Consider the following 111828-nt stretch of genomic DNA (forward strand, 5'->3'; position numbering starts at 1 on the left):
TGGCGCGGTCAGCGCGCTGCGCAGTGCCCAGCGGACCCACGCCGAGGGAGGACACGCCAATGATCTGACCGGTGGAGGGGTCAAAGTTCACCCCGCCCGAGTCGCCGTGCTTGTAATCCAGCGAGACGTGCCAGACGTTGTCCGCCGTGTAGAGCAGCTGGTAACCGCACTTGCGGGCGCCGATCATTCCGTCCTTGCAGATCGGCTGGCCGAAGTTGTCGAAGGAAACCTCGCCCGGGCGCAGCGTGCGGTAGTCGCGCACACCGGTCAGCGTCACGGGGGTGGAGCCGTTGCGGTTCGCCTTGTCCTTGGAGGAGGCGGAACCGTCGACGGCAGTGTCGTCGTCAAGCACCACGATGCCCCAGTCAACCGTGGTCATCGCCGTTTCCGGGATCGCGAGGGGATTCACCGGCGCCCCGCCTTGGAAATGAACCATGCCGGTTGCGCCGATGCGTTCGTAACCGTCGCGCGTGGGTGCGTAGACATCGCTGCCCAGCAGCAGGCCGGTCTCGGTGTCACCGACGACGCAGTGGCCAGCGGTCACCATGATGCGCTGGGTCGTGCCATCAGGCAGAAGCACATCGCCAATGGGGCCTTGGCTGCAGGCGAGAGTGAATGCCTCCGGCGGCATATCCATGCCCGTGGCTTCTTCGACGCTGACATCCGGGCCAAACGGGAATTCGGGGTCATACGGCAGCACGCGCATTGGCGCGCCGGGAGCAGCTGCAGCGCCCGTGTCAGCATGGGCCTGCGGTGCTGCCTCAGTGGCGGTGGCGAGGGTGAGAGTGCTGAACGCGAAAGCCAGCACGACGGCGGGAGAGAAAATACGACGAGTAATCACATGAAGAACATAAGCCACATCTGGCTGAATTTCTACTTAACTTCCTGTGAGAAAAATGACCAGCGAAAATAGCCAGAAAATGGCATGCTGGGGGTTATGAGCAACGGAAAGCTAATCCTTGTACGCCACGGACAGAGCACCTGGAACGAGTCCAACCAATTCACAGGCTGGGTTGATGTTGACCTGACTGAAAAGGGCGAGACTGAAGCAGTCAACGCCGGCAAGCTGATGAAGGAAAAAGGCATTCTGCCGGACATCGTGTTCACCTCCCTGCTGCGTCGCGCGATTCGCACCGCGAACATTTCCCTGAACGCGGCTGACCGTCACTGGATCCCGGTGACCCGCAACTGGCGCCTCAACGAGCGCCACTACGGCAAGCTCCAGGGCCTGAACAAGGCAGAGATCCGTGAGGAGTTCGGCGAGGAGCAGTTCATGGAGTGGCGCCGCTCTTACGACACTCCGCCTCCGGAGATCGACACGGACAACGAGTACGCGCAGACCGACGACCCGCGCTACGCGTTCCTGCCGGAGGTTCCCCGCACCGAGTGCCTCAAGGATGTCGTCGAGCGCTTCCTGCCGTACTACATCGACTCCATCCTGCCGCAGGTCCTGGACGGTAAGAACGTCATGGTTGCAGCGCACGGTAACTCCCTGCGTGCGCTGGTGAAGTACCTGGACAACATTTCCGACGAGGACATTGCCGGACTGAACATTCCCACCGGTATGCCGCTGGTGTACGAGTTCGATGACAACGGCCAAGTAACCAACCCGGGCGGTACCTACCTGGACCCGGAGGCCGCTGAGGCTGGCGCGGCCGCCGTGGCCAACCAGGGCAACAAGTAGCCTGCATGACGCAGTGGGCGATAATTAACACGTGAATTACGTTCTCGCCTTCCTTGCGGGAGGCATTGTCGTCGCCCTCGCGATCGGCGGAACCACGTGGCTCCGCCGCTGGCGGGGGCGTACCCGTACCAGCGACAACCCCGCAGACAACCAAGTCCGCACAGTCAGCCAGATCCTGCACTTGGTCATCCAGGGGTCGCCGACCGGTGTCACTGTCGTGGGCAGAAAAGGCGAGGTCATCCTGTCCAACGGCCGCGCCCACGAGATGTCGATTGTGCATGACAGGACGCTGAACCCGGAGGTGTGGGGCGTCGGCAAGCAAGTGTTTGAGGACGCAGAGACCCGCGTCTTGGAATTGAACCTCAAGCACCGCTCGACCGGCTCCCGCGTGAACAACGTGCGCGCGGTGGTGCAGCCGCTGACTTTGTCGGAGAACAGCTACATCATCGTGTACTCGGTGGACGAGTCTGAAAATGTGCGCATGGAATCCGCCCGCCGAGACTTCGTGGCGAACGTCTCGCATGAGCTGAAAACCCCCGTCGGCGGCATGTCGTTGCTGGCCGAGGCTCTGCTGGAGGACCCGAACGACCCGGAGATGGTCACCTACTTCGGTGAGAAACTGGTCGGGGAAGCTCAACGCATGGGCGCAATGATCACCGACTTGATCAATCTGTCCAAGCTGCAGGGTGCTGAAGCGCTCCCGGAAATGGCCGCCGTGACCGTCGACGAGATCATCGACGAAGCGATGGAACGCAACCTTCTCACTGCCGAAAACCAAGAGATCGAGCTCAACCGCGGCGAACGCACCGACACAATGATCATGGCAGACAAGTCTCTGTTGGTCACGGCTCTGTCGAACCTGATCACAAACGCGATCAATTACTCGCCGAAAGGTCAGCCAGTCAGCGTTAGCCAAAAAGTCGTCCGCGATTCGGTGGTGCTCATCCGCGTCACCGACCGCGGCATTGGTATCGCGCCGGAAGACCAGAAGCGTGTGTTCGAGCGTTTCTTCCGCGTGGACAAGGCGCGGTCGAGACAGACGGGCGGGACGGGGCTCGGTTTGGCCATCGTCAAGCACGTCGTGGCAAACCATGGCGGTAATATCAAGCTGTGGTCGCGTTTGGGAACGGGATCAACGTTCACGATCGAGTTGCCGGTGCACAAACCGGACCCGTCGAGTGCAACGGTCGTTCCCACAGAGATCGCCGAGTTGGACAATAAGGAGCAGCAATGACACCGACCATCCTGATCGTCGAGGATGAGGAATCGCTGGCAGACCCGCTTGCCTACCTTCTGCGCAAGGAAGGCTTTGAGGCGGTTGTCGCGCCGGACGGCCAGGCCGCGCTGACGCAGTTCGAGGCCAATAATGTCGACTTGGTTCTGCTCGACCTGATGCTGCCGGGCATGTCGGGGACCGACGTGTGCAAGAAGCTGCGTGCCACCTCCGATGTGCCGATCATCATGGTCACCGCGCGCGATACGGAAATCGACAAAGTCGTTGGCCTCGAGCTCGGTGCGGATGACTATGTGACCAAGCCGTACTCCACCCGCGAACTGATCGCCCGCATCCGGGCCGTGCTGCGACGCCGTTCCGATGTTGCGGACCCGCCGGGGGAGGAAGAGTCCAGCGAGAACATCCTCGAGGGCGGCCGCGTGCGTCTCGACGTCGAGCGTCACACCGTCTACGTCGACGACCAGCCTGTTCCGATGCCATTGAAGGAATTCGACCTGCTCGAGTACCTTATGCGCAACGCTGGCCGTGTGCTCACCCGCGGTCAGCTCATCGACCGTATCTGGGGTTCGGACTACGTCGGCGACACCAAGACCCTCGACGTGCACGTCAAGCGCCTGCGCACGAAGATCGAACAAGAGCCCTCCCGTCCGGAGCAGCTCATCACTGTCCGCGGGTTGGGCTACAAGTTCGAAGCGTGATGTCGCCGGCGTCGCGGCGTCACGATTGTGCGGCGCGGGTCGCCGGGTGCACGGCCTTCGCTTCTGCGGGTAGTGCGGCGCGGGCTTCGCAATGCTTTGCGACGATCCCGTATGCCTCCGCACCGATCAACTGCGTCAACTCGTCTTTCATCGACTTCCACACAGGAACCGCAGTGCTCGAGCCAGAGTGGCAGGCAGGGTCGTTGGTGCACCACCAGTCGAAGTCTTCGCCCCCGTCGCCCCACTGACGGCGGTCGTACTCGCCGATGGTGGTGCGCAGGATTTCTTGGCCGTCGCCGCGCTCCTCCCACGAGTCTTCGCGGGAAAATGGCACCTGCCAGCACACTTCCGGTTTTGAACCGATGATGTTGCGGCCTTCATCCATTGCCCACTGGTGCAGTGCGCACCCGGGGCCGGTGGGGTGGCCGTGGCGGTTGGCGAAGATGCACGCTCCGTCGACAAGCTTTGTTTTGATGGAGGGTTCCTCATCGTCCTCGTCCCACTCGAGCCACGGCTCCAACTCGGTCGGGTCGGCTGCCTCTATATAGCTGTCGACGTCGTCGGGGCGCAGCTGCCAGAACCGTGCGGGCATGTCGGCGACAGCGTTGTAAAGGTCGTCGCGGTCGTGCTCGTCCGACAGGTAGGCACCGTGGATGCAGCACCCAACGACTGGGAGTTCTTGTGAAATACCGCGGCACTGCGGTGTGCCGAAGCGGCACGACCATGTCGATTCCAGCCACGTGAGGTCGAGGGAGAAGTAGTGCAATGGATCGTCGGGGTGGACGAATTCGAACCATTCGTGCGGGAAATCAGGTGGCAATTCATGGCCTGCACGGATTGATTTTCCAGCGGGGGAGTCAGATGGAAAGCCCAAAAACACAGGTTGGTTCACAGTGAATCACGGTAGACGGTCTAGTGTTGAGCCTGTGCGACTAGGTGTATTGGACGTGGGCAGTAACACTGTCCACCTCGTGGCAGTAGATGCAAAAAGCGGCGGCCGCCCGACGCCAATGAGCGACTGGAAGCAGTCGCTGCGGCTCGTGGAAATGCTCGATTCTGAGGGCAACATCGACGACAAGGGCGTGAAAAAGCTCACCGAAGCGGTGCAAGAAGCCGCTGATCTGGCGGATAACCTCAAGTGCGAAGAATTCCTCGCCTTCGCCACCTCTGCGGTGCGGTCTGCCACCAACTCCCAAGAAGTGCTGGCTCACCTGGAAAAGAAGACCGGCGTGAAGCTCAAGGTGCTTTCCGGTCAGGACGAAGCACGGCTGACATTTCTGGCAGTGCGCCGCTGGTACGGCTGGTCCGCTGGGCGCATTACCAACTTGGACATCGGGGGCGGCTCGCTGGAGATGAGCACGGGTAATGACGAAGTCCCGGATATCGCCGTTTCCCTCGACTTGGGTGCTGGCCGCCTGACCCATGAATGGTTTGACTCTGACCCGCCGGAAAAGAAGACGGTGAACGCTCTTCGTGATTTCATTGACGCGGAACTGTCTTCCGCCGCTGAAGAGTTCCTCGTCCGCGGTGAAGCAGGTCTGGCCGTGGGTACCTCGAAGACGTTCCGGACCTTGGCGCGTTTGACAGGTTCCGCTCCGTCGTCCGCTGGCCCCTACGTCCAGCGCACGCTGACGGCTCCGGGTTTGCGCCAGCTCATCGCCTTCATTACCCGCATGACGGCGTCCGATCGGGCGGAGCTTGAAGGCGTGTCCTCCGACCGCTCCCACCAAATTGTGGCCGGCGCGCTGGTGGCGGAAGCAGCCATGAGGGCACTGAAACTTGATAAGTTAGATATCTGCCCGTGGGCATTGCGCGAAGGCGTGATCCTGCGTCAGATAGACATGGGACAGTCTGAAGGAGACGAGTAGATGGCCGAAAAGCAACTCACTGTTGCCGAGCTGATGGCCCGGGCGCAGCAGGAGAATCCCGAAACCGACGCTGAGGGCCAGCCCCGCCGCCGTCGTCGCCGCAGCATTGAAGAAGGCGGTGTGACCGTCGCCGAACTGACTGGCTCCTTCAAGAAGGTCAACGCCCGCCCGGCCCAGGTCAAGCACTCTTCTGTGCCGCTTGACGACGACACTGCCGAAAGTTCCGAACCAGCTGAAACGGTTAAACCCGACGAGGCAGTTAAGTCTGACGCGGGTGTGAAGTCCGCCGAGTCGGAGGTGCCCGCGGACGACCAGAAGGTCGAGCAGAAGTCCGAGGAGAAGACTGCGCAGAAGTCCGCGTTCAAGGATGCGGCCGAGGCGTCTGCCACCGAGCAGCGTTCTGACGAGCCCCCGGTCACACTGACCAAGTTCCGTCCTGTTCAGTCCACGCCGTCCCAAGCTGAGTCGTCCCAGTCTGAGGCGGCTCAAACAACACAGCCAGCACAGCCCGCCAAGACCGAGCCGACGCAGCCCACGTCGGAGCAGCCTGACAACGCAGATGGCGTGACCCTGCGCAAGGTTTCCCGCGCGGATGCTGTCCAGGAGCGCGACGCTGCTGGGGCCGCGGAGACGGAGCCGGCTACGCAGGTTCAGCCTGCCGTGCGTCCGGAACCTGCTGAGAAGCCCGCGCCGAAGACATCTGTCCAGCGCGAGACCCCGGTGAAGCGCGATTCGAGCGAAACCAACGTCATCCCTGTTGTTGAGGATGAGCAGAGCACCGAGCCGAAGACGGCTGCTTTTGCCGCTCCCGTTCGCGAAGGGGCCCGCAAGGACGTGCGGGACCGCAAGGTCGAGCCGCGTCAGGAGCGGGCAGAGGATCGCCTTGATGAAGCCCGCGCCGATGGCGCTGTGGAGCCGACCTACGAGGATGTGGCCAAGTACGACGATGAGGTAGAGGACACTAGTGTCAACCCGATCATGCTGGTGCTGCTCGTCTTCGCTGGCTTGATCCTGGGTGTGCTGGTCTTCCTTGGTTTCCAGTACCTTTGGGCCACCATGAATGCGATTGTGGTCGCAGTGCTGGCTGCAGTCGCAACGGGCCTCATTGTGCTGCTCGTTCGCGCGATGAAGACCGGCCGCGACGGCCTGACTCTCACGCTCGCTGGCGTTGCCGGCGCGGTGATGACGTTCGGCCCGGCGCTGATCTCAGCCGTCTAGTCTCAACACTGACCCCGCCCGCCCCGCACGCTCAGCGTGCGGGGTTTGCGCTTACAGGAGAAGAATCCCCGTGGTTGTTCTCGTTGAGAATTTCGGCGGGTGTGGCACGCTAGTGAGCCATGAGCAACATTGCAGTCATCGGCGCAGGCAATATCGGTGAGGCCCTGATCTCAGGGCTGGTCAACTCTGGCGTCGACCCGGAAACGATCACAGCGACAAACCGCACTCCGCAGCGCAGTGAGGAGCTGAACCGCCGGTACGGCGTGAACACGACAGACGACAACGAGGCGGCTACGACGAACGCTGACGTGTGCTTTTTGTGCGTGAAGCCGTACGCGGTCACGGATTTGATCGAGGAGCTGTCGGAGACGATCGCGAGCAACGAGACTGCAACTGTCGTCGTCTCCATGGCAGCCGGCGTCACGCTCGGTGCGATGACGGAGGCGGCGCAGAGCGCGGGCACACCCATCGTCCGCGTCATGCCGAACACCCCGATGCAGGTGGGCAAGGGCATCAGCGTCGTTGCATTTGGCAAGTATGTCGATGAGGACCAGCAAGAGCTCGTCACGGAGCTGCTGGGTGCGTGCGGCAAGGTCGCCGTCGTGCCTGAGTCGCTTATCGACGCTGCCGCAGCCCTTTCCGGTTCCGGCCCCGCCTACTACTTCCTCCTCACGGAGGCGTTGGTGGATGCCGGTGTGCAGATGGGGTTGCCGCGTGAGACTGCCATGCTGCTGGCCACGGGTACGGCAGAAGGTGCCGGGGCCATGTTGGCGCGCTCGGGTAAGCCGCCCGCAGATCTACGTGCAGACGTGTGTTCTCCGGCAGGAACGACTGTCCAAGCCGTCCGGGAACTCGAGGAATCCGGGATGCGTGGGGCCTTCTATCGGGCCGTAGAGGCTGCGACCAATCGGGCGGCTGAGCTGGGAGAATAACCAGATTGACGATAGTGACCCCGGGGTCCGCTGTGAAAAAAGTGAAAGTTTTCTTGCTTTTGAGTCGCATGTGACACTGTTTTCACGCTAGGCTGGTCCCGGCACGTGCGTGTCCAACTGTGGGAGGGGAAGCCTACAGCGCGCACCGGCTCTCTAGTGCTGGAGGTTTAACTAGAACATGGCAACTGAAGATAAAGGCAAGTTCCTGACCGTCGCTGAGGTCGCTGAGATCATGCGCGTTTCCAAGATGACGGTCTACCGTCTGGTCCACTCCGGCGAGCTGCCGGCAGTGCGCGTGGGCCGTTCGTTCCGCGTGAATGAGAACGCCGTCAACGAGTACCTGGATTCCTCGGTCTACGACGTCGACTCCGACGTGAGTTAGCCCCCCTCTTTTTGGATTCGCCCGGTCACGGCGCTAGACTTTGTACCCATTCATGTTGCGTGAGCGCCGCCTCGAGAGTGCACCTCGCGGCGTTGCCCCGGACCTGCCCTGGAACCGGAACGCGGCACGGAACTGTACGTACAAAGAGAAGCGAGGAAACCTATGGGCTCTGTGATCAAGAAGCGCCGTAAGCGCATGTCCAAGAAGAAGCACCGCAAGATGCTGCGCCGTACGCGCGTTCAGCGTCGCAAACTGGGCAAGTAAAACTGCCCCGCTTCACGCCCGCCCCTGCCGTTTGGCCGGAGCGGGCGTTTTTGGCTTTGGTTGACCCCGGCGAGCGTTCGGCCTAGCGCTTCCGGCGGCGGCGCCACGCCAGCGCGCCACCAATGCCGGCTACGGCGCCGAGCGGGACAAGCACGCTGAGGAACACCCGGCGCACCGGGCGGTAGTCCCGGATGAGCCAGCCGTGTTTCGCGGCGTGCTTTCTCAATTGGCTGTCGGGGTTGATGGCCACGGGGGTGCCCACCATGGACAGCATGGGAATGTCATTGGCGGAGTCGGAGTAGGCGGTGCACTCCTCCAAGTTGAGCCCCTGTGCCTTTGCCAGAGCAGCCACGGCGTGCGCCTTACCCGGGCCGTGGAGGATATCGCCGACGAGACGGCCGGTGAACTGTCCGTCCTCTTCCTCTGCAACGGTGCCCAGGGCGCCGGTGAAACCGAGGCGCTCAGCCAGAATTTGCCCGACCTGCACGGGTGTTGCGGACACGAGCCACACTTGCTCACCGGCGTTGATGTGCATCGAGGCGAGTTCGCGCGTGCCGGTGTAGGTGCGGGCGATCAAGTGAGCGTCGACAAGCTCTGCGCACAGGTCGCGCAGTTCGCTCACGCTCCACCCCGTGATGAAGCTCAGCGCTTTCTCACGGCCCTGCGCGATCGCGTCTGGCAGCTCCGCGCCGAACAAACGGTACCGGCCTTGAGCCACGAGATACGGGAAGATCTCGCTCAGCGTCAAAAATCCGCGCTTGAACAGCTGGTATCCCAGTGCGATGAGCGAATTTCCCTGGATCAGGGTGTTGTCTACATCGAAGAATGCAGCGGCGGTCGCGTGCTGCGGGATGTCCGGGTCGGGCTCGGTGACGCGCTCAGCGCTCTGGCCTACGGTCGAGGATGCGGCGGAGGCGGCGGCTTCGCCTGCGGTGCGCTGGTGGGCGTCGTCGATAGGCGGAAGCGCAGTCTCCTCAAGGTAGCGCCGCAGATTGCCGCTCAAGCCTTCTCTCCCTTCGTGTGTAGTGTGATCCATCGTATGTTAGGAGGTTCCCAATGGGTGCAGTAGCTGAGGTTGAACTAATGGTCCGCTCCACATGCGGCTCGTGCGAGCGCGTGGCGGCGCAGATCGCGCCCGTGGTGGCGGAAGCGGGAGCGCGTCTTTCGCTTGTCGACGTCGACGCCCACCCTGGCCTAGCCATCGAATTCGGTGACCGAGTTCCCGTCGTGGTCATCGACGGTGAAGAGTTCGCCTGCTGGGAAGTCGATAACGCGGAACTGGCTGCGGAACTCGCCCGTGGCGGGCAGGTAGACTCGCGCTAGATTCGCACGCGACGATCAGGGGATTGTCTGGGAACTGGGCAGCGGGGGTATCCTTTGGGATGATCGCGAACTGGCTTGGAGGGAAAACGTGAGTGTTCTCGTGGTGGGCATGTCCCACCGCTCGGCGCCCGTCGCGCTGCTGGAGCGGCTCAGCATGGACAACGCCGTGCAGGAGCAGACTGCACGCGCTCTTCTTGAGCAACCCAGCATCAGCGAAGCCATGACCATCTCCACCTGCAACAGGATGGAGGTCTACGCCGTCACCAACGCGTTCCACACCGGTGTCAACGACGTGCTGGGTGTGCTCAGCGAATTCTCGGGCGTGGAGTTGGCACAGCTGCGGGGATACCTCTATGTCCGCTATGCCGACGCCGCGGCGAAGCACCTCATGCGCGTCGCCGCCGGTTTGGACTCCATGGTGGTGGGGGAGCAGCAGATCATCGGCCAGGTCCGCTCCGCCTACCAGGACGCCGCAGACCGTGGCACGATCGGCCCGGCGCTGCACGCGCTAGTCCAGTCTGCTTTGCACGCCGGTAAACGCGTCCACACCGAGACAGATATCGATGACGCTGGTTCCTCCATGGTCACCGCTGCCCTCGACGAAGCAATGCGGCTGAAGGGACTGACCCCCGACGCGTCTCTGGAAGGGCACTCGGCACTGGTTCTTGGAGCCGGCGCAATGAGCTCTTTGGCCGCCACAGACCTGGGTAAACGCGGGGTGAGCAAGCTGATCATTGCGAACCGCACCCGCTCGCGCGCCGAACGGCTTGCCGAGCACGCCCGCGCAGCCGGTGTGACCGCCGAGGTGGTGGATTTTTCTGCCCGCGCCGGAGCACTGTCACGGGTGGACATTGCGGTCTCCGCGACCGCGAGCGACGGCTTCACCATCACCCCGGAGGACATTCCCGGGCCCGCGCTGCTGGTCGATCTGTCCCTGCCGCGCGACATCGACGACGCGGTCGCCGAGCTGCCCGGTGTCAGCCTCATCAACATCGAGGCCTTGCACGAGGCTCTCAAGCACTCCGCCGATTCTCCGATGTGCCCGGAGCTCGATGCCCGCGGGCAGGCCGAGGACATCGTCGCCACGGAGCTGGCCGCCTATGCAACCGAGCAGCGTGTGCGCGATGTCGCCCCTATGGTCACCGAACTGCGCGTCACCGCCGCTGAGACCGCCCAGACTGAGCTGGACAAATTGCGCTCCCGCCTGCCCGGATTGGATGACGGGGAGTTCGGGGAAGTGGAACGGGCGGTGCGCAGGATCGTCGATAAGCTCTTGCATAATCCGACCGTGAAGATCAAAGAGCTAGCGGGCACGCAGTCGAAGGTGAGTTACGAAATCGCCATCGAGGAGCTGTTCGGCCTCACCGGCGGCAAAGATACGCGCACCGGGCTCGCAGGCGACGACGGCACTCATTATGAGAAGAGCTCGCTTGCCGGGTTTTGTGAAAGGGAAAGCCAGTGACAGAGACGTTGAGAGTAGCCACGCGCGGGTCCAAGCTCGCTACGACCCAGGCCGGACACATTCGCGATGCGTTGATCAGCGCAGGACACAGCGCTGAGTTGACCATCGTCACCACCGCGGGCGACATGTCGCAAGCCCCTGTGGAGCGCATCGGGGTCGGCGTGTTCACCACCGCTATCCGCCAGGCGCTTTTCGACGGTGAAGCTGACGTCGCCGTCCACTCCTTCAAAGACCTTCCCACCGCTCACGAACCGCGCACGCACCTGATCATTCCTGTGCGGGAGGACCGCCGTGAAGCACTGATTGCCCGCGACGGCCTGAAACTGGCCGACTTGCCCAGCGGCGCCCGCGTGGGCACCTCCGCACCCCGGCGCATCGCTCAGCTGCGTGCGAAACGCCCTGATCTGGACATTCACCCGTTGAGGGGGAACATCGAGTCGCGCATGGGGCGCGTGACCAGCGGTGAGCTCGACGCTGTGGTGCTCGCCTACGCAGGCATGTCCCGCGTCGGCCTCGGCGAGCGCGCCACCGAAGTCTTCGCACCGGAGGACTTCATGCCCGCACCTGCCCAAGGTGCGCTTGCCGTGGAGTGCCGGGCGGAGGATGCGCAGGCGGTCGCAGCGATCGACACGCTTGTCGACGACTTTGCCACCCGCTGCGCCCTGACCGAACGCTTCGTTCTTGCGACCTTGGAAGCTGGCTGCACCGCGCCCGTCGCGGCGTCTGCGGTCCTCGACGGAGATGAGATCACGGTGCGCGGCGGCGTGTTCGCTCTCGACGGCTCCGCCCAACTCGTGCGCGAAGCTAGCGGCACAGATCCGCGCGAGGTGGGCCAAGCGTGCGCCCAGCAACTTTTCGACGCAGGAGCAGCCCAATTCCTCTAAGCACGGTTTTTCAAAACAGCCGTCTTACTTTAAGGTGTAACTACCATACGCCGTCTGCGCCGCTGTGCATCTGGTCCCCGTTAATGGGAGCTCCGGGCACGTCCCTTGGTGCGTAAGGCGGTTTTCTAGTGATTGACGCTTTCAAACGATCCGTTTAGAAGAGATTTCTTTGATGAATGCTGCCTCCTCCACAGCGCCCGAGAACGTTGGCAAGGTCATTTTCGTCGGCGCCGGGCCAGGCAACCCCGACCTGTTGACGATCCGCGCTCGCGAGGTGCTGGAGCGTAACTCGATCGCCGTTGTCGATCCGGACGTCTCTGGCGGTGTGCGCGGTGTCGTCGGATCCGCTCTCCCCGTGCCGGCTGACAAGCTGAAAGCGGCTGCGGAAGAGTACGAGGCCATGTGTGCCAAAGCCAAGGAGGCTGGAGCCCGCCGCAAGCCCGCGAAACCGGCAGACCCGACTGCGGCAGAGCTGAGCGAACAGGCACCCGCCGGAGATGAGATCGTCGAGCCGTTGCGTGAAGCCCTCGCCGAAGCGCAGGCGGCGATCGACCGCGGTGAAGCAGGCGATGGCGACGTCATCCGTCTGGTTGCGGGCAACCCGCTGACCCGCAACGCCATCATGGAGGAGATCTCCGCTGTCGCCGCCGCCGGCCTGGAGTTCCAGGTGGTGCCCGGCATGTCGTTGCCGTCGACGGTGCCCTCGTTCGCCGGCATCGCGCTCGGTTCCACCTACACCGAAGCTGACCTGGCCAACGAGCCGATCGACTGGGACGGCCTCGCCGCCGCCCCGCAGCCGCTCGTCCTCCAGGGCGAGGCCCGCCACTTGCCGGTCATTGCCACCGAGCTGCAGGCCCGCGGGTTCTCCGCGTCGACGCCGCTGACTGTGACCATCAACGGTACGACCCGTCTGCAGCGGACGTTTGATGCGACGCTGGGGACCGTCGGCAAGCTCGATGCGGACTTGGATGGCACGCTCGTGGTCACCATCGGCACTGCTGTCGACGACCGTTCGAAGTACTCCTGGTGGGAGAACCGTCCGCTCTACGGCTGGCGTGTACTCGTGCCGCGCGCGAAGGAGCAGGCCGGTGTGATGAACGCCCGGCTGAACTCCTATGGCGCAATTCCGCAGTCCGTGCCCACCATTTCCATGGAGGCGCCGCGCAACCCGGCGCAGATGGACCGCGCGATCAAAGGCATCGTTGAGGGACGCTACCAGTGGATCGTGTTCACCTCGGTCAACGGTGTTGACGCTGTGTGGGACAAGTTCGAGGAGCTCGGCCTGGATGCCCGCTCCTTTGCCGGGGTCCACCTGGCCGCAGTGGGGGAGAAGACCGCTGACGCGATTCGCTCCCGCGGCATGATCCCGGAGCTCATCCCGCACCGCACGAAGCAGAACGCGCACGGCCTCGTGGACATCTTCCCCGAGTATGTCGAGGAGATCGACCCGGTCGGCCGCGTGCTGCTGCCGCGGGCGGACATCGGCAGCGACGTGCTTGTTGACGGCCTTGTCGAGCGCGGCTGGGAAGTCGACGACGTCGTCGCCTACCGCACTGTCCGCGCCGCCCCGCCGGCACCGGAAGTGCGCGACATGATCAAGACCGGCGGGTTCGACTCTGTTTGCTTCACCTCCGCATCGACTGTGAAGAACCTCGTCGGCATTGCCGGCAAGCCGCACCCGCGCACCATCATCGCGTGCATCGGTCCCATGGCGGCTGCGGAAGCGAAGGAGCAAGGCTTGCGGGTCGATGTCGTGCCCGAGGTCGCCGACGTGCCGTCGCTTGTCGACGCATTGGCCGAGCATGTCGCCGGTCTCCGCGCTGCCGGCCAGCTGCCGCCGCCGCGGAAAAAGCGTCGCGCCCGACGCTCGTAGCTACGGCCGTGGACGCCATTCGTAGAATGGTCTGTGTGCCTACACCGTCGGAACCCACAGATTCGTTCAACCACTCGCCTGCACCGAGCCTGACTGGCCCGGTGCGGCGGCCGCGGAGGCTGCGCCAGAACGCCGCGATGCGCCGCATGACGGCGGAGGTCCGCCTGGATCCGGCGGACCTGATTTTGCCGCTGTTCGTTGCCGACGATCTCGGTGAATCGGGCAAACCCCGCATCATCGCCTCCATGCCGGGCGTGTACCAGCACAGCATGGACTCTCTCGTGGAGATCTGCCGGGAGGCTGTTTCTTTGGGGATTCCGTGCGTTGACTTGTTCGGTGTGCCCCGCAGCGAGGACAAGGATGCGTCCGGCTCCCAGGCCTGGGACCCGGACGGCGTGCTCAACCGTGCCATTGCTCGGCTGCGCGACGAGTTCGGCGACAAGCTGCTCATCATGACCGACACCTGCCTCGATGAGTTCACCGATCACGGCCACTGTGGCGTCTTGGTCACCGACCGGGAGGGCAATGTGGCGGTGGACAATGACGCCACCTTGGAGCTGTACGCGAAGATGGCCGTGTCGCAGGCTGAGGCCGGCGCGCATATTGTCAGCCCGTCCGGAATGATGGACGGCCAGGTGGAAGTGATCCGCCACGCGCTCGATCAAGCGGGCTACACGGATGTCGCGATCATGGCGTATTCGGCGAAGTATGCGTCTGCGTTCTTCGGCCCCTTCCGTGACGCTGTCGGTTCCTCCCTGTGGGGCGACCGCAAGACCTACCAGCAGGATCCGGCAAATATCCGCGAGTCCCTCATGGAGGTCGAACTCGACGTGGCTGAGGGCGCGGACATGGTCATGGTCAAGCCGGCCATGCCGTACCTCGACGTGCTGGCGAAGGTCGCTGAAGTCTCGCCCGTCCCCGTCGCCGCCTACCACGTCTCCGGCGAGTACGCGATGATCCAGGCCGCCGGCCGCAATGGCTGGATTGACCTAGACCGCACAATGATGGAAGCGTTGCTCTCCATCAAACGCGCCGGCGCCGACCAGATTCTCACGTACTTCGCGCTCGACGCAGCTCGCATGCTTATCGACGAAAGACCCCGCCCATGACCCACCCAACCCCGCCCGCACCGCAACAACCCGCCCAGCCCGCGCAGGACGCTCGGCCTGACCAGCGGCCGGAAGCCGTGCGCTACCTGTTGGTCACGTGGGTGGTCATGATCGGTGCGGAGTTGTTGCACCAGCTTTTCTCCATTGCGATGCCGCTGTTGGATCCTTCCGCGCTGTTCGAGAGTGCGCGTGAGGCCAGCAAGGGCATGCCGCAAGAGGTGTCGGAGGGGCAGGTGAAGTTGGTGGCGTATACGTCGATAAGCATCATGGCACTGCTGTCGCTGCTGATTGTCGCGCTGCTTGCGCTCGCACTGCGGGCCGTGGCGGCGCAGAAGAAGTGGGCGAACAGCGCGCGTACTTTGCTGATGGTGTTCTCTGTGTTCTTTGCGCTGCGCATGCTCACAGTGTTTCTGATCAACCCTGCCGGCATGGATGTGCCCACCGCGGTCATCGGTGCCGACGGCGTGCTGCAGATCGCTGCGGGAGTGGCGGCGATCTGTGCCCTCATCTTCGCTAACCAGGACGATGTGAAGAAGTGGACGGCCAAAGACGCCACAGACCATAATGACGTAAGCACTCACTAAAAACCCAGAACCTAGAGAACCCAGAGAACCCAGAGAACCCAGAAACGCAGGTGCACGTCATGGCCGGGATGTTCCCCACGATCGTGAGCGACCCGAACGACCCGAACCGCCGCTACCGCGGTGCAGTTGGGGACACGTGGCCGCGCAATCTGCAGATCGCGTTCTACCTCATCTGCGGCGCTGCGGTGCTCATGCTGGTGACTGCGATGATGCTGCTGTCCCAGGGCTTCCCGGGAGATCCGGCGAATGAGTCGCTGCGTGCGTCCTACATGACCAACTTGCGTGCGGTGTCCATCGGCAACATTGTGCTGGCGCTGCTGCTGGTCTCGGCGGCGAGCTACTTCCGCCACGGCAACCGCATCGCCCGCCGATGTGCGGCTGGATTCGTGGCACTGAGCTGCTTTCTCAACGTCGCGGCGTTCATGGTGCAGCTGACGTCGTGGGCGTCCATGGTCATTGTGATTCTGCTGGCGTTTTCCATGCTGTTCGCGTTCCGTCCGGACGCGAACGCGTTCGTGGACAAGATGAGCCCCCGCTTTTAGTGAGCACGTAGAGATGACCGCATACATCGAGGAAGAGACTCAAGACCGGCCGCATGTCTCCTATTCCTTCACTCTCGAGGGGCTGCCGGGTGCGCCCGATATCGATGAGGTCGAAGCCACCCTGGAGACGATCGAAGGTGTCGAGTGCAAGATCGTGCACCCGAGCAACTCCGCCTGGATCACGGCGACAGCTGCAACGGGGCCGGAGCAGATCATCGAGGTTTTCGCTGAACTAGGCATCACGGCGCGGCTGACCGATGCCTCGCAGCTGCGCCACGCAGCCCCCGCCGACATGACAACGGGCCGGCGCCGCTCTCAACGCCCCGTGCCCACGCGGATGCGCCGCCGGCGTCGGAGCGCGGACCGGTCGCTCGACCGCGCACGGCGCGCCGGGTACACCCCGCAGCGCAAAACGGAGCCCACGCAGGACGATGTCCTCTACACCGCCCGCGACTTGGTCACCCCCGCCCGCATGTGGGTGGCACTGGTGTTCACGCTGCCGGTCCTCGTGCTCGCCTACTTCCGCCCTACGCAGTTCGACGGTTGGCAGTGGGTCGAACTCGCCTTGGCCACGCCGGTGGTCACGTGGTGCGCGTTACCGTTCCACCGCGCATTGCTCGGCGGAGTCCGGCGCGGCAGCACAGCACTTGACGGTGCGAGCGCCGTCGCCATCATCATCGCGTACCTGTGGTCCGCCGCCGTCATTTTTGTCGCGCCGACCGGCCACCGCGGCTGGCATTCGGGCTTCACGTGGTTCGCCACCACCCGCGGCACAGCGAACGGCCCAGAGCTATTTCTCGATGTCGCGTGCGGCATCACGCTGCTTCTGCTGATCGGGCGGCGGTATTCCATCCGTGCGCGCACATTGCTTCTCGACGAAATGACCGCCCGCACCCTCGACCCCGACACCGAATACATCCGCTTCTGCAAGAAACGCGGCCAGGCCGAGGCTGCCGAGGAACGCATTCCCGTCTCGGAGATCAACCGCGGCGACGACATTGTTGTGCACGTGGGTGAGATCGTTCCCGTCGATGGTGTGATCATGGGCGGGCGCGCACGGTTGCGCCCCGGGCTGATCGACGCCCACGAACCCATTGACGTCAAAGTCGGTTCCATCATTTACGCTGGTTCCGTCATCGCCGAGGGCGAAGTCAAGGTGCGCGCGCAGCGCACCGGCCACGCGACGCGGTGGAGCGCCGTGGAGCACTGGTTGGCAGACGTCGAAGCGCGCCAGCGCTACGCCTCTGTGCAGCACGCGCGGTCAGCGGCGGCGTTGCTGCCGGTGGCGATGGCGGTGGCGCTGACAAGCTTCGTGCTCTGGGGCCTGATCACGGGCGACTATAACGCGGCGTTGCGCACCGCATTGGCCGTGCTCTCCGGCGTGGCCCCAGTCGCGTTGGCGCTCTCGCCGGCGCTGGCGATGCGCCTGGGCATTGAATCCGCCGCACGCAACGGTGTGCTTGTCCGCGACGGTGAAACCCTGCGGACCTTAGAGACCGTGGACACGATCGTGTTCAACCGCGTGGGCACGCTCGCGCAGGACGAGATGTTCGTCGAGTCCGTCACGGCAGCCGAGGGCGACAGCAAAGAAATGGTGATGCGCATTGCCGGCGCTCTGTCGATGAACTCCCAGTTCGCCGTTCCGCGTGCGCTCGTGGCAGGTGCCCGCGATGCCCGCGCCGGGGCCGACGATGACCGTGAGCTGCCTGCGCGCTACGAGCTGGTCAGCGTCGACTATGCGCGCACCGGCGATGTCACCGGCCGCCTGGCGCTGGTGTACGTCGACGAAGACGGCCACGAGAGCACGACGCACATCGACGCTATGCTGTGGCGCCCCTCCAACCTGTCCCATTTAAAGGGCAACCTGGCGGTGGCAGCGACCTCTGGCGGCACGCCCGTTGTGGTGCATTGGAAGGGCAAAGACCGCGGCGTGATCACATTGCATGACCCGTTCAAGGATGACGCCGACGACGCCATTGCGTTGCTGAAGGGTCAAGGCCTAGAAACGGTCATGTGTACCCGGGACACGTACGCCGTCGCCCGTCGCTTCGCCGATTACCTAGGCATCTCCACCGTGCTGGCAGGCATCACCGCCGACAAGAAGCCCGGCGCCATCCGCACCTTGCGTGCCAACGGTGCAGAGGTAGCCATGGTCGGCGACCGCACTGTGATTGATGCGCTGCGCGCCGCCGATGTGAGCATCATGTACGCCACCGCAGATGACATTGAAACGGGACGCAAGCGCAACCGCCGCGTGTCGGTGATGCTGCTGCGTCAGGATGTCACCGCCGTTCCCCAGCTCATCGCTCACGCCCGCAATGTCTGCGGCATCAAAGACCGCAATCTTTCCCTGGCGTGGATGTACAACATCGCCATGCTCTTCTTCGCCGCCATTGGTGTGATCCCGCCGATCATCGCCACGGTGCTCATGCTCGGGTCGTCGCTGCTCATTGAGTCATTGTCGATGCGGGCGCGGCGTTTCCCGCGGAGCCTGTAACAATGGAGCCATGAGCAGACGCACGCTTGACCACGCCCCCTTGATCGCCGCTGCTACCGGCCGCACCCCGTCGCGCACCCCGGTGTGGTTCATGCGCCAAGCGGGCCGCTCCCTTCCCGAGTACCGCGCTGCACGGGAAGGTATCGCCATGCTGGACTCCTGCTTCATGCCGGAGCTGCTCGCGGAGATCACCATGCAGCCGGTGCGCCGCCACGACATGGACGCGGCGATCCTATTCTCCGACATCGTCGTGCCGCTCAAGGCAGCCGGCGTGGATGTAGAGATTGTGCCCGGGCGCGGACCCGTCATGGGGTCGCCGGTGCGTTCCCGCGCCGACGTCGACGCCCTGCCTGTCCTGGAAGGCGATGTCGCCGACGTCGCGGAAGGCATTTCGATCATCCTGTCCGAGCTCACCGACACCCAAGCCCTCATCGGCTTCGTCGGTGCCCCGTTCACCCTGGCCAGCTACCTCATCGAGGGTGGCCCGTCCAAGAACCACGAGAAAACCAAAGCCATGATGCACGGCGACCCGGACACCTGGCACGCCCTGATGTCCAAGCTCGTGCCCACCATCACCGCTTTCCTGCGCATCCAGGTCGAAGCAGGCATCGACGCGATGCAGTTGTTCGACTCCTGGGCCGGTTTCCTCACTGAGGCCGACTACCGCCGCTACGTCCTGCCGTACTCCACCGAGATCCTGGCCACCGTCGCCGGGGAGATCCCGCGCATCCACTTCGGCGTGGCCACCGGTGAGTTGCTCGGGGCGATGTCGGAGGCGGGCTCGGAAGTGATGGGCGTCGATTGGCGCGTCCCGCTCGACCGCGCCGCTGAACGCTTCACCGCTCCGAAGGTGCTGCAGGGCAATCTCGACCCGGCGCTGCTCTTCGCCGGCACCGACGTCGTGCGCGAGGAAATCGCCCGCATCAAGGGCGAAGCCGAGTACGCCGTGCGTGCCGGCACAGCAACGGGCCACATCTTCAACCTCGGCCACGGGGTACTCCCGGAGACCGACCCGGACGCCATCACCGAGGCAGTCCGCATTATTCACGAGGAGGCGTAAATGAACATCGCCATCATCGGTGCCGGCCTGGCTGGCCTCACCGCCGCCTACGAGCTGCGTCACGGCCGCCACGACGGCCGCGACGACAAGATCGACGTGTACGAGGCCACTGACCGCATCGGCGGCAAGCTCTACACAGTGGCCTTCGAAGCTGGCCCCACAGACATGGGAGCGGAGGCGTTCATGGCGCGCCGCCGCGACGCCGTCGAGTTTTTCGAGTCCCTCGGCTTAGGCGACTCCCTCGTCGAGCCTTCCGGCCTGCGCTCGCTCCTCTGGTCCGGCGGTGCCGTCCGCGAGCTGCCCACCGGCGGCGTCATGGGCATCCCCGGGCGCTCCGATACTGTCGCCCACCTCGTGTCCGCCGACACCGCCGCGCTTATCGACGCTGAATCCGACCGCCCCGGCTTCTTCTGGCCCACCCCTGATTCCGACCCTGGCGACCTCAACGTCGGCACGCTGGTGCGTGAACGCTACGGTGACGAGGTCGCCGACATCATCGTCTCCCCGCTGCTCGGGGGAGTGTACTCCTGCACGGCTGATGACCTCGGCGTGCGTGCCACGATCCCGCAGCTCGCCGCCGAATTCGATCGATTGACCGCCGAGCACCCCGACCGCCTGGTCCACCTGTCCACGGCTGTGCGCAACTTGGAGACGCAGCGCGCTGAGCTGCCCACCGGCCACGGCGCGGTGTTCAACGCCTTCCGCGACGGCTACCAGGAACTCTACGAAACCTTGGCCGAGCAATCCGGCGCCGACATTTACATCGATGCCTTCATTTCCGGCATTGAGCGCGCCGACTCATCCAGCGACGCCGCCGCGCCCCAGTACAAGCTGACTGGCGGCGAAGACACCCGCTACGACCACGTCATCCTCGCCGTGCCCGCGCCGACTGCGGCACTGCTGCTGAAGCGCGTTGCCCCCGAGGTGGCCGGGGAACTGGCGCAGGTGAAGTTGGCGAACTCCGCTGTGGTAGGCATGCGCTTTGCCGACGGCTCGGGCCTGCCGGAGAACTCCGGCATCCTCATTGCCGACGCAGGAGCCGACACCGCCAACACTGATGTGCGCGCGAAGGCGTTCACACTGTCGTCGAAGAAGTGGCCGCACCTCGCCGAGCGCGGCGGGGCACTCGTGCGCGCTAGCTTCGGCCGCTACGGCGACAACCCGGACCTGGCTATCACGGCCTCCGAAGACGACCTCGTCGACTGGGCACTCGATGACCTGCAGACCATCACAGGGTTCGACGGCAGGGAAGCAGGCCTCGAAGAAATCTACGTCCAACGCTGGTTCGGCGGTCTTCCGCGTTACGACGAGGGTCATGTGGGGGTGGTGCGTGACGTCGATAAGCAATTGGCGCAAGTGCCCGGCATCTCCGCGACAGGCGCATGGGCGGGCGGCGTCGGCGTGCCCGCCGTCATCGCACACGCGCGCGACACAGCGCGTGCTGTAGGTTAATTGTCCATGCACGACGAGCAGGACCGGGTGGACGACCGCCCCGCTTCCGAAGAACCCGAATGGTGGGAAGAACCAGGGCTGCCCTGGAACTCCAAACCCACCAAAGCCGACTACTGGTGCCTCGCGTGGTTCGGTTTTGTCGGCCTGTTCGGCATGGCGATGATTCCGCTGCGCGCGTGGCTGCTGGGTCTCGACCCGCCGGTGATGCTGGCGCTGACCGGTTCGCGCATCGGTGCGGCCTCAACCGGTGCGCTGGCCGCCGTCGGTGAAGCGCCGGGCTGGATCTGGTACCTGCTCATCGGCTCGGTCGTGGCCATCAAATTTGACTGGGTCTATTGGTGGGCCGGCAAACTTTGGGGCCGCGGCATCCTTGATGTGCAGGCGCAGAACTCCAAACGCATGGGGCGCAACATCGAACGGGTCGAAGGCTGGTTCCACCGCGTCGGATGGGTTGGCATTTTCCTGGCGTACGTGCCGATTCCGCTGCCCATCGCGTTCGTCGTCTTCGTCATGTGCGGCGCGACCGGCATGGACGTTAAGAAGTTCATGCTGCTCGACTTCATCGCGAAAACCGCGTGGTCGTTCCTCTACTTCGGGCTCGGCTGGGCGATCGGCGAGCCGGTCGTCTTCGTCCTCGAGCAGTACGCGAAGGTGGCCAACTGGGTGGCCATCGGTCTGCTCGTGGTCATCTTCTTCGGGGTGTTTCGCGGGCAGCAGAAGAACGCGGGCACAGCCTAACCGCGTGGCTCTGCCGCAGCGGGGGAGGAGCCGGCGCGCTCCAACACTTGGTCGCGCAGGTAGATCCGGACGATGTTTATCACGTCCTCGTCCGGCGCCTTTTCGATAGCGCCAGCAATGTCCACCACCGGATCATCCTTCGACATGTTCAGCTCGGCGGCGAGGCGCTTCTCCAAAGATCTCTCGGTGTAGCGGGTGCGCGGGGCGCGACGCGTGCTCACCCAGTACACGGCCATGGACAGCACTGATGCGGCGATCGACGCGATGAGCATGCCCTTCCACGGAGTGACCTGAAAGTGGGAAAATGCGAGTGTCAGGCCGGCGGCGAGCAGAGCTGGAAAGACCAACATCTTCTGGGACGTGAACAGGCTGGGAATATTGCGCAGCACGACGTCGCGCACCAACGATCCGCCGGTCGCTGTGATGACGGCGAGCAGCAGTACGGAGATCCACGGCAGATCGTTGACGAGTGCTTTAGACGCGCCCACTACCGACCACACTCCGACAGTGACCACGTCCATGTAGAAGCGCACGCGGTCCCACAGCCGTCCTTCGACGTGGAGGAAGAATGCGATGGCACCGCCGAGTACCGCGATGATGAGATACCAGGGGGTTTGCAAGGCTGCGACGGGGCCGTTGTTGAGCAGGCAGTCCCGCAGCATGCCGCCGGCGAGCGACGAAATCAACGCGATGAAGCCGAATCCGACCACGTCGAAGTTCATGCGTTTGGCCACTTGTCCGCCGACGATCGCGGCCAGCAGCACACCGGTGTATTCGAGGATGAAGTAGAGAGGGCCGAAGTCATTCACGCCGGCGATTCTAGCTACACCCGGCTTATACCCGGCGGGCTCCATCCTGTGCGCTTGTGGCGTAGATCGTAGGCACGGGGTAGCCGGCGGAACCGGTTGCGTCCTCGATGGCTGCGGCAACGGCGTCGGCCTCGTCGGCGCGGCACAGCGCGATGATGGAGCCGCCGAATCCGCCGCCGGTGATCCGCGCGCCGACAGCGCCTGCCTCCAGCGCCGCTTGCACGGCGGTTTCGAGCTCAACGGGCACGATTTCGTAGTCGTCGCGCAGGGAGGCGTGGCCGTCGTTCATCAGCGCGCCGAACTGTTCGATGTCGCCAGCCTTGAGCGCGTCGACGGCTGCGATGGTGCGGGCTGTCTCCGTGGCGACGTGGCGCACGCGGCGGTGCACGGTCTCCGGGTCATAATCCGACGTCTCGGCCCACGCCACAGCACGCGTGACGACGTCCCCTTCCCTGAACGTGCACCCCAACGCGTCGGCCACAGCGTCGATAAGCCCCCGGCGCGAACCGTAACCGCCTGTAGCATGCGAGTGTTCGACGTGGCTGTCGGCGACGAGCAACAGGTAATCGTCCCAGTTGCAGGGCACCTGCTCGTGCGTGCCGGCGAGGAAGTCCAGAGCGAGGGCGTGGCCGGCCCTACCGCGCACGACAGCATTCTGGTCCAGCCCGCCGGTGTTCGCGCCGACGTAGTGGTTCTCGGCGCGCATGGTGGCCGTGATGATGTCCTCGTCGGTGGCGTCGAGTCCGTGCAGGTCGCGGGCCGCCACAGCCACAGCGCACTCCAGTGCAGCTGAACTGGACAGCCCGGAGCCTAAAGGCACGTCGGACACAACGACGAGGTCGAGCCCGCCGGTCTGCGGGGCTCCGTGCACGCGCAGCGCGTCGACCGTGCCGGCGATGTACCCGCGCCAGTCGGGCAAGCAGCCGGGCGCCGAGTTCGCGGCGTCAAGGGCGTTGAGGTCGACGGAGGCATCGAGAATCTCGCCGGTGGGAGACTGGGAGACCATGCGTACCACAGCGTCCTCGCGCCGGCGGGCGCCGACGGCAGTGGCCATCGTCGTCGCGAACGGCAGGCACACACCATAGGCGTAGTCGACGTGGTCGCCGATGAGGTTCACGCGGCCAGGGGCGAGCCACACGCCGTCCGCTTCGCCGCCGAGGTGCGCGGCGAAGAACGCACGGGCGTCCCGGTCGAGTTCCTCAGGCGTGCGGGTCGTGGGGACAATCATCAGTAGACCTCCCGCAATGTCGCGGCGATGGTTTCGGGGGTGGTGTCGTTGATCCACACGCCCATGCCGGATTCGCTGCCGGCCAGGAACTTCATCCGGCCGGGCGAGCGCATCAGGGAGAACAACTGCAGGTGCAGCCGGCCGTCCTCCGGCGTATCCACGGGCGCCTGGTTCCACGCCGCAATGTACGGCGTGCGCTCGATGCCCTCGAAGAACTGATCCACCGCGTTGAAAAGGCGGTCGAGGACCGCAGCGAGGTCGTCGCGCTCTGCGTCGGTGAGCTCGACGAAGGACGGCACGTCGCGCCGGGGCATCACCATGACCTCCATCGGCCACTTCGCGGCCATCGGGGTGAACACGACGAAGTGCTCGGTCTCGGCGATGATGCGTTCGCCGGCATCCAGCTCAGCGGCCAGCACCTCGTCGAACAGGTTCCCACCTGCCTCGCGACGCTCGCGAGCATAGCGAGCAATCGCCGCCATGCGCGGCGGCACGAACGGGTAGGAGTAAATCTGCCCGTGCGGATGGTGCAACGTGACGCCGATTTCCTCGCCGCGGTTCTCAAAGGGGAACACGGCCTTCACGGGTTCTAAAGCGGAGAGTTCTTCGGTGCGGTGGGCCCAGACGTCGATAAGCGTGCGCTTGCGCTCGAGCGGCAGATCTTTGAAGGAACCGTCGGCGTCGGGCGTGAAGCACACGACCTCACACCGGCCGACCGCGGGGTGACCGTCGCGGCCCTCCATGCCCATGCTTAACGACGGAAACCTGTTCTCAAACACCACCACCTCATAATCCGACTCCGGAATTTCACTGGGTTTCTGGCCCGGGCGGGTCGGCGCGAGCGGGTCTTCGTTCGCGGGCGGGAGGAACGTGCGGTTCTGGCGGTGGGCGGCGTAGAGGGCCCACTCGCCGGTCAAGGGGTCTTTCCGCATCCACGAGTCGGTGTGCACCTCCGGCAGGCCGCGCTCGTCTACAGCTGTTCTCGGCGGAACCTCGGCGGTTCCGCTGCCGGGGGAGTCGTAGTAGATGAGCTCGCGGCCGTCGGAAAGCGTCGTGCGTGTGATGCGGATGTCGCTCAATTTAGTCAGCTGCCTCTAGCGTGTCGGGGTCGAATTCGATCGGGTTCAGGCGCGCCCAGATGAAGAAGACCGCAGCGGCCACGGCCAAGGCGATGCCAACCCACAGGTTATCGCTTGATTCCTTAGGCAGGCCGGTGTCGACGTTCATGCCCGGGTCGAGCGCGAAGGAGCAGATCACCAGGACGATCCCGTAGAAGCCAAGCAGCGCTCCGATGACGTTGCGGATGTCGAAGGTCGTGGCAGACGTTTTCTTAGGTGCAGTGTGAGGCGCTGTGGTGGACATTTTCCCTCCTACAGGAACAACAGGTTGAGGCCGATGACAAGGACAAGCGCGATCACGCCCAGCGGAACGGTGCGCTGGTACCAGGGGAGGGCGGCTTCGGAGGCGTCGACAAGCTGCTCCTTCGGCGTGACGGAGCGGACGAAGCCGACAAGCTCGTGATCCGGTTTCGGCGCGGTGAACAGCGAGACGACCACGCTGACCACGATGTCTACCGTGAACGCGAGTGCCGCGGCAACGAACGCGGTGCCCTGGCCGGGCAGCGAGACGACCGGGTCGCTACCGAGCGACAGCGCCCAGAAGCCGATGGCTGCGGCGGTACCGGCGACCAGGCCGGACCAGCCGGCGTGCGGGGTCATGCGCTTCCAGAACATACCCAGGATGAACGTGGCAAACAGCGGCGCGTTGAAGAAGCCGAACAGCGTCTGCAGGTAGTCCATGATGTTGCCGAAGTTCGCGGCCAGCAGCGCGGTGAACACGGCGATGACGGTCGCCCCGATGGTGGCCAGGCGGCCGACACGCAGGTAGTAGTCATCCTCGCGGTCCTTGATCACGTACGTCTGCCACAGGTCGTAGGAGAACACCGTGTTGAACGAGGAAATGTTCGCGGCCATACCCGCCATGAACGCGGCGAGCAGACCCGCAATGCCCACGCCGAGCAAACCGTTCGGCAGCAAGTCGCGCATGAGGTAGAGCACCGCCTCGTTCGGATCCGCTGTGCCCTCCATGATCGGGGAGACTAAGACGCTGGCGATCATGCCGGGCACGATCACGATGAACGGGACGAACATCTTCGGGAACGCGCCAATGATCGGCGTTTTCCGCGCGGATGCGAGGGAGTCTGACGCCATCGCGCGCTGCACCTCGACGAAGTTCGTGGTCCAGTAACCGAACGACAGCACGAAGCCCAAGCCGAACACGATGCCGATGACCGACCAGACCGGGTTGTCAAAGCCCGACAAGTCCTGGCCGGGCCATGCGGAGAAGTGGCTCGGGTCGCCGATTGCCTCTTTCAGGCCGCTCCAGCCGCCGACGTGGCGCAGGCCGATGATCGTCAGCGGCAGCAGCGCGGCGATGATGACGAAGAACTGCAGCACCTCGTTGTAGATCGCCGCCGACAGGCCGCCGAGCGTGATGTACGCCAGAACAATGAGCGCGGCAGCCACCAGTGTCGCCCACAGCGGCCAACCCAGCAGCGCCTCCACGACGGTGGCCAGCAGGAACAGGTTCACTCCCGCGATGAGCAGCTGCGCCACCGCGAAGGAGATCGCGTTGACTAGGTGCGCCGCCGGGCCGAAGCGCTTGAGCATGAACTCCGGCACGGAGCGCACTTTCGAGCCGTAGTAGAACGGCATCATCACGATGCCGAGGAAGATCATGGCCGGCACGGCGCCGATCCAGAAGTAGTGCATGGTTTGCACGCCGTATTCCACGCCGTTGGCGGACATGCCAATGATCTCCACCGCGCCGAGGTTCGCGGAGATGAACGCCAGGCCGGTGATCCACGCGGGCAGGCCGCGCCCGGAGAGGAAGAAGTCGATCGACGACGACACCCCGCGTTTCGCGGCCCACCCAATGCCCAGCACGAAGGCGAAGAACACCGCCACGAGCATGAAGTCGACCCAGGTGGCGTCGAGTCTGAGAGCTGTATCCATGAAGAGGCTTTCTGTTTAGATGGCCTGAACCTTCCAGCGCACACTGGTGCGGTCGCCGGGTTCGAGCACAATGAGGTCCTCGCCGGTCGCGAGGGCGTTTGGAGGAGCGGTCATCGGTTCAACCGCGAGGAATCGTTGCGGCGAGGTGAAAAGCTGGCACCATCGCATGCTTATCGACGCATCCAGCCCCACCCCCTTGCCAGCCCGATCCACCAGAACTGCCGTGTGGGTCCGGTACTCCGGGTCGAATCCGGGGTCGTCCAGCCACGCGCCAGCCATGTCGATCGGGTTGTCTGGCCACGGTTCACGCGGGCCGGCCGGGATGTTGCGCTCGTCGAGGGGCTGGCGCTGCGTCAGGCCGTGGTGCAGCGTGCACTCGTCGAGCGGTGCGCCCTGGGGGTCGAGGTAGGTGTGCACGCCGAGCGCGCACGGTGCCGCTTCTGCGCCGATGTTCTCGGCGGTCATTGTCGCCTCGATCCCAGCGCCCGCGCCGGCGCCGGTCGCCGCGTCTTGGCTGCCGACGAGCCGGTAGTGCACAGTCAACGCGATTTCCCACGGCCAGCCGGGTTCGGGGCCGAGCACAGTGCGCAGCGTCGCCTCAGTGCGGTCAGTGCGGTCAGTGCGGTCCGCCCCGTCGTTAGTGTCGGCGTCGATGTCGAAGATCCGCCCCCACGTGAACCCGTGCAGGGCGTGGCCCAACTCTGGTTCGGTGATGTCGAGGCGGTGATCTTCTCCGTCGAAACGGAACGTCGCGTTGTTCACGCGGTTCGGCCATGGGGCCAGGACGATGTTCGCAGCCCCAGGGGGACGCTTGGCGGGTTCGAAGGAGCGCAGGAGTGGGCGGCCGTCGACACGCAGATCGCGTACGGCGGCACCTGACGCAGTGATGACTGCCCGCACGTTGCCCTGCTCGAGGACTATTTCTGGGATCGCGTCAGCATCCATAGTCCAATTATCGTTCTCCTGCCCTCGTACCGAAAAATGCCACACCCAATCATGGGTGACCGCCCAATAGTTATGTGCTCTCAGGGCGAATCGTTTCCTGGGAATTGTGGATAAATCAGCGCGGTTGGTGACGTGTCAACGCGGTTATCCACAGGGTTTTCGCCTTGCCCTTTACTGCGCGTGCATGCGGCCATACGGTTCAAGCCATGAACGCATTCGGGGAAGCGGTTGGCGCGATGTCGCAGGGCATCGACTTTTTGGCGGGGTTTGACCGCGACGTCGCCCTCGACGCTGGCTTCCCGACGCATCAGGTGCGGGCGTGGGCTAAAGCCCGCGAGGTGTATTTCGGCAAGACGCGCTGGTCGAGGAAGCAGGCGGTGGCCGTCGATAAGGCGCGCGGGGTGCCGCTTGCCCAGCTCCTGCTCATCGAGGACCGCATTCGGCATATCGGCGACGAAGGTGAGCGTTGGCGTCTGCGCCACGAACTGCTCACCCTGCGGGGCAACTACGACGCGGTCAAGCGCAAGGCCGCCGCGATCGTGCCGCCGAAGGAGAAGAAGCCGCCGAAACCGGGGATCCGGTTTGGCGCGTCGGTCGACGGTGTCCGTTCAGTGAGCATCACCGCGCCTGAGCGCGAGCTCGCTGACCTGGAGAAAGCTGTCTCGGTCGGGCTTGACCCGGAGCGGCCGGAGTCGCCGCAGAAGCTGGAGAAGTTCTTGGACCTTTTGCGTGATGGCGGCCCCCGCGTCCCCCGTTCCGTACCCCGCCCCATCGTCATGGTGCCCGTGGACGAAGCCGTTAAGATTCTCGGCGGCGAAGGCGATGACACTGTCCTCGGCCTGACCGACGGCACCACCATGACCGCCTCGGAGCTGGTGGCTGAGCACTTCGGCGACCAGCTGGAGGTCGCCGTTTTCCACCCGCAGGAGGGCGCGGTGAACCTGCTGCGCGGCCAGCGGTTCGCCAACGCGAAGCAGCGAACACTGGTCAGCATGGTCCAGCCGATCTGCGCGGTCCCGGGCTGCCGCCACGCCGCCGACATGTGCGAGATGCACCACATCACTCCGTGGAAGCACGGTGGCCAGACCAACCTGGCCAACCTCGCGCCGCTGTGCCGCTACCACAACCGCACCAACGACGACGATGACCAGGCCCGCCGCGGGCGGATCGAGAACATCCGGGGTGCGCCTACGTGGGTGTCGCCGCGCGGTTACCCAATGCCGAACAACCGGCACCCGTACGGGGCGATGAGGTCGCTCTTCGGAACCTAGCCAATGCAGCAGTCCCTAGACTGGGGGACATGACTGCATCAACCGATCGTTCTGAATCCCGTTCCGCCGCGCTTTTCCAGCGCGCGAAAGCCGTCACGCCAGGCGGGGTGAACTCGCCCGTGCGCGCATTCGGGTCCGTGGGAGGTCAACCGCGCTTCATCGCGAGCGCGAGCGGCTCGCAGCTTATCGACGCCGACGGCAGCCCCTACACCGACCTCATCTGCTCGTGGGGTCCCATGATCCATGGGCACTCCCACCCGCGGATCGTCGAAGCGGTGGAGAAAGCCCTCAATAACGGGCTGTCCTTCGGCGCGCCCACCGAGGCCGAGGTGCGCCTGGCGGAGCTGATCGTCGAGCGCACGAGCGTGGAAAAGGTCCGCATGGTCAACTCCGGCACGGAGGCGACAATGAGCGCGGTGCGTCTCGCGCGCGGGTTCACCGGCCGGTCGAAGATCCTCAAGTTCGAGGGCTGCTACCACGGCCACGTCGATGCGCTCTTGGCTGCTGCCGGATCCGGCGTGGCCACCTACGGTCTGCCCGACACCCCCGGCGTGACGGGCGCCCAGGCTGGCGACACCATCGTCGTCCCGTACAACGACATCGAGGCCGTCCGCGAGGCGTTCGCCGCGCACCCCGGTGAGATCGCCGCGATCATTACCGAGGCCGCCGCGGGCAACATGGGCACCGTCGCCCCTGCGACGTCCTCCACTGGAGTCGGGTTCAACCAAGCACTCAAAGACATCGCGCATGCCGACGGCGCACTACTCATCATCGACGAGGTGATGACGGGCTTCCGCACCTCCTACAGCGGCTGGTACGGCATCGACGGTGTGGCTGGCGACCTGACCACGTTCGGCAAGGTCGTCTCCGGCGGGTTGCCGGCGGCGGCGTTCGGCGGCCGTGCCGACATCATGGACTACCTCGCGCCGGGCGGGCCGGTGTACCAAGCGGGTACGTTGTCGGGGAATCCGGTGGCGATGGCGGCGGGGGAGGCGTCGTTAAGCATCGCGGAAGAGGCGATCTACCCGCAGCTGAACGCCAACGCCGACCGCCTGGCCGCGCTGCTTAGCGACGCCCTGGCCAGCGCAGGTGTCGCGCACCACATCCAGCGTGCCGAGTCGATGCTCTCCATCCGCTTCGCCGAGGGTGCAGGCCACAACTTCGCCGACATGAAGGCCGCCGACACCTTCCGCTACGCCCCGTTCTTCCACGCGCTTCTGGCCGCCGGCGTCTACGCCCCGCCCAGCGCCTTCGAAACCTGGTTTGTGTCGACCGCCCTGACCGATGCAGACTTTGAGAAGATCGAGACTGCATTGCCTGCCGCTGCCCGCGCGGCAGCAAGCGCGACTGAGTAGGACACAGTAGGAGGCAGCCATGGCAGGGGCCAACGAAACCGTCGTGCATCTCGTGCGCCACGGTGAGGTGCACAACCCGAAAAAGCTCCTCTACGGCCGCCTGCCTGGTTTCCACTTGAGCTCGCGCGGGCAGTCGATGGCTGCGCGGACCGCCGTCAGCTTCAAAGGCCACGACGTCACCTACCTCGCCGCCTCGCCGCTCGAGCGGGCGCAGGAGACCGCCGCGCCGATCTCTGATGTCCTCAGAATGGGGATCCACACCGACGACGACCTGATCGAATCCGACAACGTCTTCGAGGGCTTGCGCACCAAAGGGCTGCGCTCCCAGCTGGTGCACCCTGTCCGCTGGCGCCACATGACCAACCCGTTTGAGCCGAGCTGGGGTGAGCCGTACGACGAGATTCTGCAGCGGATGGAACGGGCCGTCGATAAGGCGCGCCGGCATGCGCAGGGCCATGAGGCGGTGCTCGTGTCGCACCAGCTGCCGATCGTCATGATTCAGCGCTCCATCCAGGGCAAACGGCTGCCGCACAACCCCACGAAGCGCCAGTGCGAGCTGGCCAGCGTGACGTCGCTTATGTTCGACGGCGACCGGCTCGTCTCCTGGTCTTACGACGAACCCGCGAGGGGGATCTAGGTGCGCCGTTTCGCCGCAGTCGTCATCGCTGCCGCCGTCGCGCTCACCGCATGCGCAGACACGGGTTCCGGCGATACGTTCGCGTTCCACTCGCCAGGCGGCCAGGTCGAAATACTTTACGACGAAGCCGACCGCGCCCCCTTGCCCACCTTCTCCGGCGAATCCCTTATGGAGCCGGGCGAGCAGATCTCTCTGGACGACTTCAAAGGGCAGATCGTCGTGCTGAACGCCTGGGGCCAATGGTGTGCGCCGTGCCGCGCGGAAGTCGACGACCTGCAGGAAGTCCAAGACGCCCTGACCGAATCTGGCCAGGGCACCGTCCTGGGCATCAACGTGCGCGACCACCAGCCGGAAATCGCCCGCGACTTCGTCACCGATAACGGCGTGACATACCCGTCCATTTATGACCCGCCGTTCCGCACCGCCGCGGCGCTCGGCGGCATCCCGACGTCAGTGATCCCCACCACCGTGATCCTGGACAAGCAGCACCGCCCTGCTGCAGTGTTCCTCCGGGAGGTCACAGCTGACGACATTCTGGAGGTCACCGACCGGCTCGCCACGGAAGGGGCCGGCTAGATGGGGGAGACCTTCGCGGATCTCGTCGCGTCCGGCCCGCTGCTGCTCGGGCTTTTCGCGGCGGCGGCGGCCGGGCTGGTGTCGTTCGCGTCGCCGTGCGTGATCCCGCTGGTGCCGGGCTACATGTCGTACCTGACGGGCATCGTCGGCGGGGAACTGGACTTCCGCGACGGCGAAGTGGCGGTGGGCAAGCGCCGCAAGTGGGCGGTGGTCGTTGCGGCGGGGTTGTTCATCCTCGGTTTCACGGTCGTGTTCTTGCTGGCCACGGTGACGGTGTTCGGAGCGATCAGCCTGATCGCACTGAACGCGGACACGCTCATGCGCATCGGCGGGGTGGTCACGATCGCGATGGGCCTCGTCTTCATGGGTGCCGTGCCGGCCCTGCAGCGCGACACCCGCATGCAGCCGAAACAGTGGGCGACGTGGCTGGGTGCGCCGCTGCTTGGCGGGGTGTTCGCGCTCGGCTGGACGCCGTGCTTGGGGCCGACGCTCGCAGCCGTGATCTCGGTGTCCGTCGGCACGGAGGGGTTCACAGCGGTGCGGGGCATTCTCCTCGTCGTCGCGTACTGCCTTGGTTTGGGCGTCCCGTTCTTGCTCGTGGCGCTCGGTTCGGCGCAGGCGGTGGAGGCGGTCGGTTTCTTGCGCCGCCACTCGCGTACCATCCAGATCATTGGCGGGGCCGCGATGGTGCTGGTGGGCATCCTGCTGCTCACCGGCGCGTGGAACGTTTTCATCAGCTGGACCCGCCAGTTCGTCGACGGCTTCGGCACCACTTTGCTATGACTTTTCTGAAACGTATTTGGCACTGGCTCACGAGTATGCGCACCGCACTGGCGTTGCTGTGCCTGCTTGCGCTCGTCGCGGTGCCGGGCGCGCTTCTGCCACAGCGCGAAGTCAGCCAGTCGCAGGTCGACGAGTACATTGCGGCTAACCCGACGATGGGTCGCATCTACGACCGCCTTTCGCTTTTCGACGTTTTCTCCTCCCCAATCTTCGCCGCCCTGCTGACCCTGCTGATCATTTCGTTGATCGGCTGCATCATTCCGCGCTCAATTGATCATTACCGGGCGTATAAGGCGAAGCCGACGCGTGCGCCGAAGTTTCTGCACCGGATGCCGTTGCACCGCGAAGCGGATGTGGACGCGCCGCCCGAGGAGGTGGAGGCCCGTGCGCGTGAAGCACTCGGCCGGTGGCGCGTGGCGGTGTATACGCCGGAGGAGGACCGCGCGGGGGCGCAGTCGTTGTCGGCGGAGCGGGGTTATGCCCGTGAGCTGGCGAACTTGATTTTCCACGTCGCCATCGTCGCTGTGATCGCGGTGTTCGCGTTGGGGCGCATGGTGTTTTATGAGGGCCAGGTCATCGTGGTGACCAATTCGGAGTCCGAGTTCGCGGTGCCAGTCAAGCAGTCGCGCGAGTTCTGCAATACTTCGCCTGCGAACTTTGATACTTTCCGCGCCGGCCCGCTTTTCGACGGCACCGGCCTCACCCCCTTTTGCTTCATCTCCCACAATTTCACCGCTGACTACTTGCCCAACGGTCAGGCGGAGTCGTTCGCGTCGGACGTCTCCTACGTGGAAGGCGAGGAAATCACAGCCGGCGGCGACGGCGATTGGGAGGACTACACCCTGCGTGTGAACCACCCGTTGCGCATCGGCGGCGACCGCGTCTACCTGCAGGGCCACGGTTTTGCCCCGCAGATCACGGTGACGTGGCCGAACGGGGAGACCCGCACCCAGATGATTCAGTACCGCCCGTCGGACCTGACGTTCTTCCTGTCCAACGGTGTGATGCGGTTCGACCCGCCCGCCGGGATGTACCCGGACCTTTCCGACCGCCGCGACAACCAGCTCGCCATCGAGGGCGTCTTCGCCCCGACTGCCGAGTGGACGGGCCCGAACGGCGACATGCTCCAGTCCGCTTTCCCGGCGATGAATGACCCGGCGGTCTCCCTCGACGTCTATGTCGGCGATGCCGGCCTGGACACTGGCCGGCCGCAGAACCTGTTCTCGCTCGACCAGGACCTCATCGCTAACGGTCAGTTGCAGCGCGTCGAGCGCATCCAGCTCGCCGCCGGCGAGGAGCAGAAGATCACGGCGAACGGCCAAGAGCTCACAGTGCGTTTCGACGGCGCCGCCGAGTACGCCAACTACCAAATCTCCCGCGACCCCACGCAGGTGTGGGCACTGGTCGCCACATCGCTGCTGCTGGCCAGCCTGATCGGTTCGTTGACCATCAAGCGCCGCCGCATCTGGGTGCGTCTCACCCCGAATGCGAACGGCACCACCCACGTTGACATGGCCGGCCTGGCACGCACCGACCGCGCCGGCTGGGGTAACGAGTTCTATGAGGTGGTGGATGAGGTGACGGCGCAAAGGGGCGTCGACAAGCATGCGGACGATGCACTCGACGACCGTGAAGAGTGGCACTGACCACCCCCGATCACCTTTGAGGAAAACCCCGTGTGGAGTACGGTTGATCTATGCTGCCCGTCAACACCACACTCGCCGGTATTTCGGACCTGACCCTGCGCACCGCCTTCGCGGTGTACATCGTTTCCCTGGTTCTCGCGTGCATCCACTACATGCGCGCGCAGACTGTGATTGACATGCGCCGCGACAAACTCGCCCAGGTCGAGGAAACGGCGAACGAGTTGGTCGCAGTCGGTGACGGCGGTTCCACCACGGTCACGCCCCGCTCCTCCGAGCTTGAGGACACCCCATTCGACCAGTCCGCCTTCGACACCGCCCGCGACCGTGCGCGTTCGATGGCGGGCATGGCGCAGTACCTGACGTGCGTCGGTATCATCTTCCACCTTGTGGCTGTGGTGACGCGTGGGCTCTCGGTGAGCCGTTTCCCGCTGGGCAACATGTATGAATACGTGCTCACTTTCACCGCGGTGTCCATGGTGGTCGCTGCTGTGATCATCCAGCGCAAGGGTTGGCACACGATGTGGCCGTGGGTGCTCACCCCGATCATCATCTTGCTGTTCCTCGACGCCACGGTGCTCTACGCTGAGGCTGCGCCGCTCGTTCCAGCCCTGCGCAGTTTCTGGTACCCGTTCCACGTTTCCGTGGTGTCCATCGGCGCGTCCATTGGCCTGATCTCCGGCATCTTCTCGATGCTCTACCTGCTGCGCATCCGCCACCCGCGCGGGGAGGAGAGCGGCTTTTTCGGCGCGATCGCGAAGCCGCTGCCGAGCGCGAAGAAGCTGGACTCCTACGCCTACCGCACGGCGATCATCACGCTGCCGGTCTTCGGCATCGGCATCATGCTCGGCGCGATCTGGGGTGAGGTCGCATGGGGCCGCTTCTGGGGTTGGGACCCGAAGGAAACCGTCGCATTGATCACCTGGATTCTCTACGCCGCGTACCTCCACGCCCGCGCAACCGCCGGCTGGAAGAGCGTCAAGGCCGCCTGGATCAATGTGGCCGCGTTCGCGACAAGTGTGTTCAACCTGTTCTTCATCAACATGGTGGTTTCGGGGCTCCACTCCTACGCCGGGTTGAACTAGGGTAGATTGTGTTAACAATTTTGTTAGCACTCTACTGACCCCGCGAAGGAGCCCCCCGGTGCCCGCACCCCGCAACAAGCAAGGCAAGCCTGCCAGCGACATTCCGGTCCTGCTCGAGTTAGGTGCGGCGTTGGCGCAGCGCCGCCGTGATGCAGGGCGTCTGCAGCAGGAGGTCGCTACGGCGGCGGGGGTGTCGCGGTCGACGCTGCACACCATTGAGCACGGCGGTGCGGGTGTGCGGTGGGAGAAGGTTGTTGCGGTGGCTCAGGCGTTGGGTCTGTCGCTTGATTGGACGGAGCAGGCGGCTACGTAGGGTCGCTGGGGTCGTCGTCACGCGTTTGGCGTTTTTTGCGGCGTTCCTCTTCTTCGCGGGCTTTGCGCTCCGCTTCCTCGCGTGCGCGCCGCTCTTTGAAGCGGTTCTTCTCGATGTTCCACAGGAACTCCTCGTCATCGTCCGGCCCCTTGATCGCGGGCGGCTGCTGTTTTTGGCGCAGCGGGCCGTAGCGGTCGTTGCTGCCGGGGCCGAACGCGCGCCACAGCAGCCACAGGGCCAGGATGACCAACACGATTAACAGGAGGCGTCCCATACCTCTAACATAGCTGGTTGTGACACAGCAGCCAGCTCTCGACCCCAACGCACGCAAGCGCGCAAACCGCGCCGCCCTGATCTACGGCGGGTTGCGGCTTGCGCTTTTCGTGGTTCTCACGGTGGTCATCCAGGCGCTGGCGTTGCTTATCGACGCCCCCGTCCCCCTCGTCATGTCCGCCCTCCTGGCGCTTATCGTCGCGTTCCCGTTGTCGATGCTGGTTTTCCCGCGCCAACGTGTCGAGGCCACAGAGGCGATGGCGGCCTGGAACGAGCAGCGTCGGGCCCGCAAGCAGTGGGTGAATGAGGAGCTCGCCGACCGCTAGGAAACGGCGCCGAAGATCAGAGCGATCACGGCCATGGCGGGCAGCGACGCGAAGGTCGTGATGAGCACCGTGTCGCGTGCCACTGTCTCCCCGGCACGGTAGTTGGCGGTGTAGTTGTAGACGTTCTGGGCTGTGGGGAGGGAAGACAGGATGATGGCGGCGTAGAGGGCGTCGCTGTGAAGCCCCATGAGTGCGCCGACACCCCACGCGATGGCCGGCATGACCGCCAGTTTGAGTGCGGATGCCGTGATGGTGGCCGGCTTGTCCGGGCCGGGCTCGAGGACGGAGCTGCCCTTCAGCGAGGCGCCGAAACTCATCAGGATCATTGGGATGGATGCACCGCCGAGGATCTCCAGCGGCGCCATCACCGGGTCGGGAACCGTCCAGCCGCTGGCAGACACGATCAGGCCGAGCAGCGGCGCGACCACCACCGGGGCCGTGATGCCGGCTGTGACGGCGCTACCGACGGCTCGTGCGCGGGAGCCCCCGGCAGTCGGGTCGGCGGCGAGGCCGGCGATGACGATGGGGGAGATGATCACCATCTGCATGAGCAGCACCGGCAGGACGTAGGCGGCGTCGCCAATGACGTAGATGGCGATCGGCAGGCCAATGTTGACCGAGTTGAAGTAGCTCGCGCTCGCCGCGCCGGACATGCGCGTGGCCACGTCCGCCCGGAAGAATGCTCGGGAGATGACCCAGAAGATCGCCATGGTGACCACCGTGGCGATGAACACGACCACCACGACAGTGGAGAGGAAGGTGGATGTGTCGGAGGTGGCAACCGTGGTGAACAGCAGCGACGGCGACGCCACCCAGTAGGCGACCCGGTTGAACATGAGCCGCTGGTCGCCGTCGCCGATGACGCCGCGTTGGGCCAGCACGTAGCCCGCCCCGATGACGACGAAGATGATGGCGAAGCCGGTGAGAACGTCGAGCACACTACATCCCTGGCGCGGGCAGGTGGCGGCTGTAGCCGAAGTCGCCGTAGGGAATGGTCTCGCCCAGGTGCCACATCGGGGAGGCGGCGATGAGCGCGCCGGCGGTGATGAGCGCCCAGATGAGCATTGCGCGGCCGTTCGCGCCGAGCACGGGGATGAGCTGGGGGCCCTGCGCGCCGCGCTTGACGACGAGCACCGCCCCGATCGCCCACGGCAACGCCGCCAACGCCAGCAGCGTCGGCGGCCAGGCCGCGCCGAGCAGCAGGGTGATGGCGAAGGGGGTGAGGGTGAGGATGGTGAAGAGGGTGCGGGCGTGGGCGTCGCCAAGCTTGACGGCGAGGGTGATCTTGCCGGCCTCTGTGTCGGAGGGGATGTCGCGGATGTTGTTGGCCAGGTTGATCGCCGCGGAGATGGCACCGACGGCAACGGCGCAGCCGAGGCCGACCCAGGTGACATAGCCGATCTGGGTGTACTGGGTGCCCAGGACGGCGACGAGGCCGAAGAAGACGAAGACGGCGACCTCGCCAAGCCCGCGGTAGCCGTAGGGGTTTTCACCGCCGGTGTAGAACCACGCCGCGAGGATGCACAGCGCACCGACGAGGATTAGCCACGGCGCCGTCCACGCCGCCAGAATCAGCCCGGCGACACCGGCAACGCCGAAGGCGATGAACGCGGCGAGCTTCACCTGCTCCGGCCGTGCGCGCCCTGAGGCGGTCAGGCGGGTGGGGCCGGTGCGGTCGTCGTCAGTGCCGCGGATGCCGTCGGAGTAGTCGTTGGCGTAGTTGACCCCGACGATCAGCCCCATCGACACGATCAGGGCGAGCAGGGCGGCCGGCAGTGACGGGATGAATTCGTACGCCGCGGCGCCCGTTCCGACGACGACCGGAGCGACCGCGTTGAACCAGGTGTGCGGGCGCGCCGCGTCCCACCAATCCTTGAAGCTCATGAGCTTCATCATAGGTCGGTGGCGAAGCTCGGCTAAAGTATCGCTTCATGTGGATCGACTACGCCGTCCGCCAGGTGCTGCACACCGCGGGGACGCTCGCCCGCCAGCCCGGCCTGCGCTTGGCCACGCATGCGGCGCACTTGTCGTTCCCGCAGGAGGGTGACACTGTTATTTCTTTGACCACCTACGGCCGACGCTTGTCGACGGCGGTGTACTGCATCTCCTCCCTCCTCACCGGCACCCACCGCCTGCCCGTGTACCTCTGGCTCGACGAGGAGGACTATTACCGCCCTTGGCCGAAGGCGCTGGCCCGGTTGAAGGAGCGTGGCCTGCAGGTGCGGTGTTCTGACGGCCATTACGGCCCGCACACGAAGTACTACGGCGCGTTCCAGGAGTTCCAGGGTACGGGCACGCGGGTAATCACGGTGGATGATGACATGATGTATCCGCGGTGGTTCGTCGATAAGCTGTTGAACTCGGCGGATGCGAGCCCGGGCTGCATTGTGGCGTACCGCGCGCACACGATCGCGCTGGACGCGGACGGCATGGCCCCGTACAAGGAGTGGAGCGCGACGTACACGACGGAACCGTCCGCGCGGCACTTCGCCACGGGGGTCTCAGGCGTGCTGTATCCAGCGTCGATGGTGGACTATGTCGCTTCCCACGGCACGGAATTCACGGACAAGGCCCCACTCGCCGACGATGTCTGGCTCAACAACCTGGCCCTTCGCTCCGGCCACCTCGTCCGGCAGGTCTACCCGCACCCGCGCGAGTTCTCCATGATCCCGTTCTCGCAGAAGGGCGCGCTGGTGCGCCGCAACCACTGGCGCGGCGGCAACGACGTGCAAATCGCCGACACTTATACCCGCGAAGACGTGGAGCAGCTGCTCGCCGCTGCGCCGGTCGAGTCCTAGTGCGGCTAGCTGAACAGTTCGCGCACGGCAGTACGGTCCGGCTTGCCGGGTCCCGTCGTGGGCAGGGTGCGCACGTGGCGCACATCTTTGGGCACCTGCCAGCGGGGCAGGTCGTCGAAAGCCTCCATGAGATCGGCGACCTCCGCTGAGCCGGCGTAGGCGGCGCAGACGCGGTTGCCGAACCGCACATCCGGGACCCCCACCACGCACGCGGCGGTCACACCGTCGATGCCCAACATGAACGACTCGACCACTTCGGGGTGCAGCTTCAACCCGCCCGTGTCGATGATGGTGTCCAGGCGCCCGGTGACGGTCAGGCGGCCGTCGATAAGCTCGCCGGCGTCGGAGGTGGCAAACCAGCCCGGCTCTGCGAACGCTGCATGATCGGGCGCGTTGCGGTAGCCGTGGGCGATGGTGGGGCCGCCGAGGTGGATGCGGCCGTCGATAAGCGTGATCTGCGTGCCGGGGAGCGGACGGCCGTCGTAGACGCAGCCGCCGGACGTCTCTGATGACCCGTACGTGGTGACCACGCGAATGCGCAGCTTGCCCGCAGCCTCAAGAATTTTCGGGTGAATGGCGCCACCGCCGACGAGCACAGCGCTGTAGAGGCGCAGCGCCTCGATACCCGCGAGTGTGCTCATCGCCTTGTCCAGCTGCATCGGCGTCATCGCGGTGTACATGCGCTCGCCGGTGTCCGCGAGATCGTGGGTGCGCGCGGCGAATTCGCTGATGTGGAAGCCGCTCGAGAGGTCGACGAACTCCGGCTCCACGCCCGCGACCATACTGCGGACCAGGACCTGCAGCCCCGCGATGTGGTGGGGCGGCATGGCCAAGAGCCACTGGCCGGGCCCGCCGAGCGCCTGGTGCGTCGCATCCGCGCTGGAGACGAGGTTTGCCGCCGTGAGCTGCGCGCCCTTTGGCACACCGGTCGAACCGGACGTGGCCACAACGACCGCGATCTCGTCCGCGATCGACTGGCCCGCGCGCATCGTCGTGCGCAGCTGGTCCGCTCGCCGCGGGTCGTCCTTGGGGACGGGCAGCACCGCGCACTGGCCGCTGATCGCGGCTTCCAGGTCGGGCATGATCGCCAGCGGGTCGGCGAGGTCAACAGGCAGCAGTTCGAGGATGTGGGGCACGCTGGCAAGCTTACGGGGGTCAGTCTCCTCCCACGGGAGGAGGTCGCAGCGCGGGCGGAGCGGATACGCTGAGCAGGATGCGTGTGAAAAACGGTGATCTCGTGGTGGCGGCGCTGGCGGCCGTGCTGGCGATCATGCACACGGGAGTGCTGTTCTCCGATTGGGTTGGCGCTGCCGATTGGGCGCAGGCGGTGTTGTCGTGGGGGTTCGTCGGCGCGCTCGCTGTGTGGCGTTCCCACCCGCGGTGGTCTGCCGCGCTCATGGTGGGGCTCAACGCCGCGTGGTCTGTGCTGTGGATCCTCGCACCGGTCAACATCGGTTACACGCTGTGGGTCGTGCTGGTCCCGCTGGGTGTGTTCACGGCGCGGCGGTGGTGTTCAACACTGTTCAGCCGCGGGGTGTTGGCGGCCGCGTTGGTGTGGTCGTTCGTCTCGCCGTTCATGTGGACGTGGGGGGACGACCTTATCCTGCACTACCGCACGCCGGTGGACGCGGTGATCTCGTTGGCGCTGCATTGGGCGGCAATAGCTGTGGCGTTCTTGTTCGCGAAGAACCTCGTGGCGGAGCAGGTGGCCAGGGCGAATGAGGCGCGGATGCGCGAGCAGCTGCTTGTCACCGCCCGCGATGAGGAGCGGCGCGAGACCGCCCGCGAGATTCACGACGTGCTGGGCCACACCCTCACCCTCATCAAGGTGCAGGCGAACGCGGGGTTGGCCGGCGGAAACGAGCGCGAGGCGCTGCAGACAATCCAGGCGGTGGCCGGCGACGCGCTGGCCGACATCCGTGGACTCGTGCGGGATTTGCGAGAGGAGAACGCGGGGCTGCAGCCCGCGCCGGGGCTGCGCGATATCCCGGAGCTGGTCGAGCGCTTCCGCGACGCGGGGCTCAACGTGACGCTCGATCTCAGCGAGGTCTCGGTGCCGGCGGTGACGGGGTTGGCAGCGCACCGGATTGTTGCGGAGTCGGTCACCAACGCGGCGAAGCACCAGGTGGATCCCATTGTTCGCGTGACGGTGGAGCCGGCCGAGGGCGGTGTGGCGGTCGCGGTCGTCTCCACGGGCCGCCGCGCGCCGCAGCCGGGCGCGGGTGCCGGGATTGAGGGGATGCGTGAGCGTGCGCGCGCCACCGGCGGGACCCTCGACGTCACGTACGACGCGGACACGGTCACAGTCAACGCGCTTTTGGGGGTTTGACATGCGCCTTCTGCTTGCCGACGATCAACCCCTCCTCCTCTCCGCCCTCGCCACCATCCTGAATTCCCAGCCGGACATCGACGTGGTCTGCACTGCCACGAATGGGCAAGAAGCGGTGGACGCGGTGGACAGGGTGCAACAGGCTGGCGCGGGTGGGATCGATATCGCGGTGCTGGACATTCGCATGCCGGTCATGGACGGCATTACCGCGGCGAAGAAAATCATGCCGCTCGGACCGAAAGTGATCATGCTGACCACGTTCAACGACGACGAGCTCGTCCAAGCCGCCATCACCGCCGGCGTGCACGGCTTTCTGCTCAAGGATGCTGACCCGGACGTGCTTGCCGATGCCGTTCGCGCCGTCGACAGGGGTGAATCCGTGTTGGCGAGTGGGGTGACGGGGGCGGTGCTGGAGTGGGTGCGTGGGGGCGTCGATAAGCGGAATGCGTTGAGCGACTACGAGCGGCAGGCGCTGTCCATGCTCACCGCGCGCGAGGTGGAAGTGCTCGCCGAGATCGCCGCCGGGGCGACGAACGCGGAGATCTCGCAGCGGCTGTTCATCGCGCCGACGACCGTGAAAACGCACGTCAAAAACCTGCTGGTCAAGCTGGGTGCGCGGGACCGCGTCGCGCTCGTGCTGTTGGCGCACCGCGCCGGAATTTCCTCCTGAGGGAGGATCACACGCGCCGGGCCGCGCGCCACAATGACCGCATGACTCACCTCGGATGTAGCGATGTTTCCGTGTCGTTCGGCGCACAGCGCGTCCTGGACGGCGTGACCCTGACCACCCAGCCCGGGCGCGTGCACGCGCTGCTCGGACCCAACGGTGCCGGTAAATCCACCCTCATGTCCGTCATGCTCGGGCTGATCGCGCCCGATGCGGGCGCCGTCACGCTCATGGGGCAGCCGTTCGACCGGACGCTGCTGCGCAACGTCGGCGCGTCGATCAATGACCCTGCCTTCTACGGTCACCTGAGCGCGCGCAATAACCTCCGCGTGCACACGACGCTGCTCGGTCTGCCAGACTCGGAAGCGGACCGGGTGCTCGAGCTTGTCGGTCTTGCGGGGGCGGGGAAGAAGCGTGCCTCGACGTTCTCCACCGGCATGAAAGGCCGCCTCGCGCTTGCCCAGGCACTGCTCGGCGAACCGCCGGTGCTCGTGCTTGACGAGCCGCAAAACGGCCTCGACCCCGAAGGCATCGCCCACCTACGCACCTACCTGCGCGACTACGCGCGTTCCGGGCGGACAGTGCTGGTCAGCTCCCACCAGCTCGGCGAAGTCCTCCACCTTGCCGACGACGCCACCGTCATCGCCGGAGGCACCGTTCGCTTCGCTGGCGAACTGCGCGAGCTGGGCCCGAACCTGGAGGAGTCCTTCTTCCACCTGACCCGCGGAGTCGCGCAATGACAACGGCGAGGTACTTTCGCGCCGAGGCGATCCGGTCGCGCGGGTCGGTCCTGTGGTGGCTCGCCCTGTCGGGCCTGCTGCTCGGGGGCGTGCTGACGCTGTTCGGGTTTGCCGGCGCTATTCAGGCCGCAACAGACCTGTTGAGCTGGCAGGCGTTATTGGTCACGGGGATGGCCGCACCGCTGGCCGCATTGTTTGCCGGCACAGCGGAGAACCGCGAGCGCGACGCTCGCAATGGCGGCACCGCGTGGCGGCCTGTCTCACCTCTGGCGACCCGCGCAGCGCGCCTGGCGTTCGTGTGGGCTGCCCTCGGCGTGTTCTTCCTGCTGGACTTCGGTGTCACGGCTGCGGTCGCTTCTCTGCTCGGTCTTGACCGGGCGGGCGTGGTGCTGCTCGTCGGGTTCTTCGTGTGGATCGGTGCGCTCGGCCCGGCGGGGCTGGCAGCGGGGTTGACGCGGCGCGTCGGCCTGCTGCCCACGCTCGTTGTAGCGGTGGTGTGGCAGATCGGGCTCGGCTACTTCGTCGAGCGCGACTGGTGGTGGCTCAATCCGGGCGCGTGGCCGCTACGCCTTGTCTTGCCGACGATGGGGCTGCAGTTCAACGCGCTTCCTCTCGAACCGGACTCGCCGATGCACGGCGAGGCACCGTGGGCGGCGCTCGCTCTGTGCCTACTGCTCGCGGCGGTGGGGGCTGTGTGCGCAGTTCTCATTCCTGTCCGCCGCGCACGGCCCCGGAAGAAGACGGTGCACGCAGTCAGCACTCCGATCGAGGCTGCGGGACCTGCCGTCGCGCGCCCGGCGAAGCCCGGCTCGGCTCTCATCGGCGTTCACCGGGCGGCGGCGACGCCAGCCGTCTACGCATGCCTCGCGCTCACGGGGCTGGTGATGCTTGCCGCGGTGCGCTACTCCCCGGATGTCCGCCAGGGAGTGTTCACGTTCCTCATCCTCCCGGTCGGCACGGGCGTGCTGCCTGCGCTGGTCTGGCCGCGGCTGCATCCTGCGTGGGCGCTCATGCAGATCGAGCATCCGCGCGTGCGAAGCGCGCTGTGCACCTGGTGCGTGGCGGTCGTCGCGCTGGTTGCGCTTCTTGCGGTGCTCACCGGCACGCCAGCCGGCGGCGGTGTGCTCGCGCTTCTCGTCGGCACGGCGATGGTGCTGTTCGCCCTGTTCGTCACGGCCCGGTTCGGGGTGGCGTGGACGCTCGCACTGACGATCGTATGGACCATCTTCGGTGTCACCATCGGCGGGGACGTGCTTGCCGAGACGCCACTGTGGATCCTTGCCCCGCAGGCATGGCCGTACACCGCGACGACGCCGGTGCGGTATGCCGCCGCGGCGGTTCTCGGCGTAGCGCTCGCGGCGGGCAGCTGGGTCGCGGCCCGGTGGCAGCTCACCGGCAACCGCTCGGCGCGGCGCTAGTAGTAGAAGGGGAAGTCTTCCCAGTTCGGTGGGCGCTTTTGTAGGAAGGAGTCGCGGCCTTCCACGGCTTCGTCGGTCATGTAGGCCAGGCGGGTGGCTTCGCCGGCGAAGACCTGTTGGCCCATGAGGCCGTCGTCAAGCAAATTGAATGCGAACTTGAGCATCCGCTGTGCTTGGGGCGACTTGCCGTTGATTTCGCGGGCGACCTGGATGGCGTCGTCTTCGAGCGAACCGTGTGGCGACACGATGTTGACTGCGCCCATGCGGTGCATGTCCTCAGCGGAGTACTCCCTGCCGAGGAAGAAGATCTCGCGCGCGAATTTCTGCCCGACCTGTTTTGCCAGGTAGGCGGAGCCGTATCCGCCGTCGAAGGAGCCCACGTCGGCATCGGTCTGTTTGAAGCGGGCTTCCTCGCGCGAGGCGATGGTCATGTCGCACACAACGTGCAGCGAGTGCCCGCCGCCGGCTGCCCAGCCGCCCACCACCGCGATGACCACTTTCGGCATCGTGCGGATGAGGCGCTGGACCTCGAGAATGTGCAACCGCCCGCCCTCGGCCTTGACGCGCGCGGTGTCCACCTGGTTGTCGTCGTCGCCGTACTGGTAGCCGCTGCGGCCGCGGATGCGCTGGTCGCCGCCGGAGCAGAACGCCCAGCCGCCGTCCTTCGGCGACGGCCCGTTACCGGTGAGCAACACCACTCCTACGGACGGGTCGCGGCGCGCGTGGTCGAGTGCGCGGTACAGCTCGTCGACAGTGTGCGGACGGAACGCATTGCGTACCTCGGGGCGGTTGAACGCGATGCGGACGATGCCGTTCTCGCGGCCTTCGCCCACGTGGCGGTGGTAGGTGATGTCGGTGAACTCCCCGACGCTGCGCCACTGCGACGGGTCGAAGGGCTGGTCTGTGGTGTAGGTCATGGCGCCATCGTAGAGCTTGGAGTTAGTTTTAGGCGGTTCGCTGTCTTCCAAATCACCACGACGGTGGCGGCGCCGCTGCAAAGCCTGCTCGAGGACTTCGTGCTGGGCCCGTGCTCCGATTGGGCGCGCGCCGGGCTTGCCGCGGTCGGGCTTGGGTACCCGTTCGTGGAGGGCTTGCTTGTCGACGGCATCATTAACGGCGTCGGCATGGTCCTGACCTTCGTGCCTTTGATGGCGTTGATGTTCCTCTGCTTGGCGGTGCTGGAGGACTCCGGCTACATGGCCCGGGCAGCGGTCGTGGCCGACCGGCTCATGCGGGCAATCGGGTTGCCGGGCAAAGCGTTCATCCCGCTCATCGTGGGTTTTGGCTGCAATGTGCCAGCGATCTCGGCCACGCGCGTTTTGGCCACCCCGGAACAGCGCAGGTTGACCGTGCTACTGGTGCCGCTCACCTCCTGCTCGGCACGTCTGACGGTCTACGTGATGCTGGCGCAGACCTTCTTCCCGGACAACGCCGGATTGGTCGTCTTCGCCATGTACGTCATCTCGATCGCGCTGGTGGTGCTCTCCGGACTGCTGCTGCGCACGACGTTGTGGCGCACGATGGGGTCCGACCCGCTGGTCATCGATCTGCCCGTCTACCAATGGCCCACAGCGCGCTTGAGCTTCTCGGTGATGTGGAGCCGCCTGAAAGGCTTCCTGCAGACCGCGGGCGGGATCATCGTGGCCACGGTCGTGGTGATCTGGTTCCTCCTGTCTACCCCCGCTGCGCCGGGGCACAGCTGGGGCGATGAAGACTTGGCACCGCAGGACTCCCTCTACGGTGTCGTCGCTGACTCGATGGCGCCGGTGTTCGAGCCTGCCGGTTTCGACTCGTGGTCGCTCACCGGCCCGCTGGTCACCGGCTTCCTGGCCAAAGAGGCTCTCATCGCCACGTGGGCTCAGACCTACGACCTTGAGGACGTCACCGACGCCGCCCCCGAAGAACAGGGCACATCCCCGCTCGCCCAGGCCGTGCGCGCGGACTTCGAGGAGACCTCCGGCGGCAACACCCTGGCTGCCGTGTGGGCCTACATGATCTTCCTGCTCGCCTACACCCCGTGCGTGGCCACGTTGGCCGCGCAACGTCGCGAGATCGGATGGAAGTGGACCGCGATCGGCCTCGTCGGCCAGTTAGCACTCGCCTGGCTGCTCGCCGTGGCCACCTTCCAGGGCCTGAGCTTGGTGCTCTAGATAGAGGCGATGATGGGAATCTTTAGGAGAGCAAACCAGCCACAAGCGCCCGCGGCACCCGCGGGCAGCCAGCGCCCGATGGGAGCAGTTGTCACTGCGATCCGTGGGGGAGCGCGGTCCCGCGCGGAGATCCGCACCAAGACCGGCCTGAGCCCCAGCACTGTCGACGCAGTCGTGCACCACTTGCAACGCGTCGGCCGGCTCACGCTGAAGGAGATCGGGTCGTCGTGCGTGGGCGGCGCATGCTCGTCGTGCGTGGCGGCGGCCCCGAACGGTGGTTGCGCATCAGCGAACCGCACTGACCGTCCGAGCGGACCCGTCGCGCTCGTGCTGACCAAACGGCCCGCGGATCCCGGGTACAGTTAGCCATGAATATGGGCCATAGCAGGAAGGTGCTGCCATGACTGAGAACGGTCAGGATGAGCGGTATCAGTTGGGGTTCGTTGACTACGAAGTCCCCGACAGTTTCTTCGAACCACTGCCGGAAGACGAAATCGGTGCTTGGGAATAGTTTTCTGCCGGATCCTGACGACATTCTCGATCGCGCCCACGTCGTCTCCCTGCCGATGGCGGTGCGGTTCCGCGGCATCACCACGCGCGAAGCCCTGCTTATCGACGGCCCCGCAGGCTGGGGCGAGTTCTCCCCCTTCCTCGAGTACAGCGACGAGGAAGCGGCGGCCTGGCTGCGCGCCGGGCTCGAAGCCGCCTACGAGGGATACCAGGGTTTGGGTGGCCCTAGCGAAGTGGAGGTCAACGGCACCATTCCCGCGGTGACACCCGACGAGGTGCCTGACGTCCTCGCCCGCTTCGAAGGCGTGCGCACGTTCAAAATCAAAGTCGCTGAGCCTGGGCAGGCGCTCGCGGACGATGTCGCGCGTCTTCGAGCCGTCCACGAGCTGCGCCCCGATGCCGTGCTGCGTGTCGACGCCAACGGCGCCTGGACCGTGCAGGAAGCGATCGCCGCCGCGCGGGCTTTCGAAGAGATCCTCCCGCCTGGGAAAAGCGCGTCGGATGGCTCGACCGGAACCGCGCGCGGCGGGTATTTGGAATACATCGAGCAGCCGTGCCGCACCGCGGAGGAGCTCGCAGAAGTCCGCCGCAAAGTGAGCACGCCGATTGCGGCGGATGAGTCGATTCGGAAGGTGGCGGACCCGTACCGCGTGGTCAAGCTGGCGGCAGCGGATACGGCGGTGTGCAAGGTCGCACCACTCGGCGGGGTGCGCAACCTCACGCGGATCGCCCGCGACCTAGACCTGCGGATCACGGTGGCCTCTGCCCTGGACACTGCGGTGGGGATTCACGCCGGGCTCGTTGCCGCGGCGGCGGTGGGCTCGCAGGCGGCGGGGCTGGCCACGCAACGGCTGTTCATTGAGGATGTCGCTGACCCATTCCCCATCGTGGAGGGGCGCATCAGTATCAATCCGACAGAGTTGTTCGCGCCGGATGCGGATAGGGTGGCGGGTTTGCGGGCGTCGTCGATAAGAAAAGACTGGTGGTTTTATCGTCTGAGGCGCTGTATGGCATATGTTTGATTCATGCCAGCAACAGCGATAACTCACGATTCCACTCAGTTCGCGGAAGGCGACATCGCCACCGCGCCGGAACGCAAGGACTGGCGCCGCCAGGTCATCGGCTTGTTTGTCGGGCTTGCGGCGGCAGTGGTCATCTACCTGTTGTTCCCGGACGGCGCCGCTGACACCGTAGCCCGGTCCGCCGGTGCTGACGCTGAGAAAGAGTACTCCGCGCAGGCAATGCGCATCGTGGCTGCAGTCGCGGTGTGGATGGCGGTGTGGTGGATGACGGAGGCGATCCCGCTCGCCGCCACTGCGCTGATTCCGTTGGCCATCTTCCCGATCATGGGCGTCGCCGAGTTCAAGGAAGTCAGCGCCCCGTACGCGTCCGACACGATCTTCCTGTTCATGGGCGGATTCATGATTGCGCTGGGTCTGCAACGGTGGAACTTGCACCGCCGGCTTGCGCTGTGGGTGGTCAAGCTCATCGGTACGTCCCCGAAGCGCATCATCCTGGGCTTCATGGTGGCCACCGGCTTCCTGTCGATGTGGGTGTCCAACACCGCCACGGCCGTGGTCATGCTGCCGATCGGTGTTTCCGTGCTCACTCTCACCGCGGAGCAGCTGGGCAGCATGGACAAGCAGAAGAACTTCGCCACGGCGCTGATGCTGGGCATTGCGTACTCGGCGTCGACAGGCTCGCTGGGCACGCTGATCGGTACGCCGCCGAACCTGCTGCTGGCCGGCTACATGAAGGAATCGCACGGTATCGAGATCGGTTTTGGCAAGTGGATGATGTTCGGTGTGCCCATTGCGGTGCTGTTCACGCTGCTTGCGTGGGTCATCCTGATCAATGTGTTCAAGCCCGAGATCGACGAGATCCCCGGGGGCAAAGAGCTTATCGACGACGAATTGAAGAAGATCGGCCGCTGGACCCCCGGCCAAATCCTCGCCGGTGTGATCTTCGTGTCTGCAGCGCTGGCCTGGGTGTTCATCCCGCTGGGGATGGAGACCTTCGGCTGGGACTTCCCCTACACCGATGCGAGCGTGGGCATGATCGCCGGGTTGTTGCTGTTCACCATCCCGGGCAAGCTCAACGGCATCCGCCTGCTGGATTGGGAGACCGCCAAGGACATCCCCTGGGATGTGCTGCTGCTGTTCGGCGGCGGTCTGTCGCTGTCGGCGATGTTCACCAAGACGGGCCTGTCGTTGTGGGTCGGTGAAGTGGCGAAGATTCTTGCAGGTCTGCCGGTCATCCTGCTCATCGCCGCAGTGGCTGTGCTCATCCTGCTGCTGACGGAGCTGACCTCCAACACGGCGACGGCCGCGACGTTCTTGCCGATCATGGGCGGTGTCGCCACCGGCATCGGCCTGACATCGGGCGGGGACATGAACGTCATGCTGCTGACCATCCCGGTCGCCCTGTCCGCCACATGCGCGTTCATGCTTCCGGTGGCCACCCCGCCGAACGCGATTGCCTACAGTTCCGGCTACGTCACCATGGGGCAGATGATCAAGGGCGGTATCTGGCTCAACGTCATCGCCGTGGTGATCATCACCCTGGCTACCTACTTCCTGGCGGTGCCTGTCTTCGGCCTGGTGCTGTAGGCCGCCGCTTCACCGCGGTAGGTCTCAGATCGCCGGGGGACTACGATGTGGCCCATGGATGATCAGACCCGCCGCGACGGCTCGAATAATGAGACCGAGTTCCTCGGCGCCGACGACCGCACTGCACAGTTCCAGCCCCGCGAGAAGGGGCCACGGCAGTACATGCCGGATGAGACGACCTACCAGGCTGCGTACCCGGAGACGCAGTACGGCGGCCACACCCAGTACGGCGGGCAGGACAGCTACGACGGATACGGCGGCTATGAAGGTTACGAGGGCTACGGCGATCCCGAACCTTACGAGCAGCCGTACCGCCCGCCGCGCGACCGCCAGGCCTACAGCGATCCCGAGCCCTACGAGCAGCCGCAGCGCGGCGGCAGGGCCGGCGGCGTCGCCATGGGCATCACCGCGTTGCTGTTGGCCCTGGCAGCCCTTGTCTTGTTCTTCTTGTGGCGCGGGGCGGAGGGCCGTGCGAACCAGCCGCCGCCGGCACCGGTGACCCTCACGGAGACAGAGACAGTGACGACGACCCCGGAGGGTCTGCTCGACGGCCTGTTCGGCCGCAACTCCGACGGTGATCCCCAGGTGACCATCCCGTCTGACCTGCCGGATGACCTTCCCTCCGAGGTTCCGACTGAGATTCCGCCTGAGCTGCAAGACGAGGCGGAAGGCGTCGTTAGCGAGATCCAGGGCTTCCTCGACGATCTGTTTGGGTCGGGGCAGTAATGGCGGATTCTGCAGTAGAGGCAATTGCGGTCGCGAATTACGTCGCGGAAGAGGTCGCCGGGCATGTCACGGATGTCGTGTTGTGCCCGGGTTCGCGCAACTCGCCGTTGGCGTACGCGTTTCTGGCGCGCAGGGACGTCACTGTCCACTCGCGTATCGACGAACGCGCCGCCTCCTTCCTCGCCCTCGGCCTCGCGCGTGTGCAACGCAGGCCGGTGGCGGTGGTGATGACCTCGGGAACTGCGGTGGCGAACTGCTACCCGGCCGTCATCGAGGCGCACATGTCGCACACCCCGCTGCTCGTGGTCAGTGCGGACCGGCCGGAGCGGCTGGTGGGCACCGGCGCATCGCAGACGATCTGGCAGCAGGGCATCTTCGGCCGCTATGCCGCCACACAGCAGGTCGCCGCGGTGGGGGACCCGATCGAACTAGACACGGCCGCGAACGGCAGCAACGCCGCGCATATCAATGTCGCGTTGGACACCCCGCTCGTGCCGGAGGCGCTGGCGGAACCGGTGGGGACGCCGCGCCGGGTTGTCGGCCCTGGGCGGCTGCAGGGCGGGGCAGGTTTTGTCGACCACGGCGCGGTCGATGTCGACCTGACTTTGAACACACTGGTCATTGCCGGTGATGAGGCCTGGGAAGTCCCCGGACTTGAGCACGTGCCCACCATTGCTGAGCCGACCGCCCCGACCCCGTTCCATCAGGTGCACCCCTTGGCGGCGCGCTTCTTCACCCAGGATGAGGTGGCGGTGAGCCACGGCGGCGGGGACTTCGCAGCGTCGACAAAGCCGGACCAGGTCATTGTGGTCGGCCACCCAACGCTGCACCGCGACGTGCTGGCGCTCATGGCCGACAACACCATTGAGGTCATCGGGTTGTCGCGCACGGAGACGTTCACGGGCAACCCTGCCCGCCGCGGCAGCAGAGTGAATGTCACCGGGCAACCGACCGATCAGTGGCTGAAGATTTGCGAGGCTGCTGGCGACGTCGGCGCCCAGACAGTCCGCGACGCTCTCGAGGACAAGCAATACGGTTTCACCGGCCTGCATGCCGCCGCAGCGGTGGGCGACACGTTAGCGGTGGGGGACACGTTGGTGCTCGGGTCGTCGAACCCCGTGCGCGACGCCAGCTTGGTCGGCCTGCCTTTCGACGGCGTGTCCACCTACGCCGCCCGGGGTGCTGCCGGCATCGACGGCACAGTGTCCCAGGCAGTCGGCATTGCTCTGGCCACGCAGGCACTGCACCCGGATGAGCTGCGCGCCCCGCGCACGGTCGCACTCGTCGGCGACGTGACCTTCCTGCACGACATCGGCGGGTTGCTCATCGGCAGCCACGACCTGCCGCAGCCGCGTCCGAGCAACCTCACCATCGTTGTGGCCAACGACAACGGCGGCGGGATCTTCGAGGCTCTCGAACCCGGTGCTGAACCGTTGCGCGAGAACTTCGAGATGGCGTTCGGCACGCCTCACGACGTTGACATCGCCGCCCTCGCAGACGCATACGGTGTCGCGTACCGCCGGGCCGAGACGACGCAGGAATTGGTGGAGTGCCTGGTCGATGGCGTCGATAAGCACGAGCCCGTGACTGTGATTGAGGCCGTGACCACGCGCGCGACCAGGCGCGATTTGGCGGAGCAGCTGAAGAAGTGATTCAGCGCCGCCTGCACCAGCTGATCATCGCGCTATACCTGTGCGCGATGCTCGGCAGCGTGGCCATGGTCGCAGGGCCCGTGATGAACGATGCCACCATTTCCCGCGACCCCGGCCGCGGCATTGCCACCGTCACCAGCGTGACGTGGTTGCGCACCTCCGTCGAGTACCTGGACGAAACCGGGCGCGTGCACTTCCCGCCCCACGGTCTGCTCTACCCCTCGGGGCTGGGGGAGGGGCAGCAAGTGTGGGTGACGTACGCGAAGTCGGACCCGGACATTGTGAAGGTGGAAGGCCGCTCGTGGCCCCTTGCGATCATTCCGGCGCTATCGGTGGCGCTCATGTCCACGCTCATCGCGGCGGCGGGATGGCTGGCCGTGTCGCGGGCGGGACGGCGTGAAAATTCACCTGCCGTTACCGAGAAAGACGCGAACAGTTAGCAGGCCAAAGACATAATGGTGCAATGCGTGTCGCCATTGTTGCCGAAGCTTTCCTGCCCAACGTCAACGGAGTAACCAACTCCGTCCTGCGTGTGCTGGAGCATTTGGAGGCGAACGGCCACGAGGCGATTGTCATCGCTCCTGGTGCGCGGTCGAACCAGGAGGAGGTCCCGTCCTACGCCGGCTTCCCGGTCGTGCGTGTGCCCACGATCATGGTGCCGCTGGTTGATTCACTGCCGGTGGGCATTCCGAACACGACGCTGTGGAACACTTTGCGAGAGTTCCAGCCCGACGTGGTGCATCTGGCCAGCCCGTTCGTGCTTGGTGGTGTCGGAGCGATTGCTTGTCGACGTTTAAAGCTCCCCGCCGTCGCCCTCTTCCAAACCGATGTCGCGGGATTCAGCGCCCGGTACCACCTCGGCTTCCTGGAGAAGGCGGCGTGGCTGTGGACGCGCAGGCTGCACAACATGACCCAGATGACGCTCGCCCCGTCGTCAGTGACCATCGCGGAGCTTGAGAAGCACGGCATTGAAAACGTGCACAAGTGGGGGCGCGGGGTCGACTCTGTGCTGTTCCACCCGTCGAAACGCAGCGAGCAGCTGCGCGCGAAGTGGGACCCGACGGGAACGAAGAAATTCGTCGGCTTCGTGGGGCGCCTCGCGTCGGAGAAGGGCGTCGAGCGCCTTGCGGCCCTGCACGGGGATCCAGGCATTCAGCTGGTCATCGTGGGTGACGGGCCGGAGCGACGCGACTTGGGCAAGCTCATGCCGAATGCGATTTTCACCGGTGAGCTGCGCGGGGAGGCGCTCGCGGCGGCCTACGCATCGTTGGATTTGTTCGTGCACACCGGCGAGTTTGAGACCTTCGGGCAGACGCTGCAGGAGGCGCAGGCTTCCGGCACGCCGACGATCGGGCCGCGCGCGGGCGGGCCCATCGACACGATCGTCGACGGCTACAACGGCCAGCTTCTCGACGTCCCCACCTTCGAACGCGACCTACCCGCCGCCGCTGCGACCATCCTCGCCGACGACAACCTAGAGCAGATGAGCGGCAACGCCCGCGAGTCCGTTGCGAACAAGACGTGGTCGGCGCTGTGCGACCAGCTCCTGGGCTACTACGAGCAAGCAATCGACGCCAGCCCGTACAAGGGGCGCAAAGGCGGGCGTAGTAAGGCGAAGTAGACTGTCTTCCTATGGCCAAGGCGAACCTGGAGAAGAACCCGCACGATGTGGCGGGGATGTTCGATGACGTCGGCAAGAACTACGACATCACCAACACCGTGATGACAGCTGGCCTGGACCGCCGCTGGCGCCGCCGCACCCGCGAACTGCTGGACCTGAAGCCCGGCGAGCGGGTGCTCGACTTGGCCGCCGGCACGGCAGTGTCCACCGAAGAGCTGGCGAAGTCCGGTGCGTGGTGCGTGGCCTGCGACTTCTCCCAGGGCATGCTCGCCGCCGGCGCGCACCGCAACGTGCCGAAGGTCGTTGGCGACGCCATGCACCTGCCGTTCGCCGATGAGAGCTTCGACGCTGTGACCATCTCCTACGGTCTACGCAACGTGCACGATTTCGAAGCCGGGTTGCGCGAAATGGCGCGTGTGACCAAGCCGGGTGGCCGATTGGTGGTCAACGAGTTCTCTACCCCCGTCATCCCGGTGTTCTCCACCATTTACAGCACTGTCCTGCCGCGGATGATCCCGCTGCTGGGCAAGGTGTTCTCCTCCAACGCCCCCGCCTACGAGTACCTTGCAGAGTCCATCAAGGCATGGCCTGCCCAGGAGCAGCTGGCCAGCGCCATCAACGCTTCCGGCTGGGAGCGTGCCACCTGGAAGAACCTCGCCTTCGGCATCGTCGCGCTGCACCGCGCTGAGAAGCGCTGAGAAACGCTGAGAAACGCTGAGAAAGCCTAGCGGGCATCCCACAGCGGCGCGCCGCGGCGGATCGCTGAAGCTGAAACGACGGACCCGGCCGCGCGCCACGCCCGCGCGACGAGGTCCTTGTCTTCTTCACTGATGAGGTTGCCCATCAGGCGGGCGGCGGCGGGCATGAGGTAGCGGCCGCCGAGGCCTCGCAACGCAATGGGCCCAGCCAGGGGCAGGAACTGCGGGTAGGTGAGCAGACGGGCAGCGGTGCGAGCAAGCACGAAGGCCTCGCCGTAGCGGCGGCGCAGTTCGTGCGGCCAGACCAATGTCAGGTCACGGTCGCGTGAGCCCGCGCTTGCTTCGGTGAGCAGGTCGACCGCCATGATGGCGGTCTCCAACCCGTAGTCGATTCCTTCACCGTTCAGGGGGTTGACGCAGGCTGCGGCGTCGCCGATGAGCATCCAGTTCGGCCCGGCGACGTTCGATACGGCCCCGCCCATGGGTAGGAGCGCCGAGGCGATGTCGCTTGGTTCACCCAGCTGCCACTCGTCGCGGACCTGGTCGGCGTATTCGACGAGCAGCTTTTTGGTGTTCACCTTGGCAGGCCGAGTGTCGGTGGACAGGGCCCCGCAGCCCAGGTTCACGGTTCCTCTCGCTTCTCCCTTTCCGCTTGGCGCGGAGCATCCCAGCGGGAAGATCCAGCCGTAGCCGGGTTGAATCTCGCCGCGAGAGTCGCGGAGTTCGACGTGGGAGTGCATCCACGGCTCGTCAGCAAACGGGGTGGTGCAGTAGGAGCGCGCGGCGATGCCGTACACCTCGCCGCGGTGCCACTGCCTACCCAGCAGCTTTCCGACGGGCGAACGCACCCCATCGGCAACCACCACCCAACGAGCACCGAACGATCCCTTCGGGGTGACCACTGCCGTGATCTCGCCTTCCGCCCCGTGCTCGAGGGCGGTGACGGGGCAGTCGTAGAGGACGGTGGCGCCGGTGGTGGTGGCCAGGTCGGCCAAGGAAGCGTCGAAAAGCGTGCGGGGAGATGCCGACCCCTCGGTGCCGTAGGAGCCGTTGGGCCACGGTGCGGTGACGGAGCCGCCGAAACCGTGCAACTTCAGGCCCTTGTTGCGGTAGGCAGGCAGTGCAGATTCGAGCCCCAGCGTGCGCAAGGAGTGGACTGCCCGTGGGGTGAGTCCGTCGCCGCAGGTTTTGTCGCGGCGGCGGGAAGAAGCGTCGATAAGCAACGTGCTCATGCCCGCGCGCACCGCGGCGATCGCTGCGGCGGAACCGGCGGGACCGGCCCCGACGACAACGCACTCGAAGGATTTCACCGCACTTATTGTGCCAGACTCACACACTGTCGACTACGGTAAAGGGGACCAACAAGCCCGCCCGCACGACCCGCAAGGACAATCAATGACCAACGGCACACCCCAGCTAGACCTCGGGGATCAGGAGCTGGCTGAGCGCGTTGCGGCAGGGTTGGACGGCGTGGAAAAGCTCATGTTTGAGCGTTTGTCCAGCGGGCACGACTTCCTCAACGAGAAAGTCACGCACCTGGCCAAGGCGGGAGGGAAGCGTTTCCGCCCGATGATGGCCATGCTCGCCAGTGAGTTCGGGGATCAGCCGCAGGCGGAGAACGTGGTCAAGGGTGCGACGATTGTTGAAATGGTGCACTTGGCCACGCTGTACCACGACGACGTGATGGACGAAGCCGCAAAGCGCCGCGGGGTCGATTCCGCCAACGCACGGTGGACGAACACCGTCGCGATTCTTTCTGGCGACTTCCTGCTGGCGGAGGCATCGCGCATCATGAGTGAAATTGACACCGCCACCGTCGCGCACTTCGCCGACACGTTCAGCGACCTAGTCACTGGCCAGATGCGCGAGACGGTGGGCCCCGGTGAAGGCGACCCGGTCGAGCACTACCTCAACGTCATCCGCGAAAAGACCGGCGTGCTCATCGCGTCCGCCGCGTTCCTCGGGGCGACGCACTCCGGCGCGAAAGAGGAGGACGTGCGCACGCTCAAGGAGCTCGGCGAGGCAGTGGGCATGATCTTTCAGATCGTAGACGACATCATTGACATTTTTTCCGACTCCACACAGTCCGGGAAGACCCCCGGCACCGACCTGCGCGAAGGCGTGTTCACGCTGCCTGTCCTGTACGCGATGCGCGATTCCAGCCCCGCAGGCGAGGAACTGCGTGCGATGCTCACCGGCCCGCTTATCGACGATGCCGATGTCGCCCGCGCCCTCGACCTCATCGCGCAAACGGACGGCCGTCAGCGGGCGCTTGACGACGTCCGGGGATACCTCGCCGACGTCGACAAGCATCTCGACGCGCTGCCCGACATCCCCGCGAACCGTGCAATCCGCCAGATCTCGCGGTACACCGTCGAACGCGTCGGGTAGCGTTTAGTGCTGCGAACTGGTGATTTGCACTTTTTCGGGGCGCGTCCTGTAATGTAGTCCGAGCACGCCAGGTTGCCCGAGCGGCCAAAGGGAGCGGACTGTAAATCCGCCGGCATTGCCTTCAGAAGTTCGAATCTTCTACCTGGCACCAACAAACGCACCGAGGGATTCCCCACGGTGCGTTTCTAGTTTCATTCCCACGGATTCATCAGATTGAGCCCCAAGCCCTCGAAGTCGCGCACATTGCGGGTTGCCAGTCCTGCATTGCTACTTCGGCAGATCGCCGCGATCATGGCGTCCTGCGGCGAAATCGGCCGCCCTGCTGATCTGCGAAGTGCGAGAATATCGGCGTACTCAGTGGACGCAAAATGGTCGAAGTTGAGGATTGAGCCTACTGAGTGGAAATGCTCGAGCTGACCGAGAAGGACATTCTCAAGCTCTCGACGGCGCTGGCCGGCTGGCATGGCCCGAAGTCCTGCCCTCAGCTCAGCTTCGTTCACTGCTGTGGTGCCAGTCTCGTCGCTAATACTCCTCAACCATTGCAGTACGTGTTCCGACGGTTCTGGTTTCACTACTTCCGACAGGACATTCGTATCCAGAATGATCATTCGACGTCCGCCACCCGCGCCTCACCTTCACGGGGAGGGACAATGATGTCTACACCTCCATGCTGCTGAGCGGCCTCATACAGGGCGAGGCCAAGATTGCGGGGCCGAGTAGCTTCTTCCAATATCGCGCGGGCCTCTGCCTCCATGGATCGGCCGTTTCGGGCTGCTTGATCTGCCAATCGCGCTTTGACGTGCGCGTCTAGCCCGCGAACGATGATTGATGTCACGATTGCTCACCTCCACAACGCGTCGCTTCAATGATATCAGTGCGCTATCACAGACGCTAGAGTGTGATAGTGCCGAAGGTGCAGCTCAGGCGGAGTTCACGGGGCGGTCACGTGCCCGTTACTTAAAAATAGCTAAACGTTCATCTCTTGCTTCTAAGTTCGGGGGCGTCCTGTTCTCTCTCCTGAAGGGTCCTTCATGTCTCGCTCCCGTTTCCGCAGCGCGGTTGCTGTTTCTGTCTCCGCTGCTCTTGGTTTCTCTACGTTCGTTGCGCCGCACGCGTTTGCTCAGCCGGCTAGCTCTCCCGTCATCATCAACGAGGTCGAATCCAACGGCGACCCCGTCGCTGACTGGGTAGAGCTGGCTAACACCAACAATGATCAAGACATCGATATCTCCGGCTGGAAGATCCTCGATGACAACGACAAGCACGCTCCGATCGTCATCCCGGACGGCACAAAGATCGAGTCGGGCGGCTACTTCGCCCTCTACACCGAGAAGCAGACTCCGGACGGCTCCAAGGGCTACGGCCTGGGTGGGAACGACTCTGTTCGCGTGTACAACGCCGCGGGCGAGCTTGTCGCTGAGACCACCTGGAACGGCCACGCCGAGAACACCTGGGGCCGTATCCCGGACAAGACTGGGGAATTCACCGGGACTGGTGAGGCGACCCGTGGGTTGGCCAACAAGGCGGCAGGGGAGAAGCAGCCGGCCGCGGAGGAAGCCTGGCCGTTCGACCCGCAGGAGATTCAAAACATCGACTTGGGTGGCGCGTTCGCGGAAGAGGACATGTCCGGCATTGACTTCGACAACAACGGCCGCGCGTGGATTGTCAACAACGACAAGGGAACGCTTCTCGCTGTCGACTACGACGAGGCCACCAGGCAGTATTCCAATGCCGGTTCCTGGAAGCTGCGCTACAAGGACGGTTCCGGTGACCCGGATACCGAGGGCATTACCGTCGGCCCGGACGGCGCACTCTACGTGGCCACCGAGCGCGACAACACTCAGAAGGATGTTTCCCGCCCGTCCATCCTGCGCTACGAACTGCCCGGTGGCGACGAGAAAGAGCTGAAGGCCACCCACGAGTGGGATCTGAAGTCGCTCACGGGGGAGATCGGTGCGAACGCCGGGTGGGAGGCGATTTCCTACATCCCTAATCAGAGCGTGTACGCCGTTGGTTTGGAGGCTAACGGCAAGGTCTACTTCGTCGACCTCAAGGACGATGAAACCCACGAGCTGAAGCAGGAATACCAGTCTCCGTTCCAGGGGGCGATGGCGCTGGATTACAACTCCGTCGACAAGCAGCTGCGTGTGCTGTGCGACGAGGTCTGCGAGGGCGCATCCATCAACGTGGCTCACAACGGAACGGACTTCGCGCCGGTGTCCAAGGTTCAGGCGCGGCCAGAAAAGATGGAGAACTTCGCTAACGAGGGCTTCGCCACCTTCGTGTCCCGCAGCCAGTGCAAGAATGGGAAATCCACCGACACCACGCGCTTCCTCTGGGCTGACGACGGCGTGTCGGGCGGTATTTCCCTGCGCGGCGCGGTCTCCACGAAGGAGACGGAATGCGAGCCGACCACGGGTGGCGGATCGGGTGAAGGTTCGGCAGAGGGCTCGGCTGAGTCGTCGTCACGCGATGCGGACGGCAACCTGAACCCGGGCGCGAAAGCAGGAATTGCACTGGGCGTTCTCGCGGCGCTGGGCGCGATCTTCGCTGCTTTCAAAGACCAGATCAACGGTGTCCTGGGGCAGCTCTTCGGCATCCGTTTCTAGCGGTATAAACAGGCTGAAACAGAGATTGACCTGCTGATTTGTGAATGTGCGCAATGGCAGGTTAATCTTTCAAAGGCTTCAAACAAGCGGCTAACGCTTCAGAGGCTGCGCCCCCTTAGCTCAGTCGGCAGAGCGTCTCCATGGTAAGGAGAAGGTCAGCAGTTCGATTCTGCTAGGGGGCTCTGTTGTTTGCTGCCATCTGACCGGGAAACTGGGCAGAAGGAAGTAGGCACATGGCGGTGTAGCTCAGTGGTAGAGCAAGCGACTCATAATCGCTGTGTCGAGAGTTCAATTCTCTCCATCGCTACTCACCTTCTAGGGGCGGTTCTACGCTCGTGGTAGGGTTGGCGTACTGTTTTACGCAGTGCACCAAAGGGGCGTGGCGCAATTGGTAGCGCAACGGTCTCCAAAACCGTAGGTTGCAGGTTCGAGTCCTGTCGCCCCTGCCATAGACGACCAAAGCCTTGAGGAGAGCTGTGACTAACAACCAGCCAGGTAGAAGTACGGCGAAGCCCACCGGTAAACGCCAACTGAGCGGTTCCACCTCCGTCACCTCTGAGTCTTACGAGGCAAAGCGCACTCCCGCGACCACTGCCGATGACCAGGACAACACTGGTGACGGCCCACTCGCGTTCCCCGGTGAAGTTGTCGGCGAGATGCGCAAGGTGGTGTGGCCCACCGGCTCGCAGATGGTCAACTACACGCTCATCGTGTTCGGCTTCCTCATTGTTCTCACCGCCCTGGTGTGGGGCGTGGACCAGGGCGCAGCCTGGGTAGTTGAGCGAATCCTGGTGCCTTAGGTATAGTCTTTTCAGACCAACAAGTATCCCGCCGCCCGTCAAGGGTAAGGCGGGATCAGTTTTTGGCCCAGCAGGTAGGCTGGGTCACACCAGATATCCCGATAAACAAGGAGCTGTCATGGCAGAAGACACCACCAACAACGAAGCCACCACTGAAGAGCGCAACGAAGAAGAAATGGTTGCCGAAGGCGGCGCGGTGCAGGAGTCCACGGACCCGGAAACCGGTGCAGACGACGCTGAGGCTGACAGTCAGGGCTCCGGCGCCACTACCGACCTCCAAGAAGACGAGATGATCGGTGAAGGCGGCGCTGTCGGCGACGGCAACGCTGACGCTGAGCCGGCGCTCGACGTGGAGCAGGACGAGGCGCCGGAGGTTGAAACCCAGCCCGTGCAAGAGGTCGACCTCGAATCGGCTGATGCCACGGAGGCTGACGCTGAGGCGCCGGTGTCCCCGGAGGCCGCTCTTGGCGCTGAGCCGGAGGAGGCTGCTGACGCGGATTACAAGCGCCGTCTGCGTGAGTACACCCGCGAGCTGAAGAAGCTTCCCGGTTCCTGGTACATCATCCAGTCCTACTCGGGCTACGAGAACAAGGTGAAGACCAACCTGGACATGCGTATCCAGACGCTCGAGGTGGAGGAATCCATCTACGACGTGGTCGTGCCCATCGAGCAGGTCTTTGAGAAGGACAAGAACGGCAAGAAGAAGATCGTCAAGCGCAAGCTTCTTCCCGGCTACGTCCTGGTGCGCATGGATCTCAATGACGCAGCATGGTCCGTGGTCCGCGAAACTCCGGGCGTGACCAGCTTCGTCGGCAACGAGGGCAACGCGACCTCGGTCAAGCACCGCGACGTGGCGAAGTTCCTCATGCCGAAGGCCGCGCCTGTGGACGGCGAGGCGACCGCTTCCGAGGCAAATGCCGAGGGCGAGACCGTCATCGCGATGCCGGAGCAGGAAGAGAAGCCGAAGGTCGCGCACGACTTCCAGGTCGGCGAGGCTGTCACCATTCTCTCCGGTGCGCTGGCGTCCGTCTCTGCGACCATCAACGAGATCGACCCGGAGACCGGCAAGATCCAAGCGCTCGTGTCCATCTTCGGCCGCGAGACCCCGGTGGAGCTCACTGCGGATCAGATCGAGCGCATCATGTAGCTCGAGCACTTTGCTTATCGACGAATCACCGGCCCCCACCTCAACGGGGGCCGGTTTTCGTGATTTGGGCTGGTCGGGGTCTATCCCGTACACTGAGCGATCGTGCCTGCTTACGGGTGGGTGCGGTAGTGAACGTCCCCGGTGGCTGCGTCGATAAGCAAACGGCGTTGGCGTGGCATCCGGAAGGCCGCCGTTAAACATCGTGGCGGGGGCCTGTACCAAGGAAATGAGGTAATTCGATGGCTAAGAAGAAGGTCACTGGCCTGATCAAACTGCAGATCGAGGCTGGTATGGCAAACCCGGCGCCGCCGGTCGGTCCGGCTCTTGGCGCGCACGGCGTGAACATCGTCGAGTTCACCAAGGCGTACAACGCTGCAACCGAGTCCATGCGCGGCAACATCATCCCGGTGGAGATCACGGTCTACGAAGACCGCTCCTTCGACTTCATCCTGAAGTCCCCGCCGGCTGCGAAGCTCCTGCTCAAGGCTGCTGGCCTGCAGAAAGGCTCCGGTGTCCCGCACACCGACAAGGTGGGCAAGGTCACCTGGGAGCAGTGCAAGGAAATCGCCGAGACCAAGAAGAACGACCTCAACGCCCGTGACATCGAGGCAGGTGCCGCCATCATCGCCGGTACCGCTCGCTCCATGGGCATCGACGTGGAGAAGTAGTCCGCGCGGACTCCTGCTCGTGGGAGGGTCTGGTCAGGCCCGCACCACACTTCCCGCCGCCTGATGTGGCGGCAGCAATCAACACTGCAAAGGAATTCAACATGGCCAAGAAGCACTCCAAGGCTTACACCGAGCAGCTGGCAAAGATCGACCGCGAGTCGGTCTACTCCCCGCTGCAGGCAGTCACCCTGGCGAAGGAGACTGCCTCCGATAAGTACGACGCAACCATCGACGTGGCAATGCGTCTCTCCGTCGACCCGCGCAAGGCTGACCAGCTCGTCCGCGGCACCGTCAACCTGCCCAACGGCACCGGTAAGACCGTCCGCGTCGCTGTTTTCGCTGAGGGCGAGAACGCAACCAAGGCTCAGGAAGCTGGCGCCGACATCGTCGGTTCCGACGAGCTGATCGAGCAGATCAACGCCGGCAACATCGACTTCGACGTTGCTATTGCGACCCCGGACCAGATGGCGAAGGTCGGCCGCGTTGCCCGCGTCCTCGGCCCGCGTGGTCTGATGCCGAACCCGAAGACCGGTACCGTCACGCCGGACGTGGCTAAGGCTGTCAGCGAGTCCAAGGGCGGCAAGATCGCCTTCCGCGTGGACAAGGCATCCAACCTGCACGCTCTGATCGGCAAGGCATCCTTCACCCCGGAGCAGCTCGCCGAGAACTACGGCGCACTCCTGGATGAAGTTCTGCGCCTCAAGCCGGCATCCGCCAAGGGCATCTACCTGAAGAAGGTCACGGTGTCTGCGACCCAGGGCCCGGGCGTTCCGGTTGACCCGTCCGTGCAGAAGAACTACACCGAGGCTTAAGCCCGCGTAGTTCCGCACTCAAGACCCCGGTTCTCGGCATTCACGCTGAGAACCGGGGTCTTTTGCTGTGGTGCCGTCGCGCTGGTTCTCGTGACCCCACGTGCGCGTAATCCTGTGAGAAGGACGAGACCTTTATGAAGTTGTAATCATTATGTTATATTGTTGGAGTCACCCGCATTCATGATTTAGCCGACCTTCAGACTTCCAGAAAGGCCTCCTCGTGTCTCTTCAGCCAGCCTCCGTCCGCCGCTCCGCTCTCGCCGTCGCCCTGACTGGATCCCTTGCATTCGCAGGTAGCCCTGTAGCGAACGCGCAGGATCTCGTTCTGGAAAGCGGCCACATGAATGTCTTCAATGTCACCGCGAAAGACGGCCAGCTCAAGCTCGACCTCAAAGAGGACATCACTGGCTCCAACGTGGAGCGCCCGGCAGAAGATGTCACCATGGTGGTGCACAAGGATGCGTTCACCGAGGACACGAAGAACCTTCCCCAGGTGGGCAAGCCCGGATACGTCCTGCCGCAGGGCTACCACCAGGGCATGCTGCGTCCTGGCTGGACTACGTTGATGGCGCGCTGGGATGGTTTCACGGACGTGAAGATCCGCATCGACGAGGTCTCTGGCCCGGGCGAAATCCACGCATTCAACACAGACGGCAAGGGTGGTTTCAAGGCTGCGGCTGACGACGGTGAGTTCCAGCTCACCCCGGGCAGCGCCATCCACCAGGACACCCCGGCGCACCTGCACACCCACTGGCTGTTCACTGAACCGGGCACCTACACCATGAAGGCAACCGCACTGAGCAACGGCAAGGAATCGAACCAGGCGACCTACACCTGGGAAGTGGGGCAGAAGGCCAACGAGCGCCCGATCATGGATGAGCCGCTCTCGCTCGACCGCTTGCAGGATTTGGCAAGCACGGCGCCCGCGCCGTCGCCGGTTGCGGTTGATCCGGTTGAGAAGGGGGCAGCTTTGCCGCCGTCGCCAGCTGGTGAGCAAAAGGCACCTGCCAAGAACGGCGTAGACGCTAAGGACAGCAAGGCCGACAACAACAAGCCGAAGCCTGATGAAAAGGGCAAGGCGGAGAAGGGCAGCCCCGCTGCGACTGCAAACGCGCAGGAGCAGCGCCCGCTGAATGGTATCGCCACGGTGCTGTCCCTCATCGGTGCAACGTTCAACTTCCTGCAGGACAACCTGCTGAAGTTGTTCTGGCCCTCGAAGAAGTAACTGATCCGTCGGCGCGGCAGTATCGACGGTGACGTTGGCGGAACTTGCCAACCACACTTCCGGTTTGCCGCGGATGGGCAAGCAGAGACTCAGTAACAGAATAAGAGCGATGCTGGGCAGGCGCGTCCAGGCGTGGGAGATGGACGGCACGGCTCCTTCCGGTGGGTTACGGTCCACCACCTGCGATATGGCGAAATACGCCGCATATGTGCTCGAGCGCGACAAGTTCCGCTTCACCTGGCCGAATATCAAAGGCACTGAGCTGTACTGGCATAACGGCGGAACGTTCGGGTTCTCGTCCATGCTGCTGCTCGACACGGGTAAACAGCGCGCGTCTTTCGTGGCCGCCGACTCGTTCACGGAGATTGAACCGTTCGCGTTCGAACTTCTCGGGCTGGAAGACCCTGCCAAGAACAAGAAGCAGTGATTGCGCGATTTGGTTTCCCAAGCCACCCTGCACTAAGGTTCATCAGCGAAGTTTGAACGGGAAGTCTTCCCGCGCTCAAGTTTCACCGAAGACCGTCGGTCATCCCGAAGGCGAAAGCCTAGAAGGATCGAAGACTCCACCCATGGAGTGACCCACGCAGGAGAAACGTGGCTTGTATAGCGCTTGAAAAGCGCATTGCCTCGTGCTTCTGCACGGGGCATTTTGTTTTGAGCCGGTCGCGTGGTGGCTGCCACGTGGCGTCGATAAGCGAAATGCTCCGGGCGGATACAACATGAAGTAATTGGAAGGAGGCGTGTGTCATGGCCAACCCGAAGAACACAGCTGAGCTGGCTGAACTGAAGGAAAAGTTCGAAGGCTCGTCCGCTGTTTTCCTCACCGAGTACCGCGGTCTGACCGTGAGCCAGCTGCAGCAGCTGCGCGGTGAGCTCGGATTTGATGTTGAACTGCACGTCGCCAAGAACACCCTCGTCAAGATCGCTGCTAATGAGCACGGTATTGAGGGTCTCGACGATTACCTGACCGGCCCCACCGCTGTCGCCTTCATCAAGGGCGACGCGACTGTGGATGCCGCGAAGACCATGAAGAAGTTCGCTAAGGACAATGACCTGTTCATTGTCAAGGGCGGCTACATGGACGGTAACGCTCTCGACGCATCCCAGGTGGCTGCTGTCGCAGAGATGGACAACCGCGAGACCACTCTGGCCAAGCTTGCTGGCGCTTTCCAGGGCTCTTTGGCGAAGGCTGCTGGCCTGTTCCAGGCTCCGGCCTCCAAGACGGCACGACTTGTTGCCGCACTGCAGGACAAGCAGGACGAAGCCGCTTAAGAGCGGTGCGTCCCGAACGACCAAAACACACTCTTACGGCCTTGTGTAAGGCCACAACAGAAAGGAAGCCACAATGGCTAAGCTCACCAAGGACGAGCTCATCGAGCAGTTCAAGGAAATGACCCTTATCGAGCTCTCCGAGTTCCTGAAGGAATTCGAGGAGGTCTTCGACGTGACCGCTGCCGCTCCGGTTGCAGTTGCAGCAGCTGGCGCTCCGGGCGCTGCTGGCGACGCTCCGGCTGAGGAGGAGAAGGACGAGTTCGACGTCGTTCTCGAGGACGCTGGCGACAAGAAGATCGGCGTTATTAAGGCTGTCCGCGAGATCGTCTCCGGTCTGGGTCTGAAGGACGCCAAGGAGATGGTTGAGGGTGCTCCGAAGGCCATCCTCGAGGGCGCTAACAAGGATGACGCTGAGGCTGCTAAGGCTAAGCTGGAAGAGGCTGGCGCTAAGGTCTCCCTCAAGTAAGCGTTTCACGCATCTTGCCCCTGCCTGTGTGCAGGGGCTTTTTGCTTTTCGACGTTTTCTGCCCCCGCGTCCTGCCGTGGCGGGGATAGGGGCTGGGGTGATGGGATTGTAAAGTGGCACGCATGCTTCCCAAGTCCCGCATTTTGTCCGCCCTCCTTGTCGGGGTAGGCATCGCGCTCATTGTCGCGGGACTGGTGGCTCCACGGTTTCTTCTCGGGGATGCCCGTTTCCCGCTGAACCTCGAGCACACCACCTGGGCAATGCACGACCCGCACGGCCGGGTTTTCGACCCTGATGCCGGTGAGGACGGTAAGGTCGTTGAGGTCCCCGTTACCCGCCAGCTGCACATGACCGTGCAGAACCCGGCGACGGAGGAACGCACTGGGCTGCGGATCGGTGATTCTTTGCTGCGCGGTGATAAAGACTCGGACTTCGACAATCTAATCACTGCGTCGACGTGGTCGTACGAGATGGACCGCAAGTCTGGGGCGTTCGTGACCACGGCGAATCTGAGCACGGTGATGGCCATGCCGGACGCGGAGGTCCCCGTCGACGGCGTGTGGCTGAAGTTCCCCCTCGACGTCGAGCAAACGGATTACGCCGTCTTTGAGCCGTCGCTGCGCACGACGGTACCGGCCACATTCAAAGAGGAGCGCGAAGTCGCCGGCCGTTCTGTCTATGTGTTTGAGCAGCGGGTCGAGGCGGTCAACGTCGCAAAGCTGTATGCGGACGCGGCGAACACCAAGACGTTGCCAGCGCCCGACGGCGGGCAGCGCCAGGTGTTCCGCCACCACGATGCGACGCGTGAGTTCACTGTCGATCAGATCACCGGTGTTGTCGTAGGCATCAATGAGCGTGTGGACGACTACTATGCCGACCACACCGGCCGCCGTGCCCAAGACATCGTCGCGTACGACGCAGTAATGGACCCGGCCGACGTGGAGCAGATGGCGGGCCAGCTGACCACCGTGACTCAGTCTGTCTCCCGCTGGGTGACATGGGGCACGATCGGGCTGGGATCACTGCTAGCAATCGGCGGTTTGATTGGAGCGCTGCGCCCGGGCCGGGGAAGGTCTGCGCAGGTCACATCCTGACACGCGCCGAATCACCCCTCCAGGGTTGCACTCCGCAAGCAGTGAGGTGGTAGAGTTCCACGACAAGCGATCGCGCTTCGACGGAGCATTATGCAAGACTGCTTTACAAACAGTCATCGGGGGTATAAGCTGTCTCCTTGCGCTGGAAGCCGTCGCCGGTGCGTGAATGAAACCTTGGATCCATGTTTTAGAAAAATGGGTTTGACAAGGTGACTTTGTGCATTTTAGGGGGACGGGGCTTCCACTAAATGAAACGCTATTTATCCAGCGGGTGTCCACGAGCATAAGCGCCGATGCACGTGCCCCGCGTGAGGTGCTGGAAGGACCCATCTTGGCAGTCTCGCCCCAGACCAAGTCAGTGGCCGCAATCCCCGGAGCCCCGGAGCGTTATTCCTTCGCGAAAATCGCGGAGCCAATCGCGCTGCCTGGTCTTCTTGACGTTCAATCGGAGTCTTTCGCCTGGCTCGTCGGCACGCCTGAGTGGCGTGAGCGCCAGGCGGAGGAGCGTGGCTCGGATGCCCGCATTACCTCCGGCCTCGAGGACATCCTCGAGGAAATTTCCCCGATTCAGGACTACTCGGGCAACATGAGCCTGTCTTTGTCCGATCCGTACTTTGAGGACATCAAGTACACGATCGACGAGTGCAAAGATAAGGACATCAACTACTCCGCACCCCTGTACGTGACGGCGGAGTTCATTAACAACGACACCCAGGAGATCAAGTCCCAGACCGTCTTCATCGGCGACTTCCCGCTGATGACGGACAAGGGCACGTTCATTGTCAACGGCACCGAGCGCGTCATTGTCTCGCAGCTGGTGCGTTCCCCGGGTGTGTACTTCGACGAGACAATCGACAAGTCCACCGAGCGCCCGCTGCACTCCGTGAAGGTCATTCCTTCCCGCGGCGCATGGCTGGAATTCGACGTGGACAAGCGCGACACCGTCGGTGTGCGCATTGACCGTAAGCGTCGTCAGCCGGTGACTGTGCTGCTCAAGGCCCTGGGTTGGACCACTGAGCAGATCAAGGAGCGTTTCGGCTTCTCCGAGATCATGATGACCACGCTGGAGAACGACGGCGTGGCCAACACCGATGAGGCTCTGCTGGAGATTTACCGTAAGCAGCGCCCGGGTGAGCAGCCGACGCGCGATCTGGCGCAGTCCCTGCTGGAGAACGCGTTCTTCCGTGCGAAGCGCTACGACTTGGCTCGCGTCGGCCGCTACAAGGTCAACCGCAAGCTCGGTCTGGGCGGCGACCACGACGGTGAGATGACTCTGACTGAAGAGGACATTGCCACCACCCTCGAGTACTTGGTGCGCCTGCACGCCGGCGAGCGCGAGATGACCTCCCCGGAGGGCGTGGTCATCCCGATTAACACCGACGACATCGACCACTTCGGCAACCGTCGCCTGCGCACCGTGGGCGAGCTGGTGCAGAACCAGGTCCGTGTCGGCCTGTCCCGCATGGAGCGTGTGGTTCGTGAGCGCATGACCACCCAGGACGCGGAGTCCATCACTCCGACGTCCCTGATCAACGTGCGCCCGGTGTCTGCCGCGATCCGCGAGTTCTTCGGCACCTCCCAACTGTCGCAGTTCATGGACCAGAACAACTCTCTGTCCGGCCTGACCCACAAGCGCCGTCTGTCCGCGCTGGGCCCGGGCGGTCTGTCCCGTGAGCGCGCCGGCATTGAGGTCCGCGACGTGCACCCGTCGCACTACGGCCGCATGTGCCCGATCGAGACCCCGGAAGGTCCGAACATTGGTCTGATCGGTGCGCTGGCGTCCTACGCTCGCGTGAACCCGTTCGGCTTCATCGAGACGCCGTACCAGAAGGTCATCGACGGTCAGATCACTGACGAGATCGACTACCTCACCGCCGATGAAGAGGACCGTTTCGCCATCGCTGAGGCCGCTACGGCCCACGACGCTGACCGCAACATCACCGCGGACCGTATTGAGGTGCGCCTCAAGGACGGCGACATCGGTGTCGTCGGTCCGAAAGACGTCGACTACGTGGACATCTCCCCGCGCCAGATGGTCTCAGTCGCGACGGCGATGATTCCGTTCCTGGAGCACGACGATGCGAACCGTGCTCTCATGGGTGCGAACATGCAGAAGCAGGCTGTGCCGCTGCTGCGCTCTGAGGCTGCATACGTGGCCACCGGTACGGAGATGCGTGCGGCGTACGACGCTGGCGACATCGTCATTGCGAACAACGCCGGTGTCGTTGAAGATGTGACCGGCGACGTGATCACCGTCATGGACGATGAGGGCCAGCGCGAGTCCTACCTGCTGCGCACCTTTGAGCGCACCAACCAGGGCACCTGCTACAACCAGACCCCGATCGTCTCTGCAGGCGACCGCGTTGAGGCTGGCCAGGTCATCGCTGATGGCCCGGGCACCAAGAACGGTGAAATGGCGCTGGGCACCAACCTGCTCGTCGCATTCATGCCGTGGGAAGGCCACAACTACGAGGACGCAATCATCCTCAACCAGCGCGTGGTGGAGCAGGACGTGCTCACCTCCGTGCACATCGAGGAGCACGAGATCGACGCCCGCGACACCAAGTTGGGTGCGGAAGAGATCACCCGCGAGATCCCGAACGTGTCCGAGGACGTGCTCAAGGACCTCGACGAGCGCGGCATCATTCGCATCGGTGCGGACGTGCGCGACGGCGACATCCTGGTGGGTAAGGTCACCCCGAAGGGTGAGACCGAGCTGACTCCGGAAGAGCGACTGCTGCGCGCCATCTTCGGTGAGAAGGCCCGCGAGGTGCGCGATACCTCCCTGAAGGTGCCGCACGGTGAGACCGGCAAGGTCATCGCTGTCCGCCGCTTCTCCCGCGAGGACGACGACGATCTGTCGCCGGGTGTCAATGAGATGATCCGCGTCTACGTCGCGCAGAAGCGCAAGATCCAGGACGGCGACAAGATGGCCGGCCGCCACGGCAACAAGGGTGTCGTGGGCAAGATCCTGCCTGAGGAGGACATGCCGTTCATGGCTGACGGCACCCCAGTGGACATCATCCTGAACACCCACGGTGTGCCGCGTCGTATGAACATCGGTCAGGTGCTCGAGGTTCACTTGGGCTGGCTGGCTCACGCTGGCTGGACCGTCAACCCGGATGACCCGGCGAACGCGAAGCTCCTGGAGACTCTGCCTGAGCAGCTGTACGACGTTCCTCCCGAGTCCCTGACCGCCACCCCGGTCTTCGACGGCGCGACGAACGACGAGATCGCAGGTCTTCTGGCCAACACCAAGCCGAACCGCGACGGCGACGTCATGGTCGATGGCGACGGCAAGACGGTGCTTTTCGACGGACGCTCCGGCGAACCGTTCAAGTACCCGATCTCCGTCGGCTACATGTACATGCTCAAGCTGCACCACCTAGTGGACGAGAAGATTCACGCCCGCTCCACCGGCCCGTACTCCATGATTACCCAGCAGCCGCTGGGTGGTAAGGCCCAGTTCGGTGGCCAGCGCTTCGGCGAGATGGAGGTGTGGGCGATGCAGGCATACGGCGCCGCCTACACCCTGCAGGAGCTGCTGACGATCAAGTCGGACGACGTGGTCGGACGTGTCAAGGTCTACGAAGCCATCGTCAAGGGCGACAACATCCCCGACCCGGGAATCCCGGAGTCGTTCAAGGTGTTGCTCAAGGAGCTGCAGTCGCTGTGCCTGAACGTGGAGGTTCTCTCCACCGACGGCACCCCGATGGAGCTGTCTGGTGACGACGACGAGTACGACCAGGCTGGATCCTCGTTGGGCATTAACTTGTCCCGTGACGAGGGTTCCGCGGCTGACACGGCATAAGTGCTAGGCGGGGGCGGGCGTCGATAAGCGAAAGGCGCCGCCCGCTCCCACAGATACGAACTTGAACTCATAAAACCTAGAAGAAAAGGAACATTTACGTGTTTGACGTAAACCTCTTCGACGAGCTCCGCATCGGCCTGGCCACCGCCGAAGACATCCGCCGTTGGTCCCACGGCGAAGTCAAGAAGCCGGAGACCATTAACTACCGCACCCTCAAGCCGGAGAAGGACGGCCTGTTCTGCGAGCGCATTTTCGGTCCGACCCGCGACTGGGAATGCTCCTGCGGTAAGTACAAGCGTGTCCGCTACAAGGGCATCATTTGCGAGCGCTGCGGTGTTGAGGTGACCAAGTCCAAGGTCCGCCGTGAGCGCATGGGCCACATCGAGCTGGCTGCTCCCGTCACCCACATCTGGTACTTCAAGGGTGTGCCGTCCCGCCTGGGTTACCTGCTGGACCTGGCGCCGAAGGACCTTGAGCGCATCATTTACTTCGCCGCTAACATCATCACGTCCGTTGACGAGGAGGCACGTCACAACGACATGTCCACCCTCGAGGCGGAGATGATCCTGGAGAAGAAGGAAGTCGAGCAGGACACCGAGGCTGAGATCGCCGACCGTGCCCAGAAGCTTGAAGAAGACCTCGCTGAGCTGGAAGCTTCCGGTGCTGCTGCGTCTGCCCGCAAGAAGGTGCAGAACGCCGCTGACAAGGAAATGCAGCACATGCGCGAGGCTGGCGAGCGCGAGATCGAGCACCTGGACGAGATCTGGAACACCTTCATCAAGCTCGCTCCGAAGCAGATGATCATCGACGAGAACCTCTACGAAGAGCTCGTCGACCGCTACGAGGACTACTTCAGCGGCGGCATGGGCGCTGAGGCGATTCAGACCCTGATCCGCAACTTCGACCTGGACGCTGAGTCCGAGGAGCTGCGCCACATCATCGCTGAGGGCAAGGGCCAGAAGAAGGTCCGTGCTCTCAAGCGCCTGAAGGTTGTCGCCGCGTTCCAGCGCTCCGGCAACGACCCGGCCGGCATGATCCTCGACGCGATCCCGGTGATCCCGCCGGAGCTGCGCCCGATGGTTCAGCTCGACGGTGGCCGCTTTGCCACCTCCGACTTGAACGACCTGTACCGTCGCGTGATCAACCGCAACAACCGTCTTAAGCGCATGATTGACCTCGGTGCCCCCGAGATCATCGTGAACAACGAGAAGCGCATGCTGCAGGAGTCCGTTGATGCCCTGTTCGACAACGGTCGTCGCGGTCGTCCGGTCACCGGCCCGGGCAACCGTCCGCTGAAGTCCCTGTCCGACCTGCTCAAGGGTAAGCAGGGCCGCTTCCGCCAGAACCTGCTGGGTAAGCGCGTGGACTACTCCGGTCGTTCCGTGATTATCGTGGGTCCGCAGCTGAAGATGCACGAGTGCGGTCTGCCGAAGCTGATGGCTCTCGAGCTGTTCAAGCCGTTCGTGATGAAGCGCCTGGTGGACAACGACTACGCCCAGAACATCAAGTCCGCGAAGCGCATGGTGGAGCGCCAGCGCCCTGAGGTGTGGGACGTTCTGGAAGAGGCTATTGCAGAGCACCCGGTGCTGCTCAACCGCGCACCGACGCTGCACCGCCTGGGTATTCAGGCCTTCGAGCCGGTCCTGGTTGAGGGTAAAGCGATCCAGCTGCACCCGCTGGCATGTGAGGCCTTCAACGCCGACTTCGACGGCGACCAGATGGCTGTCCACCTTCCGCTGTCCGCGGAGGCACAGGCAGAGGCACGCGTCCTCATGCTGTCCTCCAACAACATCCTGTCTCCGGCATCCGGTAAGCCGCTGGCTATGCCGCGCCTGGATATGGTGACCGGCCTGTACTTCCTGACCATGGTCAAGGGCGAGGGCGAGATCGGTGGCGAGGGCGCGTACGCTCCGGCCGACGAGAACGGCCCGGCACGCGGTGTGTACTCCTCCCACCGTGAGGCCATCATGGCCTATGACCGCGGCGTTCTGGGCCTGCAGGCCCCGATCAAGGTCCGCATCGATCACCTGCGCCCGACCGCGGAGATTGAGGCGGAGCAGTTCCCCGACGGCTGGGAGAAGGGTCAGTCCTGGATGGCTGACACCACCTTGGGCCGCATCATGTTCAACGAGATGCTCCCCTTCAACTTCCCGTACCAGGAAGGCGCCATGGTGCGTAAGGGCGGCAAGGACAAGGTGCTGCTCGGCGACATCATCCAGGCGATGGTGGAGAAGTACCCGATGATCACCGTCGCGCAGACGATGGACAAGCTCAAGGACGCTGGTTTCTACTGGGCGACCCGCTCGGGCATCACCATCACCATGTCTGACGTTCTGGTTCTGCCGAACAAGACGGAGATCCTTGACGAGTACGAGCGTGAGGCGGAGGCCATTGAGCGCAAGTACTTCGAGAAGGGTGCGCTGACCGAGAAGGACCGCTACGACCGCCTGGTTGAGCTGTGGCAGGACGCCACCGACAAGGTCGGTAAGGCTGTTGAGGCTCTGTACCCGGACGACAACCCGATTCCGATGATCGTGAAGTCCGGTGCTGCCGGTAACATGCGCCAGATCTGGACCTTGGCCGGCATGAAGGGCATGGTCGTGAACTCCCGCGGTGAGTACATCACCCGTCCGATCAAGACCTCCTTCCGCGAGGGCTTGAGCGTGATGGAGTACTTCAACAACTCCCACGGTTCCCGTAAGGGCCTGGCTGATACCGCTCTGCGTACCGCTGACTCCGGTTACCTCACCCGTCGTCTTGTCGACGTCGCTCAGGACGTCATCGTCCGCGAAGAGGACTGTGGCACCCACCAGGGTGTCAAGGTTCCGGTCGCCGAGGCTGCAGGCACGGGCCGCTTCAACCGCCACGACCTGGTCGAGACCTCGGTCTCCGGCCGCGTGCTGGCGTCCGACGCGACCGACACTGACGGCAACGTCCTTCTCGAGGCAGGCTCGGACCTGTCCGAGGAGCGTATCGACGCTCTCGTCGACGCCGGCATCGAGTCCGTCAAGGTCCGCTCCGTGCTGACCTGCCAGACCCCGACCGGTGTCTGCGCGAAGTGCTACGGCAAGTCCATGGCGACGGGCAAGCTCGTCGACATCGGCGAGGCCGTCGGCATCGTCGCCGCCCAGTCCATTGGTGAGCCGGGTACCCAGCTGACCATGCGTACCTTCCACCAGGGTGGTGTCGGTGGCGACATTACCGGTGGTCTGCCGCGTGTCCAGGAGCTGTTCGAGGCCCGCGTTCCGAAGAACCGCGCCCCGATCGCCTCTGTCGCCGGCGAGATCTCGCTGGAGGACGAGGGCAACTTCTGGACCCTGACCATCCACCCGGAGGACGGCTCCGACGACGTGGTCTACGAGAAGCTGTCCAAGCGCCAGGGCCTGGCCCAGGTGCGCCGCCCGATGGAGTCCAACCCGGAGGCCATGATCGAGCGTTCGCTTCGCGACGGCGACACGGTCAAGGTCGGCGACCGCCTCCTGCGCGGTGCCGCTGATCCGCACGACGTGCTTGAGGTGCTGGGACGCCGCGGCGTCGAAAAGCACCTCATCGACGAGGTGCAGGCTGTGTACCGCACGCAGGGTGTGTCGATCCACGACAAGCACATCGAGATCATCATCCGCCAGATGCTGCGTCGCGGCACCGTCATCGACGCAGGCTCCACCGAGTTCCTCCCGGGCACCCTGGTGGACCTGTCCGAGGCACGCCAGATCAACGGTCAGGCAGTCGCCGAGGGTGGCGAGCCGGCAGAGCTGCGCAGCGAGATCATGGGTATCACCAAGGCCTCGCTGGCCACGGAGTCCTGGCTGTCCGCCGCCTCCTTCCAGGAGACGACGCGCGTGCTTACCGACGCCGCCATCAACAAGCGCTCCGATAAGCTCATCGGCCTCAAGGAGAACGTGATCATCGGTAAGCTGATCCCGGCCGGTACGGGTATTTCCCGCTACCGCAACATCTCCGTGAAGCCGACCGAGGCCGCGCGTTCCGCCGCCTACTCGATCCCGACCTTCGGCGATGCCATCTACGGCGACGAGGGTTACGGCGAGTTCACCGGCGCGTCCGTGCCGCTCGACGAGTACGGCATGGGCGGCTACGACAGCTACCAGTAGGTAGCCCGTCGCGCTTAAGCGTGAAGGCCCGGTCTCTCCGCGTGGGAGGCCGGGCCTTTCGCTGTGTTCAGGGCTCGTTGGGAGGGCGGTTGCGGAAAAGTTGACAAACCCGATGTCGATCTACCGGCCAAGAACGCTGTGACCAGCGTAGACGGTTCTAGGTGGGAATCCAGTTTGTCAACTTTTCCGCAGGGCTGTGAGCTCTACATCTTCGCGCTCCTTGCCGCCCGGATGATGTCCACGCCACCCATGAGGGCGATGCCGGCGATGGTGATGGTGGGGGCGTCGTCAGGCAGATCCCGCTGAGCGATAGTGACGCTGGGGTGGTCGGTAACCCCGAACCCGCCCATCAGGGCGAAACCTTCGGACTTCACCCGCACGTCTTCCGGGACGACGATGGTGATCCCGCCCATGATCGCATTGGCACTAATTCGAATGTGATCGGAGGCCAAGCGAGCTTGGAGCAGGTTTAGCTGGGTTTCACCCATGAGTCCGAGTGAGAAGTGGTTGCTGTTGATCAGCCAGTCTCCGGAGCGCTCCACGCCACCCATGACGGCAATGGAGCTGGACGTGCCGCCGGGCTCGCCAGTGACAAAGTCGAGAGCCTTGGATCGCGGCTGATGTGCGGCAGAGGACCAGCCTGCTGTGTCCGGGAGTTGCTGGACAGGGGAGAGGTCGACAGTGAGCTCGTCGAGCTGGTCGGCGTAGGTGGCGCGCCAGGCTACCGCCGTGCGCTCGTCGAACTCCGTGGTGTTCAGTTGGCCGTCGGCAAAGGCCGCGGCGAGGACATCGGCGATCTCTTGGCGGCGTGCGTGTGAAACGCGCTTACGGGGCACATTGTCTGCAGAATCGGTCGACATGCCCCCAAAGCTACTTAGTTCTAAGCGGCGAAGCGTGCCCGTCACCTTGAGAGCGGGGAAGCGATTTGCTTTCCGCCGCCCGTACCCTGTACTTTTGAACCCGATTCCGCCGCTGCGCGTTTATCGCGTCGCGGAAATGGAAAAGAACTCCCCGTTCTCCTCGGACGGCGCGATGTTCGCACACGCGGAAGGGCCCCGAAGAAGAGCCCCCATTTTTGCGTGTTCGGGCGCGATGCCGGACGGTGGAGACTTGAGACACCAGACGACGACAAGAAAGCGATGGTATGCCAACTATTCAGCAGCTGGTCCGCAAGGGCCGCCACGACAAGAAAGCCAAGGTCGCTACGGCTGCCCTGAAGGGTTCCCCGCAGCGCCGCGGTGTGTGCACCCGCGTGTACACCACCACTCCGAAGAAGCCGAACTCCGCTCTGCGTAAGGTCGCGCGTGTGCGCCTGACCTCCGGCATCGAGGTTTCCGCTTACATCCCGGGTGAGGGCCACAACCTGCAGGAGCACTCCATGGTGCTCGTGCGCGGTGGCCGTGTGAAGGACCTTCCGGGTGTCCGCTACAAGATCATCCGTGGTGCTCTGGATACCCAGGGTGTCAAGGACCGCAAGCAGGCTCGCTCCCGTTACGGCGCGAAGAAGGGACAGTAATCAATGCGTAAGCAGCAAGCACCGAAGCGTCCCGTAGTCAAGGACCCGGTTTACGATTCTGAGCTGGTCACCCAGCTGATCAACAAGATTCTCAAGGACGGTAAGAAGTCCACCGCGCAGCGCATTGTCTACGGCGCAATGGAGATGTGTCGCGAGAAGACCGGCACGGATCCGGTTGGCACCCTCGAAAAGGCTCTGGGCAACATCCGTCCGGATCTGGAGGTTCGCTCCCGCCGTGTTGGTGGCGCTACCTACCAGGTGCCGGTTGAGGTCCGTCCGGGCCGTTCCACCACTTTGGCTTTGCGCTGGATGGTCACCTTCACCCGGCAGCGCCGTGAGAACACCATGACCGAGCGTCTGGCTAACGAGATCCTGGATGCGTCCAACGGTCTTGGCGCATCCGTGAAGCGCCGCGAAGACACGCACAAGATGGCTGAGGCTAACCGCGCCTTTGCTCACTACCGCTGGTAATTGTCGCTACAGCTCCGGTTGCCAGGGGCGCATTTAGTGTCTCGGCCTGCCATAATCGCGATTTAGTGGCAGAATCGACAAAGGAAAACATTCAAATCGCTGTCGCATTTCCCGCAGGTGCGGGTGGAAGCGGCCGCAACAAGACGACAAGTTGGGGTATACAACGTGGCACAAGAAGTGCTTAAGGACCTAGCTAAGGTCCGCAACATCGGCATCATGGCCCACATCGATGCCGGTAAGACGACCACGACCGAGCGCATCCTGTTCTACACGGGTATTAACCGTCGCGTCGGCGAGACGCACGACGGTGGCGCGACCACGGACTGGATGGAGCAGGAGAAGGAGCGCGGTATCACCATTACCTCCGCTGCTGTTACCTGCTTCTGGAACAACAACCAGATCAACATCATCGACACCCCGGGCCACGTTGACTTCACCGTTGAGGTTGAGCGCTCCCTGCGTGTTCTCGACGGTGCTGTTGCAGTGTTCGACGGTAAAGAGGGTGTGGAACCGCAGTCCGAGCAGGTGTGGCGTCAGGCCGCTAAGTACGACGTGCCGCGTATCTGCTTTGTGAACAAGATGGACAAGCTCGGTGCGGACTTCTACCACACCGTCCAGACCATCATTGACCGCCTGGGCGCTAAGCCGTTGGTCATGCAGCTGCCGATCGGCGCTGAGGACGACTTCGATGGTGTCGTTGACCTCATCGACATGAAGGCCATCACCTGGCGCGGCAAGGTCGAGACCGGTGCGGAGCCGACCATCGAGGAGATCCCGGCTGACCTTCAGGACAAGGCTGAGGAGTACCGCGAGCAGCTGCTCGAGGCTGTCGCTGAGTCCGACGAGGAACTCATGGAGAAGTACTTCGGCGGCGAGGAGCTCACTGTTGAGGAGATCAAGGGCGCCATCCGCAAGATGACCGTCAACTCCGAGATTTACCCGGTTTTCTGCGGTACCGCGTACCGCAACAAGGGTGTGCAGCCGCTGCTCGATGCTATTGTTGACTACCTGCCGAACCCGCTGGACATTGGCGAGGTCCAGGGCACCTCTGTCGACGGTGAAGAGAAGATGACGCGTAAGCCGTCCGTCGAGGAACCGTTCTCCGCTCTGGCGTTCAAGATTGCCGTTCACCCGTTCTTCGGCAAGCTGACCTACGTGCGCGTTTACTCCGGCCAGGCCATCCCGGGCGAGCAGATGCTCAACTCCACGAAGTCCAAGAAGGAGCGCGTGGGCAAGCTCTTCCAGATGCACGCGAACAAGGAGAACCCGGTCGAGCACGCTGATGCCGGCAACATCTACGCGTTCATCGGTCTGAAGGAAACCACCACGGGTGACACCCTGTGCAACCCGGACCACCCGATCATCCTGGAGTCCATGGACTTCCCGGACCCGGTGATCCAGGTCGCTATTGAGCCGAAGACCAAGGCTGACCAGGAGAAGCTGGGTACCGCTATCCAGAAGCTCGCGGAGGAGGATCCGACCTTCACCGTGCAGCTCGACGAGGAGTCCGGCCAGACCGTCATCGGCGGCATGGGCGAGCTCCACCTCGACGTCCTGGTTGACCGTATGAAGCGCGAGTTCAAGGTCGAAGCGAACATCGGTTCCCCGCAGGTTGCGTACCGCGAGACCATCCGCAAGCCGGTTGAGCACCTCGACTACACGCACAAGAAGCAGACTGGTGGTTCCGGTCAGTTCGCGAAGGTCATCATCTCCATCGAGCCGTACGCTCCGGAGGCAGACGAGCTCGAAGAGGGCCAGTCCCCGACCTACACCTTCGAAAACGCCGTCACCGGTGGCCGGGTGCCGAAGGAGTACATCCCGTCGGTTGACGCTGGTATCCAGGATGCGATGCAGTACGGCTACCTTGCTGGCTACCCGCTGGTGAACATCAAGGCCACGCTCGAGGACGGCGCTTACCACGAGGTCGACTCCTCTGAGATGGCGTTCAAGCTCGCTGGTTCCCAGGCCCTGAAGGAAGCTGTCGCGAAGGCGAAGCCGGTGCTGCTCGAGCCGCTTATGGCTGTCGAGGTTGTCACCCCCGAGGAGTACATGGGTACCGTCAACGGCGACATCAGCTCCCGCCGCGGCCAGGTGTACGCCATGGAAGACCGTTCCGGCGCCAAGGTTGTCAAGGCGAAGGTGCCCCTGTCCGAAATGTTCGGTTACATCGGTGACCTCCGTTCCTCCACCGCTGGCCGTGCGAACTTCACCATGGTGTTCGACTCCTACGGTGAGGTTCCGTCCAACATCGCTCAGGACATCATCGACGAGCGCAACGGCCGGGCTTAAGCCCAGCTAACCCTCCCTTCTGTGCCAGGAGGGAGGGGCGGTAGCGGCCGAGCTGAGCGGAGCATCGCTTGACGACGTTTCACTGAGCCGGCCGTTACCACAGATCAACTGCCTACCGCAGTGGTTGGAGCCCTAGACAAGCCCCGGCCTGTGGTTTGAAAAACGGCATTAACAAATCTAGGATCATGTAACTGGCACATTTGCAAATGAACAACCACGTGATTGTGAGATTCACAATCACACGATCGTCCAGGAGGACAATCAGTGTCTAAGGCTAAGTTTGAGCGCAGCAAGCCGCACGTAAACATCGGCACCATCGGTCACGTCGACCACGGCAAGACCACCACCACTGCTGCTATCACCACGGTTCTGGCTAGCCAGTACCCGGAGGAGAACCAGGCATTCGACTACGCTGCCATCGATAAGGCTCCGGAGGAGCGCGAGCGTGGTATTACCATCAACATTTCCCACGTTGAGTACAACACCCCGAAGCGTCACTACGCACACGTTGACGCCCCGGGCCACGCCGACTACATCAAGAACATGATTACCGGTGCTGCTCAGATGGACGGCGCGATCCTCGTGGTTGCTGCTACCGACGGCCCGATGCCGCAGACCCGTGAGCACGTGCTGCTCGCCCGCCAGGTTGGCGTTCCGTACATCCTCGTTGCTCTGAACAAGTGCGACATGGTTGACGATGAGGAGATCATCGAGCTCGTCGAGATGGAGGTCCGCGAGCTGCTGGCTGAGCAGGAGTACGACGAAGAAGCTCCGATTGTCCAGATCTCCGCTCTGAAGGCTCTTGAAGGCGACGAGAAGTGGGTTCAGTCCATCGTCGACCTCATGCAGGCTTGCGATGACTCCATCCCGGACCCGGAGCGCGAGACCGACCGCCCGTTCCTGATGCCGGTCGAGGACATCTTCACCATTTCCGGCCGCGGTACCGTTGTTACCGGCCGTGTTGAGCGTGGTGTCCTGAACCTCAACGACGAGGTTGAGATCATCGGCATCCGTGAGAAGTCCCAGAAGACCACCGTTACCTCCATCGAGATGTTCAACAAGCTTCTCGACACCGCTGAGGCTGGCGACAACGCTGCTCTGCTGCTGCGTGGTCTCAAGCGTGAGGACGTTGAGCGTGGCCAGGTCGTCATCGCACCGGGCGCCTACACCCCGCACACCAAGTTCGAGGGTTCCGTCTACGTCCTGTCCAAGGACGAGGGCGGCCGCCACACCCCGTTCTTCGACAACTACCGTCCGCAGTTCTACTTCCGCACCACCGACGTGACCGGTGTTGTGAAGCTGCCGGAGGGCACCGAGATGGTCATGCCGGGCGACAACGTTGAGATGTCCGTCGAGCTGATCCAGCCGGTCGCTATGGACGAGGGACTGCGCTTCGCTATCCGCGAGGGCTCCCGCACCGTCGGCGCTGGCCGTGTCACCAAGATCGTCGAGTAATCACTCGCGATCGAGCGCTAGCGCTCTGATCTAACCGCTGTTTCCGGGTTCATCCCGGGGCAGCGGTTTTTTCGTGCCTTCACCCGGACGAGTGTAGATTCAGTTGCGTGAGCCCGTCCGACATGCCTGACCCGACCCGGATCCCCACTGTTTTGGATGAGCTGCGCCTGACATGGGAGGGGCAGCCTGAGCTGTCGCTGGCCACGCTGTTCGGTGTGCTCTCTAACCGCGGGGTGGGGTGGGGCACCTCGGACGAGGAGTTGATTGAGGCTCTCCGTGCCGAGCGCGCCATTCATCCAGCAGACGTCCCCCGCGATGACAACGGTCGCGCAATGCGTTCGCTGCTCGTTGAGACCGCATCGCCCGGCCATAGCATCACGCTCACCCCATCCCACGTCGTCGTCAGATCGGTGCAGGACCGTGACCGGCAGCCGAGCATGTGGGCGTATGAGTCTGTCCGGGCGACGGGTCCCGGCCGGTTGCTTGTGGTCAGGGATGGGGAGGGGGTTGAGCACCGCTTAGGCGTCGTCACGCGAATTGAAGCGCTGGGGGACGCGCCAGAGCTGGAGGGGCTCGAGCTCGCGGAAGTGGGCAACGCTGTGTGGCTTGTGCTTATCGACGGTGCCCGCGCCCTGATCAGCCATCGCCTCCACACATGGCGCGTCGAGGGGCGGGCAGTCGAGAAAACTACGCTGGCGTGGGAGCGCGTTGTGCGGTGCGAGATAGGCGAAGACCTGGTCGTCTCCCCGGTAGGCGGGGGAGAGGACCAGGTCTTGGGCCGGGTGGAGCAGATCGTGCTCTTAGAGAGCTAGTTTGCCGCGACCTTGTCGAGGTGAAGCTTGAACACGGTGTCGATGTCCATGGTGTCCACAGCGTCCCGGAAGTCCTCGTCGAGCTGCTCGACGTGGGCGACGATCGTCTCGAAGTCGAACTCGGGGTTCGCTGTGATGGTGAACGTCGCGGTTGGGCGCTGTCCCACGTAGGACACGTTCTGGGTCGCCTTGGTGATCGGCTCAGTGGATTCGGCGTAGTTGCACGCAGCCTGAGCGAGGCGGGCGACATTGACGCGGGTCTCACCCAACGCCGGATTGGCGGGGGCGATGGCGCGGTTGTTGAACCCGCGGCTGCGAATGTTCGACAGGATCATCCACAGCCCCAGGATGATGGAGGCGACCATGACGGCGATGAGCGCGCCGGTGTACCAATTCATTCCTGGCACATCGGCAATCATGGAGCGGTTGATGTCGCGGACAAAGTCCGAAACGTACGGAATGTTCCAGTACAGCGCCGCGGGGATCAACCCGCCAAGGAGCAGAAGCAGCCCCAGCAGGAAGATGATCAGGCGGTCGAAGAACGCGAGTGTCCGTGTCATTGCAGCTCCCTCACCGGTTCGGGTTGGTGGATGTTGACCTTGACGTGCGGCGGCGGATTGAGCCTCTGAACCTGCTCGGTCAGGGTTGCCGCCAGACGCTGGTCGAGGTGGCCGGAACCGTCATCCTCTACGTCCACGATGAGCTTCTTGCGGGTCGCCTTGGAGGAAATGCTCGAACGGCCGAGTTCGGACCGTGCAGATGCGGTCGCCTTGCGGGCCACGTCCACCGGGCGAACCCAGATGGAGGACGGCGAAGCGACCTGCATGTGGGTCCGTGGACGCGGCATGAGCGCGGTGATGAGCAACCATAGGCCCACCAGCGCCACGATGATGCCAACGGTGACACCCACGGGGTTCACAGCGGCACCGCCGAGCCACTCGAAGACCGGGCGGATCCACGAGTTCTGCGGGTCGTTTTCCTGGTAGCGGTACCACAGGTCGCGGCCGATCACGCCCGCTAAGCCGAGCAGGAGCAGGCCGAGCAGGACGGTCAGCCAGCGCACAACCGGGTTGCCGCGCGGTTCACCGCCGGGTTGCGGGGCGACGTGATCGGGCCCCTGAGCTGGCGGCGCCTGAGGTTGGGGAACCTGCGGCTGCGCCAAATCAGTGATGTCGTGGATCTCAGCCATCGCTTTCCTCCTCGAGGTTGTCCGGGCTGACGGTGATCGGTGTCAACGCTTGCGGCTTAGGCGCCTGCGGCACGAGGATCTGCTTGGGATTGTCCACACCCACGCGTCGCAGCGGTTGCGGCTCCGGCCGGAGGACCTCAACGTGCTGGGGCTTCGGTGCGTAGATCGGCTCGAGCGGTCGACGTGCCGGCAGGGACACAGGTGCGAGTCGCGCCGGAGCGGTAACGGTGATCTGGCGTAGCGGCTCCGTCGGCGGGATAATCACCGGCTTGCGCGGGAATGCGCGGGTAACCGTGATCGGCCGCTGTGGAACGAACTGCGTGACGGTGATGCTGCGCAGCGGGGCCGGTGCCGGCGCAACGGGGGAGCGTGGCGCCGGAGGCTGCGGCAGCTGAATACCCGCCAACGGTAGCGGCGGGGGAGTGAGCACCGGATCGAGCGGGCGAATCGGCGGCTGTGGCACCCCGCGAACGCTTGGCGCTGGCGGGGCGGACACGTGCTGCACGGTCGGTGCCGGCGGCGTGCTCACGTGAGCGATCTGGTCGTACGTGGAGTCGTCCACAACGATTGGGGTCAGCTCGGCCTGCGGCTTGACCACGGGCGATGAGACTGCCGACGGGCTGGTCTCCACCGGGGCCGGCACAATGCCGACGGGGTGGTGTGCTAAGTCGGTGCGCGTCACGCGCCGTTGGGAGGACACTTCCGCATCCCCCACGGCAATGTTGATGCGCGTGACCGTCAGACCGGTGAGCGTTTCCACATGGGTGCCCACCGTCTGCCGGACTTCGTCGGTAATCGCGCCGACCGGGGCGGGGTAGGTGGTCACCATCTCTACGTCAAGTGCGACAGCGCCGGAGGGACGGTCAATATGGGCATCCACGCGCGGAAAACTACGACCGGCAAGGCCGGCCAGCTTTGCGTCGATCGCGCAGGTGCCTGGAACCGTCAGCACAGCCGCTTCGGCGACGCGACCAACGGCCTTTTCGCTGATGCGGTAGGAATCTGGATCCATTAGCCGCGACCCCGGCCCGAGGTTGTGCTCACCAGCTCGGCGAGGTCAATGCGGCCTTCGAGCTGGGCGCCGACGACACCACCGATGGCGCCGAAGAGCGCGGTGAAGAAGAAGCCGAGCCACCCGCCCAAGATGAGCGCGAACGCCAGCACAACACCGATCAGTGCGCCTAGGACGGTCTTATTGGAGAAAATGTTCATTTCTGTGTCCCATACTCTTAGTTTTGCGTAGCCGTCTGGGGTCTGCGCACGGCGTCCGCCACGACGACATCAATACGCGGCGCGCCCATGCTCGCAATGGCGGGGGTCTGTGCGACGGCGCTCTGAATGTCGGCGACGATGTGCGGAATCTCGCGGCGGGAGGACAGGTCGTAGATGACGTGGATGGCAATGTGCGAGGGCCCGATCAGCTCGATGCCCTCAATCATTGCGCCCGGCACCCGCAGGAAAGCCCTGCCCATGCGGCCGCTGGTCAACCCCGCCACGCCTTTCACGGATGTCGCGGCACCGCAGATTTGCTCGGCGGTGTCGCGGGTGACGGAGAACGAAGCCATTACTGTTCCAGGACCTGACCGTTAGCCGGGTAGGTCGGCTCGTTGCGGACGGCCTCTTCCTCGGTGTTCTGCTCCGGCAGGTTGACATCGTGGACGGTGACGTCGACGCGGTCGACGATCAGGCCGGTCATGCGGGTCACGGCGATGGTGACGTTCTCGCGGATAGCGTTAGCCAGCTCGTGGATGGCAACTCCGTACTCGGCGATGATGGCAACGGCGACGTCAGCGTGGCCGTTCTCCACCACAACGTTCACGCCCTGCTGGACATTGGTGGAAGCGGTCAGGGACTCACGGACTGCGCCCCACATGCGGGCCGCGCCGCCGCCCAGGTTGTGCACACCGGAGACCTCGCGGGCAGCGATGCCGGCGATCTTGCCCACAACGTTGTCGTCGATGACGGTAGAACCGTGCTCGGTCTCGAGCGCCTCGTTGCGCGGTTGAGCTGCTGCTTCAGGAGTGGTGGAGCCGCCGGTCTCGGCGGTTGCGGGAACGTCAGCGGAGGTCGGGTTCTGGTTGTTGGTGTCCATCATGGTCCTTCCGGGAAAGTTGGGTTAGTTGCGCTTATGCGTCACTCGCCATACTAGGCTCGCCTGCGTACCTCGGCAATGCGAGAAGAAGATCGGTACCGTTTCGAGACCAAGTCCTCCTATTTGCTTTCGGTTTGAGCTGTGTGTTTAAATACTCGGGTTGCTTTAACACGGCGTCTTCAACACGGCGTCGCTGGTAAGGCGAACATGACACCTTTTGCACGGTAAGCCAGCATTGCTTATCGACGAAGGACCTGCGATCGAGCACAGGCCACCACGAGGCACTCTCGAGACCGGGGACCGGAGAAGGGGCATGGCAAATAAACAGCGGCAGTACACGAAGGCCACGGGGCGCTGATCGTCGATAAGCGATCTGCCCACCTCCTTCCAAGCCTGACACTGAGCTTTCTTGCTCAGCGGAAGCACTGACAAGCGCGTTGTTTTCACGCTATGCATCTTCCGCCGATTGTCATGGCAGTCAATTCGTTTGAAAGACACTGGCGTTGTCAGCCGGGCCCTGAACCGGACAACGTTATAGAGAAAAGAAGCAAGCTAGTCCTCACCTCTTCGCTCTCAATTCACTTTGTTCACATCGAGCGAAGCGAGAGAGTGAACGTGGGGAAGCGAGGAAGAGGTTTACGTGGCGGGACAGAAGATCCGCATCCGGCTCAAGGCCTACGACCACGAAGCGATTGACGCATCTGCGAAGAAGATCGTTGAGACGGTCACCCGCACGGGTGCCCGCGTCGTTGGACCGGTGCCGTTGCCTACCGAAAAGAACGTGTACGCCGTTATTCGTTCTCCCCACAAGTACAAGGACTCGCGCGAGCATTTTGAGATGCGCACTCACAAGCGCCTCATCGACATCCTCGACCCGACGCCGAAGACGGTGGATGCCCTCATGCGCATCGACCTTCCTGCCAGCGTCGACGTGAACATCCAGTAGGGAGAACTGACACATGACTAACGAGATCAAGGGCATTCTGGGCCGCAAGCTCGGTATGACCCAGATCTTCGACGAGGAGAACCGTGTTATCCCGGTGACCGTCGTCGAGGCTGGGCCGTGCGTTGTCACCCAGATCCGCACTGAAGAAACCGATGGCTACTCCGCCATCCAGATCGCTTACGGCGACATTGATCCCCGTAAGGCGAAGAAGCCGCAGGCAGGCCACTACCAGAAGGCCGGCCAGAACCCGCGCCGCCACGTGGCTGAGATCCGCATGGACGACACCTCTGCCTACGAACTTGGCCAGGAAGTGACCGTCAACATCTTCGACGGCGATACCTTCGTCGACGTTGCCGGCACCACCAAGGGCAAGGGCTACGCAGGTGCCATGAAGCGCCACGGCTTCGCAGGCCAGGGTGCCGCTCACGGTAACCAGGCTGCGCACCGCCGCGTCGGCTCCATCGGTGGCTGCGCCACCCCGGGCCGCGTGTTCAAGGGCAAGCGCATGGCAGGCCGCATGGGCAGCAACCGTGTGACTACCCAGAACCTGAAGATTCAACGCATCGACGGCGACTCCAACCTGCTGCTGATCAAGGGCGCCATTCCCGGCGCTAAGGGCAGCCTGGTCACCGTCAAGACCGCAGTGAAGGGCGGTGCTCACGCATGACGAACCTGACACTTGATGTCCACACCGCTGACGGAGCAACCAAGGGCACTGTCGAGCTCCCGGCCGAGCTGTTCGACCGTGAAGCTTCCGTGCCCCTGATGCACCAGGTGGTCAACGCGCAGCTCGCCGCTGCACGCCAGGGCACCCACAAGACCAAGACCCGCGGCGAGGTCCGCGGCGGTGGCCGCAAGCCGTTCCGCCAGAAGGGCACCGGCCGCGCACGCCAGGGCTCCATCCGCGCACCGCACTACACCGGCGGTGGCACGGTTCACGGCCCGGTGCCGCGTGACTACTCGCAGCGCACCCCGAAGAAGATGATCAAGGCAGCTCTTGCCGGCGCCCTGACCAACCGTGCTCAGAACGACCGCATTCACGTGGTCGAAGAGCTCGTTCCGGGTCAGACCCCGTCGACCAAGTCCGCCCGCGCCTTCGTCGAGCGCCTCACCGACCGCAAGTCGGTTCTGCTCGTCATCGGCCGTGAGGATGTCAACTCCCGTCTTTCCGCACGGAACCTGCCGGGCGTGACCATCCTTGAGCCGGGTCAGCTGAACACCTACGACGTGCTCAACGCAGACGACGTGGTCTTCTCCGTGGAAGCTCTCCACGACTTCGTGGGCCGCGCAAACGCTGTTGGTGCCGCAGAGGAGGCAAAGAACTAATGGCTAAGATCGCCAACCCGCGCGACATCATCATCGCCCCGGTCCTCTCCGAGAAGACCTACGGCCTGATGGAGCAGAACACCTACACGTTCTACGTCGCTCCGGAAGCCAACAAGACCCAGATCAAGATTGCCGTGGAGGAAATCTTCGGCGTGAAGGTCGATTCCGTGAACACCGTCAACCGCGAGGGCAAGCGCAAGCGTTCCCGCACCGGTTGGGGCAAGCGGAAGGACACCAAGCGCGCCTACGTCACCCTCCGCGAGGGCAGCGACTCCATCGACATTTTCGGAGGCGCGACTGCCTAGCGGCAGCCAGCGCTAACGAAAAGAGTTAGATCGAAAAGGAACTACTATGGCTATTCGTAAGTACAAGCCGACAACCCCGGGTCGCCGCAACAGCTCCGTTTCCGAGTTCGAGGACATCACTCGTTCCACCCCGGAGAAGTCCCTGCTGCGCCCGCTCCCGAAGAAGGGTGGCCGCAACACTCACGGCCACATCACTACCCGCCACCGTGGCGGCGGCCACAAGCGCCAGTACCGCGTTATTGACTTCCGCCGCTCCGACAAGGACGGCATCCCGGCAAAGGTCGCTCACATCGAGTACGACCCGAACCGCACCGCCAACATCGCTCTGTTGCACTACGCAGACGGCGAGAAGCGCTACATCATCGCACCGAAGGGCCTGACCCAGGGCACCACGGTAGAGGCTGGCGCCAACGCCGACATCAAGGTGGGCAACAACCTGCCGCTGCGCAACATCCCGACCGGTACGACCATCCACGCCGTGGAGCTCAAGCCGGGCGCCGGCGCCAAGCTGGCCCGTTCCGCAGGCACGTCCATCCAGCTGCTGGGTAAGGAAGGCACCTACGCCGTTTTGCGTATGCCGTCTTCCGAGATCCGCCGCGTGGACATCCGCTGCCGCGCGACCGTCGGCGAGGTTGGCAACGCTGACCAGATCAACATCCGCTGGGGTAAGGCCGGCCGTATGCGCTGGAAGGGCTGGAGGCCCACTGTCCGCGGTGTTGTCATGAACCCGGTCGACCACCCGCACGGTGGTGGTGAGGGTAAGACCTCCGGTGGCCGCCACCCGGTTTCCCCGTGGGGCCAGCAGGAAGGCCGTACCCGCAACCCGAACCGTTATTCCAACAACATGATCGTGCGCCGTCGTCGCCCGAACAAGAAGCGCTAAGAGGAGGTAACTTCACATGCCACGCAGCCTAAAGAAAGGCCCGTTCGTTGACGAGCACCTCCTCAACAAGGTGGATGCTCAGAACGAGGCCGGAACCAAGCAGGTCATCAAGACCTGGTCCCGCCGCTCGACCATTCTCCCCGACTTCATCGGGCACACCTTCGCCGTCCACGACGGCCGCAAGCACGTGCCGGTGTTCATCGACGAGTCCATGGTCGGCCACAAGCTCGGTGAATTCGCACCGACGAAGACCTTCAAGGGTCACGTCAAGGAAGAGAAGGGGCGTCGATAAGCAATGAGTGACACCATCACCTCCGCACGCGCTACCGCCAAGTACGTTCGCACTTCGCAGATGAAGGCGAACCGCGTCCTCGACCTCGTCCGCGGCAAGTCCGTGTCCGAGGCCCTGGCAATCCTGAAGTACGCGCCGCAGTCCGTGTCCACCCAGGTGGCCAAGGTCGTCGCGTCTGCAGCTGCCAACGCTGAGAACAACTTCGGTCTTGACCCGCGCACGCTGGTCATTTCCGAGGCATACGCCAACGAAGGCCCGACCATGCGCCGCTACCAGCCGCGCGCCCAGGGCCGCGCATTCCAGATCCGCAAGCGCACCTGCCACATCACCGTGGTAGTTGAGAGCCAGAAGGAGGCTTAAACTCACATGGGTCAGAAAATTCACCCGCACGGCCTCCGGCTGGGCATCACCGCTGACTGGAAGTCCCACTGGTACGCCGACAACAACTACGCAGACTATGTCGCTGAAGACATCAAGATCCGCGAGTTCCTGAACAAGAACCTGCAGCGCGCAGGCATCGCTGACATTGTCATCGAGCGCACCCGCGACCGCGTCCGCGTCGACATTCACACCGCCCGCCCGGGTATCGTGATCGGCCGCCGCGGTGCAGAGGCTGACCGCATCCGCCGCGAGCTGGAAAAGCTCACCGGCAAGATGGTCGCCCTGAACATCCTCGAGGTCAAGAACGTCGACGCCAACGCCGCTCTGGTCGCCCAGTCCGTGGCAGAGCAGCTGGTCAACCGTGTTGCATTCCGCCGCGCCATGCGTAAGGCCATCCAGTCCGCGATGCGCCAGCCGCAGGTCAAGGGCATCAAGATTCAGTGCTCCGGCCGTCTCGGCGGCGCTGAGATGTCCCGCGTCGAGCGCTACCACGAGGGCCGCGTCCCGCTGCACACCCTGCGCGCCGAGATCGACTACGGTCTCGCTGAGGCAGAGACCACCTTCGGCATCATCGGTGTCAAGGTTTGGATCTACAAGGGTGACGTCGTCGGCGGTGTCCGCGAGTCCGAACTCAACGCACCGAAGAACGAGCGCGGTGGCCGTGGCGACCGCGACCGTCGTCCGCGCCGTGGCGGCCAGCGCCGCCAGCGCGCTGAGCAGAAGAAGGAGGGTTAAGTTCATGCTTATCCCGAAGCGCGTCAAGTACCGTCGCCAGCACCGCCCGAACCGTTCGGGCGTGTCCAAGGGCGGCAACACCATCAACTTCGGCGACTACGGCCTGCAGGCTCTCGAGCCGGCGTACATCACCAACCGCCAGATCGAGTCCGCACGTATCGCCATCAACCGCCACGTCAAGCGCGGCGGTAAGGTTTGGATCAACATCTTCCCGGACCGCCCCCTGACCCAGAAGCCGCTCGGTGTGCGTATGGGTTCCGGTAAGGGCCCGGTGGAGAAGTGGGTGGCCAACGTCAAGCCTGGCCGCATCCTGTTCGAAATGTCTTACCCGAACGAGCAGGTCGCCCAGGAGGCTCTGCGCCGCGCCGGCGCGAAGCTGCCCTGCAAGACCCGCGTTATCTCGAAGGAGGACCTGTACTAATGGCTACTGGTACCCCCGCACACGAGTTCCGCGAGCTCACCGAGGCTGAGCTTAAGGACCGCCTGTCCGCTGCTAAGGAAGAGCTGTTCAACCTGCGCTTCCAGAACGCTACCGGTCAGCTGACCAACAACCGCCGGATCTCGACGGTCAAGCGCGACATCGCCCGCATCTACACGGTGCTGCGCGAGCGCGAGCTGGGCCTGTCCACTGTCCCTGGTGAAGGAGCGTAAGTAAATGACTGAAGCAACTGGAACCGCCACCGGCAAGGGCCCGAAGCACACTGAGGCCCAGCCGAAGGAGAAGGGGCTGCAGAAGCGCCGCCGTGGCTACGTCGTGTCCGACAAGATGGACAAGACCATCGTCGTCGAAGTCGAGGACCGTAAGTCCCACGCCCTGTACGGCAAGATCGTCCGTACTACCAAGCGCGTGAAGGCTCACGACGAGAACAACGAGGCTGGCGTGGGCGATCTCGTCCACATCATCGAGACCCGTCCGCTGTCCAAGGACAAGCACTTCCGCCTCCTGGACATTGTGGAGAAGGCTCGCTAGTCCTCTCTCTTCGCGAAGAAACCCGCCGATTTCAATCGGCGGGTTTCTTGCTGTTTAGTGCATCGGCTACATCATTGAATGAGGTGCTCGAGTTCGCGCGCGTAGGGTGTGTCTGCGCCTGCTCGGGACACCGTGATCGATGCGGCGAAAGCGGCGAAATTGAGGAATTCCCGCCACTCGCTGTCGTTCAAATTCAGCAGGTCGTCGCGGCCCAAACCACGCCGGTCGAACTGGTGCACCAGCGCGGCCATCACGGTGTCACCGGCGCCAATGGTGTCTACAACGTGGACGTCGTGCTGTGCGACGGAGCACTGGCCAAACGGAGCGCGCACGCGAATGCCGTTCGAGGACGTGGTCACCACGACGGGGACGTTGGATGTATCACCGAGGAATCCAACCTCGTCCTCGGACAGCTTCAGCACCGTGACACACTCCAGCATGCCCCGCAGGAACGCGCGGTGTTTTTCTGTTGCAGTGGCAGGGCGGATATTCGGATCGAGGCAAACGACGGCACCGGATTCTGCGCTCGAACGAGCGGCAGCCACGTAGCGCGACGCGGCCGGCTCAAGTGCCAGCGAAAGGCTGCCGAACACCGCGAAGCCCTCTGACACAGGCACTGGTTCTGCCTGGCGGTCGGCAGTGCCCTCGGTGTAGAACTGGTAGCTTGCCGATCCATCGTCCCCGATGGATGCCACCGCCAATGTGGTGGGCTCGGGCCCGGTGGGGCAGTGGGGGAGGGCGACGTGGGCGTCGACAAGCGAGGCGCGCAGCTCGCGGCCGAAACTATCGCTGGACAACCGCGATTGGAACGAGACGGTGGATCCCATGCGGCCGAGCGCGCGTGCGACATTGAACGGGCCACCGCCGAGCGCTGGCCGCAGAGGCGCGAGTGGAGGCGTGCCGGCGGGCACCAGGTCCACCAGTGCCTCGCCGTAGACCGTGATCATTGGGTGCGCGTTGCCTGGTCGAAGAACTCCCGCTCGTAGTAACAGGCGTACATGAAGGCTTCGGCAGCCTTCGCGCGCTGCTCCTCGGACGCGTTGGACAGAGCCTTCTCCACGCTCTGCAGTGCCATGCGCACACCGTCTACGAAGTCATCGCCGCCGTACATGGACAGCCATGCGTTGTAGGGGTGGGCATCGTGGTTGTTCTCTGCAAGGTGCATGCCCACTTCGGCGTAGAGCCAGAAGCACGGGAGCACCGCGGCGGCGCCGATGGCGTAGTCCGCCAGCGCCGCGGTAGACGTGAGCATGTTCACGTACCCCAGCGTCACCGGTGACGGGGGAGTGTCCGCTGCGACCTCGTGCGCGGAGATCCAGCTGCGGTGCAAATCGGATTCCGCCTCGATGGCGACAGTCGCGGACTGGGACCACCACACCTGGTCCTCGGCGTCGGGAGCTTTCACGCTTAACGACGCCAGCGCCCGCGAGTACTCCCGCAAGTAGTAGGCATCCTGAACCAAATAGAAGGAGAACTGCTCCCGCGGCAGCGTGCCGTCGCGCAGAGCGCGGATGAACGGAGAGTCCAGGGTTTCCGGCCACACCTTCGCTGCTGCTTTCTCCCAGAGGCCCCGGGTGAAGGGGCCGGCAGCCTCGATCTTGGGTTCGAGGATGGGGGAGGAGGTGGTGTTCGGGGCGGTCCAATCGTCGCTAAGCTTCCAGGGCTGCGTGGAGCCTGCCGCTGCGAGACGGCGCGCGCGATGGGAGTGGTCGATGGGGCCGTGGCCGGTGCCAACGTTGAGGTCGTCCGCGTGCGCGATCGCCTCATGCAGCCAGCTCGACGTCCACGCGAGTGCCGTGTCTGGGTCAATAGCCATGCGCGTGGCGAAGGCCGACGACAGGGAGCAGCCCGTGCCGTGCGTGTTCTTCGTGTCTACACGGGGGACTTCTGCGACCTCGGTGACACCGCCGGGAGAAACCAGCGCGTTCGAGGCCATGCCTTCGCGCAGGTGGCCACCCTTGACCACGACTTTCACGCCGCTGGCGTCTGCGTAGGCGCGGCCCTGCTCCATGGCTTCCTCGAGCGTGTCCGCAGGCTGCGTGCCCGCCAGCACAGCCAGCTCCGGAATGTTGGGCGTGACCACGGTGGCGTGCTCCTTCACGAACTGCCGCAGCGCCTCCTCCGCATCCTCGGTCAGCAGGCGGTCACCGCTGGTGGCCACCATCACCGGGTCCACCACGACGATGGGCACCGGATGCTCCGTGAGGTAGTCGGAGACCGTCTTCGTCGTCTCTGCGTCACCCAGCATGCCGATCTTCACCGCGTCGACCTGGACGTCGTCGAAGACCGCGTCGAGCTGTGCCTTGAGAAACTCCTGCGGCGGGGTGTGAATATCGCGCACACCGTGGGTGTTCTGCGCCACCAGCGAAGTGACCACGCACATGCCGTAGCCGCCCGCAGCGGCAATTGACTTCAGATCGGCCTGGATGCCCGCACCGCCCGTCGGGTCCGTTCCGGCAATGGACAGGATGTTAGGGATAGCGCTGGGCGTGCGTTCGGCCATCAGACAATTCCTCCGCGAATTCGAGTTCGATCAGGTTCAACGGGTGTAATCTCAGCCCGGCCTCATCGGGGGCTGGGCACCCCGTGTCTTATCCCTCGATCATACGTGAGGCTTGCGTCCGTCAGGGGGTCTTCAAACAATTGAAGGCCTGACTTCGACGTGTATCAAGGCCAGGTCTCGCGGCTGAAGAGCCGCGGCTTCGGACTGTTGCGGATTCCTGGGGGGCGGCTCGCCCCCTTTGGACGCTGGAATACTGCTCAGGCATATAAGCATTAACGCACGCTTTTGACCTGCGAGTTTAGATGAGCAGTATTCCGGAAAACCGCCAGTAGTATTCCGGGCTGGATGGTGCCCCCATTGGTACGGCTACCCTTCGCAACGGCCTCGGGGTCATTGCAGCACTCTGCTCTGCTCAAGGTTCTGCATCCGAGGCCAAGCGCGGCCGCCGCTTCTACCTCACAGCGCTCGTCACCGTACCGACGAAATTGTCGTAATCGGCGCGTATGCTCTCCAGCGGCTCCACCACGGCTGTTTGAGAGATCTCCGCTACCTCTCTGCGCACCGCGTTCCGGGTGCGACGCTTCACCCCGGAGCCAATCACCCCGCCGAAGACGGTGGTGACTAGACCGATGATCAGACCTGTCAGCAGTCCGGCCATGATCAGCAGGGTGGGGACGGGCCAGCCTTCGACGGTGGGGACGAGATCGTCGCCAAGCAGCGGCATCAGCGCGCCCGGCACGAATGCCACGAGCAGATACCAAACCACTCCAGCCAGCGCGGCGATGAGCGCCAGCCACTGAATCACCGTGAGCAGGAACCATCCGCGGGACGGTTCTGCGGGGAGGCGGGTGCGCGCCACGGCACGGTCCAGTTCACCCGGCAGAGACTGGGAAATCTCCTCGGTGCGGTCCGCCACCGCCGCTGACCACGCGTGGGGCAGGCCGGCAGCGGCGGCTGCGGAATAGTCACGCAGACCTTTGTTCGCCACCGCTTTGCCGGATGCATCCAGCTCCGGCATCGAGGTGCGGTGCACGCCGACGTCATCGGACTCCTCCCGCAGGCCGAGCCGGCGCAGAGGATCGGGGCGGAACCTGGTGATCCAGCTGGTCAACAACCACCCGGTGCGCTCATGCAGCCGCTTGCGGTAGGCGGCGGCAGTGGTCGAGGCGATGCGCTCCGCCCCGGCCGCTTGAGACAAGGTCGCGTCAAGGGCACGCTTCGCGTGCTTTTCGACGCCACCCACCCCACTTGCCGGCGCATAGTCCTCCGTCACCGCCCGAATGTCAGCTTCGATGCGGGCGGCCTGAGCAGTGTGCGCGCGGGCAACCTTGGAAATGGAGCCCCGCAGCGCCTCAATGCCCTCACCGGTGCGGGTGGAGGTGGGGATGACGGAGATGCGGGAAAGGCCGTCGTCGAGAAGCAAATTCTCGAAGTTCCCGGCAACCGTGGGCACATCGTCCGCATGCAGCAGGTCAGCTTTGTTCAATACGGCGAGGGTGACCTCGGCGTGGCCGGCGTGGGGGCGGATGAACTGGTCGTGGATCACGCTGTCGGCGTACTTCTCGGGGTCGGTGACCCAAACCAGCACGTCGACTTGGCCGGCAAGGCGTTCCGCGATCGCACGGTTGGAGGCTTCCACCGAGTCGAAGTCAGGCAGGTCCAACAAGATGAGTGGGCCGGCGCCGGGAGCGAACTCACCTTCGCGGCTCCGGCGGTCTTCCACCCCAAGCCAGTCCAGCAGCGCTTCGGACCCTTCCGGCTCCCAAATCGCCGCGAGAGGTGAGGATGTGGTCGGGCGGCGCGCAGCTGCCTTGCCTAAGTCCTCGCCTACGACCGCATTGAACAGAGACGTCTTGCCGGAGCCGGTCGCGCCAAAGAATCCTACGACGGTGTGGTCAGCAGACAGGGCGCGGCGTTCCGCTCCCGCGCGCGCGACCGCTTGGAAGCGCTGGACCTCATCGGCAGGCAAGTAGGGCGCGCCGATGGAGGCAGCTTCCTCCAACGCGGCGAGCCGGTCGCCGAGCGGAGTTGTGCGTTTGAATAGCGCCACTATCCCTCGCCCTCCGTTCGGTGAGCTTCAGCGTCAGACGATTGCGTGCCAAACGAGCCGCGCAGCTGGTCGAATAAGCCGCGCAGGGTGCCGTGCTCGTAGCTTTCCCGCACATCCTCGGGGACATGGGCGGCGGGAACCTGCTCTGCGGGGGCCGGCGTGAGGATGCCGGGGAAACGCTCGTCGATCGACACACGCGCCTCAGCAGCGGCGGTACGGATGGATTCGGCAGAGGTTCCCTCGAGCAGCGGGTCAGTGATGGCGTAGTAGCGCTCGCGTTCGCCTCGCAGCAGCACATCGAGACGCTGGTTGAGGTCTTCGCGCGCGTCGGCAGCCATGCGGCGCACTGTGTCCTCGCCGAACACCGTCTCCAGCAACTTCTGGCCTAGCACTGCGGAACCTCCCGCGATGCCGATCTCAGCACCGGTCAGTCCGGCCGTGGTGGAGAACACCACCAACATGAGCGCGACGGTGAGCACGTTGAGCCCCAGCGACATCACGCGGGCACGCTGGCGTTTCTCGCCCGCGGTGTCCTGAATGCGCGTCAGCATCGCCCCCTGCCATTCGCGGATGAGCTGCGCGGCCTTGTCGTCGATGTCCTGGCTGGCGCGGGCCAACGAGGGATCAGCTGCGTGACGACGCTCCGGTGCCACCGCCCCCACATGCGCCCACGCCCGAGACGCCGCCGAGTCCGCCGCATCCACGATCACGGCGTGCAAACCCGACTCCAGCTCCGTCTCCACTTCCCGCAGGGGAGCGGGCTCACCGCTGAAGAAGCTGCCCACCTTGTCCACCGCCTGGCTGAACCAGCGCTCCACACCGCGGAACACGTCCGAGGTGCCTACCACGTCCTGCCAGCGGTCCATGACCTCGGTGCGCAGCATCTTTCCGTCGGACGTGGCATCAATGATGTGGTGGTGCGCGGAGCGGTACAGCTCCAAGATCGACTCGTCGATGTGGTTCGCGAATTCTTCGCTGCGCTGGCGCGTAGCCACCAACTCATCCACGCGAGCAAGGGCGCCGTTGGCCGCACCTGCCACGGTCTTGCCGGCCACCTCGCGCCGGGCAGCCGAATCATCCGCCAATGAGGTCAGGTAGTCCCGGAGCGGCGCCACCATCTCGGTCGGGAGGAACTCCTCCTGCAAGTCCTTCACGTACGGCACTTCGAAGACGGTGGCGCGTTCCAGGCCGGCCTCGTTCAGCATGCGCCGCAGATCAGCCGGGACCGTGGCTGCGGCTGCCTCGTCGAGGCGGTTGAGCACGACCACGACTTCGATGCCGCGACCGGCGGCGTCATGCAGAAAGTTCCACACCAGCTGATCGGCGTAGCGCGCGGGGGTGGTGACGAAGATCCACAAGTCCGCTGCGGCGAGCAGCTGGCTGGCAAGGGCGCGGTTGCGGTCATCGATGGAGTCGAAATCCGGGGCGTCGAGAAGCGAAAGACCCTCAGGAATGCTGGGTGTTTCCACCACTCGCAGCGTCGTGGACTGCTCGTTGCCCGCGCCGTGGGAACGGGCAAGGCCGGGCAGGACCTGCGGCGAGTTGAACCAGTCCGCGTCGCCCGGATTAGCCACCAACACCGGCTGTCGGGTGGTGGGGCGGATGACCCCAGGGTTCGACACATGCTCCTGCAACACGGCGTTGACCAACGTGGACTTGCCGGATCCGGTGGACCCGCCGATCACGGCCAACAGCGGCGCGTCGAGGTTGGCCAGGCGGGGGAGGATGTAGTCGTCGAGCTGGTTGACCACCGCGCGGGCTTCATCGGCGGCGTCGGCGGGCAGCGTGGTCGCGGCCAGCGAGTCGCGCAGCTGCTTGACCGCGCTTAACGGGTCGCTCGGCGGGGTGGTGGTTTGGGGGCTAGTCACCAGCCCATTGTTGCAGAAAGTTAATCCTTGTACTCAGTCTTGGTCAGATTCAGCCAGCCGTATACGCCGCCCATAATCAGGCCGCCGCCCACCATGTTGCCCAGCCACACCACGGACCAGTTGCGCAGAATATTGGCAATGGTGAACCCGTCGATCGTCTCGGGCCCGTAAACGAAGCCGCCGAGTTGGACCATCACGAAGTTCGCGATCGAGTGCTCGTAGCTCATCGCGGCGAACGCCGGAATGACCACGATGATGCCGAGCAATTTGGCGGAGAAATCTTGGCCAGCCTGCGTGGACATCATGAACGCGATGTTGACCACCATGTTCGCCAGAATCGCCTCGACGAACAAACCCCCTGTGGGCTTCGCGAGTTTGTTTTCCAGCACGGTGTGCAGCAGGCGGGTTTCGGGGTCGATGTTGCCCATGAACACCGTATGGGAGATCAGCCAACACACCACCACGGCACCGACCAAGTTGAAGAGTGTGACGAACAGGATCAGCGCCAACCCGCGTAGGACGGACACGTGCTTGGTCACCGCCCCGTAGGTCATGAACATCATGTCGCCGGTGGCGAGCTCGCCTTGCAAGACGATGATGATGTACAGCGTCGTTGCGAAGATGGCCGCGAAGACATAGCCGCCCCAGCCCGGGGCGTAGCTTTCCATGATCGTTCCGGTCGCCGCGGCGAAGGACGTCATGATTCCGAGGTAGACGCCAGCCATGATCGCGCGTACTGCGAACCGGGACGGTTCAGTGGAGAACAGGTCCAGTTTTCTGCCGATGATGCCTGGTGCTGTTTTGTGGAAGTTCATGCCCTCAACATTAGCGGTATTTAATACGTTTGAGCTGCGGTTTGATCAACGTCTTAGTGTGATCTCGGCCCCCTTCTTGCGGGGCGTAGGCAGCGACAGCCTAACCATGCTGGGATGATTTGGTCCAACACCTGTTGACGTGCTTTAATACATCAGTTGCCTGGAGCTGGTCGGCCACGACGCGCGTTTCCGAGCGGAATGGCCGAGACCCTTCGGCCTCGTTGTAGTGGACGAGGTCCGTCGATAAGCGAAGGCGCAAAAAGCAATTGACCACGTGCGTTCAGGACGGAAATCTGGCGCACATTGATCCAGGTCAGGAGACCAAAAGTGATTCAGCAGGAATCGCGTCTGAAGGTCGCCGACAACACTGGTGCACGTGAGATTCTGTGCGTCCGTGTCCTCGGCGGTTCTGTTCGACGCTTCGCCGGTATCGGCGACACGATTGTCGCCACCGTGAAGGAAGCCGCCCCCGGCGGCAACGTGAAAGAGGGCGAGATTGTCCGCGCCGTCGTCGTGCGCGCCAAGAAGGAGACCCGTCGTCCGGACGGCTCCTACATCTCGTTCGACGAGAACGCAGCTGTTCTGATCAAGAACGACACTGAGCCGCGCGGTACCCGCATCTTCGGCCCGGTTGCTCGTGAGCTGCGCGACAAGAAGTTCATGAAGATCGTTTCTCTCGCACCGGAGGTGATCTAGTTGAAGATCAAGAAGGGCGATATGGTCCAGGTCATCGCCGGTAAGGACAAGGGCGCTCAGGGTCGCGTCATCGAGGCGTACCCGAAGCGTGAGCGTGTCCTGGTCGAGGGCGTGAACCGTGTGAAGAAGCACGTTGCTAACTCGTACAACGAGCGCGGCGCTGAGTCCGGCGGCATTGTCACCCAGGAGGCTCCGATCCACGTGTCCAACGTGATGATCCTTGACTCCGAGGGCACCCCGACCCGCGTTGGCTACCGCTTCGACGAGGACGGCAAGAAGGTCCGCGTGGCCAAGTCGAACGGGGAGGACATCTAATGACTGAGATTCAGAACTACACTCCGCGCCTGAAGACGCGTTACCAGGACGAGATCCGCGGCAAGCTCGCCGAGGAGTTCGGTTACGACAACGTCATGCAGATCCCGGGCATCACCAAGATCGTCGTGAACATGGGTGTGGGCGACGCTGCCCGCGACTCGAAGATGATCAACGGTGCGCTCGAGGATCTCACCGCGATCACCGGCCAGAAGCCGCAGCTGCGGCGCGCGAAGAAGTCCATCGCTAACTTCAAGCTGCGTGAAGGCATGCCGATCGGCGCGAAGGTCACCCTGCGCGGCGACCGCATGTGGGAGTTCCTCGACCGTCTGCTGACGGTTGCTCTCCCGCGTATTCGTGACTTCCGCGGCCTGTCGGACACCCAGTTCGACGGCAACGGCAACTACACCTTCGGCCTCGCTGAGCAGACCATGTTCTACGAGATCGACGTGGATAAGGTTGACCGTCCGCGCGGTATGGACATCACCGTGGTGACCTCCGCGGTCAACGACGAGGAAGGCCGTGCGCTGCTGCGCCACTTCGGCTTCCCGTTCAAGGACAAGGACGGCAAGATGCAGCGCCCGTAAGCGCATAACGCATTCGCTTGTCGACGTCTCACCCCCGCACCGCCCGCTCTCCGGGCTGTGACGGGGGTGTTTGTCGTTTATGGGGAAGTTATGGCCGGGCCTTGCCGTGGAACCAGAACGGGACCCAGACCACGTCGGACGGGGCAAGGCTCCAGTCCTTCACGGCGAGTGCGCGTACGGATTTGGTGAGGTTCCCTTCGCCGGAGACCCACACGGAGCGCGGCGGTTGCCCTGCGTCGAAGTGTTCGCGCAGGACGGCCAGAGTGGCTTCGGTCTCGGCGGTTTTCGGTGCTTCTATGACGGTGAGGGAGGCGAGCTTTTCGTGCCACTGCTCAGCCAGGCCGTCCTCGATTTCCTCTGGGGACGTGACGACGGCGACGGCGTGGGTCTGTGTGAGGGCCTGGGGTGCGTTGGCCTCCTGGTAGGCCAGGATATGGCGCAAGGCGGGCAGCGCTGAGGCATCGGCGACGAGTAGCTGCGAGGATGCCGGAGGCTTCCACAGGGCGGGGCACGTGAACATGCCGGCGGTGTCGCCTGGGCGTGCCTGGCGGATCCACCGGGAACCGGGGCCGGAATCGCCGTGGGTGACCACGTCGACGTCGATAAGCTTGCGTGCCCTGTCGAGGCTGCGAATGGTGTACCAGCGGAGGGCGGGGCGTGTCTCCTCGGGGATTGCTGCCACCGCCGCGCGGATGTTGACGCCGCTGAAGCTGAAGGGGCGGAAGGGGTGGCCCGGCTTCGGCATGACTAAGCCGAAATACTCGTCGGGGCCGCTCAAGGGGTAGTCCGCGAAAGCCTCCCCGGTGAAGGTGAGGCGGTGCAGACGTGGCTTGAGCTGCTCGTTGGCGACGAGGGTGACGGGGTGGAGGAGGTGTGTTGGCATGTGTCGTAGAGTTTTCTAAGTAAGGTGAGGCTTGCTTTATTCTGCCTGTGGGGTCTACGGTACGACAGTCGACACAATTTGAACACATTTTTGTGCCCTAAATGGGCCTAGATGCTCCAAGGACCCCACTATGAACTTTCTGAAAAAGCGTGCCGCCAGCACCGTCGCCCTCGTGGCAACCGCCGCCGTCGCACTGACGGGCTGCTCGCGTGGCGAGGGTGAGCCCGAGCCAGCGGCGAACTCCGCCGAGATGCGCGTGGCTAGCCTCGGCCTCGGCGACGCTGACACGCTGCTCGCCCTCGGCATCACTCCTGTCGCCGTTGCCCCGTGGGGAGCGGAGGGAGACATTGGCCCTTCCGGAGTCGGTCCGTGGTCTGAGCACTTGCTTGGCGATGCCGACCCCGTGGCCATCTATAACACCGCTAGTGGCTTTACCGCCGATATTCTCGAGCAGGTCTCTGCCGCGGACCCCACCCACATTGTCGCCGTGAACCAGGCGGTCGATGTCGAAGCCCAGGAATCACTGGAAAACATCGCGCCGACGACGCTTGCTCCTGAAGAGTTCGACGACTGGCAGGTCCCCTGGGAAGATCAGGTCACTGCGATTGCCGAAGGCGTCGGAAAGGAGTCTGAGGGCCAGGAGCTGATCAAGCAGACGCAGCAGGTCTTCGATGATTTCCGCCGGGACCACCCTGAGGTGCAGGGCTCGCGTGCCGCCATCGTCATGCCGTACGACGGCAAGATCGGCCTCTACACGGCCGAGGACGGGCGAGGGCAGTTCATCGAGGACTTAGGCTTTGATATCCCGGATGAGCTGCAGGGCGACGGCTCGACTTTCTTCGTCGATTATGCGCCGGAGAATTACACCGAGCTCAATAACGTGGACTACCTGTTTGTCCTCGACTACAACGGCCTGGTCGACCAGATCAAAGATGACCCGACGTTCAAGAATCTCGATGTGGTGCGCGATGGGCGCGTGCACTACCTCGACACCGATACCGGCAGCGCTATGAGCATGCCCAACCCGGTGACCATCCCTTGGGTCGCGGAGAGGTTCGAGGAACAGCTCTGAGAGCCCGATGAGCACAGCTAATATCCTGGTCCGCACCGCGGCAACGCGACGAGCGCTCATCACACTTGTTGCCGTTTCTGCCATGGCGGTGGTGGCCTCACTCGCTCTTGGATCACGCGCGATCCCGCTTGGTGAGCTCGCCGGCGCGGCAGCAGGGCAAGGCAGCATCGACGTGCGCACCATCTTCTGGCAGCTACGCGTTCCGCGCACCCTGCTCGCCTATGCCGTCGGGGCGTGCTTGGCCGTTGCCGGCGTTTTGGCTCAGGCGTGGACACGCAATCCGCTAGCGGACCCCGGGTTCATCGGAGTCACCGCGGGCGCAGCGTTCGCGGTGGCCCTCGGTAGCGCCATGGGCACGGTGGCGGGCCTTGCCGGAGCCACCGTGCACGCTTTCGTTGGTGCGGCTGCCGCTTCTGCTCTGGTGCTCGTCGTGTCACGCCGCTCTGCCAGCCCGCTCACTCTGATTTTGGTGGGTATGGGAGTCGGCGCCTCCTTGAGCGCGGGTTCAGTCCTCATCGGACTGTTCGACACTGAGGTGCTCGACAGCATGCGGCACTGGGTGGTCGGCTCGACCATCGGCCGCGGCTATGCCGACGCTGCTGTTGCGTGGACCGGGCTCGCTGTCGGGATGCTGGTCGCTGTGTTAGCCGCACGTCCCCTGGACCTTTTGGCCATGGGGGAGGAGACATCCCTCGCGCTGGGCGGCTCGCCCCGGCTGGCGCGGGTTTTCGCGGCACTCGGCGTGGTGATTCTCGCCGGTTGCGCCACCGCGACCGCCGGACCCGTCGCCTTCGTCGGCTTTGCGGCGCCGCACATCATGCGTCGCGTCGTCGGTCCTCAGGTTAGCCGTCTCCTGCTGTCATCGGCCCTGTTCGGCGGAGCGTTGGTGCTGCTCGCAGATGTCGTTGGGCGACTCATCATGCGTCCCGGCGAAGTCGAGATGTCGATTGTCATGGCCGTGATTGGCGGGCCTGTGCTCATCGCGGCGGTGCGCCAGGGCTCGACGATGCAGAAGGCGGTGGCGTAGATGGACCGGATCGTAGAGATCCTGGGTGCGCAGCGGCGGGAGCGCAGGAGAAGGACGGCCGTCGCCGGAGCTATGTTCGCCACCGTGGCTGGAGCCGCCTACCTGGTCCTTCTCGGGCAGGGGGCGTTGGAGCTGAGCCCAGCGCGTGTGGTGGACGTGCTTACCGGAGGTGGCACCAACCGCGAGATCATGGCGGTGTGGGACCTGCGGATGCCCGTCGCCCTGGCGACACTCATCGTCGGGGCAGCGCTCGGAATGGCGGGGGCGTGGACGCAGTCGATGTCACGCAACATGCTGGCCTCCCCGGATATTTTGGGGGTGACCTCCGGTGCGGCGGCTTTCGTGGTGCTGGGTAGCATCACCTACCGCCCCTCCTTTGCGGACGAGATCCCCGTCTTCTGGTGGCGTGCGCTGCTCGCACTGGTGGGCGCGGCTGCCGTCGTCGCGGTGCTGGCGCTGATCGGGGGAATTGGCACAAGTGACAGGATCGTCATCGTTGGTGTCGCGCTGTCTCTCATGCTGCATGCGGCGGTGAGCTACCTGCTGCTTCGCGCCGAGATCCTGCGCGCCGCCGAGGCACAGACCTGGCTGGCTGGGTCCACTGAGTTTGTCCGCATGGATGCCATCCTCCCGCTGCTGCTGGGACTTGCGCCCTTCGTCGCGCTCGGGGTGTGGTGCGGACGCGACCTGCCGGTTTTAGCGCATGACGACGACTCGGCCGCGATGCTCGGAGTGAGCATTACTGAGCAGCGCCGGGCGTTGCTCATCGCGGCCACGGGTGTATCGGCGGTGGTGGTCGCAGCTGCCGGGCCGATCGGCTTCGTCGCGCTTATCGCTCCGCACTTCGGTCGGCTCGTCGCCGGCACCCCGACCCCCTCGCCGGTGGTGGCGGGGGCTGCGGGGGCGGCGATCTTGGGGGTGTGCTCTGTGATCGGTGGTTTCATCCCGTCGACCGCGCCGGTGGGAGCTGTTTCCGCCGCTCTCGGAGGGGTCGTTCTGGTGGTGCTGGTGTGGAGCCGAGACCGCTAGCGCGAGACGCAACAATCCAGAAGGAAAGCAAGGAAATGAACAGCAAGACACGGACCGCGGACGCACTTGTGGCTCAGGGCATCAGGGTGGGTTACGGGGACGGAGCGGAGGTGCTCCACGGCATCGACTTAACGGCGCGCGCAGGGGAGGTGACCACGCTCATTGGGCCGAATGGCTGCGGCAAGTCCACATTGCTCAAGGCGATGTCCAAACTCCTTGTGCCCAGTGCGGGAATGGTGCACGTCGACGGTGTCGATATCCACTCCCTGTCGGCGCGCGAGGCCGCTCGCCGAGTGGCTCTCCTGCCGCAGCACCCGAGCGCGCCGGGCGGGTTGTATGTCGGGGAGCTCGTCGCCCGCGGGCGACATCCGCACCAAGCTCGCATGGCTGGTCCGTCCGCCGCTGACCATGAGGCTATCGCCCGCGCCTGCGAGGCCACGGGGATCAGCGACCTCCTTGAACGCGATATCGACGCTTTGAGCGGCGGACAGCGTCAGCGAGTGTGGCTGGCCATGACCTTGGCGCAGGACACATCCGTGCTGCTGCTCGACGAGCCAACTACCTTCCTCGATCCCGCCCACGCCATTGACATGCTCTCCCTCGCACGGGAGCAGGCGCGCGGTGGCAAGGCCGTGGTAATGGTCCTGCACGACCTCATGCTGGCCGGCATGTTTTCCGACAGGATGATGGTCATGCGCGACGGCGCCATCGTGGCGCATGGCACGCCGGAGCAGGCTTTGACAGCGGAAGTTCTGGCACAGGCTTACGGGCTTCGGGCCGAGGTGTGGGACGACCCAGCCGGTGTTGCCCCCGTCATCGTCCCGCGCGGGACCGTGCGTTAGGTGCTTCCCATACCGGCGAGTGTGGAGGAGAACCCCTAGACCTCGTTGTCGTTGAACGGGTCGTGGACGCGACCTGCCAGCTCGGCTACGGAGTCGAGGATCGTGGTGGGGCGGTAGAGAAAGCGGGTAATTTCGGTGTCGTCGGAAATGCCGGTGCGCACGAGGATGGTGCGCATGCCGGCTTCGAGGCCGGCTTTGACATCGGTACAAAGACGACATCCGCGGCAAGCTCGCTGACGAGTTCGGTTACGACAACGTCATGCAGATCCCGGGCATCACCAAGATCGTCGTGAACATGGGTGTGGGCGACGCTGCCCGCGACTCGAAGATGATCAACGGTGCGCTCGAGGATCTCACCGCGATCACCGGCCAGAAGCCGCAGTTGCGTCGCGCGAAGAAGTCCATCGCTAACTTCAAGCTGCGTGAAGGCATGCCGATCGGCGCGAAGGTCACCCTGCGCGGCGACCGCATGTGGGAGTTCCTCGACCGTCTGCTGACGGTTGCTCTTCCGCGTATTCGTGACTTCCGCGGCCTGTCGGACACCCAGTTCGACGGCAACGGCAACTACACCTTCGGCCTCGCCGAGCAGACCATGTTCTACGAGATCGACGTGGACAAGGTTGACCGTCCGCGCGGTATGGACATCACCGTGGTGACCTCCGCGGTCAACGACGAGGAAGGCCGTGCGCTGCTGCGCCACTTCGGCTTCCCGTTCAAGGACAAGGACGGCAAGATGCAGCGCCCGTAAACTGCTTATCGACGCCCCCCGCTACCCGGTTTCACACCGTGGTCGCGGGGGCGTTTTGCGTTCGGGCAGTTGCTCCCCGTGCTGCGGCAGGCATCTCGAATTAGGGTGGGGGCTGGTTCTGCCAGTTCTGCCAGTTCTGCCAACTCTGCCGTCTGCCCGAGGAGCGCTCGCATGTCCCGTCGTCCAGCCCGTGCGGTTATCGCAGCCGCCACCGCCCTGTCTTTAACTACCGCAACTGTCCAGCCCGCTGAAGCGGCACCCGCACCGCTGGAGATCGGCGCCCTGCCACAGCAGGACGTCGTGATCAACGGTGTGAAAGTACCCATACCGGCAGCGCTGCTCGCTGTCGCCGGAATCGCTGCGGCCCTCGGTGGGCTGAGTGCGTTCATCGTGCAGGCAATCATCAATGCGGCAGCGGGGCAGAAGGGCGGGTCTGCACCCGGTGGTTCTTCCCGCAAACCGGGGGATGAGAAGCCTCACGCTGAGTACCTGAATCGCTTCGACTTCAGCGAAGGGAACAATGAGAAGGCAATCGGCGGGCTCAGCGGCATCGAGCTCGTCGACCAGGACCGCTACATTGCTATCTCGGACGACAAGAAGGAGCACGGTCCGATTCGCGCGTACTACTTCAAGACGACTGATGGTGGAAAGACCTTCACGCAAGACGGAGAGGTCAGGTTCACGCAGGCGGACGGGAGCGAGTATTCCGATTACCTCGACCCCGAGGAAATCCGCTTGCTGCCGAACGGAAACTACCTGTGGACCACCGAAGGCTCAGCCGACAAGGGCACGTTCATCGCCCCACAGATCATTGAGTCCACGCCGGATGGGAAGGAAGTCCGGCGCATCGACGCTCCAGCGCACCACGCTCCCGATGAAAAGGGAACAAAGGGTGTGCACAACAACAAGGGTCCAGAGGCGATGGCGGTTCTCGCTGATGGGAAGACGATGATCACCATTAACGAGGATGCTCTCGCTCAAGATGGACCGGAGAACTCTGAGACCCACAGCTCCCTTGCCCGCATCACGGTGTACGATCTGAACTCCGGTAAAGCCGTCAAAGAGCACGCAGTTCGTGTGAGCCCGGGCCGCGGGGTGACGTCTTTGCTTGCCGACGACAACGGCAACCTGCTCATGCTCGAGCGCGGATTCAACGAAGCCACCAAGACGAACATGGCGCAGATCTACACGCTGGACCTTGAGGGCGCGGATGATGTGCTGGGCACCGAAGCACTCACCGGCTTGGAGAAGACCGCGTCCAAGACCCTCGTTTTCGACTTTGACAAGCAAAAGCCCCACCCCGACAACGTCGAGGGCCTCGCCTGGGGGCCGAAGAACGCGGCTGCGAACGGTGGCCGCTCGATGGTGGTCGTCACTGACGACAACTTCAACGATTCCCAGTCGACGCTGATGCACCTGCTTGCCGTGCGCTAACACGTGCTTCCACGGTGCCTGTGCGAGCAAAGTGGGGCAAGCTGTGCTCTCCCGCGTCATGCCCGGCGTGCACGGAACTCACATCGAATGTGGAGAAAGATCTCAACCCGATCACTACCGGGCAGGGCACGTTTGAGTAAGAATGGCTGAGTCTGTATGCCGGTTCGATGAGAACACCGGTGGACTCTTGATAGGGGATGTGCCCCGCACGACAGATGTGTACTTGCCAGGGAGACTTTGATGACCGCGACACTCACCGCCAGCGACGTTCGACGAGATGTTCAATCGGGGCCGACAACTACTGAAATACTGCGCGGATGCAATCTTGAACTGCACGGTGGCGGCCTCACCGCGATAGTTGGGCACTCTGGATCCGGAAAATCGTCGTTGCTCATGTGTTTGAGTGGTCTCGACGAACCATCGTCAGGCTTTGTCAGTATTAACGGGCAGGACATTTACCGCCAGTCCGCGAGCGACCGGGCCCGGATGCTGCGTACGAGCATCGGGTTCGTCTTCCAGCAGTACAATCTCGTTCCCTTTCTCTCCGTTGAAGAGAACATCACGCTTCCTTTTCGCCTGAACCGGGAGAACGTTCCCCGCCGCGTAGTCAACGGCTTGATAGAGGCATTCCATCTAGGCGCGCGGCGCGACGCGCCGGCCCGGACATTGTCCGGCGGCGAGCAACAAAGGACCGCGCTGTGCCGGGCGCTAGCGCGACGGCCAGACATCGTGTTCGCGGATGAGCCGACAGGCGCGTTGGATTCGCAGAGCACTGGAATCGTGCTGAACACCCTCCGACGCATGGCGGACGAGGGACAGATGATCGTCATGGTCACCCACGATCTGGAGGCTGCGGCAATGGCAGACAACGTCATTGTCATGCACGACGGTCAGGTGGCTGGGGCAGTTGGGAGAACGACCAGCCAGGAGCTACTGGCTATCATCTCGAGCCTCGGAGAGTAATCAGATGCAGCGCTATGTTCTGAAGATGTTCGCCGACGGATGGCGTGAATGGACGCCAGCCATGGCCGTGGTCGGCGTGATCTCCACGATGATTGGGCTGTGCGTGCACCAGTACGCCTGGACCATGACTCCGCAGTTCCGTGACGCGGTGGCTGCCGCAGGCGCCCCACTAGCCGAGTATCAAATCCTTTCCATCACCATTTACGTCGTGATCGCGTTGGTGTCGTGGGTCGCTCTGACAGTTGTGGGGAAAGCAAGCGTTCACGCTTCCCGGCATACCCACGCGCTGTGGCTTTTGCTTGGGGCATCACCGCGCGCAGTGTTTCTGTCCACGCTGTACATTTTGCTGATCGTGAGTTTCTGCGGAGCCATGATGGGGGCGATCGCCTCAACATTTTTAGGTTTCTGGGTGCTCCCTGCATTCGATGGCGCGGTGTCCCCAGCCGTAGACATGCCGCGGTTCACTGTCGCGCTGTGGGCTCCGCTCGTGGTCGTTATCATCGGTGTCGCTACGGCCATCGTGGGTGGTGTGGTGCCTGCGTACCGGGCATCCCGCATCCAACCCGGTGTCGCATTGCGTACGGTCCAGCAACCGGACCACAAATCCACATCGTCGGTGCTGCGGATCGTCAGCGGTTCGTTCTTTCTCCTGATTGCTGTAGCGCTCGTCGCGGCCTCGAAACTGGACCAGCAGCTCGCTTCTGCGGGGCTAGCCCCAATCATCAACCTCGCCTTCAACGCAGGTGCCAGCGCCTTGATCGGCGTTTACCTGATGTGCCCAGAGATAGTGGGATTCCTCTTTCGAGTTCTGCACAAAGTTTTTGATGTTACTGACCTGGTCGTTTCGGCACTGGGTACCCGTGCAGCAGCAGCACGGTCGCGCATGAACGTGACCACAATCGCGCCGTTGGCTGCAGGTCTTGGCGGCGTCGGGCTGCTGTTGTGCGCATTGGGTTCGGTTGGAGCAGTCGTCCAGATTCTCGAACCGGGGGTGGAAACCAACATGACCGATACTTGGATCATTATCGCCGTTGTGATTGTGTCGATGTTCGCTACCAGCGCCGCCGTTGTCGCACTGTCCGCGCGCGGACGCGGTCATGAAGTTGCTCTCCTACAATCTGCCGGAATGTCTCCGCGGCAGGTGATCGCGCTGATCGGGGCGGAGAGTTTCGCGATGTCGCTTGCAGCGACATTGGTCGCAGCTGTCCCAGTGGTTGTGGGTGGCGTGGTCTGTGCCTTCGCAACCGCGACTGCTCTCAATGGACCACCGGTTGTCGAGTGGCCGTTTAAGATGATGTCGCTTGGCATGCTCGGGGCGTGGTTATTGCTTTTCCTCATCTTGGCCATCCCCACGATCGGACCGCTCCGCAACGGGCCGAGCGCGCAACTCCGGGGTGGGGGAGTCTGACCTTGGCGGGGGTCAGCAGGTCACCGATCCCGCCCGACGGCAAGGAAGTTCGCCACACAGACGCGTGAGCACGATGCTTCTGGCTACATGTCGATAAGTGTCCAGTCAACCTGCGGTAGGCGTTCGCGCGTGGCCATCCACGTCTCGAAGGCTGCAAGGGTCTCGTCGTAGCTGGCGATCATTGCCCGGTAGTGGGCGTCGGGGCCACCGTCGCGGACTTCCACTAGGTACGCCCCCCTCGGCGGGCTGGTACATGGTCTGGATGTACTGATCGCCGTCATGCGTTTCTCCGACGATGAGGAAGTCCACGTCCTCGCGCCCATGGTCGTGGAAGTAGATCATTTCATTGGTCACGCTGGTCAACCACTGAGACAATGCGCGAGGAGAAGCCCAGGCAATGTCCCAGTTGTATGTGCGGATGAACATGTCTGGAGTGTCGTCGCCGTAGGCCAACACAAGGTCGCCTAACTCGAAGACGACGACCAACCCCATGTCCGCGGCGATCTGTGACAGGCGGTGGGCCACCAAGCTGACCACCACGTCGTGCACGTCCACAACGAGGCAGCGGTCGCCTCGAAGTCCGGTGCCATCTGGGTAGAGGCGTCCGTGGTCAATCAGGTCACGGTTCTGCTCCAGGACTTGATCGCGCAGCTTTTCCAATTGTTTGTTTGCGACAAGTGGCCCGTCGGACGCGGCCACAACAGCCCCGATCATCTCTTGGTTAGGCATGGCCAGGGGCGCGTTGGGCTTGTGGATGATCAGGTCTGTGTTTCCTATGTCTCGTCTCGTTTCGGCTTGGCTGTCGCCCGCTTATAGCTTCAGAACGGAAGGCTTGTGGTCCGGCGCAGGAGTGACGAGGACCTCAAGTGAACGCGGTGTTTTAAGGTTCTCTTCGTAGGTGTAGAACCCGTCCGGGGCGCGAAACTGCAGCGGTGTCCAGCCTGTCCAGGGCAGACGGTAGCTGTAATCCACGTGGTCTTGGGGCCCATCGATGGACGTTTCCACCGCATCGACAATCGTGATGCCCTCTTCGTCGACGTGGATGGTGTGAGTGGCAAAGGCATCATCCCATTCGCTATAGCTGTCAGCGATGGTGAAGGTGGCTTTGATCGTTTCACTGTCTTCGGGGGACGGCCCACCAATGCAGATTGATCCGGGGCAGAATCCCACCGTTGGATAGCGGGAAAAATCCAGCTCCGCGTCCTCTTCGATGTGGAGGTTGCCAAAACATAGCTGAACAGCTCAACGACCACATCGAAGGTGCGTGCGGGTTCGCTCATGCGGGGAAAACGCTTACGAGGTCAGCCCGGAGCTGTTCATGACGTCGCGCAGAGTGTTAGCGGAGTGCTGGAACTGCTGCGTTTCGGTCTCGTCGAGATGCAGTTCGACAACATCGCGGATGCCGGTGCGGTTGATCACGGCGGGGGTGCCAATGTAGATGTCGTTCTCACCGTACTCACCTTCGAGCAGGGCGCTGACCGGCAGAACTACGTCCTCGTTGTGGAAGACCGCCTTGGTGATGCGGGCGAGGCCGCCACCGATACCGAAGCTGGTGGAACCCTTGGCGCGGATGATGTTGTAGGCGGCGTCGCGAGTCTCCTCGAAGATGGTGTCCATCTCGTTGGAGGCGTTGTCGTCTTCCTCAGCCAGGCGGCGCAGGCGCTCGCGCAGGGAGACACCTGCCGCGGAGCCAGCGGAGATGACGGGCAGTTCGGTGTCGCCGTGCTCGCCGATGACGTAGGCGTGGACGGAGTTGGAGGAAATCCCGAAGTACTCGCCGAGAGAGTGACGGTAACGGGCGGTGTCCAGGATGGTGCCGGAGCCGATCACCTGGCGCGACGGCAGGCCGGAGAACTTCCAGGTGGCGTAGGCCAGAACATCGACAGGGTTGGTAGCCACGAGGAAGATGCCGTTGAAGCCATGCTCCATGACCTCGCCGACGATGGATTCGAAAATCTTCAGGTTGCGTGCCACAAGGTCGAGGCGGGTTTCACCGTCGCGCTGAGCGACACCGGCGCAGTTGACCACGAGCGCAGCGTCGCGGCAGTCCTCGTAGGTGCCCACGGTCACGCGGGTGTTGTGTCCGGACCACGGAACGGCGTGGTTGAGGTCCTGGACGTGGCCCCACGTCTTTTCCTCGTTGAGGTCGATAATGGCCAGGTGGTCGCACAGGCCCTGGTTGACCAGCGCGTATGCGTAGGCGATGCCGACGTCACCGGCGCCGATGAGGACGACTTTGTTTCCGGCAGTCGGGCTGTTGGTGATCTCGCGGTTTTCGTGCGGGTGGGTCATGGGTGCTCCTTCGGGGTGGTTAGTCACGGGACAGGTCAAACTCAGTGGTTCCTTCGATCCGTTTCGGATCTGTGCGGGTAGCGATGCTGACTCGGTTGAAAGAGTTGATGGCCACAATGCTGACCAGCAGGTTTAGTGTCTCTTCTTCGCCGAGCTTTTCGACGGCAGCATCCCACAGGTCATCCGGAACCGATTCGTCGCCGTCGATGTGGGTTATCGCGTCGGTAAGCGAAAGGACCAGTTGCTCGTCCTCACTGAACGCATCGCTGTTGTTGGTCCACCGCTCTGCTTTGAGGATGCCCTCCTCGGACCAGCCGTCTTTGCGTGCGTCGCGGCGGTGGGTGGCGATGCACGCGCGGCAATCATTCAAGACCGAGGCACGCAATGAGACGAGGTGGCGGTAGTCTTCCGGCACATTTTGCGAGGTGTATTTCACCATGGGCAGCAGCGAGCGCATCGCGTCGCCCCTGAGTTGCTTCCTAGGTGTCTCGGATGGCTCGGTCATATTTCCGAGCCTAGTCTTCCCAGCTCCGGCGTGCTGTGTGGGAAAGCTAACTCATCACGGCCGCGGCCGGTTAGCGGGAGGAGCGAATGGTGAGCGCCAGGACTGCTCCGATAATGCAGGCCACAGTGGCTGGCCGAAGTGGTGGAGAGTGACCAACGGCTTGATGCCCCGAGAAAGAAGGCCGCGGTACTCCTCGGCGTAGCGGGCCAGCCCATCCTCATCGAATAAGCGATTTGTGCTTTTCAGGCGCTGACCTGTATGGTTGACCGACGGACCTGAGCGCGACGCACGAATGCGCCTCAGAGCCGTTTTTTGAACGTGACAATCCGACATTGTTGCAGGCCCCCCGCCATAATGCGGACCGTATGAAGGGTGGCGGCGAGCACCTTCCGTTACTAAGCGGCAAGGAGCGCCCCCAAGTAGCTGTAGTAGCCCCCGACAAAACACGCGGATAACGCAGGTGGGTCACGGGAACCGCAACGAGAAAGGTAAACGGTCAACCATGACCATGACAGATCCTATTGCGGACATGCTGTCTCGCGTGCGCAACGCTAACAACGCGCACCACGAGACCGTGTCCATGCCCTCCTCGAAGTTGAAGGTCAACATCGCGGAGATCCTCAAGCAGGAGGGCTACATCGCTGACTACACGGTTGAGGAAGAAAAGGTCGGCAAGACCCTGTCCCTCGACCTGAAGTACGGCCCGTCCCGCGAGTCTTCCATCGCTGGCCTGCGCCGTGTGTCCAAG

At 63.9% G+C, this 111828-nt stretch carries 116 protein-coding genes, 4 tRNA genes, 2 pseudogenes and 1 riboswitch (2 of these 123 only partly in view); of the genes and pseudogenes, 87 read left to right on the forward strand and 35 right to left on the reverse strand.

Annotation, left to right across the window (positions count from 1 at the left end; translation table 11 throughout):
- On the reverse strand, positions 1-841 hold the 5' portion of the coding sequence (locus KBX17_RS00580) for a hypothetical protein (RefSeq protein ID WP_050748768.1). It extends 419 nt beyond the left edge of the window; 841 of the gene's 1260 nt are visible here — the first part of the coding sequence; the start codon lies at positions 839-841; the stop codon falls past the left edge of the window.
- Between the two features lie 96 nt (positions 842-937).
- On the opposite strand from KBX17_RS00580, the gene KBX17_RS00585 reads away from it, so the two are divergent.
- Genes KBX17_RS00585 through KBX17_RS00595 form a run of 3 tightly spaced genes read left to right on the forward strand, consistent with a single transcriptional unit; the run spans position 938 to position 3616 of the window.
- Positions 938-1684, forward strand: coding sequence for a phosphoglyceromutase (locus tag KBX17_RS00585; protein ID WP_040423965.1), 747 nt, complete (start codon positions 938-940; stop codon positions 1682-1684).
- Between the two features lie 31 nt (positions 1685-1715).
- Complete coding sequence (locus tag KBX17_RS00590) at positions 1716-2918, forward strand: ATP-binding protein (protein ID WP_256018069.1); 1203 nt, start codon at positions 1716-1718, stop codon at positions 2916-2918.
- Entirely contained in the window at positions 2915-3616 is a 702-nt protein-coding gene (locus tag KBX17_RS00595) for a response regulator (protein WP_005286999.1), read from the forward strand. Before KBX17_RS00590 ends, KBX17_RS00595 begins: the two co-directional genes overlap by 4 nt.
- Before the next feature lie 19 nt (positions 3617-3635).
- On the opposite strand, the gene KBX17_RS00600 is transcribed toward KBX17_RS00595, so the two are convergent.
- Positions 3636-4508, reverse strand: coding sequence for a hypothetical protein (locus KBX17_RS00600; protein ID WP_040423430.1), 873 nt, complete (start codon positions 4506-4508; stop codon positions 3636-3638).
- A gap of 34 nt (positions 4509-4542) precedes the next feature.
- Here KBX17_RS00600 and KBX17_RS00605 point away from each other — a divergent pair, with 34 nt between their 5' ends.
- The 5 genes from KBX17_RS00605 (at position 4543) to KBX17_RS00625 (ending at position 8280) form a co-directional block, all read left to right on the forward strand.
- The gene (locus tag KBX17_RS00605; RefSeq protein WP_083770225.1) at positions 4543-5484 is read left to right on the forward strand and encodes a Ppx/GppA phosphatase family protein; all 942 of its coding nucleotides are present in this window, start codon (positions 4543-4545) and stop codon (positions 5482-5484) included.
- Complete coding sequence (locus KBX17_RS00610) at positions 5485-6702, forward strand: hypothetical protein (protein WP_256018070.1); 1218 nt, start codon at positions 5485-5487, stop codon at positions 6700-6702.
- A gap of 119 nt (positions 6703-6821) precedes the next feature.
- Positions 6822-7634, forward strand: a complete 813-nt coding sequence (gene proC, locus KBX17_RS00615; protein WP_005286988.1) for a pyrroline-5-carboxylate reductase — start codon at positions 6822-6824, stop codon at positions 7632-7634.
- 178 nt (positions 7635-7812) lie between these two features.
- Positions 7813-8016 carry a helix-turn-helix domain-containing protein gene (locus KBX17_RS00620; RefSeq protein ID WP_005286986.1) on the forward strand — a complete coding sequence of 68 codons (204 nt, stop codon included), beginning with the start codon at positions 7813-7815 and terminating at the stop codon, positions 8014-8016.
- Positions 8017-8178: 162 nt separating this feature from the next.
- Positions 8179-8280, forward strand: coding sequence for a 30S ribosomal protein bS22 (locus tag KBX17_RS00625; protein ID WP_003855542.1), 102 nt, complete (start codon positions 8179-8181; stop codon positions 8278-8280).
- 82 nt (positions 8281-8362) lie between these two features.
- Here the strand turns inward: KBX17_RS00625 and KBX17_RS00630 are convergent, their stop codons facing one another.
- Positions 8363-9283 (reverse strand): HAD family hydrolase, encoded by a 921-nt coding sequence (locus KBX17_RS00630; protein WP_370687573.1) that lies wholly within the window; start codon positions 9281-9283, stop codon positions 8363-8365.
- A 53-nt stretch (positions 9284-9336) separates the two neighbouring features.
- Between KBX17_RS00630 and KBX17_RS00635 the strand changes: the two genes are divergently transcribed.
- The 11 genes from KBX17_RS00635 to KBX17_RS00685 all read left to right on the forward strand — a co-directional run bounded on the left by KBX17_RS00635 (position 9337) and on the right by KBX17_RS00685 (position 21804).
- Entirely contained in the window at positions 9337-9603 is a 267-nt protein-coding gene (locus KBX17_RS00635) for a glutaredoxin family protein (protein WP_005286979.1), read from the forward strand.
- Positions 9604-9691: 88 nt separating this feature from the next.
- Positions 9692-11065 (forward strand): glutamyl-tRNA reductase, encoded by a 1374-nt coding sequence (locus KBX17_RS00640; RefSeq protein WP_005286977.1) that lies wholly within the window; start codon positions 9692-9694, stop codon positions 11063-11065.
- Positions 11062-11949 carry a hydroxymethylbilane synthase gene (hemC, locus tag KBX17_RS00645; RefSeq protein WP_005286975.1) on the forward strand — a complete coding sequence of 296 codons (888 nt, stop codon included), beginning with the start codon at positions 11062-11064 and terminating at the stop codon, positions 11947-11949. The genes KBX17_RS00640 and hemC overlap by 4 nt, the downstream gene beginning before the upstream one ends.
- Positions 11950-12121: 172 nt before the next feature.
- Positions 12122-13822, forward strand: a complete 1701-nt coding sequence (locus KBX17_RS00650; protein ID WP_256018294.1) for a uroporphyrinogen-III synthase — start codon at positions 12122-12124, stop codon at positions 13820-13822.
- 89 nt (positions 13823-13911) lie between these two features.
- Positions 13912-14931 (forward strand): porphobilinogen synthase, encoded by a 1020-nt coding sequence (hemB, locus tag KBX17_RS00655; protein ID WP_040423959.1) that lies wholly within the window; start codon positions 13912-13914, stop codon positions 14929-14931.
- On the forward strand, positions 14928-15515 hold the full coding sequence (locus tag KBX17_RS00660; protein ID WP_256018073.1) for a hypothetical protein: 588 nt from the start codon (positions 14928-14930) through the stop codon (positions 15513-15515). Before hemB ends, KBX17_RS00660 begins: the two co-directional genes overlap by 4 nt.
- 59 nt (positions 15516-15574) lie before the next feature.
- A complete protein-coding gene (locus KBX17_RS00665) occupies positions 15575-16057 on the forward strand; it encodes a hypothetical protein (RefSeq protein ID WP_005286965.1) in 483 nt (160 codons plus the stop codon).
- A 13-nt stretch (positions 16058-16070) separates the two neighbouring features.
- Positions 16071-18554, forward strand: a complete 2484-nt coding sequence (locus KBX17_RS00670; protein WP_256018074.1) for a cation-translocating P-type ATPase — start codon at positions 16071-16073, stop codon at positions 18552-18554.
- A gap of 10 nt (positions 18555-18564) precedes the next feature.
- Positions 18565-19614, forward strand: coding sequence for a uroporphyrinogen decarboxylase (hemE, locus tag KBX17_RS00675; RefSeq protein WP_256002189.1), 1050 nt, complete (start codon positions 18565-18567; stop codon positions 19612-19614).
- Positions 19615-21066 carry a protoporphyrinogen oxidase gene (locus KBX17_RS00680; RefSeq protein ID WP_256018075.1) on the forward strand — a complete coding sequence of 484 codons (1452 nt, stop codon included), beginning with the start codon at positions 19615-19617 and terminating at the stop codon, positions 21064-21066.
- A 6-nt stretch (positions 21067-21072) separates the two neighbouring features.
- Positions 21073-21804 (forward strand): DedA family protein, encoded by a 732-nt coding sequence (locus KBX17_RS00685; RefSeq protein ID WP_005286948.1) that lies wholly within the window; start codon positions 21073-21075, stop codon positions 21802-21804.
- On the opposite strand, the gene KBX17_RS00690 is transcribed toward KBX17_RS00685, so the two are convergent.
- From KBX17_RS00690 to KBX17_RS00715, 6 genes are read right to left on the reverse strand one after another with little or no spacing between them, the layout of a single operon-like run.
- Complete coding sequence (locus KBX17_RS00690; RefSeq protein WP_255994374.1) at positions 21801-22613, reverse strand: TRIC cation channel family protein; 813 nt, start codon at positions 22611-22613, stop codon at positions 21801-21803. The two genes, KBX17_RS00685 and KBX17_RS00690, sit on opposite strands and share 4 nt — an antisense overlap.
- 25 nt (positions 22614-22638) lie before the next feature.
- The gene (gene galK, locus KBX17_RS00695; RefSeq protein ID WP_256018076.1) at positions 22639-23841 is read right to left on the reverse strand and encodes a galactokinase; all 1203 of its coding nucleotides are present in this window, start codon (positions 23839-23841) and stop codon (positions 22639-22641) included.
- The gene (gene galT, locus KBX17_RS00700; RefSeq protein WP_256002402.1) at positions 23841-24911 is read right to left on the reverse strand and encodes a galactose-1-phosphate uridylyltransferase; all 1071 of its coding nucleotides are present in this window, start codon (positions 24909-24911) and stop codon (positions 23841-23843) included. Before galT ends, galK begins: the two co-directional genes overlap by 1 nt.
- 10 nt (positions 24912-24921) lie before the next feature.
- Positions 24922-25203, reverse strand: a complete 282-nt coding sequence (locus KBX17_RS00705) for a hypothetical protein (RefSeq protein WP_255994377.1) — start codon at positions 25201-25203, stop codon at positions 24922-24924.
- Positions 25204-25211: 8 nt separating this feature from the next.
- Positions 25212-26855, reverse strand: a complete 1644-nt coding sequence (locus tag KBX17_RS00710; RefSeq protein WP_256002192.1) for a sodium:solute symporter family protein — start codon at positions 26853-26855, stop codon at positions 25212-25214.
- Between the two features lie 15 nt (positions 26856-26870).
- Positions 26871-27800 carry a hypothetical protein gene (locus tag KBX17_RS00715; RefSeq protein ID WP_256018077.1) on the reverse strand — a complete coding sequence of 310 codons (930 nt, stop codon included), beginning with the start codon at positions 27798-27800 and terminating at the stop codon, positions 26871-26873.
- A gap of 206 nt (positions 27801-28006) precedes the next feature.
- Here KBX17_RS00715 and KBX17_RS00720 point away from each other — a divergent pair, with 206 nt between their 5' ends.
- Genes KBX17_RS00720 through KBX17_RS00755 form a run of 8 tightly spaced genes read left to right on the forward strand, consistent with a single transcriptional unit; the run spans position 28007 to position 35463 of the window.
- On the forward strand, positions 28007-29071 hold the full coding sequence (locus tag KBX17_RS00720) for an HNH endonuclease signature motif containing protein (RefSeq protein WP_256018078.1): 1065 nt from the start codon (positions 28007-28009) through the stop codon (positions 29069-29071).
- A gap of 29 nt (positions 29072-29100) precedes the next feature.
- Positions 29101-30426, forward strand: coding sequence for a glutamate-1-semialdehyde 2,1-aminomutase (hemL, locus tag KBX17_RS00725; RefSeq protein ID WP_256018079.1), 1326 nt, complete (start codon positions 29101-29103; stop codon positions 30424-30426).
- Between the two features lie 19 nt (positions 30427-30445).
- The gene (locus KBX17_RS00730) at positions 30446-31063 is read left to right on the forward strand and encodes a histidine phosphatase family protein (RefSeq protein ID WP_256018080.1); all 618 of its coding nucleotides are present in this window, start codon (positions 30446-30448) and stop codon (positions 31061-31063) included.
- Entirely contained in the window at positions 31064-31639 is a 576-nt protein-coding gene (locus KBX17_RS00735; protein ID WP_256018081.1) for a TlpA disulfide reductase family protein, read from the forward strand. It abuts the gene before it with no gap.
- Positions 31640-32422, forward strand: coding sequence for a cytochrome c biogenesis CcdA family protein (locus tag KBX17_RS00740; protein WP_256018082.1), 783 nt, complete (start codon positions 31640-31642; stop codon positions 32420-32422).
- Positions 32419-34068 (forward strand): cytochrome c biogenesis protein ResB, encoded by a 1650-nt coding sequence (locus tag KBX17_RS00745; protein WP_256018084.1) that lies wholly within the window; start codon positions 32419-32421, stop codon positions 34066-34068. Before KBX17_RS00740 ends, KBX17_RS00745 begins: the two co-directional genes overlap by 4 nt.
- 50 nt (positions 34069-34118) lie before the next feature.
- Entirely contained in the window at positions 34119-35150 is a 1032-nt protein-coding gene (ccsB, locus tag KBX17_RS00750; protein WP_256018086.1) for a c-type cytochrome biogenesis protein CcsB, read from the forward strand.
- A gap of 58 nt (positions 35151-35208) precedes the next feature.
- Entirely contained in the window at positions 35209-35463 is a 255-nt protein-coding gene (locus KBX17_RS00755) for a helix-turn-helix domain-containing protein (RefSeq protein ID WP_005286901.1), read from the forward strand.
- On the opposite strand, the gene KBX17_RS00760 is transcribed toward KBX17_RS00755, so the two are convergent.
- Positions 35456-35737, reverse strand: coding sequence for a hypothetical protein (locus tag KBX17_RS00760; RefSeq protein ID WP_005286898.1), 282 nt, complete (start codon positions 35735-35737; stop codon positions 35456-35458). The genes KBX17_RS00755 and KBX17_RS00760 overlap by 8 nt on opposite strands.
- Before the next feature lie 19 nt (positions 35738-35756).
- Between KBX17_RS00760 and KBX17_RS00765 the strand changes: the two genes are divergently transcribed.
- A complete protein-coding gene (locus KBX17_RS00765) occupies positions 35757-36062 on the forward strand; it encodes a DUF4229 domain-containing protein (RefSeq protein WP_005286895.1) in 306 nt (101 codons plus the stop codon).
- On the opposite strand, the gene KBX17_RS00770 is transcribed toward KBX17_RS00765, so the two are convergent.
- Together KBX17_RS00770 and KBX17_RS00775 are read right to left on the reverse strand one after the other, a co-directional pair.
- Positions 36059-37000, reverse strand: coding sequence for an AEC family transporter (locus tag KBX17_RS00770; protein ID WP_256018088.1), 942 nt, complete (start codon positions 36998-37000; stop codon positions 36059-36061). The genes KBX17_RS00765 and KBX17_RS00770 overlap by 4 nt on opposite strands.
- 1 nt (position 37001) lies before the next feature.
- Complete coding sequence (locus tag KBX17_RS00775; protein ID WP_370687574.1) at positions 37002-37946, reverse strand: 1,4-dihydroxy-2-naphthoate polyprenyltransferase; 945 nt, start codon at positions 37944-37946, stop codon at positions 37002-37004.
- Between the two features lie 47 nt (positions 37947-37993).
- Between KBX17_RS00775 and KBX17_RS00780 the strand changes: the two genes are divergently transcribed.
- Positions 37994-38860, forward strand: coding sequence for a glycosyltransferase (locus KBX17_RS00780; protein WP_256018089.1), 867 nt, complete (start codon positions 37994-37996; stop codon positions 38858-38860).
- Positions 38861-38865: 5 nt separating this feature from the next.
- On the opposite strand, the gene menE is transcribed toward KBX17_RS00780, so the two are convergent.
- A complete protein-coding gene (gene menE, locus KBX17_RS00785; protein WP_305086140.1) occupies positions 38866-39942 on the reverse strand; it encodes an o-succinylbenzoate--CoA ligase in 1077 nt (358 codons plus the stop codon).
- Positions 39943-40073: 131 nt separating this feature from the next.
- On the opposite strand from menE, the gene KBX17_RS00790 reads away from it, so the two are divergent.
- From KBX17_RS00790 to KBX17_RS00805, 4 genes are read left to right on the forward strand one after another with little or no spacing between them, the layout of a single operon-like run.
- A complete protein-coding gene (locus KBX17_RS00790) occupies positions 40074-41189 on the forward strand; it encodes a sensor histidine kinase (RefSeq protein ID WP_256018091.1) in 1116 nt (371 codons plus the stop codon).
- 1 nt (position 41190) lies between these two features.
- On the forward strand, positions 41191-41859 hold the full coding sequence (locus tag KBX17_RS00795; RefSeq protein ID WP_005286874.1) for a response regulator transcription factor: 669 nt from the start codon (positions 41191-41193) through the stop codon (positions 41857-41859).
- A 41-nt stretch (positions 41860-41900) separates the two neighbouring features.
- Positions 41901-42596: an ATP-binding cassette domain-containing protein gene (locus KBX17_RS00800; RefSeq protein WP_256002208.1), complete on the forward strand. Its 696-nt coding sequence runs from the start codon at positions 41901-41903 to the stop codon at positions 42594-42596.
- The gene (locus KBX17_RS00805) at positions 42593-44014 is read left to right on the forward strand and encodes a hypothetical protein (RefSeq protein ID WP_256002210.1); all 1422 of its coding nucleotides are present in this window, start codon (positions 42593-42595) and stop codon (positions 44012-44014) included. The genes KBX17_RS00800 and KBX17_RS00805 overlap by 4 nt, the downstream gene beginning before the upstream one ends.
- Here the strand turns inward: KBX17_RS00805 and KBX17_RS00810 are convergent.
- On the reverse strand, positions 44011-44931 hold the full coding sequence (locus KBX17_RS00810; RefSeq protein WP_256002211.1) for a 1,4-dihydroxy-2-naphthoyl-CoA synthase: 921 nt from the start codon (positions 44929-44931) through the stop codon (positions 44011-44013). The two genes, KBX17_RS00805 and KBX17_RS00810, sit on opposite strands and share 4 nt — an antisense overlap.
- A 39-nt stretch (positions 44932-44970) precedes the next feature.
- On the opposite strand from KBX17_RS00810, the pseudogene KBX17_RS00815 reads away from it, so the two are divergent.
- The 9 genes and pseudogenes from KBX17_RS00815 to KBX17_RS00855 all read left to right on the forward strand — a co-directional run.
- Positions 44971-46164 (forward strand): annotated as a pseudogene (locus KBX17_RS00815) (nucleoside recognition domain-containing protein); the annotation flags it as partial.
- 78 nt (positions 46165-46242) lie between these two features.
- The gene (locus KBX17_RS00820) at positions 46243-46530 is read left to right on the forward strand and encodes a FeoC-like transcriptional regulator (protein WP_256018093.1); all 288 of its coding nucleotides are present in this window, start codon (positions 46243-46245) and stop codon (positions 46528-46530) included.
- A 131-nt stretch (positions 46531-46661) separates the two neighbouring features.
- Entirely contained in the window at positions 46662-47696 is a 1035-nt protein-coding gene (locus tag KBX17_RS00825; RefSeq protein ID WP_256018095.1) for an o-succinylbenzoate synthase, read from the forward strand.
- 3 nt (positions 47697-47699) lie between these two features.
- Positions 47700-49283 (forward strand): DASS family sodium-coupled anion symporter, encoded by a 1584-nt coding sequence (locus tag KBX17_RS00830; protein WP_005286854.1) that lies wholly within the window; start codon positions 47700-47702, stop codon positions 49281-49283.
- Positions 49284-49337: 54 nt separating this feature from the next.
- Entirely contained in the window at positions 49338-50009 is a 672-nt protein-coding gene (locus KBX17_RS00835) for a hypothetical protein (protein ID WP_040423427.1), read from the forward strand.
- Entirely contained in the window at positions 50009-51661 is a 1653-nt protein-coding gene (menD, locus tag KBX17_RS00840) for a 2-succinyl-5-enolpyruvyl-6-hydroxy-3-cyclohexene-1-carboxylic-acid synthase (protein ID WP_256002216.1), read from the forward strand. The genes KBX17_RS00835 and menD overlap by 1 nt, the downstream gene beginning before the upstream one ends.
- Positions 51658-52101: a DUF3592 domain-containing protein gene (locus KBX17_RS00845; protein WP_005286845.1), complete on the forward strand. Its 444-nt coding sequence runs from the start codon at positions 51658-51660 to the stop codon at positions 52099-52101. The genes menD and KBX17_RS00845 overlap by 4 nt, the downstream gene beginning before the upstream one ends.
- Before the next feature lie 23 nt (positions 52102-52124).
- Entirely contained in the window at positions 52125-53282 is a 1158-nt protein-coding gene (locus KBX17_RS00850; protein WP_256002218.1) for a glycosyltransferase family 1 protein, read from the forward strand.
- An 11-nt stretch (positions 53283-53293) separates the two neighbouring features.
- Entirely contained in the window at positions 53294-53980 is a 687-nt protein-coding gene (locus KBX17_RS00855) for a demethylmenaquinone methyltransferase (RefSeq protein ID WP_256018097.1), read from the forward strand.
- Positions 53981-54006: 26 nt separating this feature from the next.
- Here KBX17_RS00855 and KBX17_RS00860 read toward each other — a convergent pair whose 3' ends face one another.
- A complete protein-coding gene (locus tag KBX17_RS00860; protein ID WP_370687575.1) occupies positions 54007-55290 on the reverse strand; it encodes a geranylgeranyl reductase family protein in 1284 nt (427 codons plus the stop codon).
- Positions 55291-55375: 85 nt separating this feature from the next.
- Here KBX17_RS00860 and KBX17_RS00865 point away from each other — a divergent pair, with 85 nt between their 5' ends.
- Together KBX17_RS00865 and KBX17_RS00870 are read left to right on the forward strand one after the other, a co-directional pair.
- Positions 55376-56371, forward strand: coding sequence for a polyprenyl synthetase family protein (locus tag KBX17_RS00865; RefSeq protein WP_256018300.1), 996 nt, complete (start codon positions 55376-55378; stop codon positions 56369-56371).
- A gap of 66 nt (positions 56372-56437) precedes the next feature.
- Positions 56438-56522 (forward strand) — tRNA-Tyr (locus KBX17_RS00870).
- Positions 56523-56562: 40 nt separating this feature from the next.
- Here KBX17_RS00870 and KBX17_RS00875 read toward each other — a convergent pair.
- Positions 56563-56979 (reverse strand): type II toxin-antitoxin system VapC family toxin, encoded by a 417-nt coding sequence (locus tag KBX17_RS00875; RefSeq protein ID WP_256018098.1) that lies wholly within the window; start codon positions 56977-56979, stop codon positions 56563-56565.
- Entirely contained in the window at positions 56976-57206 is a 231-nt protein-coding gene (locus KBX17_RS00880; protein WP_256018100.1) for a toxin-antitoxin system, read from the reverse strand. Before KBX17_RS00880 ends, KBX17_RS00875 begins: the two co-directional genes overlap by 4 nt.
- Positions 57207-57402: 196 nt before the next feature.
- On the opposite strand from KBX17_RS00880, the gene KBX17_RS00885 reads away from it, so the two are divergent.
- The 15 genes from KBX17_RS00885 (at position 57403) to KBX17_RS00955 (ending at position 74384) form a co-directional block, all read left to right on the forward strand.
- Positions 57403-58980: a lamin tail domain-containing protein gene (locus KBX17_RS00885; RefSeq protein WP_256018102.1), complete on the forward strand. Its 1578-nt coding sequence runs from the start codon at positions 57403-57405 to the stop codon at positions 58978-58980.
- A 109-nt stretch (positions 58981-59089) separates the two neighbouring features.
- Positions 59090-59162 (forward strand) — tRNA-Thr (locus tag KBX17_RS00890).
- 53 nt (positions 59163-59215) lie between these two features.
- A tRNA-Met gene (locus tag KBX17_RS00895) sits at positions 59216-59287 on the forward strand.
- A 66-nt stretch (positions 59288-59353) separates the two neighbouring features.
- Positions 59354-59429 (forward strand) — tRNA-Trp (locus KBX17_RS00900).
- A 27-nt stretch (positions 59430-59456) separates the two neighbouring features.
- Positions 59457-59780 carry a preprotein translocase subunit SecE gene (gene secE, locus KBX17_RS00905; protein ID WP_005286828.1) on the forward strand — a complete coding sequence of 108 codons (324 nt, stop codon included), beginning with the start codon at positions 59457-59459 and terminating at the stop codon, positions 59778-59780.
- 289 nt (positions 59781-60069) lie between these two features.
- Positions 60070-60927: a transcription termination/antitermination protein NusG gene (gene nusG, locus KBX17_RS00910; RefSeq protein ID WP_370687576.1), complete on the forward strand. Its 858-nt coding sequence runs from the start codon at positions 60070-60072 to the stop codon at positions 60925-60927.
- A 239-nt stretch (positions 60928-61166) separates the two neighbouring features.
- Entirely contained in the window at positions 61167-61595 is a 429-nt protein-coding gene (gene rplK, locus KBX17_RS00915) for a 50S ribosomal protein L11 (protein ID WP_005286826.1), read from the forward strand.
- A 101-nt stretch (positions 61596-61696) separates the two neighbouring features.
- Positions 61697-62407 carry a 50S ribosomal protein L1 gene (gene rplA, locus KBX17_RS00920; RefSeq protein ID WP_256018105.1) on the forward strand — a complete coding sequence of 237 codons (711 nt, stop codon included), beginning with the start codon at positions 61697-61699 and terminating at the stop codon, positions 62405-62407.
- A gap of 220 nt (positions 62408-62627) precedes the next feature.
- A complete protein-coding gene (locus KBX17_RS00925; protein WP_256018107.1) occupies positions 62628-63632 on the forward strand; it encodes a choice-of-anchor M domain-containing protein in 1005 nt (334 codons plus the stop codon).
- A 109-nt stretch (positions 63633-63741) separates the two neighbouring features.
- Positions 63742-64059, forward strand: coding sequence for a hypothetical protein (locus tag KBX17_RS00930; RefSeq protein WP_256018108.1), 318 nt, complete (start codon positions 63742-63744; stop codon positions 64057-64059).
- Between the two features lie 320 nt (positions 64060-64379).
- Positions 64380-64904 carry a 50S ribosomal protein L10 gene (gene rplJ / locus KBX17_RS00935; protein ID WP_005286808.1) on the forward strand — a complete coding sequence of 175 codons (525 nt, stop codon included), beginning with the start codon at positions 64380-64382 and terminating at the stop codon, positions 64902-64904.
- Between the two features lie 73 nt (positions 64905-64977).
- Positions 64978-65370, forward strand: coding sequence for a 50S ribosomal protein L7/L12 (gene rplL, locus KBX17_RS00940; protein ID WP_005286806.1), 393 nt, complete (start codon positions 64978-64980; stop codon positions 65368-65370).
- Positions 65371-65492: 122 nt separating this feature from the next.
- Positions 65493-66464 carry a DUF3068 domain-containing protein gene (locus KBX17_RS00945; RefSeq protein WP_255994405.1) on the forward strand — a complete coding sequence of 324 codons (972 nt, stop codon included), beginning with the start codon at positions 65493-65495 and terminating at the stop codon, positions 66462-66464.
- A 313-nt stretch (positions 66465-66777) separates the two neighbouring features.
- Positions 66778-70275: a DNA-directed RNA polymerase subunit beta gene (locus KBX17_RS00950; RefSeq protein ID WP_256018110.1), complete on the forward strand. Its 3498-nt coding sequence runs from the start codon at positions 66778-66780 to the stop codon at positions 70273-70275.
- Between the two features lie 98 nt (positions 70276-70373).
- Positions 70374-74384: a DNA-directed RNA polymerase subunit beta' gene (locus KBX17_RS00955; RefSeq protein ID WP_256018112.1), complete on the forward strand. Its 4011-nt coding sequence runs from the start codon at positions 70374-70376 to the stop codon at positions 74382-74384.
- Positions 74385-74587: 203 nt separating this feature from the next.
- Here the strand turns inward: KBX17_RS00955 and KBX17_RS00960 are convergent, their stop codons facing one another.
- The gene (locus tag KBX17_RS00960) at positions 74588-75244 is read right to left on the reverse strand and encodes a DUF1707 domain-containing protein (protein ID WP_005286794.1); all 657 of its coding nucleotides are present in this window, start codon (positions 75242-75244) and stop codon (positions 74588-74590) included.
- A 284-nt stretch (positions 75245-75528) separates the two neighbouring features.
- Here KBX17_RS00960 and rpsL point away from each other — a divergent pair, with 284 nt between their 5' ends.
- From rpsL to KBX17_RS00985, 5 genes are all read left to right on the forward strand, one after another.
- A complete protein-coding gene (gene rpsL, locus KBX17_RS00965; RefSeq protein ID WP_005286791.1) occupies positions 75529-75900 on the forward strand; it encodes a 30S ribosomal protein S12 in 372 nt (123 codons plus the stop codon).
- Between the two features lie 3 nt (positions 75901-75903).
- Positions 75904-76371 (forward strand): 30S ribosomal protein S7, encoded by a 468-nt coding sequence (rpsG, locus tag KBX17_RS00970; protein ID WP_005286788.1) that lies wholly within the window; start codon positions 75904-75906, stop codon positions 76369-76371.
- Positions 76372-76536: 165 nt separating this feature from the next.
- The gene (gene fusA / locus KBX17_RS00975) at positions 76537-78660 is read left to right on the forward strand and encodes an elongation factor G (protein ID WP_005286785.1); all 2124 of its coding nucleotides are present in this window, start codon (positions 76537-76539) and stop codon (positions 78658-78660) included.
- Positions 78661-78924: 264 nt separating this feature from the next.
- A complete protein-coding gene (gene tuf, locus KBX17_RS00980; protein WP_005286783.1) occupies positions 78925-80115 on the forward strand; it encodes an elongation factor Tu in 1191 nt (396 codons plus the stop codon).
- A 107-nt stretch (positions 80116-80222) separates the two neighbouring features.
- Positions 80223-80927, forward strand: coding sequence for a hypothetical protein (locus KBX17_RS00985; protein ID WP_256018114.1), 705 nt, complete (start codon positions 80223-80225; stop codon positions 80925-80927).
- On the opposite strand, the gene KBX17_RS00990 is transcribed toward KBX17_RS00985, so the two are convergent.
- The 6 genes from KBX17_RS00990 to KBX17_RS01015 are packed head-to-tail and all read right to left on the reverse strand — an operon-like array spanning position 80924 to position 84211.
- Positions 80924-81487 (reverse strand): hypothetical protein, encoded by a 564-nt coding sequence (locus KBX17_RS00990; RefSeq protein WP_005286778.1) that lies wholly within the window; start codon positions 81485-81487, stop codon positions 80924-80926. The two genes, KBX17_RS00985 and KBX17_RS00990, sit on opposite strands and share 4 nt — an antisense overlap.
- Positions 81484-82116, reverse strand: a complete 633-nt coding sequence (locus tag KBX17_RS00995) for a DUF6286 domain-containing protein (protein WP_256018115.1) — start codon at positions 82114-82116, stop codon at positions 81484-81486. The genes KBX17_RS00990 and KBX17_RS00995 overlap by 4 nt, the downstream gene beginning before the upstream one ends.
- A complete protein-coding gene (locus KBX17_RS01000; protein WP_256018117.1) occupies positions 82109-83128 on the reverse strand; it encodes an Asp23/Gls24 family envelope stress response protein in 1020 nt (339 codons plus the stop codon). Before KBX17_RS01000 ends, KBX17_RS00995 begins: the two co-directional genes overlap by 8 nt.
- The gene (locus KBX17_RS01005; RefSeq protein WP_005286768.1) at positions 83128-83328 is read right to left on the reverse strand and encodes a hypothetical protein; all 201 of its coding nucleotides are present in this window, start codon (positions 83326-83328) and stop codon (positions 83128-83130) included. Before KBX17_RS01005 ends, KBX17_RS01000 begins: the two co-directional genes overlap by 1 nt.
- Positions 83329-83345: 17 nt before the next feature.
- Positions 83346-83681, reverse strand: coding sequence for a hypothetical protein (locus KBX17_RS01010; protein ID WP_005286765.1), 336 nt, complete (start codon positions 83679-83681; stop codon positions 83346-83348).
- The gene (locus KBX17_RS01015) at positions 83681-84211 is read right to left on the reverse strand and encodes an Asp23/Gls24 family envelope stress response protein (protein WP_005286763.1); all 531 of its coding nucleotides are present in this window, start codon (positions 84209-84211) and stop codon (positions 83681-83683) included. Before KBX17_RS01015 ends, KBX17_RS01010 begins: the two co-directional genes overlap by 1 nt.
- A 637-nt stretch (positions 84212-84848) precedes the next feature.
- Between KBX17_RS01015 and rpsJ the strand changes: the two genes are divergently transcribed.
- From rpsJ to rpsQ, 11 genes are read left to right on the forward strand one after another with little or no spacing between them, the layout of a single operon-like run.
- Positions 84849-85154, forward strand: coding sequence for a 30S ribosomal protein S10 (gene rpsJ / locus KBX17_RS01020; protein WP_003848085.1), 306 nt, complete (start codon positions 84849-84851; stop codon positions 85152-85154).
- A 13-nt stretch (positions 85155-85167) separates the two neighbouring features.
- On the forward strand, positions 85168-85821 hold the full coding sequence (rplC, locus tag KBX17_RS01025; protein ID WP_005286757.1) for a 50S ribosomal protein L3: 654 nt from the start codon (positions 85168-85170) through the stop codon (positions 85819-85821).
- On the forward strand, positions 85818-86480 hold the full coding sequence (rplD, locus tag KBX17_RS01030; protein WP_005286755.1) for a 50S ribosomal protein L4: 663 nt from the start codon (positions 85818-85820) through the stop codon (positions 86478-86480). Before rplC ends, rplD begins: the two co-directional genes overlap by 4 nt.
- Complete coding sequence (gene rplW, locus KBX17_RS01035) at positions 86480-86785, forward strand: 50S ribosomal protein L23 (RefSeq protein ID WP_005286752.1); 306 nt, start codon at positions 86480-86482, stop codon at positions 86783-86785. Before rplD ends, rplW begins: the two co-directional genes overlap by 1 nt.
- Before the next feature lie 46 nt (positions 86786-86831).
- A complete protein-coding gene (gene rplB, locus KBX17_RS01040) occupies positions 86832-87668 on the forward strand; it encodes a 50S ribosomal protein L2 (RefSeq protein WP_005286747.1) in 837 nt (278 codons plus the stop codon).
- Positions 87669-87684: 16 nt separating this feature from the next.
- Complete coding sequence (gene rpsS / locus KBX17_RS01045; protein WP_005286746.1) at positions 87685-87960, forward strand: 30S ribosomal protein S19; 276 nt, start codon at positions 87685-87687, stop codon at positions 87958-87960.
- A 3-nt stretch (positions 87961-87963) separates the two neighbouring features.
- Positions 87964-88320: a 50S ribosomal protein L22 gene (gene rplV, locus KBX17_RS01050; RefSeq protein ID WP_005286744.1), complete on the forward strand. Its 357-nt coding sequence runs from the start codon at positions 87964-87966 to the stop codon at positions 88318-88320.
- Between the two features lie 6 nt (positions 88321-88326).
- Positions 88327-89076: a 30S ribosomal protein S3 gene (rpsC, locus tag KBX17_RS01055; protein WP_005286742.1), complete on the forward strand. Its 750-nt coding sequence runs from the start codon at positions 88327-88329 to the stop codon at positions 89074-89076.
- 4 nt (positions 89077-89080) lie between these two features.
- A complete protein-coding gene (gene rplP, locus KBX17_RS01060) occupies positions 89081-89497 on the forward strand; it encodes a 50S ribosomal protein L16 (RefSeq protein ID WP_005286739.1) in 417 nt (138 codons plus the stop codon).
- Complete coding sequence (gene rpmC, locus KBX17_RS01065) at positions 89497-89727, forward strand: 50S ribosomal protein L29 (RefSeq protein WP_005286736.1); 231 nt, start codon at positions 89497-89499, stop codon at positions 89725-89727. Before rplP ends, rpmC begins: the two co-directional genes overlap by 1 nt.
- A 4-nt stretch (positions 89728-89731) precedes the next feature.
- Positions 89732-90046, forward strand: a complete 315-nt coding sequence (gene rpsQ / locus KBX17_RS01070) for a 30S ribosomal protein S17 (protein WP_005286733.1) — start codon at positions 89732-89734, stop codon at positions 90044-90046.
- A gap of 71 nt (positions 90047-90117) precedes the next feature.
- Here the strand turns inward: rpsQ and KBX17_RS01075 are convergent, their stop codons facing one another.
- The 5 genes from KBX17_RS01075 to KBX17_RS01095 form a co-directional block, all read right to left on the reverse strand.
- A complete protein-coding gene (locus KBX17_RS01075; protein ID WP_256018119.1) occupies positions 90118-90993 on the reverse strand; it encodes a carbohydrate kinase in 876 nt (291 codons plus the stop codon).
- On the reverse strand, positions 90990-92549 hold the full coding sequence (locus tag KBX17_RS01080) for a bifunctional hydroxymethylpyrimidine kinase/phosphomethylpyrimidine kinase (RefSeq protein ID WP_256018121.1): 1560 nt from the start codon (positions 92547-92549) through the stop codon (positions 90990-90992). The genes KBX17_RS01075 and KBX17_RS01080 overlap by 4 nt, the downstream gene beginning before the upstream one ends.
- Positions 92539-92643: riboswitch (TPP riboswitch) on the reverse strand. (Overlaps the previous gene by 11 nt.)
- Positions 92644-93000: 357 nt before the next feature.
- Complete coding sequence (locus KBX17_RS01085) at positions 93001-94599, reverse strand: GTPase (RefSeq protein ID WP_256018122.1); 1599 nt, start codon at positions 94597-94599, stop codon at positions 93001-93003.
- Positions 94599-96467: a GTPase domain-containing protein gene (locus tag KBX17_RS01090; protein WP_256018124.1), complete on the reverse strand. Its 1869-nt coding sequence runs from the start codon at positions 96465-96467 to the stop codon at positions 94599-94601. Before KBX17_RS01090 ends, KBX17_RS01085 begins: the two co-directional genes overlap by 1 nt.
- Positions 96468-96487: 20 nt before the next feature.
- The gene (locus KBX17_RS01095) at positions 96488-97282 is read right to left on the reverse strand and encodes a formate/nitrite transporter family protein (RefSeq protein WP_005286720.1); all 795 of its coding nucleotides are present in this window, start codon (positions 97280-97282) and stop codon (positions 96488-96490) included.
- 327 nt (positions 97283-97609) lie between these two features.
- Between KBX17_RS01095 and rplN the strand changes: the two genes are divergently transcribed.
- The 3 genes from rplN to rplE (KBX17_RS01110) are packed head-to-tail and all read left to right on the forward strand — an operon-like array spanning position 97610 to position 98877.
- The gene (rplN, locus tag KBX17_RS01100; protein WP_040423424.1) at positions 97610-97978 is read left to right on the forward strand and encodes a 50S ribosomal protein L14; all 369 of its coding nucleotides are present in this window, start codon (positions 97610-97612) and stop codon (positions 97976-97978) included.
- Complete coding sequence (rplX, locus tag KBX17_RS01105) at positions 97979-98293, forward strand: 50S ribosomal protein L24 (RefSeq protein WP_005286714.1); 315 nt, start codon at positions 97979-97981, stop codon at positions 98291-98293.
- The gene (gene rplE / locus KBX17_RS01110) at positions 98293-98877 is read left to right on the forward strand and encodes a 50S ribosomal protein L5 (protein ID WP_005286712.1); all 585 of its coding nucleotides are present in this window, start codon (positions 98293-98295) and stop codon (positions 98875-98877) included. The genes rplX and rplE (KBX17_RS01110) overlap by 1 nt, the downstream gene beginning before the upstream one ends.
- Before the next feature lie 88 nt (positions 98878-98965).
- On the opposite strand, the gene KBX17_RS01115 is transcribed toward rplE (KBX17_RS01110), so the two are convergent.
- Complete coding sequence (locus KBX17_RS01115; RefSeq protein WP_005286711.1) at positions 98966-99760, reverse strand: siderophore-interacting protein; 795 nt, start codon at positions 99758-99760, stop codon at positions 98966-98968.
- Positions 99761-99890: 130 nt separating this feature from the next.
- On the opposite strand from KBX17_RS01115, the gene KBX17_RS01120 reads away from it, so the two are divergent.
- The 4 genes from KBX17_RS01120 to KBX17_RS01135 are packed head-to-tail and all read left to right on the forward strand — an operon-like array spanning position 99891 to position 103730.
- A complete protein-coding gene (locus KBX17_RS01120; RefSeq protein ID WP_005286709.1) occupies positions 99891-100832 on the forward strand; it encodes an ABC transporter substrate-binding protein in 942 nt (313 codons plus the stop codon).
- Between the two features lie 7 nt (positions 100833-100839).
- Positions 100840-101859: an iron ABC transporter permease gene (locus KBX17_RS01125; protein WP_005286706.1), complete on the forward strand. Its 1020-nt coding sequence runs from the start codon at positions 100840-100842 to the stop codon at positions 101857-101859.
- Entirely contained in the window at positions 101860-102888 is a 1029-nt protein-coding gene (locus KBX17_RS01130) for an iron chelate uptake ABC transporter family permease subunit (protein ID WP_005286703.1), read from the forward strand. It begins immediately after the preceding gene.
- Between the two features lie 35 nt (positions 102889-102923).
- Positions 102924-103730 (forward strand): ABC transporter ATP-binding protein, encoded by an 807-nt coding sequence (locus KBX17_RS01135; protein ID WP_050748765.1) that lies wholly within the window; start codon positions 102924-102926, stop codon positions 103728-103730.
- Positions 103731-103765: 35 nt separating this feature from the next.
- Here KBX17_RS01135 and KBX17_RS01140 read toward each other — a convergent pair.
- Positions 103766-103951 (reverse strand): annotated as a pseudogene (locus KBX17_RS01140) (HAD hydrolase-like protein); the annotation flags it as partial.
- Here KBX17_RS01140 and rplE (KBX17_RS01145) point away from each other — a divergent pair.
- From rplE (KBX17_RS01145) to KBX17_RS01160, 4 genes are all read left to right on the forward strand, one after another.
- Positions 103948-104478 carry a 50S ribosomal protein L5 gene (gene rplE, locus KBX17_RS01145; protein ID WP_050748764.1) on the forward strand — a complete coding sequence of 177 codons (531 nt, stop codon included), beginning with the start codon at positions 103948-103950 and terminating at the stop codon, positions 104476-104478. The pseudogene KBX17_RS01140 and the gene rplE (KBX17_RS01145) sit on opposite strands and share 4 nt — an antisense overlap.
- Before the next feature lie 171 nt (positions 104479-104649).
- Positions 104650-105912: an esterase-like activity of phytase family protein gene (locus tag KBX17_RS01150; protein ID WP_005286693.1), complete on the forward strand. Its 1263-nt coding sequence runs from the start codon at positions 104650-104652 to the stop codon at positions 105910-105912.
- Between the two features lie 240 nt (positions 105913-106152).
- Positions 106153-106875: an ABC transporter ATP-binding protein gene (locus KBX17_RS01155; RefSeq protein WP_005286689.1), complete on the forward strand. Its 723-nt coding sequence runs from the start codon at positions 106153-106155 to the stop codon at positions 106873-106875.
- 4 nt (positions 106876-106879) lie between these two features.
- Positions 106880-108283, forward strand: coding sequence for an FtsX-like permease family protein (locus tag KBX17_RS01160; protein ID WP_256002250.1), 1404 nt, complete (start codon positions 106880-106882; stop codon positions 108281-108283).
- Between the two features lie 105 nt (positions 108284-108388).
- Here KBX17_RS01160 and KBX17_RS01165 read toward each other — a convergent pair whose 3' ends face one another.
- From KBX17_RS01165 to KBX17_RS01180, 4 genes are all read right to left on the reverse strand, one after another.
- Entirely contained in the window at positions 108389-109012 is a 624-nt protein-coding gene (locus KBX17_RS01165) for a hypothetical protein (protein ID WP_256018126.1), read from the reverse strand.
- Positions 109013-109093: 81 nt separating this feature from the next.
- Complete coding sequence (locus KBX17_RS01170; RefSeq protein WP_256018128.1) at positions 109094-109453, reverse strand: hypothetical protein; 360 nt, start codon at positions 109451-109453, stop codon at positions 109094-109096.
- A 123-nt stretch (positions 109454-109576) separates the two neighbouring features.
- Positions 109577-110575, reverse strand: coding sequence for an L-lactate dehydrogenase (locus KBX17_RS01175; protein WP_256002253.1), 999 nt, complete (start codon positions 110573-110575; stop codon positions 109577-109579).
- 19 nt (positions 110576-110594) lie between these two features.
- Entirely contained in the window at positions 110595-111080 is a 486-nt protein-coding gene (locus KBX17_RS01180; protein ID WP_005286674.1) for a carboxymuconolactone decarboxylase family protein, read from the reverse strand.
- A gap of 502 nt (positions 111081-111582) precedes the next feature.
- On the opposite strand from KBX17_RS01180, the gene rpsH reads away from it, so the two are divergent.
- On the forward strand, positions 111583-111828 hold the 5' portion of the coding sequence (gene rpsH, locus KBX17_RS01185) for a 30S ribosomal protein S8 (RefSeq protein ID WP_005286671.1). The gene runs 153 nt beyond the window's last position; the window shows 246 of its 399 coding nt (coding positions 1-246); the start codon lies at positions 111583-111585; the stop codon falls past the right edge of the window.

Source organism: Corynebacterium sp. CCUG 65737 (genome assembly GCF_024454115.1).
GTDB classification, from domain to species: Bacteria; Actinomycetota; Actinomycetes; order Mycobacteriales; family Mycobacteriaceae; genus Corynebacterium; species Corynebacterium genitalium.

Excerpts from the sequence above, each read along its gene's own strand:
- KBX17_RS00585 (WP_040423965.1), top strand. The coding sequence starts at position 938 with ATGAGCAACGGAAAGCTAATCCTTGTACGCCACGGACAGAGCACCTGG.
- KBX17_RS00820 (WP_256018093.1), top strand. The coding sequence starts at position 46,243 with ATGGGAGCAGTTGTCACTGCGATCCGTGGGGGAGCGCGGTCCCGCGCG.
- KBX17_RS01155 (WP_005286689.1), top strand. The coding sequence starts at position 106,153 with ATGACCGCGACACTCACCGCCAGCGACGTTCGACGAGATGTTCAATCG.
- menD (WP_256002216.1), top strand. The coding sequence starts at position 50,009 with ATGGCGGATTCTGCAGTAGAGGCAATTGCGGTCGCGAATTACGTCGCG.
- KBX17_RS00595 (WP_005286999.1), top strand. The coding sequence starts at position 2,915 with ATGACACCGACCATCCTGATCGTCGAGGATGAGGAATCGCTGGCAGAC.
- KBX17_RS01095 (WP_005286720.1), bottom strand. The coding sequence starts at position 97,282 with ATGAACTTCCACAAAACAGCACCAGGCATCATCGGCAGAAAACTGGAC.
- KBX17_RS00780 (WP_256018089.1), top strand. The coding sequence starts at position 37,994 with ATGTGGATCGACTACGCCGTCCGCCAGGTGCTGCACACCGCGGGGACG.
- KBX17_RS00775 (WP_370687574.1), bottom strand. The coding sequence starts at position 37,946 with ATGAGCTTCAAGGATTGGTGGGACGCGGCGCGCCCGCACACCTGGTTC.
- KBX17_RS00620 (WP_005286986.1), top strand. The coding sequence starts at position 7,813 with ATGGCAACTGAAGATAAAGGCAAGTTCCTGACCGTCGCTGAGGTCGCT.
- KBX17_RS00625 (WP_003855542.1), top strand. The coding sequence starts at position 8,179 with ATGGGCTCTGTGATCAAGAAGCGCCGTAAGCGCATGTCCAAGAAGAAG.
- rplD (WP_005286755.1), top strand. The coding sequence starts at position 85,818 with ATGACGAACCTGACACTTGATGTCCACACCGCTGACGGAGCAACCAAG.
- KBX17_RS00705 (WP_255994377.1), bottom strand. The coding sequence starts at position 25,203 with ATGTCCACCACAGCGCCTCACACTGCACCTAAGAAAACGTCTGCCACG.
- KBX17_RS00875 (WP_256018098.1), bottom strand. The coding sequence starts at position 56,979 with ATGATCATTCTGGATACGAATGTCCTGTCGGAAGTAGTGAAACCAGAA.
- KBX17_RS01150 (WP_005286693.1), top strand. The coding sequence starts at position 104,650 with ATGTCCCGTCGTCCAGCCCGTGCGGTTATCGCAGCCGCCACCGCCCTG.
- KBX17_RS00680 (WP_256018075.1), top strand. The coding sequence starts at position 19,615 with ATGAACATCGCCATCATCGGTGCCGGCCTGGCTGGCCTCACCGCCGCC.
- KBX17_RS00665 (WP_005286965.1), top strand. The coding sequence starts at position 15,575 with ATGGCCGGGATGTTCCCCACGATCGTGAGCGACCCGAACGACCCGAAC.
- hemE (WP_256002189.1), top strand. The coding sequence starts at position 18,565 with ATGAGCAGACGCACGCTTGACCACGCCCCCTTGATCGCCGCTGCTACC.
- KBX17_RS01120 (WP_005286709.1), top strand. The coding sequence starts at position 99,891 with ATGAACTTTCTGAAAAAGCGTGCCGCCAGCACCGTCGCCCTCGTGGCA.
- rpsG (WP_005286788.1), top strand. The coding sequence starts at position 75,904 with ATGCGTAAGCAGCAAGCACCGAAGCGTCCCGTAGTCAAGGACCCGGTT.
- KBX17_RS00715 (WP_256018077.1), bottom strand. The coding sequence starts at position 27,800 with ATGGATGCTGACGCGATCCCAGAAATAGTCCTCGAGCAGGGCAACGTG.
- KBX17_RS01135 (WP_050748765.1), top strand. The coding sequence starts at position 102,924 with ATGAACAGCAAGACACGGACCGCGGACGCACTTGTGGCTCAGGGCATC.
- KBX17_RS00865 (WP_256018300.1), top strand. The coding sequence starts at position 55,376 with ATGACCAACGGCACACCCCAGCTAGACCTCGGGGATCAGGAGCTGGCT.
- KBX17_RS01180 (WP_005286674.1), bottom strand. The coding sequence starts at position 111,080 with ATGACCGAGCCATCCGAGACACCTAGGAAGCAACTCAGGGGCGACGCG.
- KBX17_RS00930 (WP_256018108.1), top strand. The coding sequence starts at position 63,742 with ATGCTGGGCAGGCGCGTCCAGGCGTGGGAGATGGACGGCACGGCTCCT.
- KBX17_RS00855 (WP_256018097.1), top strand. The coding sequence starts at position 53,294 with ATGGCCAAGGCGAACCTGGAGAAGAACCCGCACGATGTGGCGGGGATG.
- rpsQ (WP_005286733.1), top strand. The coding sequence starts at position 89,732 with ATGACTGAAGCAACTGGAACCGCCACCGGCAAGGGCCCGAAGCACACT.
- rpsC (WP_005286742.1), top strand. The coding sequence starts at position 88,327 with ATGGGTCAGAAAATTCACCCGCACGGCCTCCGGCTGGGCATCACCGCT.
- rplV (WP_005286744.1), top strand. The coding sequence starts at position 87,964 with ATGAGTGACACCATCACCTCCGCACGCGCTACCGCCAAGTACGTTCGC.
- rplJ (WP_005286808.1), top strand. The coding sequence starts at position 64,380 with ATGGCCAACCCGAAGAACACAGCTGAGCTGGCTGAACTGAAGGAAAAG.
- rplA (WP_256018105.1), top strand. The coding sequence starts at position 61,697 with ATGGCCAAGAAGCACTCCAAGGCTTACACCGAGCAGCTGGCAAAGATC.
- rplE (WP_005286712.1), top strand. The coding sequence starts at position 98,293 with ATGACTGAGATTCAGAACTACACTCCGCGCCTGAAGACGCGTTACCAG.
- KBX17_RS00745 (WP_256018084.1), top strand. The coding sequence starts at position 32,419 with ATGACTTTTCTGAAACGTATTTGGCACTGGCTCACGAGTATGCGCACC.
- nusG (WP_370687576.1), top strand. The coding sequence starts at position 60,070 with ATGATCGGTGAAGGCGGCGCTGTCGGCGACGGCAACGCTGACGCTGAG.
- KBX17_RS01125 (WP_005286706.1), top strand. The coding sequence starts at position 100,840 with ATGAGCACAGCTAATATCCTGGTCCGCACCGCGGCAACGCGACGAGCG.
- KBX17_RS00995 (WP_256018115.1), bottom strand. The coding sequence starts at position 82,116 with ATGGCTGAGATCCACGACATCACTGATTTGGCGCAGCCGCAGGTTCCC.
- rplK (WP_005286826.1), top strand. The coding sequence starts at position 61,167 with ATGGCTAAGAAGAAGGTCACTGGCCTGATCAAACTGCAGATCGAGGCT.
- rpsL (WP_005286791.1), top strand. The coding sequence starts at position 75,529 with ATGCCAACTATTCAGCAGCTGGTCCGCAAGGGCCGCCACGACAAGAAA.
- KBX17_RS00835 (WP_040423427.1), top strand. The coding sequence starts at position 49,338 with ATGGATGATCAGACCCGCCGCGACGGCTCGAATAATGAGACCGAGTTC.
- KBX17_RS01000 (WP_256018117.1), bottom strand. The coding sequence starts at position 83,128 with ATGGATCCAGATTCCTACCGCATCAGCGAAAAGGCCGTTGGTCGCGTC.
- rpsS (WP_005286746.1), top strand. The coding sequence starts at position 87,685 with ATGCCACGCAGCCTAAAGAAAGGCCCGTTCGTTGACGAGCACCTCCTC.
- KBX17_RS00960 (WP_005286794.1), bottom strand. The coding sequence starts at position 75,244 with ATGTCGACCGATTCTGCAGACAATGTGCCCCGTAAGCGCGTTTCACAC.
- galK (WP_256018076.1), bottom strand. The coding sequence starts at position 23,841 with ATGATTGTCCCCACGACCCGCACGCCTGAGGAACTCGACCGGGACGCC.
- KBX17_RS00740 (WP_256018082.1), top strand. The coding sequence starts at position 31,640 with ATGGGGGAGACCTTCGCGGATCTCGTCGCGTCCGGCCCGCTGCTGCTC.
- KBX17_RS00795 (WP_005286874.1), top strand. The coding sequence starts at position 41,191 with ATGCGCCTTCTGCTTGCCGACGATCAACCCCTCCTCCTCTCCGCCCTC.
- KBX17_RS00810 (WP_256002211.1), bottom strand. The coding sequence starts at position 44,931 with ATGACCTACACCACAGACCAGCCCTTCGACCCGTCGCAGTGGCGCAGC.
- KBX17_RS00760 (WP_005286898.1), bottom strand. The coding sequence starts at position 35,737 with ATGGGACGCCTCCTGTTAATCGTGTTGGTCATCCTGGCCCTGTGGCTG.
- KBX17_RS00850 (WP_256002218.1), top strand. The coding sequence starts at position 52,125 with ATGCGTGTCGCCATTGTTGCCGAAGCTTTCCTGCCCAACGTCAACGGA.
- rplW (WP_005286752.1), top strand. The coding sequence starts at position 86,480 with ATGGCTAAGATCGCCAACCCGCGCGACATCATCATCGCCCCGGTCCTC.
- KBX17_RS01115 (WP_005286711.1), bottom strand. The coding sequence starts at position 99,760 with ATGCCAACACACCTCCTCCACCCCGTCACCCTCGTCGCCAACGAGCAG.
- KBX17_RS00805 (WP_256002210.1), top strand. The coding sequence starts at position 42,593 with ATGACAACGGCGAGGTACTTTCGCGCCGAGGCGATCCGGTCGCGCGGG.
- KBX17_RS01165 (WP_256018126.1), bottom strand. The coding sequence starts at position 109,012 with ATGCCTAACCAAGAGATGATCGGGGCTGTTGTGGCCGCGTCCGACGGG.
- KBX17_RS01160 (WP_256002250.1), top strand. The coding sequence starts at position 106,880 with ATGCAGCGCTATGTTCTGAAGATGTTCGCCGACGGATGGCGTGAATGG.
- rplP (WP_005286739.1), top strand. The coding sequence starts at position 89,081 with ATGCTTATCCCGAAGCGCGTCAAGTACCGTCGCCAGCACCGCCCGAAC.
- hemL (WP_256018079.1), top strand. The coding sequence starts at position 29,101 with ATGACTGCATCAACCGATCGTTCTGAATCCCGTTCCGCCGCGCTTTTC.
- KBX17_RS01010 (WP_005286765.1), bottom strand. The coding sequence starts at position 83,681 with ATGGCTTCGTTCTCCGTCACCCGCGACACCGCCGAGCAAATCTGCGGT.
- KBX17_RS00710 (WP_256002192.1), bottom strand. The coding sequence starts at position 26,855 with ATGGATACAGCTCTCAGACTCGACGCCACCTGGGTCGACTTCATGCTC.
- menE (WP_305086140.1), bottom strand. The coding sequence starts at position 39,942 with ATGCCCGACCTGGAAGCCGCGATCAGCGGCCAGTGCGCGGTGCTGCCC.
- KBX17_RS00730 (WP_256018080.1), top strand. The coding sequence starts at position 30,446 with ATGGCAGGGGCCAACGAAACCGTCGTGCATCTCGTGCGCCACGGTGAG.
- KBX17_RS00990 (WP_005286778.1), bottom strand. The coding sequence starts at position 81,487 with ATGACACGGACACTCGCGTTCTTCGACCGCCTGATCATCTTCCTGCTG.
- rplC (WP_005286757.1), top strand. The coding sequence starts at position 85,168 with ATGACTAACGAGATCAAGGGCATTCTGGGCCGCAAGCTCGGTATGACC.
- KBX17_RS00685 (WP_005286948.1), top strand. The coding sequence starts at position 21,073 with ATGCACGACGAGCAGGACCGGGTGGACGACCGCCCCGCTTCCGAAGAA.
- KBX17_RS00830 (WP_005286854.1), top strand. The coding sequence starts at position 47,700 with ATGCCAGCAACAGCGATAACTCACGATTCCACTCAGTTCGCGGAAGGC.
- rpmC (WP_005286736.1), top strand. The coding sequence starts at position 89,497 with ATGGCTACTGGTACCCCCGCACACGAGTTCCGCGAGCTCACCGAGGCT.
- KBX17_RS00945 (WP_255994405.1), top strand. The coding sequence starts at position 65,493 with ATGCTTCCCAAGTCCCGCATTTTGTCCGCCCTCCTTGTCGGGGTAGGC.
- KBX17_RS00635 (WP_005286979.1), top strand. The coding sequence starts at position 9,337 with ATGGGTGCAGTAGCTGAGGTTGAACTAATGGTCCGCTCCACATGCGGC.
- KBX17_RS01080 (WP_256018121.1), bottom strand. The coding sequence starts at position 92,549 with ATGGCCGAACGCACGCCCAGCGCTATCCCTAACATCCTGTCCATTGCC.
- KBX17_RS00720 (WP_256018078.1), top strand. The coding sequence starts at position 28,007 with ATGAACGCATTCGGGGAAGCGGTTGGCGCGATGTCGCAGGGCATCGAC.
- KBX17_RS01130 (WP_005286703.1), top strand. The coding sequence starts at position 101,860 with ATGGACCGGATCGTAGAGATCCTGGGTGCGCAGCGGCGGGAGCGCAGG.
- KBX17_RS00610 (WP_256018070.1), top strand. The coding sequence starts at position 5,485 with ATGGCCGAAAAGCAACTCACTGTTGCCGAGCTGATGGCCCGGGCGCAG.
- rplB (WP_005286747.1), top strand. The coding sequence starts at position 86,832 with ATGGCTATTCGTAAGTACAAGCCGACAACCCCGGGTCGCCGCAACAGC.
- KBX17_RS00670 (WP_256018074.1), top strand. The coding sequence starts at position 16,071 with ATGACCGCATACATCGAGGAAGAGACTCAAGACCGGCCGCATGTCTCC.
- proC (WP_005286988.1), top strand. The coding sequence starts at position 6,822 with ATGAGCAACATTGCAGTCATCGGCGCAGGCAATATCGGTGAGGCCCTG.
- ccsB (WP_256018086.1), top strand. The coding sequence starts at position 34,119 with ATGCTGCCCGTCAACACCACACTCGCCGGTATTTCGGACCTGACCCTG.
- KBX17_RS00800 (WP_256002208.1), top strand. The coding sequence starts at position 41,901 with ATGACTCACCTCGGATGTAGCGATGTTTCCGTGTCGTTCGGCGCACAG.
- KBX17_RS00885 (WP_256018102.1), top strand. The coding sequence starts at position 57,403 with ATGTCTCGCTCCCGTTTCCGCAGCGCGGTTGCTGTTTCTGTCTCCGCT.
- KBX17_RS00650 (WP_256018294.1), top strand. The coding sequence starts at position 12,122 with ATGAATGCTGCCTCCTCCACAGCGCCCGAGAACGTTGGCAAGGTCATT.
- KBX17_RS01175 (WP_256002253.1), bottom strand. The coding sequence starts at position 110,575 with ATGACCCACCCGCACGAAAACCGCGAGATCACCAACAGCCCGACTGCC.
- KBX17_RS00790 (WP_256018091.1), top strand. The coding sequence starts at position 40,074 with ATGCGTGTGAAAAACGGTGATCTCGTGGTGGCGGCGCTGGCGGCCGTG.
- KBX17_RS01075 (WP_256018119.1), bottom strand. The coding sequence starts at position 90,993 with ATGATCACGGTCTACGGCGAGGCACTGGTGGACCTGGTGCCCGCCGGC.
- KBX17_RS01005 (WP_005286768.1), bottom strand. The coding sequence starts at position 83,328 with ATGAACATTTTCTCCAATAAGACCGTCCTAGGCGCACTGATCGGTGTT.
- rplL (WP_005286806.1), top strand. The coding sequence starts at position 64,978 with ATGGCTAAGCTCACCAAGGACGAGCTCATCGAGCAGTTCAAGGAAATG.
- KBX17_RS00660 (WP_256018073.1), top strand. The coding sequence starts at position 14,928 with ATGACCCACCCAACCCCGCCCGCACCGCAACAACCCGCCCAGCCCGCG.
- KBX17_RS01015 (WP_005286763.1), bottom strand. The coding sequence starts at position 84,211 with ATGATGGACACCAACAACCAGAACCCGACCTCCGCTGACGTTCCCGCA.